We start from the raw sequence: 115,343 nt of genomic DNA, 5'->3' as shown, positions 1-115,343 counted from the left end.
TGACGCGGTAGACGCGCTCGCCGGTAACCCGAAGGACGCCGCGGCGCGGGCCAAGCTCGATGACTATATCCAGCGAGCCAGCGCCAAGCGGGACAAGCTGGAACTGAACCTGCAGCGTGCGGATTCATTGATCGCTGATCTGCGTACCAAGTAGCGCCCGGTCAGCGGGCAGGGAACACCGTGGGGAGTTGAGAGGCATGGAAATCCAGATAACCGTCATGGCCGAAAGCCATTGGCAGGATGTCTCGCGCATTTACAGACAGGGAATCGCGACCGGGTTGGCTACCTTTGAATCCCAGATCCCCACCCGGGAGTCATTCCTTGGCGGGAAAATCCCCGCACTGTCACTGGTTGCCGTGGATCTGGAGGGGCATGTGCTCGGCTGGGCTGCGGCCGCGCCGGTTTCAGCGCGCCATGCCTATCGCGGGGTCATCGAGCATTCAATCTATGTGGATCCGAACTCTGCTGGCCAGGGCATAGGGCGGGCGCTGCTGGAAGAACTCATTGGCAAGGCTGCTTCGCAGGGCTATTGGATGCTGCAATCGGCGATTATCGCGCAAAATGAGGCCAGCCGGAATCTGCACGTCAAGCTCGGGTTCAGGGAAGTGGGTTTCCGGGAACGGATAGCCCAAGTCGCGGCCGGGCCGCTGGCAGGGCAGTGGATGGATACCTGTCTCTACGAGCTGCGCCTCTGAACCTGCAAGGCAAACCTAGTTTTTGGGCAGCAATGTGGAGCCCAGTGATTCCAGTGCTCCTGGCACGACAGAAAAATATGCCCATACGCCGCGCTTTTCGCGGTGCAGGATTCCCGCATCCACCAGGATTTTCAGGTGGTGGGAGACGGTGGGCTGCTTGAGTCCCAGGGGCTCGGGCAGGTCGCAGACGCAGGTTTCAGCGTCTTGGTTCGAGGAGACGATCGAGAGGATGCGCAGGCGATTGGGGTCGCTCAAGGCCTTGAAGCGAGCGGCCAGGAGTTCGGCTTCCTCCAGCTGCAGCATGCCCTCGCCCTGCGCCGGAACGCAGCATGGCGCGTCGATGCTTTCGGCCTGCTCTGGCGGTTCGTTTAAGGTATGCGTGCTCATGTCTCGCGCTCTCTGGGGTGCTCCGTTAAGAGATTGACAAACGTCGATATATGTAATCATACTCGAGACATCGATGTTCGTCGATGTCTATCTTTGGAGTGATGAATCAGTGACAGCCGCGCCTGTGCCCGATACTGCCCCTGTAGCCCAGAAGCTGTCTTTCCTGGACCGCTATCTGGCCCTGTGGATCCTGCTGGCCATGGCCGCTGGCCTGGGCCTGGGACGGATTTTCCCGCAGCTGGGCGAGCTGCTGGACCGCTTTACCGTCGCCAGTGTTTCGGTGCCCATCGCCATTGGACTGCTGGTGATGATGTACCCCGTCTTGGCCAAGGTCCGCTACAACGAAACCGGTCGCGTGCTGGCCGACAAGAAGCTGATGATCACTTCCTTGGTGATCAACTGGATCCTGGCCCCGGCCTTCATGTTCGTGCTGGCCTGGATCTTCCTGGCAGACCTTCCCGAATACCGCACTGGGCTGATCATTGTGGGCCTGGCCCGCTGCATCGCCATGGTGTTCATCTGGAATGACCTGGCCTGCGGGGACCGCGAGGCGGCCGCCGTGCTGGTGGCCATCAACTCGGTCTTCCAAGTCATCGCCTTCGGTGCGCTGGGCTGGTTCTACCTGCAGGTCCTGCCATCCTGGCTGGGCCTGGAAACCACCAGCGCGCAATTCTCCGTCGCCGCCATTACCGCCTCGGTGCTGGTCTTCCTGGGCATCCCGCTGCTGGCCGGCTTCCTGACCCGCACCCTCGGGGAAAAGGCCAAGGGCCGGGAGTGGTATGAAGGAAAGTTCCTGCCCAAGATCGGCCCGTGGGCACTGTACGGGCTGCTGTTCACCATCGTGCTGCTCTTCGCCCTGCAGGGGGATAACATCATCTCCAAGCCGCTGGATGTGCTGCGCATGGCCATCCCGCTGCTGACCTACTTCGTCGTGGTCTTCGGCGCCGGCATGCTCATCGGCCGCGGCCTGAAGCTGGGCTACCCGCGCACCACCACGCTGGCCTTCACCGCCGCCGGCAACAACTTCGAGCTGGCCATCGCCGTGGCCATCGCAACCTTCGGCGCCACCAGCGGCCAGGCTCTGGCCGGGGTGGTGGGCCCGCTGATCGAGGTGCCGATCCTCGTGGCCCTGGTTTATGTGGCCCTGTGGTCGCGCAAATTCTTCCCGTCCTCCCCGGCCCTATCCACTTCAGCCTAAGGAACTACTCGACCATGACTGCCACGCAAAAACCTTCCGTCCTTTTCGTCTGCATCCACAACGCCGGCCGCTCGCAAATGGCCGCAGCCTACCTCTCGCACCTTTCCGAAGGGCGGATTGAGGTTCGCTCGGCGGGGTCCGCGCCAGCGGATTCGGTCAACCCTGCCGCTGTGCAGGCAATGGCCGAGGAAGGCATCGACATGTCGTCGGAGACCCCGAAGATCCTGACCACCGAAGCGGTGAAGGAATCCGACGTCGTGATCACCATGGGCTGCGGAGATACCTGCCCGATCTTCCCCGGCAAGCGCTACGAAGACTGGAAGCTGGATGACCCGGCAGGCCAGGGTGTTGACGCAGTGCGCCCGATCCGCGATGAGATCCACAACCGGATCGAAACCCTGATCTCCGAACTGCTGCCTGCCAACTAACCATCGACCTGTTGTTTCCTAGCTGAGGAGTGTTCCATGAACCCGACCTATCCTGTGATCGTCATTGGCGCCGGGCCCATTGGCCTGGCCACCGCGGCCCACCTGCGCGAACGCGGGCAGGAAGTGCTGGTTCTGGAAGCAGGAGCGCAGGCCGGCGCGGCCATGGAACAGTGGGCGCACATCAAGCTCTTCTCTCCTTGGCGTTTCAATATCGATGCCGCCGCCCAGCGCCTATTGGAATCACCCAGCGGGGACTATGCGGGGGACTGGGAAGCACCGCGGCCCACCAAGCTGCCCACCGGCGGCGAGCTGGTGCGCGAGTACCTGCAGCCCTTGGCGGCGCATCCGGAATTGGCCCCGCGCATTCGCTATGGCCACCGCGTGCTGAAGGTCAGCCGCCTGCTGGAAGACGGCCGCGGCGCCGACAAGGCACGCACCGCCGGCCGCGACGAGGCAGCGTTCCTGGTGCGCGCGGAAACCGCTGGCGGCCAGGTGGATGTGGTCGGCCGGGCCGTGGTGGATGCCAGCGGCACCTGGAACCAGCCCAGCCCAGTAGGCCGGGCCGGCATTGAAGCCATTGGCGAAGCCGAAGCCCGCGAACGCGGTTTCATCCTGGGCGGCCTGCCTGATCCGCTGGGTGCCGACGAGCCGGAATTGGCGGGCAAGTCGCTGCTGGTGCTCGGTGCCGGGCACTCAGCGGCCAACACCATCATTGCCCTGGGACGCTTGCAGAAGAAATACCCGGACACCTCCATCCTGTGGGGATTGCGCGGGGCGGCCAACCCGATACGCCTCTACGGCGGAGGCGCGGCAGATCAGCTGCCTGCACGAGGCCAGCTGGGCACCAGCCTGCGCCGCCTGGTGGAGAACGGCAACGTGCAGCTGCTGGAAAATGTGGGTGTGGCAGCAATGAAGTCCGGTGAGCAACTGGCAGCGTCCTTGGCCGATGGCCGGGAGCTGGTAGTTGACCGGATCATTGCGGCCACCGGTTTCCGCCCGGAGCTGTCAATGCTTTCGGAACTGCGCCTGGATCTGGATGAAAGCGTCGAGGCCCCGCGCCAGCTGGGTCCGTTGATCGATCCGGAATTCCATAGCTGCGGCACGGTCAGCGCCCACGGCGAGAAGCTGTTGTCCCATCCGGAGAAGAACTTCTACATTGTTGGCATGAAGAGCTATGGCCGGGCGCCTACCTTCTTGATGGCTACCGGTTATGAGCAGGTGCGTTCGATCGCCGCTGCTCTTTCCGGGGATGCCCAAGCTGCGGAGCGGGTGGAACTGGAGTTGCCGGAAACGGGCGTCTGCTCCACGGACCTGGGCGGGTCCTGCGATGCTCCGGCGCAGGAGGAAACATCATCGTGCTGCAGCGGGCCGCAGCCGGTGGCGTTCGGGCTACCGACCGGAACGCTGCACGGCAATGCGCAGCTGGTTGGCGAATTTCCGAAGTGCTAGGCATCCTGCCCCGCGATTGAAATGGATCCGCACCTAAAGCTCGGTGGTTTTCCGCGGTCCGCTGCGGGGCTTGCCTACTCGATGTGCCGGGAGTTGGATTCTGGATCCAGGTCTGCTGTGGCCGATAGTGCGCCGCTAGGCACTGGTCTGACGCTCAGAACAGAAGGAACGGACGACAACGAAGCGAGAGCTATGGCAAGGTCTCGGTCGAGAAGGCCTGCAAGTTTCAGTGATGCAGAGTAGGCATGCTCGACCGTTACTCTTGAATGCTGTCCGGGAAGCGGGAAACCCGTAATAAATGGTTCATGGTGCGCAGCCCGGTTTCTAGTGGCGTGGACCAGGGAGACTATTTCAAGGGTCCACGTTCTGGTGAAGCGACCGCCCTCAGCGGTTGCAATAGCTTTCCCGCCCGGGAATGCGAGGTGCAAAGCTGACCTCCACAACTTCTCATAGTCGCATTGGAAGCGTTGAGGTTCGCGACCTAGGTATCCGCCAGCGCTGAGCAGGTCACGCCAAAAACCAAACATCAGCCGAGAGACTAAATCGTCAAGTGTTCTCTTCCCGTGAGGCAGCTTCTTCCAGGCTAGGGCGTTGCGTGTGCGGTCATCTAGCCCAATGTCCTGGCGGTACCAGTCGGGGCCGAAAGCCAGAACGAGTTGCTTGTTGAGCGCATTTCTCAGTGCCACTTCCAGTAGGGCAACATCGGCTAGGAGGGCCGTGGACACGTCTCGGTCCCAAACATAGAGGGCTTGCGCCAGCTCCATGTCATTCATTGCAGTGGCCAAGTATGAGGCCATACGAGTAGGCGTGATAGCGGCTTGAAGAGCGTGAGTGTGAGGACGCAATGACCGCGGATCGTATCTGGCACTCACAGTGGACGTCTCCAAATCATCGGATACAATAGTTCTTGTAGTCCCCGGAACCGCCTCTCTGGCCTTGAGCCATGAAGCGACCGGGGTTATTTCTTTAAGGCTAGCTAGGGGTGTCTCGACTGTCGTTGGCGCCTCAACCGGTTGTGCAAACGGCCGAAGCGAGGGTGCAGTAACTGAAGGCAAAATCGTCTGCGGGCGGACACGCTTCTGCACTCGTAGCTTGTATGCCAGAAACGGATTGACCGGAATTTGACGATAGACGTGAACGCCTCATGCCGGACTGGAAAAGGCAGTTCACGGTTCGAGCGCTGGCCCTGTCAACGCCTACTCGGCTATCGGCTGTAGACAGCCGGTCCCAGCGCAGCCGCTTGCCCTTGGCCTCCGGGGTCGACAAGGCAGAAGCAGCCCAAGCGGCGAACGGTGCACAGGCCGAGGACACACAATTTCTTCGCTCAAAGCGCGGCGTTTAAGCTGAACCGTACGAAAAATCATTGCAACTACGCGTGCAGATTGAAATTTTCTCTAGTGAGGCACCATGGCAGGAACACAAGAACCCTCCACTACCCCAACCGGAACAACGGCGGAGCCCAAGCAGCTTCGCTCGCGCCACGTGATGATGATTACCCTCGGCGGAATCATCGGCGCAAGCTTGTTCGTCGGTTCGGGCAACGTCATCCGCTCGGTGGGGCCAGCGGCAATTATCTCCTACCTCATCGGAGGCCTGCTGGTATTCCTTGCCATGAGGATGCTCGGAGAGATGGCCGCCGCACGCCCGACGATTGGTTCCTTCATGGAATACGCCCGGGTGGGGCTGGGCAATTGGGCCGCCTACTTGGTGGGCTGGCTGTACTGGTATTTCTGGGTCGGGGTGCTCGCCTACGAAGCGGTGCTTGGCGGTGAAACCCTGAACTCGTGGTTTGCTTTCCTTCCAGCCTGGACCTGGTCGCTGGTCCTGATCCTGATTTTCATCGGGACCAACGCAATCTCGGTGCGCACCTTCGGCGAGGTCGAATTCTGGCTGGCGAGCATCAAGGTCCTGGCCATCGTGGTCTTCCTCGGCGCTGGCCTGCTCTTCGCGTTGGGCCTATGGCCTGATACCGAAATTTCGGTCAGCAACCTGTGGGATCATGGCGGGTTTGCCCCGAATGGGTTTGGGGTGGCGCTCACCGGTGTGGCACTGGTGATCTTCTCCTACTTCGGCACTGAGATCGCTGTGATGGCAGCGGCTGAGTCGGAAGATCCGGCCAAGGGAATCAAGCAGGCGACCAGCACGGTGATCTGGCGTATCCTGCTCTTCTTCGTCGGTGCCGTACTGATCATCACCATGGTGATTCCATGGGACGAGCTGCCTGAACCAGTGAACGTGGCCGCTGCCCCGTTCACCAAGGTCTTCGAGCTGCTCGGCTTGCCGGGAGCTGCGGTCATCATGCAGTTGGTCATCTTCACTGCGGTGATTTCCGTGCTCAACTCTGGTCTGTATTCCGCCTCGCGCATGTTCGCCGCGCTGGCTGATCAGGGGTTTGCCCCCAAGCTCGTGGCCCGGCGTTCCAAGAATGGCGTCCCGCTGTGGGCGCTGGTGGCTTCCACCAGCGGTGCGGTGATCGCGACCATCGTGAACTTCGCTGCCCCCGATTCTGGAGTCTTCGACTTCATCATGAACTCCGCTGGCCTGGTGGCATTGTTTGTCTACGTCTTCATTTCGTTGACGCAGATGCGCCTGCGCCAGAAGATGACGGCCGAAGAGGTTGCGGCCTTGAAGCTGAAAATGTGGCTGCACCCGTGGCTGAACATTCTGCTGTTTGCCGCCATCGCGGGCGTATTGGGAGTCATGCTCAGCTCCGAGAGCGGCCGGACCCAGGTATGGACCAGCTTGCTGGCCACCGTGGTGCTCGTCGCCTTCTGGCCGCTGGTGCGCAAGAACCTGAAGAAGCGTGGCACGCCGGAAGCTGCCACGGCGATCAACGACGGCACCGATAGCGAGCTGATCAGCGACCGCTAGGTGCAGTTCCCCGGGACGTTGTGAATACCAGGGAATGACGAAGACCTCCGGCAGGATGCGGGCTACCACACTCGCCATCGTGCACGGAGGTCTTCATGTCCCACGCCACCGAATCCCTCGACGCCAGCACCTCGCGCCCCCAGCAGTGCCCGTAGCGCTGTCGAACGGGTCCTGATCCGCTGCCGGATGCCCAAAGCGGCGCATCTGGAGCAGGCCACAGGGCTGCCGGGGCGCCGCGGCTTCACGCGGTCGATGGCCAGTCGAGGTTGGCCTATTCCGAGATCCTCAATGACAAGAAGAAGAACACCGCGGCCGGGTTCTGGGAACGAGCCAGAGGTTTCTTTGCGGCAGCGGGCATTGCCGTGACCGCGGTGACCGCCGATAACGGTGCTACACCGTGTCAAAGGCTTGCGCGCTGCGAGCCGCTTCCTGTTCCTGGAAGGCGCAGGAGAAGCGGTGCTTCCCCGCAGCCACGACTATTGGTTCCGAGCCATCGGGAAGGAAAACCTCCGCCGAGGTGGAGGGCGGAACCAGGACCTCCAATTCGAAGGCTCCCTCCTCAAGGGTCCACGACGAGGAAGCCAGGCCGTACGGGGTGTGCAACTCGGAGCGCGCCCAGGAAAGGCCGCTGGTTGGCACCGGAGCGATGCGCTGCCGGCGGTAGCCGGCAGCTTCCGGGGCCAGGCCCCCGACCCGCCGGTGCAGGAAGTCGGCCACGGCGCCGAAGGCATAGTGGTTGAAGGACGTCATGCCACCAGGGTTCAGCGACCCGTCGGGCAGCAGGGAGTTCCAGCGCTCCCAGATGGTCGTTGCCCCCATGCCCACCGCATAGAGCCATGAGGGGCACTCGGTTTGCAGCAGCAGGCGCCACATGGTGGCGGCGTTGCCGGTTTGCACCAGCGCATCGCAAATATGCGGGGTGCCCAGGAATCCGGACCCGATGTGGAAGCCGTCCTCGGCCACCTGGGCCGCGAGCAGGCTGCCGGCATGCTCCAGCTGTTCCGGGGCCAGCAGCCCGAAGCGGATCGCCAGCGCATAGGCGGTCTGCGAAGGGAAGGCGGCCCGCCCGCTCGGGGTGGCGTATTCTTCCCGGTACCGCTGCGCGCAGCGCTCGAAGAGCCCTGCATAGCGCTGCTCATCGGCGGCCCGGCCCAGAACCTGGGCGGTGTCGCGCATGATCCGCGCCGATTGGGCAAGATAGGCGGTGGCCACCGCCTGCCAGGGCAGTCGCGCCGCCCACGGCTGGTCATCCGGAGCGGCCGCATCCAGCCAGTCGCCGAAGGAGAACCCGCCGCTGGCGAAATCCAGCTGGTCTCCGGCGCGGCGCAGCATGGCCGCGACCCAGCCTTCCATCGAGTCCCATTGGCGTTCCAGGATCCCGGGGTCGGCGTAGCGCTCGTAGAGCGTCCAGGGGACAACCGTCGCCGCATCGCCCCAGCCGGCCTCGGCACCGAGCGGCGGCATGGACGGATCGACATCCACCCACGGGATGTAGACCGGGACATTGCCATCGGGGTGCTGGTCGGCGGAGAGATCCGCCAGCCATCCGGTGAGCATTCCGGAGCAGTCGTAGAGGTAGGCGGCGCTGGGAGCGAAAGCCATCAGGTCCCCGGTCCAGCCCAGCCGCTCATCGCGCTGCGGGCAATCGGTGGGGACATCGAGGAAGTTGCCGCGCATGCTCCACACGACATTCTCATGCAGTTTGCCCAGCTGCTCATCCGAGCAGCTGAAGTCCCCGGTGCGGACCATGTCGGTGTGCAGGACCACGGCCTTCAGCGCGTCGAGATCCAGCTTGCCGGGCCACCCGTCGACCTGGACATAGCGGAAGCCGTGGAAGGTGAACTCTGGTTCCCACACCATGGCCTCGCCGTTGAGGATGACCTCATCCGTGGCGCTGGCCGCGCGCAAGGGACGGACGCCCAGCTCGCCATCTTCCAGCACCTCGGCGTGGCGGAAGGTGATTGTTTGCCCGGCCGCCGCGGCCGGCAGGTTGACCCGCAGGCGGCCGACCAGGTTCTGCCCGAAGTCCACGAGGGTGGCCCCGGAGGGACTGGCCAGCTGCCCGATCGCCGGGACCAGCTGCGTTTCGCGGACCGCCGGGGCATCCGGGGCGACGAGGACAGCTGGATCAAGCTCCTGCACAGTGACCGGTGTCCAGGCGCTGTCGTCGAACCCGGGCTCGTCCCAGCCGTGCTGCAGGAGGCGGGTATCGGTGCTCTGCCCCTTGTAGATATCGGCCCGGGTGACCGGCCCGAGCATGCTGCGCCAGGTGCCGTCGGTTCCGCCCAGCGAATAGCTGCCATCGGCGTGGAGCACTTCCAGCTGCACCCAGGCCGCCGTGGTGTCCCCGTAGAGCCCGCGCAGCCCCGAGAAGCCGAGGAACCCGCGGTACCAGCCATCGGCCAGGTGCACGCCAAGGGCATTGGCCCCGGGGTGCAGGATCCCGGTGACATCCCAGGTGCGATAGCGCAGGCGCTTGGCATATGAGCTCCAGCCCGGGTTCAGCGCATCCTTGCCCACCGTGGTGCCGTTGAGGTGCAGGGTCATCACGCCGCGGGCTGTGGCGCGCAGCCGCGCGGAGAGGATCCGCCCGTGCTCTGCCACCTGCTGCGAGAGGTCGATGTCACCGCGCAGCAGCGCCGCCGGTTCTCCCTCGGATCCGGTGGGCGGAAGCTGCGGGCTGACCGCTTGGGCCGAGAACAGCGAGGTATCGAGCAGCCCGGTTTCCAGGCTGGTTGGCTCGCTCCACGGCGAGGGATCGGGGTCTTTTCCCCACACGCGAACGCGCACCGCGCGGGATGCCCGCGAGGCCAGCGTGCCGCCCGGCCAGGGGACAAGGACCTGCTGCGTGGAGATGACCTGGCCGGTTCGTTCCAGTTCTCCGGTCACCGGATTGCTGATCTCCACTTCGTAGGCCCGCTGGGACCATCCGGGGATGGCGGTGTCGGTGATCCACGAGAGCCGCGGCGCGGATTCCCCGATTCCCAGGGGTTCGCGATGGTGCTCAATGGTGACGGGGCGTACGCGGAAGGTCATGTCGTTTCCTTGGGTGATCAGGTGCGCGATGGCGCAAAAAAAGACTGGGCGCTCGGCGGACTAGAGGGGCTTGGCCAGGAAGCCGTTGATGTGCCAGCGGATGCCTTCGGCCATATCCACGTCCAGGCCTTGCAACCACAGGGTTTCGAGCCCCTCGGTCATGGCCAGGGTATTCAGGGCCGCGGCGCGCGGCTCGATGCCGGGCTTGAGCCCGTCCTCGGCCAGGACCTCGCTGAAGGCCTGGGTGACGGCCTCGATGATCCGGCCGAGGCGTTCGCGGAAGTAGTTGTGCGCCGGGTGCTCGGGGTCCACCGCCTCGGTGGAGAGGTTGCGATAGAGCTGTACCACGCCGCGCTGGCCGGCCTGGACGCGGGAAATCTCCACCAGGGCGGCCAGGAACTCCCGGCCGGTTTTCCCGCGCAGGTTCTCTTCGGCCAGGGCGTCTCGCTGCTGGAGCACCGCGGTGAGCAGGGCGAGCTTGCCTCCGGCAAAATGGTGCAGCACCCCGGTTTGGGTGATGCCCACGGCCCGGGCTATTTCGTTGACGGAGCTTGCGGCGTAGCCGTTCTTCGCGAAGATGGCGAACGCCGCCTCGAGGATCTGCTCGCGGCGTTGTGCGGTCTTGCGGTATGTGCCTCTGGTGCCTGCCATAACTGCACTGTATCAGCGATCACACGAAAACATGTAACCCTTTAAGTTTTCGTGTTACAGTGATCTGCATCACCGACCGCGCGGGATTATTCGGTGCTCTCCAGGCCATCTCCATGGCCCCTCAGGTTAAGGAAACCTCACCATGACACACCCAACCCAGCGGCAATCGGCCTCTGCTACGGCCGACGCATCTGCCCCCGACATCACCGGGAACCAGTTTCCGCCACCCGCTTCATCGCGCCGGGGATTGGTCTTTTTGCTCGTGCTCGCCATGGTGGGCGCCGGCGCCGCGCAGATGTCTGCGGCATTGCTTACGCTCACCCTGAAAGCCACGGAATTGGATGCCGCGACGGCAACGACGACCATCTCGATTTCCAGCGCGGTGGCAGGGGTCCTCACCCTGCTCGCGCTGCCACTGGTTGGTGCGCTCAGCGACCGGTCGCGTTCGCGATGGGGCCGCCGCCGGCCGTTCCTGCTGCTGGCTGCGCTCGCTTTTTCCGTTGGCGGCGTGCTGCTGGTCGCGGCTGGCACTGTTCCGCTCTTTGTCCTGGCGCACCTGGTGATCACCTTTGGATTCGTGACCGCGAACGTGAGCGTCATTGCGCTGCTGACCGACCAATTGCCTGAAGACGGCCGCGGCCCGGCCACCGCGCTGTTGAGCATGGGCACCCCGCTGGGCGCGCTGTTCGGCATGGCGGTCGCGGTGCCTTTCGGCGACAATCTGGTGCCGCTGGTGGGTATTCCCACCGCGCTGGCGGTCCTCAGCCTGCTCGCCCTGGCCCTCAAGGTGCGAGATCTGCGGCATCCCGAGCGCCGCCCGCGCAGCACCGCAGCGGCGCTGCTGGGGATTTTCTGGGTCAACCCGATCCGGCACAGCGCTTTCGCCTGGGTCTTCACCTCGCGGATGCTGGTTTTCTCCGGGGTGGCCGCGCTGAACGGCTACCAGGCCATCTACATGCTCCAGCGCCTGCACCTGGAACCGTCCTCGCTGGGAACCGCGATCCTCATGACCGTGATGCTCAACGCCGGCATCACCATGCTGGTCGCCCCGTTAATCGGCCGGATCAGCGACCGGCTGGGAGTGCGCAAGCCGTTCATCCTGGCCGCCGCAGTAATCCTGGGCCTCGGCCTGGTGCTGGCATCAACAGCATCGAACCTGCCCATGTACCTGGTGGCCTGCACCGTAGTGGGACTGGGCCAGGGCGTGTACTTCGCGGTGGAGCTGGTGCTGGCCACCCAGATCCTGCCCGACAAGACCAACCCGGCCAAGGACCTGGGGATCTTGAAGATCGCGGATAACCTTCCCGTCACCATTGTCTCGGCGCTCGCCCCGGTCCTGCTGGCCATCGGCGCTACCAGCGCGGGGCCGAACTTCTCGGCACTATTCCTTGCCGGGGCCATGGCCAGCATTATTGGAGGATTCGCGATCCTCTTTGTGCGCGGAGCCCGCTAGGTTCGGCAAGCACCCCATTTCCACCTGATCCGCCGACATTCGAAAGGCACTTTGACAATGAGCCACTATCCCGATGATTTCCTGTGGGGCGTTGCCACCGCAGGGCACCAGAACGAAGGAAACAACCAGCACAGCGACATCTGGTTCCTCGAAAACATCCAGCCCACGCTGTTCAGCGAGCCCTCGGGCCGTGCCTGCGGTGCCTATGAGCGCTACGAATCCGACCTCGACCAGGTGGCGGCCCTGGGCCTGAACGCATTCCGCTTTTCGATCGAATGGGCCCGCATCGAACCCGAGCGCGGCACCATTGTGGGCAAGGAGCTGGACCACTACGAAGCGGTGGTGGATGCGGCCCTTGAGCGCGGGCTCGCCCCGCTGGCCACCTTCAACCATTTTGCCTCGCCGCACTGGTTCTCGGCCGCCGGTTCCTGGCTGGCCAAGGACGCGGCACAGCGTTTTGCCGACCAGGTGGACCGGGTGATGCAGCGCCTCGGGGACCGGCTCACTGCGGCCGTGACCATCAATGAACCGAATCTGGAACAGCTCCTGCAAGCCGGCGGGAAGCTGCCCCCGGAAGCGGAGCAGATCAAGCGGCAGATGCTCCAAGCGGCTGCCAAAGCAGCCGGCACCGACAGCTACTTTGCCTCGAATGCCATCCCCTCGAATGTCCAGGATGACTTCCAACAGGCCTTCACGGTGGCCCACCGCATGGCCAAATCGGCCATCAAGGCGCGCCGGGCCGATGTGCCGGTGGGGATTTCCATTGCCATTGCCGATGAGCGGGCGCTGCCCGGGGGAGAATCCCGCAGGGATGCCCGGCGCGCGGCCGTCTACGACCACTGGCTTGACGTGGCACGGGAGGATGACTTCATTGGCGTGCAGAACTATGAGGCCTTCCTCCACGGGCCAGACGGCGAGGTCCAGCTAGAGGGCCAGCGCAATGGCATGGGCTCGGTGGTTGATCCAAGCTCGCTCGCCGGGGCCGTCCGCTATGCCCATGAGGTCTCTGGGGTGCCGGTGCTGGTGACCGAGCACGGAATCCAGATTGACGATGATTCTCTGCGCTCGCAGTTCATTCCGCAGGCCCTGGCTGCCTTGGAACAGCAGATAGCCGCCGGCACCCCGGTGCTTGGCTATTGCCACTGGACGCTCATGGACAACTTCGAGTGGATCTTCGGCTACCGTCCCAAGCTCGGCCTGCTGGAAGTCGACCGGAAGACCCTGGAGCGCACGCTGAAGCCCAGTGCCATGGCTTATGCCCGGGCGGTGCGCCAGGCGCAAGCGAAGATGGCGGTGACTTCCTAGGCGAGGGCGGCGGCTCGCGCCCCGGGGCCAGTGTTGGCTTCCGGGGCCGAGCGGACGCGGCCCGCTTCCTGTCCTAGGACAATCCGGAGGTGATTTCTGCGACCGACTCGGCCAGCCGATCCACCAGCAGCTGCGCCTGCTCGCGCTCGATAACCATCGGCGGGCGCATCTTGAGCACATTGTCGTCCCGGCCGATGCGGCTGATCAGCACGCCTTTGTCCTTCATGAGTTCAATGAGCTGCTTGGCGGCCACCGGATGGGGCTGGCCGGGAGCCTCGGGACGCACAATGTCGTAGCCGAAGAACAGGCCCTGGCCACGCACCGCGCCAATCAGGGGACTGCTCTTTGCGATCTCGCGCATGGCATCGGCGATAAATTCTCCCGTGGCACGCGCGTGGGTCATCAGCTGGCGCTCGCGCATCTCACCGAGCACCGCGAGCCCCGCGGCGGAGGACACCGGGCTGCCGGCGAACGTGTTGAAGTACATGTTTCGGCCACCGAACTCATCGAGCAGCGCTTCGGTGGTGATGACCGCTCCGATCGGGTGCCCATTGCCCATTGGCTTGCCGAGGGTAACGAGATCCGGCTTGATCGCATACAGCTGATGGCCCCACATGTGGTTGCCAAGCCGGCCGAACCCGGACTGCACTTCATCGGCGATGAACAGGCCCCCGGCGGCCTGCACCCGTTGTGCAAGCCCTTCGATATATCCGGGCGGTACGTTCAAGAGGCCTTCGGTGGAGAAAATGGGGTCGAGCAGGGATGCCGAGATCCCGTGCCCGGCCTCCTGCAACGAGGCGATCGCCGCGTCGACCTCGGCCAGCGCCCGGTCCCGCAGGGCCATTGCGGACTGTGCATCCATTCCGGTCGCATCCGGGATTCGCACCGCGCGCACATGGGACCCGAACTCCTCGTGGACCTCCAGTCCGGTGGTGAGTTCCGCCAGCGAGCTCGTATTCCCGTGATAACTGAAATCCGAGACGAGGATTCCCCGGTTCCCGGTGTGCTGGCGGGCTATGCGCAATGCCAGTTCGTTGGCTTCGGAGCCGCTGTTGACGAGAAAGAGCCGGTCCAATTCGCCGTTAAAAGTATCCAGCAGTGCCTCGGCGTAATCGACCACCATGTGGTTCAGATACCGGGTGTGCAGGTTGATAGTGCGCAGCTGCCGGTTCACTGCATCGGCCACTACCGGGTTGGCATGTCCGACATGCGGCACATTGTTGTACCCATCGAGGTAGGTGCGTCCCTGCGCATCGGTCAGCCACGCTCCCTCGCCGCGCACCAGCTCCAGCGGCGTGTTATAGAACAGCGGCGAGTGCGGGCCGATAGTTGCCACGCGACGGGCCATCAGGGCGGCTGTGGGTTCGGAAAGCAGGGAGTTCTGGGCGATTTCAGTCATGGCAGGTCCTTTCGGAAGGTGATGTTCAGGCAGTGATCAAACCGCGCGCCAGGGCGCCCAGGGCGTTGATCTGGTCTTCGACGCTCTCGGGGTCCGCGGCCGCGCGGCTGCCCGAAGCGCGCAGCGCGCCGGAGAGCGCCACGGTGAGTGCCTCGATGTCGATGCCGGGAATCAGCAGCCCCTCATGCAGGGCCATGACCAGGTCATCGCGGATGAAATTCTCAAAAGATCGGGAAGCGGTTCCGGTCACTCCGGCCAGCACCGGAACCAGATCCGCGCCCATGATGCCGTAGAACCGCCCCTTGGGGTCCGCGCTGGCTTCGGTCAGGGCGCGGGCCAGGGCGCGAATGCGCATTTCCAGCCCCTCGGCCTGTGCATGGAGCGCATTGCCGCGCTGGACCACCTCGTCGGCAAGCCGCAGGTAGACGGCGCGCACGATTTCATCGCGCCCCGCTGGGAAATAAGCGTAGACAGTGCCGCGAGCGACTCCGGCAAGCTTGCTGATTTCTTGCAAGGTGGTGCCTGAATAGCCGACGTCGCCGAGCAGCTGGGCCGCGACATCCAGGATGTCGTTCCGGGTGCGTACGCGGTTGCGCTCGCGCTGGCTCATGGCCGGCAATTCTTCGATCATTGTCCCGCTCCTGCTTCCTTGTCATCCCGGGGCCAGCTCTTCTGGCACCGCCCTTGGACACCAGCATAACCATAAAAAGTAAAAAATTGAACACTGTGTTCAGTTGACAAACACGATGTACAACTTTTTACTAGTGTATGACCACGGTCACAAATAAAGCCGCCAGGAAGAGAGCCGATGATTTCACCAAGCCGTGCCGAAGCCGCACTACGAAAAGTCCTGCCCCGCTACGGGATTCCAAGCACCGCGCATCTGGAACTGGTGAAGTACCGGGAGAACCACGTCTTCCGTGTTGATGCAGGCCAGGGGTCCAGCTACGCGGCCAGGCTGCATCGGCTGGGCTATCGCACCGCCGGACAGCTGTCCACCGAGGCGGCCTACCTCATGGAACTGGCAGAGCGCGGGCTGTCGGTGCCGCGCTTGATCCGCGCCCTGGATGGGCAGCTCAATTGCACCGTGGAGATCGAGGACGGGAACACCGTGGTGATCGATTTGCAGCACTGGATCCCCGAAGCCTCGCCCATGGGCGACATTTCCGAGGCGCTGGCTGGTTCCGATGCGCTGGGTGGCAAGGATTTCCAGGAGCTTGGCAAGGAATTGGCCAAACTGCATCTGGCCTCCATGGCCATCGGAATCCCGGCGGGCTTCGACCGCGGAACCTGGGACCACGAGGGCCTGGCTGGCGCTGCTCCACTGTGGGGCGATCCGGCCAAGCTGCCTTGCCTCGACGCGGAGCAGCGGGCCAAGATCGGCCGGGCCATGCTCTCGCTGCATGGCCGGCTGGGAAAGCTGAGCCGGAACGAGGCGGTTTTCGGCGTCATCCACGCGGATCTGACCCCGGAGAACGTCCTGGTCAGCGCCGCTGGCCCGGTGCTGATCGACTTTGACGACTTCGGCACCGGCTGGCATCTTTTTGATCTGGCCACGGTCCTGTTCTTCTATTCCGCACACCCCCGGCTGGCCGAATACCGCCGGGGGCTGGAAGCCGGCTACCTGGCCGAGCGCGCAGATGTGCCGGCCGGATTCTTCGATGCCTGGGACGACCTGCTGCTGGGCCGCGGGCTGACCTATCTGGGCTGGGCCGCTGAACGGCACGGAGACGAGGAAGCCGATTTCATCGAGCGCATGGTGGTTCCGGTGGTCATGGATCTCGTCGAAGCGCACCTTGCAGGCGCCACCCCGGCAGTCCTGGGAGGCGGCAAATGAGCTCGCCGGTGGCATTGATTTCCGGAGGGGGAACAGGCATCGGGCTGGCGGCAGCGCGCAGGCTGGCCCGCGACGGCTACCGCGTGGTCCTGACCGGCCGGCGGATCGACCCGCTGAACGTGGCCGCCGAGCAAATCGGAGCGGTGGCGTTGGCCGGTGACATGACCGATACCGCCAGCGTCCAGGAAGTGGTCGGTGGCACCTTGGACCGCTTCGGGCGTCTTGACGCGGTGCTCGCCAATGCCGGGGGACACGGCTTCTCCACGGTGGTCGACACCGATGACGAGTCCTGGGCCACGAGCCTGGACGCGAACCTGACCACAGCCTTCAAGCTCTGCCGGGCGGCACTGCCGGAATTGGCCCGCACCCGGGGCCGGATCGCCGTCATCTCCTCGCTGGCGGGCATCGCCGCCGGCCCTTCGGTGGCCGGCTACACCGTGGGCAAGCATGCCCTGATCGGGCTGACACGTTCCATGGCCCGCGACTACGGCAAGCATGGGGTGCGGGTGAATGCGATCTGCCCCGGGTGGGTGCGCACCGACATGGCCAACGCCGAAATGGACGAGCTCTGCGCGGCCATGGGCTTGGAAGGCCGTTCGGCAGCCTACGCCAAGGTCACCGAGCATGTGCCGCTGGGACGTCCGGCGGACCCCGAGGAGATCGCCGGCACCATCGCCTTTTTGCTCGGCCCCGATTCCAGCTACATCACCGGGGCCACCCTGGTGGCCGACGGAGGCGCCCACATGGTGGATCTGCCCACTATTTCCTTTGATGCCCTGTCCTGAATGCTGCCCTGCCTGAATTCCGACCCGACTTTCCTGGAGCACCCATGAGCGAACATATCCTCGTCTACACCAATGCCACGATCCACACCATGGACGCCAACCTCACCACCGTGGATGCCTTTGCGGTGTCCGGCGGCCGGATCGCAGCCCTTGGCGATGCCGCCCGCGACCTGCTGGCCGCCGGAGCCCAGGAGGTGGATCTGGGTGGCCGCACCGTCCTGCCCGGGCTGATCGACGCCCATATCCACCACGCGCAAGGCGGCAAGAAGGAGCTCTTCGACTTCTGCATCCCGCCCACCGCCAGCTTGGGCGGGATCCTGAGCGAGATCGCAAAAGAGGCCGCCGAATTGCCCCGGGGCGCCTGGCTCACCGGCGGTTCGGTGGGGTCCGGGCTCATCGACCAGGTGAACACCGCGCAGGCCCTTGCCCGGCTGGATGAAGCCAGCGCTGGGCATCCGGTCCTGCTCACCGATGACTCGCTGCACAACCGCTGGGCCAATTCCCTGGCACTCGAGCTGGCAGGAATCTCACGGGATACGCCGGACCCGGCTGGCGGCCAGATTTGCCGCGACGCGCAGGGCAATCGTACGGGGTGGCTGGTGGAAGCAGCGGGCATGATGGCCGAAAAGGCCAAGGAACGCCTGGATCCCTTCGAGCTGGACAAGCTCATCGAGTCCAGCGCCCGCGGCGTGGCCGAATGCAACGCCTTCGGCATCACCGGATTCCAGGATGCGGCGACATCGATGCAGATCATGCAGGCGGTCCACCGGCTCGATACGGCCGGACAGCTCAATGCCTGGGTGGTTTCCTCCACACCCGTCGAAGAGTTCATCTTCGGCTACGAGCCAGTGGGCCAACCAGTTATCGAGTCCATGCCGGATACCGCCAGCGAACACCACCGGCCCACCTATATCAAGATCTTCCTCGACGGGGTGCCGCCCACGCGCACCGCCGCCTTCCTGGACCCCTACAAGGGCACGACCGAGTCCGACCCCTGTTCTCACGGCAGGATGACCATGAGCCAGGACAAGCTGGCCGGCTGGCTGCTGCGTACCGCGCAGCTGGGGATCGGCGCGAAAATCCACTGCACCGGAGATGCTTCGGTGCGCGCGGTGCTCGACGCCGTCGCCCAGGTGCGGGCCGCCGGATTCACCGGGGTCGGATACCAGGTGGCCCATGGGCAGTTCATCCACCCCGACGACCTGCCACGCTTCGCCGAGCTGGAAGTATCGGCCGATATCTCCCCGGCCATCTGGTATCCGGGAGTCATCACCGAAACCTTCCACGAGGTCCTCGATGAGCCCCAGGCTTCCCGGGTGCAGCCCAACCGCCTGCTGCTCGAGCACGGGGCGCGCATCGCCGCCGGCAGCGACTGGCCGGTGGCGCCGAGCCCCAACCCCTGGCCGGCCATCTATGGCTTGGTTACCCGCAAGGATCCCAGCGGTTCCTTCCCCGGAGCGTTGTGGGAGGAGCAGGCGATGACTATCGCCGAGGCGCTGACCGCCTACACCCGGGCGGCCGCGGAGGCCTGTGGCCTGGCCGATGTCACCGGAAGCCTCGAAACCGGCAAGTCCGCCGACTTCACGGTGCTGCCCATCGACCCGATGGCCGTCCCGGTCCAGCAGCTCGTCGACTTGCGCCCCGAGTCCACCTACTTCGCCGGACGCCGCGTCTATGCGGCGCAAACCTCTTCAGCACGCGGCTAGCGCCGCCAGATCACAGGAGCATAGGTTCCATGTCCTCCAACACTGACACCGCAGAACGCAGGATCTACATCTATATCGCCGCCATTTCCGCCGTGCTCAACGCGGTGCTGCTGGTGGCCCCGGTGCTGGCTTCGAAGCTCAGCGCCCAGCTGGGCCTGGAACCAGCGCAGGTGGGCCTGATCGCCTCCGTGGAACTCGGCTGCTTCTCGCTGGCCACGGTGCCCGCCTTCCTCTGGTTGCGCCGGGTCAATATCCGCACGCTGACCTTTTGGTGCCTGGCCGTTGTGGCCGCCGGGAACGTGGCCTCGGCCGTGGCCGGCAGCTTCGCCATGCTCCTGGGCATTCGGGCCCTCACTTCCTTTGCCGCCGGATCGGTGATCGTGGTGATCCTGTCGCTCAGCGCCAAGGCAGCCAATCCCTCCCGGGCCTACGGGCTGTTCGTGGTCAGCCAGCTGGCCATGGGCGCGGTGATCCTGTTCCTGTTCCCGCTGATCTACGCGCAACGCCCGGTGGCCGCGGTCTACCTGACCCTGGCGGTGCTGGCCACCCTGTGCCTGGGCTGCATCGCCTGTGTGAAGGGCGATGAATTACAGGCAGCGGCCAGCGATCAGCCAGCGGCCAGGGCCCGGTTGCTGCCCTTGGGCTGCGCGCTGCTGGCGGTGCTCTGCTTTTACGTGGCCTTGGGCGGCGTATGGACCTTCACGGCGCAGATCGCGATCGGTTCGGGGATCACGCTGGATTCCGCGTCGAGCCTGATCGGCATCGCCACGATCTTCGGGGTGCTCTCCTCCTTGTCCAGCACGCTGGTGGGCGAGCACCGATTCGGCAAATACTTTGTCCTGGCCGGATTCGCAGTCATGGCGGTTTCCATCGCCTGCCTCTTCGGCACTCCGGGACTGCTGCGCTTCGTGGCCGCCGCGGTGCTCTTCAAGATCGCCTGGAGCTGGCTGCTTCCGTTCCTGCTCGCCGAGGTCTCCCGAGTGGGCGGAGCCCAAGTGATGAATGCGGCCAATCTGGTGATCGGCGGTGGCCTGGCCATCGGCCCGCTGTTGGCCGGAAGCTTGATCCAGGCCACTGGGGGCTTCGCCACCATGCTCGGCGTTGCCCTGGTGATCCTGGGTGTGGCCGTCATCAGCTCCGTGGTGGTCTTCCGCGCATCGGACGCGAGGGCAGCCGCACTGGAAGAATCCGAGTCCCGCCCGGTGGGGCCGATGGCGTCCTAAGCCACGGTCCTCGCGGCAACCTCCAGGAAGGCCGCAACCTCGGACGCGGGCTGCTCGTCGCGGGTGGCGAGCAGGACCGAGACCCGGTGCCCGGTTTCCAGCGGGACGAAACGCACCCCGGGACGGGTATACGAGGAAATGACCGAGGAGCCGGCGATGTTCAACCCGATGCCTGCCGCCACCAGTTCCATGGCCTCATCCGCCGAGTCCACCAGCGACTTGACGGAGCAGCGCAGTGGCAGCAAGGGATCTATGGTCTCGTACCAGCCGGGCCGGGGCGTTTCATCTGCCGATTCGTCAACGGCTGGGCCAATCAGCGTCTCGCCTAACAGATCCGCAATGTCCACCCGGTCCTGGCTGGCGCACCGATGCCCTTCGGGAAGGGCCACGACCAGCTCCTCGGACCACAGGAATGCGGTTTGCACTCCTGCGTACTGCGCATTGGGATCCAGATCGAAGAGCAGTGCGCAGTCCACTTGCCGGGTGCTGAGCGCGCGCAATCCTCCAGTGAAGCCGCTGGGCCGCAATCTCAAGTCCACCCGGGGCAGCTGAGCGGCGGCAGCTTGCAGGATGGCACGCAAACCCGCGCTGGAGGCCGGGGTGCCGATCTGCACCACCTGATCCTTCGGCGCCCGGGACCAGAGGGCAATGCGTTCAGCGGCATCCAGGGCCTCGCGGGCCAGCGGCACCAGTTCCTGTCCATGGCTGGTCAGCAGCACCGCCCGGGGGCTGCGTTCAAAGAGCTTGCGGTCCAGCTGGCGTTCCAACGTGGAAATCTGCCCGCTGAGCGTGGAGGGGCTCACGTGCAAGAGCTGCGCGGCACGGGCGAAATGCAGGGTATCGGCCACCGCGATGAAACAGCGCAATTGGTGCAGGGTTAGGTCCACGCTTCGACTGTAGCGCAAGTGAAGCGAGCGTTGACCTGTTGCTTCGAGATTTCCGAAGGATGATTCGGTTTTTCCTGATGGCCAGCAAACGTAGGTATCCACGAAAGTTGAATCCATGACCTCCCACTCATCGAGCTATCCGGTACGCAGCGAATTTGCGTTGGAATACGCCTGCGGCAACGGCGCCACGCAGCTGCTCGACCTGCATATTCCCTTGACCGATGCCGGTCCCGTTCCGGTGGTGGTATGGCTGCACGGGGGCGGCTGGTTTACCGGCGACCGCACCCTGGCCCCCGATCTGGCGGCTATCGCCAGCCGTACCGGCATCGCCTTCGCGTCCATTGACTACCGGCTCTCGGGCGAGGCGGCCTTCCCCGCCCAGCTCGATGATGTGATCGCTGCGATCCGCCACCTGCGCACGCAGGGTGCGCAGTGGGGGATTGATGGCCAGCGCATCGGGTTGTGGGGTGCTTCGGCCGGCGGCCATCTGGCCGCCCTGGCCTCATTGGAGGCCTCCTCGACCGCTGCCGGCGCGCCAGAAGATGCCCGGGTCAGTTGTGTGGTGGCCTGCTACCCGCCGGTTGACCTTGAGCTGATCATTGCCCAGCGGCCAGCCGGGTGGTCCTGGGACCAGACTCCTGAGGGACGGTTGCTGGCACTGGATCCCCAGACCGAAGCAGGCTCCAGGAAGGCCCGCGCCGCCAACCCGCTGAACCATGTCTCGGACCAGGCGCCACCCTTCCTTCTTTGCCACGGCACCTCCGATGCGCTGGTTCCGCCAATCCACTCGGGAATGCTTTATCAGCGCCTGAAATCCCATTCAATTCATGCGCAGCTGTATTTGCTGGAAGGCTACCGCCACGGATTCATCAACCCTCCGGGACGACTGGATGTCGAATTGGCCGCCGTCATGGACGACGGCCGGCTGGAAACCGAGGTTCGTGCCGTGGCCGAGCTCAGGGACACCAGTCATCCAGAGCCCCGGGCAACCTCGTTCGGATTCGATGCCATCGAGAATTTCCTGTCTACATACCTGGCGGCTTGCCCGCCGCATCCGTCCACTGACCAAGGAGATGTTTCACCATGACCGAGATCGACCTGGAGCGCATTCACGCGCTCGCCCCGGTGATCAATGCCCTGCCCGGCGAACCAGTGCCATATTATGTGGCTTCGGGCGAAGGCGAACGCCATGAGGTTGGCGGCCAGCTCGTGACCGTGGTTGCCCGAACCCAGGACACTGGAGGGCTCTTCGAAGCGGCCTTCATCCTGGGGCCCGCTGGCGCACAGGGTGCTGGTTCCGCGCTGGACGCCGTGCAGCGTTCCTTCTTTGTTGTTGACGGAAGCGTGCAAGCCACCATTGCCGGACGCACCCGCATCCTGGTGCAAGGAGATTCATTCCATGTGGCTCCGGGCGAAACCCTGGAGTATCGGCTGTTGAGCCACATGACGCGGATCTTCCTGTTCAGCGCACCCGGTGGCGCGCTCGCCGACCTGTTGGGTGGCGGCTCGCGCACCGAGAAGCATCTGTTCACCATGGATTCCCTCAGCGCGGCGGACCTGCAGTTCCCGCCAGGTGTGGAGGCTGCCGGCTCGCTGGAGCTGCCACAGGGCAGCGGCGGATATTTCCTCAGCGCCGGGGGTGGCGAGCATCGGGCCTGGCCCGATGCCTTGAACAGCTATCTGGCCCGGCCGTCCAACACCGGTGGACGCTACTTCGCGGTGAATACGCTGGCCGCGGTGCAGCCCTACATCATCCGCCACTTCCACCGGCTGCATACCGAAAACTTCGTTTGCCTTTCCGGACGGGTGTGGCTGTGGGTCAATGGCCAGGAAGTGCTCTTGACCGCTGGCGATTTCCTGCACGCGCCGGCCGGGACGATCCACAGTTTTGCCATCGGCGCGCACAATACCCAGATGCTCGGGCTGCTCACCGGCGGGGTGTTCGAGAAGTTCTTCGATGTAACCTCCGAGCCGACCAATGCCCCGGTGTATTCCGAAGGGCTGGTCGACCCCTCGACCGTGATCGCGGGAATCCAGGCCAACCCGGATCTGGACCTGCAGGTCGTTGGCCCGCCGCCAGAGCGCACACTCGCACCGGGGCTTTAGGCTCGCTCCTGCACGCGCAGGGTCCGCTGGTTGCATCCCGGCGGTCCTTGCGCCGTTTAGCTCAGGCCAGTGAAGCCCCTCGGGGTGTGCGCAATATGGCCTGAGCCAGCCGTTCAAGGTAGGCCCGCGACTGGCCCACCAAATCCAATGTTCCTTCTGAAAGGACAAACTGCAGCTGCAGTCCATCGCTGACCGCAATGCATTCGCGTGCGAGGGCGTGGTAATCCAGGTCCTCGCGCAGCGCACCCCTGTGGACCTCGGCCAAGAAGAATTCCGCGATTTCATTGGCGATTCGGGTGTATCTGTCTTGGAAAAGCGCGTGGGCCGGGTTGCTCGGATCAGCAGCCTCGGCGGATATCAAGACGAAGAGCTCTATCAGTCCTGGCTGCGCCGCAAAGAGTTCGCTCAGGCTCAGCAAGAGCCTCAGCGTTCGCGTCCCGTCGAGCTCTCCGGTGGCGGCTTCGGCAATGCTCTGGGAGATGTCAAAACGGCGTTCGGCAATGGCCAGCAGCAAGTGCTGCTTGGTCGGGAAATGATGGGTCAAGCCAGGCGTCGTGATGCCTACATCGCGCGCTATTTCAGCTAGTGAAGTGCGTGAATAGCCTGAAGAGCTGAACCTTTCAGACGCTGCTGCCAAAATGCGCTCACGCCGTTCAATGCCAACGGTGTAGCTGCCGCGTTTGCTTCGTGCCATGGCCCAATCTTAGCTTCCAATTTAAAAACCTTGCATATAAGGTTTTCATCTTTTACTGTTGGATTTGTCGTGGATCACACGGCGAGACAAAGGAGCACTACATGGCAAGAAGAAGCTGTCATACCCTGCGCGTGGAGCATCTCGACAGTCCTCTGATGATTGAGGCGACGCGTCCGAGGTTCTCATGGATCGTTGAGCATCCCCAGGATTCCTACCAGCTCACGGTGCGCGATGCTGCCGGAACCGTGGCGTGGGACTCGGGCGTAGTAGGCGGTGGGCAGACAACCCTGGTCGAGTACCGCGGCGAGCCGCTGGAACGCGATGCCGACTACCTTTGGACCGTTCACAGCTTCTCGGGAACAGCGGTGCACACCGCGGAATCAAGCTTCGCCACGGCCCCTGACCTTGCGGCCTGGGAAGCCGAATGGATTGAACCGGTCCAGGAATCCACTCACCATGAACAATATTCGTTCCTGGATTGGATCAAGGGAGAGACGGAGCCATTGCCGGTAGATCAGCGGCTGCGCCCGGCACAGCTGGTGCGCCAGGACCTGGAGATCCGCCCCGAGCTGGCCAGGGCCCGGCTCTATGCCACCGCTCACGGAGTGTATTCGGCCTGGCTCAACGGCCAGCGGATCTCGGACGAGGTGCTGGCACCGGGTTTTGACAGCTATCGGCATCGGCTGAGCGTGCAAGCCTATGACGTGCTGGCAATGCTGCTCCCCGGCGCGAACACCATGGGGTTCGTCCTGGCTGATGGCTGGTGGTCAGGCCGCATCGGGCTCACTGGCACGAGCGCCCAGTTCGGGGACCGGCTGGCCCTGACATGGCAGCTGCACCTGGGATTCACGGACGGAAGCACCCAGGTGATCACCTCGGATTCTTCGTCATGCAGCGCCGCCGGGCCCTGGAACTACTCCGACTTGTTCATCGGTGAACACTACGATGCGCGTCGTGCCGATGATTCCTGGCTGCTGCCGGGATTCGGGCAGCAGGGGTGGACCCCTGTCAGCTCGCTCGGGGTGGACGCCAGGACTCTGGTGCCCTTCCGCGGCGAGCCGGTGCGCAGGGTAGCCCAATTGCCGGTGGCCTCGGTGGAACACCGTGCGGACGGTGTGCTCTTGGACTTCGGACAGGTGATTGCCGGGCGGCTTCGGTTGAAACTGCGCGGCCAGCCACGTGGCCAGCACATCATTATCGAGCACACGGAAACCCTTGATGCCCGTGGCGAATGGTTCCAGAACATCGTCGGCATGAACAAGGAACAGACGGATCACTACATCTGCGCAGGCGATGCGGTGGAAGAGTGGGAACCGGAGTTCACGTTCCACGGATTCCGCTATGCCCGCTTGACTGGCCTTGACACGCTGGATCCGGAAGATGCCACGGCGGTGGTCGTCTCCAGCGACCTGGAGCAGACTGGCAGCTTCAGCAGCTCGGACGCGCGGCTGAACCGGTTGCACCAGAATGTGGTGTGGAGCCAGCGCGCCAACTTCCTGTCCATTCCCACCGACTGCCCGCAACGCGAGCGGGCCGGATGGAGCGGAGACATACAAGTGTTCGCCGAGGCGGCTGCCAACAATGCTGGCGTATGCACTTTCCTATTGCGCTGGCTGGAGAACTTGAGGTCAGACCAATTGCCGGACGGGCGGATTCCAATTTTGTCGCCTCGATCTGAGCACGACGAGCAGAGCGCGCTGGAATCCCCAGGGGTGGGAGCCATCGTGGCCGCTGCGGGCTGGAGCGATGCGGTGGCAATTCTCCCGTGGAAGCTCTACGAGCGATACGGGGATCCCCGGGTGCTGGAGGAGAACTATCCGGCGGTGTGCCGCTGGGTCGAGTACCAGGCCCTGGAGGCAGAACGCGGACTTCCATCCGCACTGGAGGACTTGCCGCTGAGCCCCAGACGACGGGCACGCCAGCGGCTGCTCTTCAATACCGGCCCGCACTTTGGCGACTGGCTGACCCCTTCGACGCTGGAAGGCGACCTGCCGTTGCACGAGGCCATGGACCGTGCCCCGAAACTGACTTCCGAGCTGGTGGCTCCGATGTTCCAGATCCACAGCTTGGATTTGGCCGCGCGGATGGCCGCAGTCCTGGGCCACCTGGCGGACGCCGCACAGTTCTCGCAGCGCGCAGCGCGGGTCCGTGCGGCATTTGCCGCCGAATACCTGGATGACGATGCTTCGCTTCCGGTGGCGCTGCAGGGAATGTATGCCTTGGCCCTGGGGCTGGAGATCCTTCCGGCAGCACAACGGCGCCGCGCCGGCGAGCATCTGGCTGCGCTCGTGCGCTCTCGTGGAGACCGGCTGGATACCGGCTTCTTGTCGACCCCGTTCCTCTTGGACGCGCTGTGGGATACCGGGCACCAGGATCTGGCGCGCACCCTGCTGTGGCAGGACAAGGCGCCTTCGTGGCTCTACGAGGTGGACCGTGGCGCCACCACCATCTGGGAAGCCTGGGATGCAGTGGACCCCGCTGGGGTGCCGCGCCAGGTTTCCATGAACCACTATGCCTTTGGCTGCGTGGATGAATGGCTGTTCCGCAAGGTCGCCGGTTTAGCGCCTTCGGCTCCTGGATGGCGGGAAATCAGCATTGACCCGGATTTCTCCTGCGGCCTGAGCCATGCCGAAGCCTCCGTCCAGACGCCCCTTGGACAGGCCGCGGTCAGCTGGACTGTGGAGCACGGGCAACTGACCGTCAACACGGTGGTGCCCTATGGGGCCGGCGCGGTCCTGAATCTTCCAGGCCAGCAGATCAGGCTCGCCCCGGGAACGAGGGTGCATCAAATGGACCTGCTCGTCACGGCTGATTAGGCCGAAATCCTTAACCCGCAATCACGTTCAAAGGAGAACATCGATGGCATCAACACTCGCAACCAATCAGGATGATCAACAAGCAGTTCGGGGAAAACCCAAGCTCGGATTCCTGATACTTCTGGTCCTCGCCGTGGCATCGGCCAACGGAGCCCAGCTTTCGAATGCCATTCTGACGCTGTCGCTGAAGTCCAGCGTCATCAGTTCGACCGCGGCTACGACGGTTCTGTCAATTGCCGTTGGCGTCGGCAGCATCGTCGCCCTGGTGGGGTATCCCTTGCTTGGACGGCTCAGCGATCGGACGCTGAGCAGGCACGGACGGCGCAAGCCCTACTTGCTTTCCGGGGCCGTGCTGTTCCTGGTTGGCGCGGCGGCCACCACCGCGGCGTCGAGTGTCGCAGCACTGGCTGCCGGCTTTTCGCTGACGACCCTTGGCGCGGTCTGCGCGCTGGTGGCCTGCACCGCACTGGTGCCTGATCAGATCTCCCCGGAATTCAGGGGTTCGGCCTCGGCGATGCTGGGGCTAGGCGCGCCACTGGGAGCCCTAGTTGGCCTCTTCCTGGCGCAACTGGTCCAGCCAAATCTGGCCGCTATGCTCTTCCTTCCAGCAGGAGTCGCAGCACTGGCTCTGCTGTTGTTGGCCTTGACGATTTCGGACCGGGCGATCTTCCGCGAGGAGAGGCCTCCGTTCTCCTTGGCCGAGTTTGCGGGAACCTTCTGGGTCAACCCATTACGCCATCAGGGCTTTGGCTGGGCTTGGATCAGCAGATTGTTGATCTTCTTCGGCGTTGCTGCGGTCAACGCCTATCAGGCGTTCTACCTGATCATGGTGCACCATATGGATCCGGCCACCGTGGGCACAGCTATCCTTGTCGCATCGCTGATCACCACACCAATCTCGATGATCTTCGCTCCGCTCTTTGGCAAGCTGTCCGATAAGACTGGGAGGCGCAAGCCGTTTGTTCTGGGTTCCGCCGTGGTATTCGCTGTCGGCCTTGGCCTCGTGGCCATGGCCACGACCTATCCGATGTTCCTCGTCGCGATTGCTGTTGTCGGCTTGGGACAGGGGGTCTACTTCGCCGTGGACTACGCCTTGATCATGGAAGTCCTGCCAGACCAGGAAAACCCGGCCAAGGACCTGGGGATCATGAACTTGGCCAACTCGCTGCCATCGTCGCTGGTTCCAGCTGTCGCTCCGATGCTCCTGATGATCGGTGCCAGCACCGCTAACCCGCAAAACTTCACGGCGCTCTTCCTGGCCGGTGCGGCCTGCGCTGTCATCGGGGCCTTGGCAATACTTCCTATCAAAGGGGTGAAATAGCCTGGTGCTTGTCGTATAAGCGGCTCCGTTCTCACGGGCTCGTGCCTGGCATGCAGGAAACGGCGTGAGCCACGGCAACGCGAATGCCCCAGCCTGGCACGACCCCGGGTTCGCCGTGCACCTTTGCCTGGCCGAAGCCATAGCCCAAGGATGGCTTCGGCCAGGATGGTCTTCCAGACCCCTGGTTTCCCGGTGATGGAAGCACGTTGCTGGCCAGCACAATCGTGGTTTGCTTTGATTCGACCTTCGCCGAGAAGGCTGCCACTTTCGGAGCGGCCTAATATCTCGCCGGGCGGTCGTGGCCATTTTGGGCATTTCCTCGGTGGTTTCCGATTTCATCGTCAAGGTACGGGTAGCACTGGACAAACAAAAACATGGCTGCCGATTTGATATGCAGGGCTCTTGCAAACGGAACATCAACTAAGTCGCGTACCCATATCGAATACCAACGGATATGTAAGGGCAAGATTATAGTTGTAAGAACGTCGACATCAGGTCACGTAGGCAACGGGTGGGTGAATTGAGCTACGACATTGCAAGGCTAGTTGATGCCGGCAAAATTGATGAAGCATTGAAGGCCGCGAATGGTTTAACTCCTGAGCGAGTTCGAACCCTCCTATTTAGCGGAGCGGGCTTCATGGAAAATTCCGGCCCCTATGGTGAGTTCCTCTCGCGCTGGTATGAATCACTCAATAGCCCGTACTTGCGTGCGGAGGCTGCTGATTGGTTCGCACAGGCATATCTCACCGAGATCGCTGACCTAAAAAATGCAGAGTTCCTTGGAGCAAAAATGGCCACCGAATCCAAAAGGGAAGTCATCAAGCATCTGGCCGATACGATCGATTCCAAGGACATCGAGGACTGGACCACTAGCCCTGAGAAGCCTATTAGCAAAGATCAGCACAACCATTGGCAAAAGATTGCCCAAAAACTCAAAGTGCTTCTAGGTCCTTAGAAGCCCGATGGTAGCGGGGATGCGCCAGCTTGCTCTCGCATCATTTTGCTGCAAGCTGTAGAGGAAGATAAATGGTCCTTCCCTTTTCAGCCTGAAATCTCGGCCTTAACCCACCTGTCTTCACCGCCAACACCAGCCAGTTTTTGAATATTGTTTTGGGTCTTCCGAGAACCGATGCCAGAAGATAAGTGGATCCGGTGCCATGACGCGCCACGCTCAAGTCAGCAACGACTGTGACGTATTTGCAGGCGGTGTGCGGATGGAACCAGTCAAGTGCAATAACGCCGAACCATTTGGAACTATCGAATCTGGTTGGATCATCTATCAGCTAATCATTGGCCATCGGCAACAAGCGACTCATTGGCGACATTCAAGAGCTTTTCCAAACCTTCGGCATCCTTGGAGACTGACAGGTGTTGGCCGGCCAATCCGGCCAGCGCCCAGAACTGCCCGACTTTACTGATTCTCTGGCGTGAAGCTACCTGAATAACAGGGAATCAGGTAGTGGTTTGGCCGTTCCAGCAGGCAAGTATCTATCTCTTCAAATCAGGAGGAAACCAGGGTGCACCGTATCATTATTTTGTCTGTTTTGAAGAGTAGTGTGGGCAAATGACTACATCAAAGATTTCCCTTGGCGCCATCAACATGACTGCTAATAATCCAAAGGCTCAAGCGGCTTTCTGGTCGGCAGTAACTGGCAGTGAAATTTCAGGTAGCGGTGAGAGCTACTACCTTGCGCCTAACGGGCCGGAAGGATTTGGCATGTTCTTCCAGAGCACTGCCGAGCCACGTCTTCAAACGCAAGATGCCCATTTGGACCTGACAGTTCCTTGGGGATCGAGGGAGCAGGAAGTTGCGCGTCTGATCAAAATGGGAGCTACGCATAAGTGGGATGTACTCGAAGAATTCGAGCACGTTCAGTGGACTACGCTTGTTGATCCAGAAGGCAACTTATTCTGCATCGCGGAACATCCGCCTGTCCACTAAGCCTTGACCTGCAGGGACGGAGAACGACAGCTAGTTCCCCATCTCGGTAGGCCTAGGCGAACCCCACACGCGGCGCAAAACATCCCACGCTTGCTGATCCATCAGCGACGTGGGGGTAACGGATAAGTGCCGGACGTTGCTTTCCTCGGCCAGCCGAAGCTCGTGCTCCAGTGCTTCGGGGCTGATGGAACCGTCGTGGTCCCAGAGTCCGATTTCGATGCCGAAGCGCGAGGGATCTTTGGCAGTGTAGAAGCTGGCTAATTGAGCTGTGTCGTAATAGCCCGTCGAGTTGATGCCTTGGAAGTTCCAGATGTTCAATCGGTCGACAATCCCCAGCAGCCGGGCGTAGTCCTGCCCGGAGTCCAGGCGCCCGCGCAAGTCCTCGTTGATGGGGGAGCGCACATCCATGGTCAGTTCCACCTCGGTGCCGGTTAATTGGCTGGCGACCTCGGCCATGATCTTTTGGACTGCATCGCTTCGCCACTCATGGAGAGCGTCCGCGCCAGCATCGGTCGTGCCATCAAATCTCCGTGGCCACGTGTTCATACCACTGAAGCTTTGGAAATCTTTCAGGTCGGCATCTCCGAATGTATAAGACGGAAACATCATCTCGGTGATATTGATGCTGTCCGGCGAATAACGCTGAACCAGCTGCGAAGTGAGCACGGCAAGGCGCTCGGTGAGCCCGCCGTTCTTCCACGAAGAGACGCTGGTCCAGTTCCTTGATATGTTTCCTTCCGCGTTGACGCCTGCAATTTCCGGGCGGTACTCAAGCTCGCGGCCTAAAAGCGTATCGATGTTCAGTGAGATCGTGCGACGCTGTCCACTCTCGCTGCAGATGAACGCATCGATGGCTTCCCGTATGTAATCGCGTCCCGTACCCGCAACCTCGCTTGACTGCATCTCTTTGTACTCTGCCCAAGGAAAACCGATCCAATCCAAGCGCCCTACAGAAATGGACACCCCAGTGGCATTGACTGAATCCAATTGCCTGGCAATATCCGGAATTCGCGTTGGGTCAGCGCTGGTGACATCCTCGAAACCGATATTCACTACGCGAGATCTGCCGGCATTGTCCACCGTGGACCTGCTTCCTTGGCTATCTGGTGCCAGCGCCGTGGCCAAGCACTGTTGTTGGGCTGCAGTCACTGGGTGGTAGATCCTGGTTCCTGCTGAAGTCCGCCCATAGGGAGGCACACAGACCAGGCTGATCAGAAGCACTGCGAGCACTGCCACGCGCCATCTGCGGCCCGAACCCCGTGCGGTGTTCATACGTCGTTGCCCAGGATGGCGCTGAATTCATGGCTGGAGACCACGCCGGTGCGATGGAGCTTGTTCCATTGCGCTGGCTGTCCGCGGATTTCAAAAACAATGGCGGCCACCATGGTCATGCCCATGGCTGTTGCGTAGAGCGGCCATAAAGGGAAGGTCCACAGATTCAAGAAATCCCGCCACGCAGTGTTCAGGACAATGCCGATGACAACAGAGATCAAGGTGATCCCCAAACCCGCCCAGCTGAGGATGGCAATAGCATTCCACAGCACTGAGGTTTGCCTATCGCTGGTGATTGACATCTGGCCGGATGGCACCAAATAGGCCAAAGCGGCCAGGACAAAGAGTTGGGCTACCGGCACAAAAACCATGGTGGCAAAATTGAAAAGCAGGAACGGGCCGAAGGGTCCTACCCGTGGATTGCCGTGGAGCCGCCAATGGATCTTGACGGACTGCAACAAGCCGCGGGCCCACCGCACGCGTTGCTTCCATAGCGCTCGCAGGGTGGAGGGGGACTCGGCCAGGACGATTGCGCGAGGTTCGAAGGCGACACGAAATCCGGCATCGTAGATCCGCCAGGTCAACTCCAGATCCTCGCCTACGGTATCCGTGCGGAAGCCACCGAGTTCACGGACCAGTTCTGCACGGAAGGCTCCGATGTTCCCGGAGACCACCGGAAGGCAATGCAGCAGGGACAGGGAGCGACGCACCATTCCGGTTCCCATGTGGGAAAGCACCGAGAGCATGCGGGTCAGCACGCGGTCCAGGTTTACTGGCCGGTCATCTCCGCACACTGCACCCACCGAGGCGTCGCGGAAGCCGGTGAGCAGCCAGGGAATGGTGACCGGTGAGAAGATGCCGTCGGCATCAACAAACACCAGCACATCCCCGGTGGCTTCTTTGATGCCACGGTTTAGTGCCGCGCCCTTGCCGGCGTTCTGCTGCCCGATGGATCGCACCATCGGGTGGGCTTGCGCCAATGCGTGCATGACCTGCGCAGTATTATCTGTGGACCCGTCGTCCACGATGATGACTTCTGCCAAATCGCCTTTGGTCCTGAGAATGGATTCAACACACGCCCGCAGCACCACGCCTTCGTTGTAGGCGGGGACGATGACCGATACTCGGTACTTCGGGGTTGTTCCGAAGTGTCGGGCGGCCCGGCGAGAACGTCCGCGGGGCCGGCGCAATTCTTGTTCCTCATGCGGGAATCCTGGAGGGAGCCTTGTGAGTTTTCCATTGCGCGTGAAGAGCAATCCGCGGCGCACTTCGAACCAGATGGCCAAGGGGATGTAGGCCAATTTGATCGTTCCAAAAATGATGATGAGGGCAATCGCAACGTTAAAGACGATGACCAGCGCTGAGCTCATGCATTGCCCACCTTGCCCGGGGCATGCAAGCTGGCGTACTGAAGCACTGAATCCACCAACTCCGGTGCAGCCGCGCTATTGGCGCCAAAGCGGGCGTTGATCTCCAGCACCACCGGCTGGCCTTCATCGGTCAGCCGGATATCCAGATCCACAGGTCCCACCAAATCGAGGCTGGCTACCGCGGCTCTCGCCACCTGGGCCACGTGGGCTGTGGTGGCGTCGAATTCGCAACGTTGTACCGATACCGCGTTGCCTATGAGGCCCTCGCGCAGTTCTGTTTTCTCCACGACAACGCACACATCAACTTTTCCGTTGTCGGGATTGCGAAACAGCATCGGAGCGAATTCGCGCCCTGGCGCGAAACGCTGGACCAGATCTGACGCCGACATCTCTTGCGAACCGTCAGTCAGCTGGGACGAAGCGAGCAGGCGCACCCCACGGCCACCGCGGGAGACCCGGGGCTTGACGATGGCGTACTGGTGGGGGAGGAACCCTGCTACCGAGGGGCGGCCATAAAGGTCGCCACGAACGAAGTCAGGCGTGGGTACATGGTCATCGTTGAGGACCAGCATCGTCAGGTACTTGTCGTCGGCGATGCGGATTGATGTTTCCGATGACAGAAGAATCGTAGCCCCAGTTGATTCCAGCAGTTCGCGATTCTGATCCATTGCCAGGATGGGCAGTTCTTCGCTGACGGTGGGAATGACCAGCGCGACGTCCTGTTGTTTGATGATCTGTCGAAGAGCGGGAACGTAGCTTGCATCGCGCGCCGCGGGCACCTGCAGGAAGAGGCCAAGATGCTCGTCCGGCACAGGGGTCATATCCACCCCGATGACTTGGTGGCCACGCTCATGAAGCTGGCGTGCCAAGCTGCTGCCAGCGGGTCCACCGACACCGGTAATAAGAATGATCATTAAAAGTCTCCTACCGTCTTTGAAACCAGGCGCATGACTTCAAAGCCTTCGGCGCTTTTCTGCTTGACCTGGCTTCCTCGGAAGTTGGCGATGGCTTTGGTTCGAGTGCCAGTCATATAGGGCTTGGTGCGTTGATCCGAGTGCAGCTTGATGGCCTCGACCTTTATATCGGTGTATTTCTCCACATCAACAAAGAATTTTGGCGAGAAGTCGTGACCTACCGAAGGGCTCTCGAAGCAGAGGATAGAGGGCAGCTTTCGCCCTGCGCGCATCACCGCACGGTGCACAGCCTCATGGTCTTGGTGGATATCGGTGGCGGAGTGCGTGAGGACAACATCAGGCTCGAATAGCGTGATTTCCTGTTCGATGGCGGCCACCATGTCGTTGGAGCTTTCCGAAAGGCGGGTGTCGCAGAAGTCCTGGACTGAGTGGGACTGCGCGCCGAGGTAAGCCGCTCCGCGCTGGGCTTCGCGAATGCGTCGTGGCGCATTGCCGCCATTTTCTCCTTGGGACATCACCATGATGCGCACCTCGTGCCCCGAATCAACGAGTTTGGCGATGGTTGCGCCGCAGGCCAATTCAACATCGTCGGGGTGGGCGCCAACGGCGAGGAATCGCTTCGGGCGTTCCTTGCGCTGCGGACGCCGCTGCAAGAAGATGCTCACCATCGAAAACATGAACAGCCAGATGGCGGTGATGATGGCAAAGCCCGCCCAGAGTTCTGCGCTATCAGGTGTTGAAAGGTAGCCGATGACCGAAAGGAGTAGCACAAGATTTCCTGCCACCCAGATGCACAAGATGAGTCGGTGGTTTGCAAAATCACGTGCTAGCCAACGCCTGCCCCAACGGCTTAGAGCTGTTGAGATACCCGTAATTGAAACGAGTAGTGCGAAGACACTGATGGTCATTTGCATATTTCTCTCCTTGAGGGACTTTCGAATGCGAATCCGCCAACGAAGGAGCGATAAATCTTGGGCAGGACGCGGCGCGCACTGTAAGAGGGGCCTACGTGGCATTGGAACCGCCCCCGCGTTCCAATGCCACTTCGACACCCCAGATTTATCCGTTCTCTGCGAGTGATGGATATATCTTGTAGACGGAACAGGGCGCAAATCGTGACGCGGAGGTCTGGAGAATTATTTTTGCGTAGGGTGAAGGAAAATACTGACTTCTGTAAATCATCAGATGAAATCGTGAATTTTGGTGCGTGAATGAGTTTTGATGAGGACCGGGGCTCATCTTCAAGATGTCGCTGGAGTTGCATTGAGCACGCTTTTCTCCGGTTGAAGGCAATATTTCTAGCCGACTGGAGACCGGTTTTGCAATGGCCTGCGGAGAAGCGGATGGAGATTTCCATCGCAGTCTGAGCTATGGGCGTGATTCCCTGCGATCATGGCAATAACGGTGATCCGGGCTCAGGGAAGTTTAGAAAAAGAATTACAAAGTTTTTTCAAAAACCGCGTCACGATCATCAATTCTTGCGATCTAAAAATATGTACGCGCGTGGCTACTCGATGCACAACACACGAGAACGGTACAGAAAATGCGCAGCCAAGTAGCCACTGATGTGGTGCGGACGAATATTCAAGGGAGATGAAATGCGAGCGGGAAATAACGAGGTGCGACTTCGTGATGATGTTTGCGTGGAATCGCCCTTTCTAGTTCAGACACACGATGGAAGAATGTGGGAGGCACGCAGTAATGCAGTCAAGGGTGGGACCTTGGCCGCGAAAGTTCTGCGGGCCGCAAATTTGGGGAATGCTGCAGGTTGCCAAGAACGTGATGGCCAGCTGAAGGCCTTAGACGTTTTGGGGGCGTTATGACAATTGATTCGGGAGAGATCTTCGCTGAACTCAGTGATGCGAGCTTGATCCGAGGGATCCGCGGAGGGGACCGGGAATCCCAAGCGCATCTATATCGACGCCATAAGCAGGTTGCCTTGGCTGTCGCCTATCGTCATACCGATACTCCGTCTGAGGCTGAAGATATCGTTTCAGAAGCATTCTTGAAGGTTTTCCAAGCCATTGAACGAGGCTTGGGGCCGCAGGAATTCTTCCGAGCCTATTTGCTGACTGTCGTATCGCGCTGTGCTTTTGCCAGGAACAAGGCAGCGTCGCAGCAGATCGTTGTTGACGATCACCAAGAGTTCCATATGGGGGATGCATTCGCTGACGACGTCATGGATCGGGCCGAGACATCTTTTATCGTCGATGCCTTTCAGTCCTTGCCCGAACGCTGGAGGATGGTGCTCTGGCACGTCGAGGTTGAGGGGCTCGCACCTCGCGAAATCGCTCCGATCCTGGGGATTACACCGAATGCGGTATCGGCTCTGGCTATTCGTGCGCGTGAAGGACTGCGCCAGGCGTACCTCTCGGCGCATATGAAGGCCCAGTCCGGACTTTCGGAACAGTGCGCCGAAGCGCGAAAGCACCTGCCTGCGATGGTCCGTGGCACCCTCAAGAGCAAAGACGAAAAGGCAGTCAAGCAGCACCTGAAGACTTGTGATGAGTGCGCCGCAGTATTCGCGGAACTCACCGAAGTAGGCTCTAGCCTGCGTGCCTTCATCGTGCCGCTGCTGGTTGGCGGCACCACGGCGCTGGGCGTACCAGCGGCCGGCGGAATCGCGGGTGCCCAGGGTGTTGCATCGACGGTATCGGCAAGTGCCGGGGCCACCGCTGGTGCTGTTGGTATCGGGACGACTGGTGGCGTGGTGCTGGTGTCTTCGGTGGGCGTCGGATTATTGACGATGACCGCATTCGCAGCTGCAGGGGGTTTTCTGCCCGATGCGACCACGGGTGCTGATCCGAAATCGGCCCCGCCGGCGAGCTCCAAGGAATACAATCCCGCTCCGGCCCCTGAAGTCGTTGCGCCCGAGAGCACTGAATCGGGCCAAAGACCCGGGCGTTCGGCATGGGTTCAGCCTGCGCCGACGCTCGATGCTGAACCGTCTGAATATCTTGCCCGGACACCTGGTTTTGTTGCTCCAATGAAGCAGCAGGAGACGGGGCCATCGCAGCAGAGCGCCCGCGCGGAAGCGCCACCAGTTATACCGTCACCGAGTGCGCCATCTGCGGCGCCTACTGCCGAAGCTGCAGCCCCGCTGGAGAGTTCTGATCCGGAACCGGAGCCAAGCATTGAGGCAATGCCTCAGGCATCGGAGACGCCAACCGCTGAAACTTCAACTGCGCCTGTTCCGGAAGAATCGTCGCATCCTGCAACCGCCGAAGCGACGGCTGGGCCGAGCGCCGAACCGAGCGTGACGCCGACGCCTGAACCTTCCGTGGAGCCAGCACCGGAGCCGAGTCCAGAGGCGAGCGAGACTCCAACCGTGGAACCGACTCCGGAAGCATCTGTGACTCCGACGGCCGAGCCATCCGTGGCTCCGACGGCCGAGCCATCCGTGGCTCCGACGGCCGAGCCCACGGAATCACCGAGCATTGAATCGCAAGAGCAGTTCGAAGTCGCGATGCACACCGACCATCATCCGCACTTCCCGACGTACACCTTTGATATCACGCCACCAGAAGGCGTAGCGCGGTACACCGTCAATGTTGAAATGAAAAAGTTAGCTTTTGACATGGTGGAAGTATCAGGGCATTGCCATTGGCACCTGCTGGGAATCCATACCCTGAAAATTTCTTGTACCGGCCCTGCTGAGCTGTCGGTGACCACCTTGCAAACGAACAAGGAACGCACGATCAGCTTTGACTTCCCGGATAGCCCGCAGTCGAGCACGGCGTTCCGGATGAGCTAACCCCAAGAAGGCCTTGGAATTCCAGCCGCACCACAGGATCCGGCGGCGTTTGCCATTCGCGCACCGGTCTCCAGCTCCTCCCGTGCAGGTGCGTGCAGCGCGAGCAGGCCAGGAAACATCCATGCGTGCAGAGCCTGCTCCGTGCAAGCCGCGAACTTCAGCTGTTGCTGTGTAGCGCGCCGCCAGCGGGAGTAGCAGAAGCATCCGGCGTTGCATCCGCAGATGCTGGTGCGGTTCCAGCGCCGGGCAGGCCAGAATTTTTCGAAGGGCGCCGCGAGGGGCTCATCCCCGCAACGGCCACGGCGCAGACCGAAGTCAGCACCAGCGAGAGCGCTGGGGCGAAGACCGTCCACGGGGCGCGCTCGACGTAGCCGATGCCCTCGGCCAGCAGCAATCCCCATTCCGGAGTGGGCGGCTGGGCGCCCAGGCCCAGGAAGCCCAACGCCGCCAGGGCCAGGGCAACTCCGGGAAGGCGCAGCATGCCATGGCGCAGCAAGGGCGGGACGATTGCCGGCAACAGGTGCTTCACGAAGATTTCCCCGCGGCGAACTCCGGACAGCGGCAGCCAGCGGATATGCGGCATGGCCCGTGCTTCTTCGAGCAATGATGCCGCATGGGCGGACAACGGGGGCCAGGTCACCCACAGCACTGCCACCCCGGCGCCGATCACCGAGGGACCCAGCAGCGCGGCAATCACGACGCCGGCCAGGATTGGCGGGGTGGCATTGGCAATGGCCGAGGGCCCGCGGGAGATCTCGCCCAGCCCGGCCAGCAGCAGGCCGATGGCCACGGCGCAGAGCACGATCAGCACTGCCGGGGCGACCGTGCCCAAGGTTCCATGGGCCACCCGGCCCAGCAGATCCCGGCCGCTGGCATCCGCGCCGAAGGGAAGGGACCAGCTCGGCGCGGCCAGCCGCTGGTGGCTGATCGCGTAGGGATCGCGGGGCAAGCCGAAGGCCATGATGGCCAGCAACCCGGTGCAGGTGATCCCCGCAGTCCAGCGCAGCAAGGAGGATTTGCCGCGGAATTCCGGCGGGACGGACAAGGCCCCGGCAGGCAGTGGACCCCCGCGCAGCCAGCGCCGGGCGGCGGTGGCCAGCAATCCGATGAGCACTGCGGTTCCGGCCATCAGCAGCAGGCCTGCCTGCAGCGCCGGGATATCTTGCGCATTGGCCGAGCCGAGCAGGAAGCGTCCCAGACCGGGGATGGCGAAAACCTGTTCCACGGCGACCGCCCCGCCCAGCAGCCCGATGAACACCAGGCCGAACTGGTCGATGATGGCAGCGCCTGCGCGGCGCAGCACCCCGGCCAGCAGCACGGGTCCCGAGGCGCCGGCCATCCGCCAGATCATCACCCATGGCTCGCCGGCCACCGAGGCAATGGCATCGGCCAGCAGCCGGCCCAGCAGCCCGCCGGCCGGAATGCCCAGGGCCAGTGCCGGCAATACCGCGGTATCCAGCCCGGTCCAGCCATAGGGCGGCAGCCAGTCGAGCTTCACCGCGACCAGCACCAGCAGGATGCTGGCCAGCAGGAATTCCGGCAGGGCAGTCAGGGCGACGCCCAGCGGCCCGGACCCGGTCTGCGGCCTGTCGCGCAGCACCCGCAGCATCGCCGGGGCGATCAGGCAGAGCGCGACCAGCAGGGCGGCCGCGCTGGCAAAGGCCGTGAGCGTGGCCGAAACGGACAGGGCCTGCCAGGCCCCGGGGCCGATCGGTGCTCCGCTGACCCAGGATGAACCCAGATCCCCGCGCAGCACCCCGGCCCACCACTGCAGGCTGGAGTGCACAGGCCCTTGGCCCAGTCCAAGCTGTTCGCGGATGGCAGCCAGCGCCTGCGGCGTGGGCTCCAGCTCCGCATAGCGGGCCCGCAGCACCGCGGCGGCCGGATCGGTGCGCGAAAGCCAGGGCAGGGCGCCGGCGAGCAGGAGCAGCACCAGGGCACTGAGCAGATAGGAGGCGGCGGAAACCAGCGAGGTTTTCTGCCTGTAGAAGCGGAGGAATTTCATGCGGTGCTTCTTCGCCCTACTTGGTGTCCAGCTGCGTCTGCGTGGTGACCAGGGACCGTTCGCGAGGATCCCGGGCAGCACCGGATACGGCGGCATTTTCGCCCTGGATCACCCGCTCATGCAGCAGCGGGATGGCCGCGTCGGTACCCAGGATCCTTGCTTCGGCCAGCATGATGGCACGCTGGCGGCCGGTGCCCGCGTCGGTTTCCGAAGCGCTGGCGATGCCTTCTTCGACCTGGGTGTCGCACAGCTGGGAGATGGCGAAGCCGCCTTCACAGGTGAAGTCCGAGGCGAAATAGGCCACCGGGTCACCGGAGTCCAGAACCGTGGCGCGGGAGAGGATGAAGGCGTCGAAAGCGCCGTCCAGGGCATCGGCCTCGATGTACTGGTATTCGCGCACATCCTGCTGCACCTCGAAACCTGCCGCTTCGAGCTGCTGCTCGAGGATCACGGCCACTTCGGGAAGTTCCGCGCGGTCGGTGAAGGTGCCCAGCGAGATCTTGACATCCTTGACCTTGGCCGGCTGCGCGCGGTGGGCCAGCAGTTCCTGGTACTCGGCATCGTCGCGGTACTCGGCGGCATAGGGCAGGGCTGGGCCGAGCAGGCCCTCGGCAAGGTCGGCGCGGTCCTCGTAGACGGATTCGATAATGGCTGCGCGGTCGATGGCTTCGCGGGCCGCGGCGCGTACCGCTGGATCGGCGAAGGGCCCCTTCTTGGTGTTCAGGTACAGCGTATTGGTGCGCGGCATCGGGACTTCGGTGAGCAGTTCCTGGTCCACAGTGGAGGCCTGGCCAGCCGGAATGGCCTCGACGATGTCGGCCTCGCCGGTGCGCAGGGCCGCGGTGCGGGCCGTGCCGTCCGGAACGAATTTCACGTCGATGCCCGCGGCGGACGCCGGCTCGCCCCAGTAGCCATCGAAGCGATCCAGGGTTGCCCCGGAGATGCCGTCCACTGCGGTGATCTTGAACGGCCCGGTTCCGGTGTTCACCGGGTTGACCCCGTGATCGGTGTAGGCGGAAGGATCAAAGATGGCCAGCTGCGGGCTGGAAAGGCGCTGGGGCAGCAGCGGGTCGGGATCAGCGGTGGTGATCCGCAGGGTCTGGCCATCGACCGCATCGACGTTCAAAGCGGTCCCGTTCAGGATGCGCGGCACGGGGGTGGAATCAATGGCCGCCTGCAGCGAGTTGGCGGCCGCCGCGGCTGTCAGGGGTTCGCCGTTGTGGAAGCTGACGCCCTTGCGGATGGTGATCTCCCAGGCCGTATCGCTGGTGCGCTGCCAGGCGGTGGCCAGCCCGGGGGTGGCGTCGCCGGATTCGTTGAGGGTTACCAGGGTTTCGGCGGTGGACCAGCGTGAAAGCTTGAATGCGTCATCGCTCAGGGGATCCAGGCCCGAGCGGGGCGGCTGCATGTGGGCCACTGAAATGCGCCCGGTGCTGCCTGCTGGATCGGCGGAGGCGGAGAAGCAGCCGGTCAGCGCCAAGGTGGCAGCGAGCGGGAGCAGGGGCAGGGGCAGGGAGGTGCTGCGGCGTCGAGTCATGAAAGTGTGTTCCTTGCGAGTGGGTCGGTGATGGTCGCGGATCAGCGCGGCGCGCTGATGCGCAGATGGCGCGAACAGCGGGCTGCCAGTTGCAGGTCGTGGGTGACCAGCAGCAACGCGATTCCGGTGTCCTTGGCGGTCGTGAACAAATGCTCTGCCACTTCGCCGGCGGTGGCGGGGTCCAAGGCGCTGGTGGGTTCATCGGCGACCAGCAGTGCCGGGTCGACGACCAGCGCGCGGGCCAAAGCCGCCCGCTGTGCCTGGCCGCCGGAGAGCTCGCGCGGCCGCCGATCCAGCAGGGCGGGGTCGAATCGGGCCACGTGGGCGGCCCGCTCGATCTGCTCTTCTGCTGCCAGGTGCGGTGCCAGGCGGGAGAGTGCCAGATGCAGCGACCTGCGGATGGAATACCGTGGCACGAAGGCCGCCGCGGCATCCTGCGGGACGCCTTGGACCAGGTGCCGGCGCCGTGCCGAGAGATTCCTGCCGGGCAATGACCACGGTGTGCCGAGCAGGTTCACCTGACCCGTGGACGGGTCGCCCAGTCCCAGGATGATGTCGGCCAGCGTGGATTTTCCGGCACCGGAAGCGCCGGTAATGGCCAGCGATTCGCCGGCTTCCACGGCCAGGCAGACCGGGGCCAGGATCTGCCGGGCATTGCGGCCGGTGCCTCGGCTCGCCGATACCCCGGATGCCTCGAGTACCGGGTGGCTCATGCCGGGACCGCCTGCCGTGCAGGCGCCAGCTCTTCGCGCAGCTTCCCGGAATCCAGCCGGATGCGCCGCGTGGCCAGGGCCTCGGCGACCTCAGGATCATGGGTGACCACGACCATGGCCTGCTCTGCGGAAACCACCTTGTCCAGCAGGCCGAGGATCTTGTCGCGCGATGCCTGGTCCAGGGCGCTGGTGGGTTCATCGGCCAGGATCAGCGGGGCTGAGCTCAGTGCCGCCAGCGCCACCGCGGCACGCTGTGCCTGGCCGCCGGAGAGCTCTGCCGGGCGGCGCTGCAGCAACTGCGGATCATCCAGTCCCACCGAGGCCAAGGTGTCTGCAACTGCCTGGGCGCTGCGGCCGCTGGCCTTGCGCAGCTGGCGGCCCAGCGGCATCAGCGGATGCAAAGCATCTTGGCCTCGCTGCGGAATGTAGCCGATGCGCTCGCAGCCGATGGTGCGCGTCCCGGAATGCTCCAGCTGCGCGGCCCAGCGGCCGGTGATCATCGAGAGCAGGAGCGACTTGCCGCTGCCCGAGGGCCCGGTGACCACCAGGCGCTCGCGGGAGCAAATGCGCAGCTCGGGGATTTCAAGGAGCAGCTGTGAAGAACCGCGGACGCACAGCGAGCTGTTCTCAAGGCTGAGCAGTTCTGTGGCGCGGCTGATGCCTGCCTGATTCCCCATGCTAATCATAATGAGAATGATTATCACTTAAATGAAACGACCAAGGCAAATTGCGCAGGGGAACGGGGGAGGAGGCTTCTCGCGACGAGAGGTGAACATCTGCAGGCGCATCGGCTTCCAGGTGACATCAGACGGGAGTCCATGCATCTGGAGATCTCTTGTACCGGATTGCCCGCAGTCGAGCACGGCGTTCCGGATGGGCTAATTAAACCTCAACGCAGTGCCAGGATCATGATGATTCTGGCACTGCGTTGAGGCGCGGCAGCAAAGGCGCGGGCGACCTACTTAAGCGGTTCCAGCGGCACTTCAACGAGGGGGACGCCCGGATCTTGGCGTCGTCCGCCACGCTGGGCTCCTGCGCCCGCTGCAATGACGATAATGATGCCCGCGAACTGGAACCAGGTTGGAGTCTGGGACAAGATCAGCAGGCCAATGAGAATGCCAAAGGCCGGCTCAATGGAGAGCAACGTGCCAAAGGCGGTGTGATTCATCCGCTTGAGCGCCAGCATTTCCAGGCCGAAGGCGATGACCGGGGTGATCAGGGCAATGCCTGCCGCAGCCAAAAGCGTCCACCAGGCAAAATCGTGGCTGATCACCTGTGGCAAGCCAACGGGCAGTGTCGCGATGGCAGCCACCGGGATGGTCAGCGACAAGCCGCTGATTCCCGAGAAGCGGTCGCCAACGTGCTGGGTCAGGATGTTGTACAACCCCCAGCAGGTTCCAGCGCCGAGTGCGAAGAGCACACCTGCCGCGTCGATTTGCCCGTGCCACGGTTCCGTCAGCAGCACAACGCCCAGGACGGCCAACGCTGGCCAGAGCAGCGCTTTCCGGTTTTTGCTCATGATCCCGGCCACGGTGAGCGGGCCGAGGAACTCGATGGATACCGCGGTGCCCAATGGAATGCGGGCAACCGCTTCCAGGAACAATGCGGTCATATAGCCGGTGACAACGCCCAACGCGATCAGCGCCGGAATGTCCTGCTTGCGGATGGAGCGGAAATTGGGGCGCGCGATGACCCAGAGAAAGGCTGCTCCGAAGCACATGCGCAGCCAAGCGGTGCCACCGGCACCGACCTGTTCAATGACAAAAACGGACGTGGCGTTGGACAGCTGGACCGCCAGCATGGCGGTAATGGCCAGGGTCCACGGCGGCAGGCCGTTGAACGTGGAACGGGAGATCACTGGGCACCTGCGATTCGCTGTGAAACTTGAACTGCGGCACCCAAGGACTGCATGGCTTGGCCCAGGGCCTCGCCGGCAGCTTCCAGCTGCGTGTCGGACATGGGGGCCAGGGCGTCCAGGATGAAGAAAGCGGTAGTGGTGTTCTCGGACAGGGCGGCGCGCCGTCCTTGCCGCCAGTTCCAGCGGCGGCACGTCACCCCGGTGCCATCCCGCCAGATCACTTCGCCCGCATCCGGATTCTCGATCATTGGCTCGCCGGCGGCAACGGTATCAAAGGCTTCATCGCCGGATGCGCGCGTGAGCCGGGCCGGACCGTCATATAGATCGAAGTCTTCGCCGCCAATCGGGATCTGGTGCACCACGGAAATGGCGTTATAGATGTCGGTCAAGGCATTGACACGCGGCAGGCCTGACGACGCGCGGCGGGTGAGCGCTTCGAGGCTGTTGCGGGTGCGCTGGGGTTTTGCCCCGAAGCCGCGGTAGGCCTCGCGCCAGGCACCGATCTGCGGCAGGTGATCCACGGGGGTGCTGGCGAGCAGCGCGGCCGCATGCGCCTCGGCCTGCCCGATCAGCTCATCGGCAATCCGCGCATCGGCCTGCGGGTTAATGCCCTCAACCACCAGCAGCAAGGCGCGGTAGTCCGGACGCAGCTCCAGGACCGCTGGGTCGATTGAGCAACCGTAGAGGAATTCGGTGGGGGTCAGGTTATTTGGCATTGGTGCTCTCCGGCTTATGGGTGTGGCCAACGCCTGGTTCGTAGACGCACAGGCTGAAGGTGGCGGCGGTTTTGCGTAAATTAGCGTAGGCGTGCGGTGCATCTCCGTCGAAGGAGATGGCATCTCCGGCTTTCAGCTCATGGATTTCGCCATCAACCTCGATGGTGATTGAGCCCTTGAGCAGATGAAGCAGCTCCCGGGTCCCTGAGGAGTGGGGTTCGCTCTCGAGCCGTTCGCCGGGCGCCAGGGTCCAGTCCCACAGTTCAACCACGTCCGGTGCGTCGGTGCCAGCCACCAGCACGCCGCGTCCTCCGTTCTCACCGGTCCACAATGCGGCTCCTTCGCCAGCACGGGTGATCTTGGAGCGCGCGGCTTCCGGCGGTTCCACCAGGGCGGGCAGGCCGAGGCCCAGTGCATCTGAAAGCTTCAGCAGGATGCTGACGCTGGGGTTGGCGGTGCCCTGCTCAACGTTGATGAGCATGCGCCGGCTGACGCCTGCCAGCTCGGCAAGCTGATCCAGTGTCCAGTCGTGGTTCTTGCGTTCGCTTTTTACCCGGTCCCCGATGGTCCGGGCGAGCCGCTCAGCACTTGTATCCATGAGTGCATCATACTGCACTAAGAGTGCATTGTCGATTGATGCGGTTGGGCCTGGTCAGGGCTTGGGCGACGCGCTCACCGGTGTTGCCGTGAAGGCTGCTGGTCGCAGGGGTCCCCTGGGGTGCACGGCTGCCTCAGGGAGAGCCGCATTCGTATCGAGCGCGGTGTTCGCCTTGTGCCCCGGGCGATAGGGGGCTAGGTGTCGCGGAACAGCTGCGCCATGCCCTCCGGGCATTGTGCGCAGGCAATTGAATTCTGCCCATGCCGCATCAGCAAGCCCCGATGCGGTGTTGCCTTCATGGGCTCGTCGCCGTCGGGTGCCACGGCAACGCAGAGTGCCGCGATCACCCTGCTTCTTCTGGTCGCAGCTGCGCCAATTTCATTGACCGGCAACAAAAGATCACCTAGAGTAAACAAAATATGCATATAGGTAATCCATGTCACGCCTTTATGCCCGCTTCCGCAGTGTCCATCTTGGGACCTCAGCCTTGGGAGAATCGTTGAGCACAGTTGCACCGACCGAAAAAGACGTCCTGGACGCCGCTGCCAGAATCGTGGAAGCTTTCGCCGCGACCAGCACGCAAGAGTATTTCTCGCTCTTCGCCCCGGACGCATCATTCATATTCCATCCCGAAGCCGCCCGGCTGGATGACCGGGCCAGCTATGAAGTGCTATGGAACGGCTGGCTAGCCGAGGGGTGGAGGGTCACCAGCTGCCGTTCCTCCGATCAGCTGGTCCACGTTTTTCCTGGCGGGGCTGTGTTCAGCCACACCGTATCTACCGCTATCCAAACCGGAAACGAACCCGAAAACATCTCCACGGATTCGTACGTGGAACGTGAAACCATTGTTTTCCGCCAGGAGCCGGACGGTTCGCTGATAGCCATCCATGAACATCTCTCCACGGTTCCAGACGAAGCATCCATCGAGGCAAATGGCGGAAACGCATGAATCTCTATCGCAAATTCGAGCAGAAGCTCGAAGCCGGGGCGGAAAACTCCGGCCCTATCCGCGGACAGCTGGGGACCGGACGCATCGGAATGATCTGGCTTGCAGCCAACCTTGTGGTGACGACACTGCTGACCGGAACGTTCTTCGTGCCGGGCCTGGATTTCAGTCTTGCGCTGATCATGATCGTGGCCGGAACCCTTGTCGGCGCCATTATCCTGGTGCTCGTGGGAAATATCGGAACCCGCACCGGCCTTCCGACCATGGCCATCACGCGCGGGGCGTTCGGCACCCGGGGCAGCCTCCTGCCGGTGGCGGCGAACGTCATCGTGCTGATGGGCTGGAGCTGGGTGCAGGCCATGCTGGCCGGAGTGACCGTCAACTACATTGTTGCCTCGGCCACCGGATTCAACCACCCGGTGCTGTTCTCGGTGATCTGCCAGATTTTTGTCGTGACCCTGGCCCTGTTCGGGCATGAGGGAATTTCACGAGTCGAGCCGTGGCTGGCCGTGCTGATTCTGGCGATCATGGGATATGTCTTTGCCGTAGCCTTCGGAAAATTCGAACCCGCGCAGTTCGCGGCAATTCCCGTCGATCATTCTCTTGGCTACACGCCCTTCATCGTCCTGGACATCGTAATTGCCACCGCCGTTTCCTGGACGGTGCTCTCCGCGGATATCAACCGCATGGCCCGCAGCTCGCGCTCGGGCATCGTCGGCTCGGGAATCGGATACTTGCTCTCCACCGTCTTGGCGATGATTCTTGGCGCCACCGCTCTTGGCTATGTCATTCTCTCCGGCGGCGAGGCCACTGCGTTCGACCCGACGATTCTGGTTGCTGCCTTTGGCGCACCGCTGGCCATCGCCATCTTCCTTTCGGTCATGGCTACCAATACGATGGCCGTCTACGGAATGATCACCTCGGTGGTCAACTCCCGTCCCGAACGCAAGCTGCCCTTCCTGGCCACCGCGTTGGCAGTTGGCTCAGTCTCCATCCTCGGAGCCACCTGGCTGGCACTGCTGGATCAATTCACCGACTTCCTGACCCTCATCGGTGCCTTCTTCGTTCCAGTCTTCGCCATCATGATTGTCGACTACTACTTCTTGAAGCGCGGCAGCTACACCCGTGACATCCTGCGCCATACGGGCGGAGCCTACTGGTACCGCAATGGAGTGAACTGGATTGCCGTGGCAGTGTGGGTGGCCGGCGCAGTGGTCGCCTACCTGCTGACCTACATTTTCCCGAGTCCCATCGGTGCGACGCTTCCGTGCTTCTTCGCCAGCTTCCTGCTCTATCTCGGGCTGTCCTGGAACCAGCGCAGCCGCAAGGACATCGTGGCCCATGAACACCTGGTTCGCGAGGCTTCCCAGCAGGCTGGCTGACCGGGTTCCGGACAAGTGGCGTGAGGATTACCTGAGAATTCTTCAACCCGATAGCCAGTAAATCATTTCTGCACATAGACTTGCGAAAAACGGGACGAGTCAAGCTCAAAGCCTCTGATACTCAAGTAACCGTCGACAGTGTTCTCCGTCGTAGGAATGTGAGTTGTGACTATGCAAGCTACCGGTGCCCTAACGCCTTTCAATTCACCAATGGTGAAGCTAGAGCGCCTCTTCGAATCAAGCGGTGTCGAATTATTCGCCAAGCTGGATTCACTGCAGCTATCGGGCAGTACCAAGGAGCGCACCGCCGAATCCCTGATTACAGCCTTCCTGGAATCAGGAGAACTGGAACCCGGTGGAATGGTGGTGGAATCCACCTCGGGCAACCTGGGCATTTCCCTCGCCCGGCAATGCGTGGTGCGGGATATCAGATTCGTGGCTGTCGTGGATGAAAACGCCAACAAGTCCGCGCTTCAGATCATGCGCGCCTACGGTGCCACGGTGGATCTTGTCAGGGATCCGCCTGATGGCAACAGGCTGGCAGCCCGCCGGCAGCGCGTGGCCCAGCTGCTGAACGAGAACCCCGGCGCGGTGACCACCAACCAGTATGGATCGCTGCGCAATCCCGAAGCCCACTACTCCTCGACCATGCCTGAAATCATGGAAGCGGCGGGCGGGGAGCTGGACATGCTGTTCGTTGCCACCAGCACCACCGGAACGATCCTTGGATGCCAGAAGTACGTCCGGGAACATGATCTGGCCACAAAACTGGTGGCAGTGGACGCAGCGGGTTCGGTGCTCTTTGGTGGCGAAGCAGCCGAGCGGCGCCTGCCCGGGCTGGGCGCAGGCATCATTCCCGAGCTGTCCTTGCAGGTGCAACCCGATCAGGTATTGCGCATCCCTGAAATCGAAATGGTGCGTGGCTGCCGGCGGCTGGCCCGGCACGAAGGCATCTTGGCCGGCGCATCCACCGGGGCCATCGTCGCTGCCCTGGGACAGGTGCTGCCCGACTTGCCTCGGGGTTCGCGCGTGGCTTTTCTGGTGCACGACTCAGGCGTGCCGTACCTGCACACCGTCTACAACGATCAATGGGTTGAAGAGAACCTTGGCGAGGTGCTCGAGCCAGCGGACTTTCATGAGCTAGAGGATGATGCCGCACGATGACCCGCATAGCAATGATTGGCGGTGGGCCAAAATGCCTGTTCGCACTGCTGGAGCTCAACGATTCGCTGGCTGCTGGCGCCGCGCACCTGTTGCACGTGGACGTCTATGACCCGTACCCGCCAGGAGCGGGACGGGTATGGAATACCGTGCAGCCCAGGGAACTGAGGCTGAACGTGAACTCGCGCATCATCGACGCCTCCTGGAGCCTCTGCGCGCAAACGTTCAACCAGTTCCGGGACCGGCAGCCAGCCGGCGCGATCCACGACTCCTTTCCGCCAAGGGCGCTTGTCGGGGAATACCTGCGCGAACAATTCGAGCTGCTGGCGCACCGCGGGTCGCTGCCCGTCCGGCACTTGGCGCTAGCGGTGGAAAAGCTGGAACGCCAAGGGAATCAATGGCTCGTGGAGACGGGCTCTGGCAGCTTGCTCTACGACGAGGTGGTCATCGCCACCGGCCACGGACTCGCGGGCGGCAAGCACAGCCACACGGCTCTTGCGCCCATCGCGGCCGCCAGCCTGAGCGTTGAGCAATCCCAGGATGCGCTTTGCAGCGTGCCCGCCGGGAGCAGTGTTTGGATCCGCGGCGCGGCATTGACCGCCTACGACGTGGTCCTGGCATTAACCGAGGGACGCGGCGGGCATTGGAAACCTGCTGAAGGCGGCCCGGGCGGCACGTTGGAATACGTGCCCAGCGGACGCGAGCCACAAGCGATCACCATGGCCTCGCGCCATCGCATCCCGATGACACCCAAGCCGGCAAGCATTCCGCCAGAGACCCAAGGCATCCTCGATGCCTGCAAGGCACAGCTGCGCCGGTGGGGGAGCCTCGGCCCAAAGGAGACCGGGCAGATGTGGCGCATCCTGCTGGACTGCGCCATTCAGGTTGCCGCGCTGAATTCGGTTCCTGCGAGCGAAGAATCCCTGAGGCAGACACTGGAAACCGGGCAGTCCGCCCAGTTCTCCACGCAGGCCAGTCCCTTCGAACAAGTGGGATACAGCCTTCTTGCGCACCAAGGGCTGAAGCCCCAAACCCAGGAATGGGTGTGGGCAGCAGTCTGGTCCGGGGTGTACCCGGAACTAATCGCCGCACTGTCCCGGTTTCACTGGACCGGGCCGGAGCGCAAGGAATTCAACGCTGCCGCCGCAAACCTCGAGCGCATGGCCTTCGGCCCGCCAATTCCCACAGCCCAGAAGCTGATGGCCCTCCATAATGCGGGGATGCTGCGGCATGAACCAGCCAGCCCGGGGCCACCAGAAGGCGCGGTGAAGATTGACGCGGTGACTTCACCGGCCGGGGTGCTCACCGCGCCCTTCCCTGAAGGAGAACCCGCCAGCGGGCTTATCCAGGGATTGCTCGCCGACGGCGAGATCAAGATCAGGACCGGCGAGCGCGGCCTGCTCACGGACATCGACGGAACCTGCATTAATGCCGAAGGGTTGCGCAACGAATCCCTGGCCGCGCTGGGACGCCCCACCGAAGACCCCACCCTGGGCCACGACACCTTGAACCGGGGATTGCACCCGGAATACCAGCGCTGGTCCCAGCGCATCCTTGCACAACTGAACGCCCCCAGCCAGAAAGCAGCCTATTGATGCCCCCGCTGATGCACGGAACCTTGCCCTTGACCGCCCGCTTGGAACCATGGATGGAAAACCTGGTTCAGGACCCCGAGCTGTGCAAGGAATTGCTCGGCCAGTACGGGTCTCCGTTGAACGTCCACGACTACTCGTCCATGTCCCGGAACATCACCGAGCTGCGGGATGCGGCATCGGGGCACGGCATTGACTTCCAGGTCTATTTGGCGCGCAAGGCCAACAAGACCCTGGGAGCGATCGACAAGGCCGTGGCCGAAGGATGCGGCGTGGATGTGGCCAGCTTCCACGAGCTGGATCAATGCCTGCAGCGCGGGGTCAGCCCGGAATCGCTGATTGTTACCGCCGCGGTGAAATCCAGGGCGCTGCTAAAGCTGGCGGCAGATAACAACGTTGTGCTGAGCCTGGACAACACCGATGAAGCAGCGGACCTGTTGGAACTGGCCAAGAGCGGCGGGGCTCCCGTGCCAGTTGCCTTGCGCCTGGCCTCAAGCAGCCCGGAGATTCCGCCCACCAGATTTGGGCTGGACGCGCAGCAATGGCTGGACTTCTTTGCCCAGTTGGACAGCCACGAAACGATCAGCATTGTCGGCGTGCACTTCCATCTCAATGGCTATAGCGGCGGGCAGCGGGCACTGGTGCTGCAAGAGTCCATGGAATTTGCCGATGCCCTGGGGCAGCTCGGGCACACGGTGGAATTCGTGGACATGGGCGGCGGCATTCCGATGTCCTATCTTGATGATTCAACGCAGTGGACCGGATTCTGGGAGGCGCTCGCCGACCTGCCCGATGGCGATGAATCCTTGACCTGGAAATCCGACCGGCTGGGCGCCACCGGGCCGCAGCCCAGCAACGCCCTGTACCCCTATCACCAGCAGCTGATTCGCGGGCCCTGGCTGGATCAGATCCTCGCGGCCCGCAACCCTGACGGGTCCCGGAGCGTAGCCCAGATGCTCACTGAGCGGGGGATTCAATTGCGCTGCGAACCGGGCCGTTCGCTGCTTGATGGCTGCGGGCTGACCCTGTCCGAGGTCGCGTTCACCAAGCAGCGCAGCGATGGGGCCAACCTGGTGGGATTGCACATGAACCGCACCCAATGCCGTTCCACTTCTGCGGACTTCCTGGTTGACCCGCTCCTCGTCAGGGCCTCGGGACGGCACGCACCAGAGCGCTCGCCGTACAGCGGGTTCCTCGTCGGTGCGTACTGCATTGAAGAAGAACTGATCCTGCGCCGCCGCTTTGAGTTCCCGCACGGCGTCTCCAAGGGGGATATCATCGCTTTTCCCAATACCGGGGGATACCTGATGCACATTATCGAGAGCGCATCGCATCAATTGCCGTTGGCCAAGAACGTGATCCTGGAAGGTCGGCACGCGGTCCTCGATGACATCGACCAGGCCGGTGCTGGCATAGGCTAGCGGGCACCGGCTTGGCCGGATGGATCAGCGCCCCAGCTGAAACCTACCCCACATGGACCCATGGGCGGCGCTGCAGGTTCGGCTCCGCCTCGCGCAGCACTTCCCGCGTCAGCGGGGCGATCTCGCCCTGCCCGAGGAAGATGAACTTCGCCAGGTTCAACAGCGGATTGCCCTCGGTCCAGCGGAAGTAGATGTGCGGCATGGCCTCGTATTGATCCCGGATGGCCATGGCGATGGCCGCGATGGACGTGGATACCGAAGGGGCGGTGGCTTCAAGGATCCACTGGCCGTGGCGGGTGATGCCGCGCACCTCGATATCCTGTGCGAAGTCCGAATAGTCGCTGACCTTGATTTCCAGGAAGACCACCGGGGCGCGCTGCGGGATGTGGCTGGCCAGGATCGCATGCTGGTGCTTGTGCAGGTAGCGCCGCTTGGAGATCTTGACCGGTTCGTGGGCAATGAGCCGGAGCAGTCCTGCGCTGCTGGCCTTGTGGATGATATCCACGGCGGCGGCATCAAACATCACCGAGGTGGCGCGCAGCTCGGTGGAGCGCCGGAACCTGGACAGCAGCGAGACCAGGAGCACGGCCGCGATGAAAAGGGCCGCGATTTTCAGGCCGTCCGGGCGCTCGACGCAGTTGGCGATGGTTGTGTAGACGAAGATCAGGCTGGCGGCCCCGAAGAGCATCGCCTTGCGCTGTTCGCCTTTGCGCTTGGCTGAGATGGTGACCGCTATGGCCGCCGAGCACATCAGCACCAGCACGCCGGTGGCGTACGCCGCGCCCTGGGCATCGACGCTGGCCTTGAAATGGATGGTGATGCCCAAGGCAACGAGGATGACTACCAGGACCAGCGGGCGCACGGCACTGGCCCATGCCGGCGCCATGCCGAAGCGCGGCAGGTAGCGGGGAATGAGGTTCAGCATTCCGGCGAGGGCTGAGGCGCCGGCGAACCAGAGGATCAGGATCGTTGCCACGTCGTAGACGGTGCCAAAGGCATCACCCATCAAATGATGCGCCAGCCACGAGAGCGCGCGGCCATTGGCCTGGCCTCCGGGCTGGAATTCCTGGGCCGGGATCAGGATGGTGGTGACGATGGAGGAGAGGACCAAATAGCCGCTCATGATCAGCGCCGCGGTGGTCAGCAGCTTCTTGGTGCCCTTGATGCGTCCTGCAGGATTCTGCTCGGTGTCGCCGGGCGCCTTGGAGATCTGCGGCATGACGGCCACCCCGGTTTCAAAACCGGAAAGGCCCAGCGCCAATTTGGGGAAGACGATCAGGCAGACCAGCAGCATCATGATCGGATCCCCGTGTGCGGTGAAGAGCGAATCAAGCCAGTTGGAGATCGTGACCGGCTGGCCGATGATGTGGGCGGCCGAAACGATGATGATCACCAGGTTCAGCGCCAGGAACGAGAATACGAGGGTCACGGCGATCCAGATGACCTCGGTGAAGCCGCGCAGGAACAGGGCGCCGAGCAGGATCAGCAGCACCAGGGTGATGGGAACTTCCTTGCCGCTGAACCATTCGGGGGTGAACGGGTTTTCAATCAGGTGCGCCGAGGCATCCGCGGCCGACAAGGTCGCGGTGATCATGAAGTCGGTCGCCGCGAAGCCCAGCAGCACCAGGACAAATACCTTGCCCTTCCAGTGCGGCATGAGCCGTTCCAGCATGGCGATGGAGCCTTGGCCATGAGGGGATTCCTGGGCCACCCGGCGGTAGACCGGCAGGGCAGCGAACAGCGTGACGGCCACAAGGATCAGGGTGGCAAAGGGTGCGAGCGCTCCGGCCGCGAGCGCGGCAATGGCCGGCTGGTAGCCGAGCGTGGAGAAGTAGTCCAGGCCCGAGAGGCACATGACCTGCCACCATTTGGCGCCATGCTTGTGCTCGCTGTTCGGGTCTTCCTGGCCGACGGAACTGTCCGTCAGCCAGCGGCGCAACCGAGAGGGAACCGTGGCTTTTGGCCCTGGGGTCGACCCTTGGGATGAGGCAATCGTTGTGTTCACGAAGATGTACAGTACGCCCAAAGACAAGGGTTGGCACCATCTTTAATGGGAATTCTTTCCGGGCGACCCAGGCCAGTGCATTAGATGGTTCATTTCGAAGCGGGCGGCCTGTTCGCGGCAACTCGGGCATCGATGCGATATCACCCTAAAGGGATTGATTCTTGGTTCGCTAACCTATTTTGACCTGAATTTATAAAGTCAATACGCGCGATTGATTCTCGATAATCAAGACCAGCCGGCGGTCGATATCGCGGTCTCGTGGCGCCGCAGGCTCCAGGCGGCCGCGGATGTGTTTTTGGACACGAGTGGCGTGTCGAAGCTGGTTCCAGAATTGGCGCATTAAGGCGGCATTAAGCAGGATCCGAGGGGCATTAAGAAGGCATTAAGAAACCGTTGCCTGGCGGGAGCGCCGACCTGCCGAATCGGGGTCACCAGGAAGCCTGCGAGCAATGTGGGCCGCAACGAATAATGCCCCGCCGGAAGGCGGGGCATTAAGCGGTGATGGAAGGCTGGCGGCTACTTGACGAGGTTCTCGCGCAAGTCCTTGAGGATTTCCATGGCGCCGATCGGGCCCAGGCCCATGAACCAGACATCGTCATCCACGCGGATGGCGTGCCCCTGCTTCACGGCGTCGAGCTTGTCCCAGAGCGGGCCATCGATGGCCGCCTGCTCGCCGGTGGCCTTCGGATCGCCATAGGACGAGTAGAAGATCCAGTCGGCGTCGGCCTCGGTGAGATTCTCAGCGGAGATCTCGGCCTTGAGGTCCTCGATGTCCTGGTTGGCCGGGCGCTTGAGCCCGACATCCTTCATGATCACGCCGATCAGCGACTTGTTCGCGTACAGGCGGACCCACTTGGCCGAGAAGCGAAGCAGGGAGATCTCGGGGTCGCCCTCGATGTCCTTGCCCAGGGCTTCTGCCGCATCCTGGTACTTGTTCAGCAGGTCGACAGCGGCCTCGCGCTTGCCCAGGGCGGCGCCGACAAGCAGGGTGTTTTCCTTCCAGGGGAAGCCCGGGCGCACCGAGAACACTGTTGGCGCGATTTGGGCCAGCTTGTCGTAGGTCTTGTCAGCGCGCAGTTGCGAGCCGAGGATCAGGTCCGGCTTCAATGCCGCAATGGCCTCTAGGTTCAGCTCGTTGATGGTGCCGACGTTCTTGATGCCTTCGGCCTTGTCCCCCAGGTAGGCGGGAACGGCATCGGCGCTGTCGCTGGAGACCATGCCCACCGGCTTGATCCCAAGGGCCAGCACCTGGTCCAGTTCGCCGGAGTCGAGGACCACCACGCGCTGCGGCTGGCTCTCGATGGTGGTGGTGCCCCGGGCGTGGGTGACGGTGCGCGGGAAGACGCCGTCCTTGTCCTGGTCGGCTCCGAATTTTGCGGTTTCTTCATCGGCGGTGGCGAAGCGCTGGCCGCCAATGGCCACGTCCTTGTTGCCGGCCTCCGAATCCGCAGTGGAGGAAGCACCGCAGCCAGCGGTGACGGCAATCATGAGCGTCACGGTGGCACCGACGACGGCCTTACGCAAGGCTAAGCGAGTGTTCAAGAAATTCACATGAACAATTTACCTTATTCAAATAAGGGTTGCCAAAGGTTATAACGTGCAATTACGTCCACGGTAAAGTGTCTTTGGAAGAATCCAAGAGCAAGGGAATGCCAGCGAGCCGCGTGAATACCAGCGAAATAACAGACAGGCCCCAACGGGCCGGATCGGCCGGGGCCCATATTGCCCGCCTGGCATTCTTTGCCGCGCTCCTGGCGGGCCTTGCCGTGCTCTCCCTGGCCATCGGGTCCCGGCAGATGAGCGTCCATTCGATTATGCTGGCGCTCTGGGACCCGCAGGAATCAATCGAGAAGGCCCTGGTGCTCGAATCAAGGCTGCCACGCGCCCTGCTGGCCATCCTCGCCGGCGCGGCCCTGGGAATCGCCGGCCTGCTCTCGCAGTCGATGACCCGCAACCCGCTGGCCGAACCCGGGATCCTCGGCGTGAACGCCGGCGCCTCGCTGGCCATCGTCATTGCCGTCGGATTCCTCGGAATCCAGGAGTACAACCACTACATCTTCTTCGCCTTTGCCGGCGCCCTGCTGACCGCGGCCCTGGTGTACCTGATCGGCCGGCCCCAGCGCGGTGCCATGGATCCCTCCCGGCTGGTGCTCTCCGGGGTGGCCATGGGAGCGATCTTCTCCGGGCTGGGCACCGCGCTGTCGCTGGTCCGCCCCGAAGCCTTCGACCAGCTGCGCGCCTGGACCGTGGGCGACCTGCAGGGCCGCAACAGCGGCATCGTCGTGCCGCTGCTGGTATGCACCGTCATCGGCATCCTGATCGCAGCCAGCAGCGCCCGCTCGCTGGATGCGCTGGCCCTGGGCGAAGACAGCGCCCGGGGGCTGGGCATCGACATCAGGCGCACCCGGGTGCTGGTCCTGGTCGCCATCACCCTGCTGGCCGCCGCCGCGACCTCCGCGGTGGGCGCCATCGGCTTCCTCGGCCTCATGGCCCCGCATGCCGCGCGCCGGGTGGCCGGAGCGAGCACCGGATGGATCATGGCCTACACTGCGCTGATTGCCCCTTCGATCCTGCTGCTGGCCGATGTGCTGGGGCGCGTTCTGCTGCCCAGCGAGCTGCCGGCCGGCGTGGTCTGCGCCGCCATCGGCGCGCCGCTGCTGGTGGCCATCGCCCGCGGCCGGAAGCCGGTGGCCCTGTGAGCGCCGTCGAAACCGCCAAGCCGCGCCGGCAGCGCCGCAAGCTGCGTGCCCGCGGCCTGGCCGTGCTGGTGGCCCTGGCCTGCGCGGTGATCACCGTCCTTGCCATCTCGGGCGGCGAATACGACATCTCCCCCTGGCGCGTGGTGCAGATCCTCTTCGGAGGCGGAGAAGGACTGGAGTCCACGATTGTCTGGGACTGGCGCATGCCCCGCGCCCTGGCCGCGCTGCTCTTCGGCGCGGCACTGGCCCTCTCCGGCCTGGTGTTCCAGTCGCTGACCCGCAACCCGCTGGGCTCCCCGGACATCATCGGCTTGTCCACCGGCGCCTACAGCGGCGCGCTGATCGCCATCACGATCTTCGGCGGCGGCTTCGCGGCCACCACGGCCGGCGCGCTGGCCGGAGGGCTGCTGACCGCGCTGATCGTCTACCTGCTGGCGTGGCGCAATGGCACCCACGGCTTCCGCCTGATCCTCGTGGGCATCGGCATTTCCTCCGTGCTGGCCTCATTCAACCAGTACATGGTGCTGCGCGCGGACCTGGATACCGCGATGAGCGCCGCCGTCTGGGGCGCCGGCACGCTCAACGGCGTGTCCTGGAGCGGGGTCCTGCCGGTGGGAGCGGTGGTCCTGGTGATCGCCGCGATGCTGCTGTACTGCGCCCGCCCGCTGCAGCTGCTGCAGATGGGCGATGACCTGGCGGCGTCGCTGGGGCTGAATACCGAACGGGCCAAGCTGCTGCTGATAGTGCTGGCCGTGGCGCTGACCTCGGCGGTCACCGCCTTGATCGGCCCGGTGGCCTTTGTCGCGCTGGTCTCCCCGCAGCTGGCCCGCCGGATCCTGGGCAGCAGCGGCATGAACCTGGTGCCCACGGCCCTGTTCGGCGCCTTCCTGCTCTCCTTCGGCGACCTGCTGGCCCAGCGGCTGTTCGCGCCGGTCCAGCTGCCGGTGGGCGTGGTCACCGTGTGCCTGGGCGGCATCTACCTCATCTACCTGCTGAACCGGGGAACCCGCAAGGCCGGCGCCTAGCAGCGCCAGCGCCAGCAGCCGTCGTGTCAAAGCGCCATCAAGTTTTGCCCACGCGGCATTAACGCGGCATTAAGCGTGGGGCCCCTCGGGGCGCCGGGGGCGTGCAATGGATAGTGCAGGGGCACGCGAAGCTCCTGCCCCAGACATTCCGCGTCGCGTGAAGGTGGCCAGCCTCGTGTCCTTGAATCTGTCGCGTTCCCCGCGCACCGGCCAGCAGCTGAAGGTGCTGGCTGGCCGCGCCCAGAAAACCCTGGTGAATAATCCGGTCCGCCTGGTGCCCCTGGGATTCCTGGCCGCCATCGCGCTGGGAACCCTGTTGCTGATGCTGCCGGTATCGCGGGTGCAGGACGGGGACGGCGGATTCATGCCGGCGGTATTCACCGCGGTCTCAGCTGTCTGCGTCACCGGGCTGGTCACCGTGGACACGCCCAACTACTGGACCCCGGTAGGCCAGGGAATCATCCTGCTGCTGATCCAGGTGGGCGGTTTCGGCATCATGACCCTCAGCTCGCTGCTGGCCCTGCTGGTGCGCAAGCACCTGGGATTGCGCACCCAGCTGATCGCCGCATCCGAAACCCAGGCAATGAACCTGGGAGACGTGCGCCGGGTGCTGGTCTTTGTCGCCAAGACCACCTTTGCCGTCGAATCGGTGGTGGCGATCGCGCTGTCCGCCAGGTTCTGGGTGATCAATCCGCACGATCCCCTGGCAGCGATCTGGGGCGGGATCTTCCACTCGATTTCCGCCTTCAACAATGCGGGCTTTGCGCTCTACAGCGACAGCCTGATCAGCCACGCCAGCGATCCATGGATCATGGTTCCGCTGTGCCTTGCCGTGGTGCTGGGCGGATTGGGTTTCCCGGTGATCCACGAGCTGCTGCGCCGCAATGGAACGAAGAAGCGCTGGTCGGTGCACACCCTGCTGACCGTGTGGGGCACCGTGGGATTGCTGGCAGCCGGCGCGCTGCTGCTGGGAATGTTCGAATTCAACCGCTCCGAGACCCTCGGCAGCCTCTCGCCATCAGGCAAGGTATTGGGGGTGCTCGGGCTAAGCGTCTTTCCGCGTACCGCGGGGTTCAACAATATCGACTACGGCCAGGCCTCGCCCGAAACCCTGCTGGTGACCGAAGTGCTGATGTTCATCGGCGGCGGCAGCGCGGGCACCGCCGGCGGCATCAAGATCAGCACCTTCCTGGTGCTCGCCTTCGCGGTATGGAGCGAGGCGCGCGGCCACGACCAGATCACCGTGTGGCGCCGGGCCATCGGCTCGGCGATCCAGCGGCAGGCGCTGTCCGTGGCGCTGCTGGGGCTGGGCGCAGTGGTGGCCGGCACGCTGGCGCTGCTGGTGCTCACCGATCACTCGACGGAAGAGGTCCTGTTCGAATCCGTCTCGGCCTTCGCAACGGTCGGGGTGAGCATGGGCATCACCGCGGATCTGCCGACCGCGGCCCAGTGGGTGATCATCAGCCTCATGTTCATCGGCCGTGTCGGGATCGTCTCGGCCGCCGCGGCGCTGGCCCTGCGCGGCCGGCGGCTGCTGTTCAAGCTGCCCGAAGAGCAGCCAGTCATTGGCTGACCGCCCGGATCCGATACGATCGCTGAGTAGCAGATGAGGTGCCGAAAGCTAAGGAGCAGCATGGAACTGCCGACAACGCCGCAGCCAGCCAGGCCGCTGGTGATCGTGGCGCTCTCCGGGGGATCCGGGTCCGAGCTGCTGCTGCGCCGAGCCTGCGATCAGGCGGCGCGGATGCCCGGGGCCGAGGTGCTGGCCGTGCACGTCCCGCAGCGTGGCGTCGCGGCCGATCCCCGGCAGCCGGACGGCGAACTGGACCGGCTTCGCGCCCTGGCCGAAGAGGCAGGAGCTTCCTGGCATATGGTGCTCGGCCAGGACATCGCCGAGGCGCTGCTCGGATTCGCCAGGAGCACCCAGGCCACGCACCTGGTGCTCGGCGGGCCCAGGGCCGGTGCCGGAGCGCAGTCTTCCGGCGAGGGCCTGGCCTTCAAGCTGCTGCGGCAGGCCAATGGGGCCAGCGATCCTGTCATCCTGCTGATTGCGCGCCCGGAAAAGCCGGGCACCGGGGAAGAGCCTGGTGTCCGCGCCCGCCAGTCGCTGGGCGCAGGCCGCCGGCTGGCTGGCTGGATCCTGGCTGCCGCCGGGCCACCCCTGCTGGCCGCGGGCTTCCTGCTCAGCGGCAGCGAGGGAGAACTGCTGACCCTGAACTTCCTGTGCCAGCTGACCCTGGTGGTGTTCGTGGCGCTGCTGGGCGGCTGGTGGCCCGCGGTCACCGCCACCCTGCTGGGCACCGCGATCCTGAACTGGTATTTCACTCCGCCCACCGGGCAATGGCATATCCACGAGCCGTTCAACGTGGTGGCCCTGGGGCTGTTCCTGCTGGTCGCTGCCGGGGTGGCGCGGGTGGTGGATATCGAGGCGAGGCGCACCGCCGAGGCGCGCCGGGCCAGGCACCAGGCCGACATGCTCTTCGAGCTCTCCGGCGGGGTGATCCGCGAGGGCCTGAGCGTCACGGCCCTGCTCGAATGGCTGCGCCGCTCCTATTCGCTGCGCGGGGTCGCCCTGGCCCGCCGCGGCGAGGACGGGTCCAAGGCCCCGCGCACCGTGGCCACGGCCGGAGCCGCGCCCGCCGAGGCCGGCGCCAGCGACTACACCGTGTCCGTGGATGCCGAGCATGTGCTGCTCATCGACGGGATTCCGCTGGAAGCATCGGACCAGGGGGTCTTCGAGGCCTTTGCCGGGCGCATTGCCGCGGTGCTGCAGCATCGGCAGCTCGCCGAGGTGCGCCTGCAATCGCGGGAGCTGGCCGCCGGAAATGCAATGCGCACCGCCCTGCTGGCCGCGGTCTCCCATGATTTGCGCACCCCGCTGTCGGGGATCAAGGCCTCGGCCTCGAGCCTGCGCATGCAGGATGTGGTGCTCAGCGAAGAAGACATCGCGGATTTGCTGGCCACCATCGAGGAATCGGCGGACCAGCTCAGCGAGCGGATCGAGGACCTGCTGAGCATGAGCCGGATCCAGGCCGGGGAACTGGTGGTGCATCGCAGCCCCATCCAGGTCGAGGACCTGGCCGCCTCCGCGGTGCGGGACCTGGCCGCGCAGATCCGCCCCGGCCACTTGCAGGTGCAGATACCGCCGGGCTGCCCCAAGGTCAGCGGCGACTACGGGCTGGCGGTCCGTGTTCTGGCCAATCTGCTGGAGAACGCCCTGCGCTACGGCGGGGAGCACCCCTTGCAGCTGCGCGCGGTGCCGACGCCAACGGAGGTCCAGATCCAGGTGGTCGACCACGGACAAGGGGTCCCGCAAGAGCAGCGCGAGCAGATCTTCCGGCCCTTCCAGCGCCAGGGGGACCGGGATAACGCCACCGGGCTGGGACTGGGCCTTGCCGTGGCCCGGGGCCTGGCCGAGGGCATGGAAGGACAGGTCCATGCCGAGCACACCCCTGGAGGTGGGGCCACGATGGTCTTCACCCTGCCGATATCAGAGGAAAGAACATGAGCGCCACCGTACTGATCGTGGAAGATGACCCGCAGATCGCCCGCGCCCTGCTGGTCAATCTCAAGGCACGGGGCTACCGGGCGCTGCACGCGGCGACCGGGCTGCAATGCCTGCAGCTGGCCGCCGATGCGCATCCGGATGTGATCCTGCTGGATTTGGGCTTGCCGGATCTTGACGGCTCAGAGGTCATCGACGGGATCCGCGGCTGGTCGAGCGTGCCGATTATCGTCGTCTCGGCCCGGCACGAATCGCATAGCAAGGTTGATGCCCTGGACCGCGGCGCCGATGATTTTGTCACCAAGCCCTTTGCCATGGACGAGTTGCTGGCGCGCTTGCGCGCCGCGTTGCGCCGTGCGCTTCCAGACCCGGGGCAGGCGGTGGTGGAAACCTCGGATGGGCGGCTGCGCATTGACCTGTCCAGCCATTCGGCTACCGTCCACGGCGAAGCGGTGCGGCTGACCCGCCTGGAATGGCGGGTGCTGGAGGTGCTGGCCAGCAACCCGCACCGGCTGATCGGGCGCAGCGAGCTGCTGACCACGGTCTGGGGGCCGGAGTACGGCGAGGAAGCGAATTACCTGCGGGTCTACATGTCGCAGCTGCGCACCAAGCTGGAACCCGAGCCTTCGAATCCGCGCTATTTCCTGACCGAATTGGGAATGGGGTACCGCTTCACCCCGTGAGCGGGCAGAATAGCGGCCGAGGAGAGCAATGTTGCGTCGTGGCAAGACAAGCCGGGGTGGACTATTGCCTATCGCATGGGCTTGATCAGTGCAGTAGGCATCCTGAATGCAATTTCGGCCGATAAAGCCCCGAACCCCGGCGCTCTCCAACTCGTCCTCTGAGGCCAGCCGGCGGATCGCGCCTGACATGTTCGCCAGCCTGGACAGCGCATGGATTATTCGGGGCTCGACCTTGGTGCTAGTCACCTGGCCATAGCTAGGTTCATGGAGCAATAGGCGAATATTCCGGTGTAGCCGGCGTCCGGATGAAGGTCGATCTGCCGGTGATTCGAGATGGAAGCCATCGCAAACCTGGCAGTGTGAGTCCTGGAGGCGCTTGTCCAATTGGCGCAACTCCCTAATCGCACAACAGCCGGACTTTGCTGTGCAGAGTCCGGCTGTTGAAGATAATGAATCAAATCCTAGTGGTCGTTCGCTTCCTTGCTGTTCACCGCTACGGATGCGCGTTCTGAACGGTGTCCAGTTTCAGGGAGGGTGAAGTAAACGCCGAGGCAGATGGCTACGACAACGATCATGTAGACCGCCACGAGCATTGGATGTCCAGCGCTCACGAATGCTGTGGCAATAAGTGGTGCAGTTCCACCAAAAATCGCTATGACGATCTGGTGCGCGAAGCCAATGCCTGAGACCCGGACCGATGCTGGGAACAGCTCTGCCTGGATGGTCGGATAGATTGCCTGCCAGATTCCGAGCACGACCCAGCCGGAGGCCGAGACAAGCACGTAGACCCAGAAACCCGGTTTTTCCAGAAGAAGCATCATTGGGTAGAACAGCACGATCATCCCGCTCGCTCCAATGATCGGGAAGATCTTCTGGCGTCCAATTCGGTCGGACAAGTATCCGCAGAATGGGACGATGATGACCAACAAGGCTAGTCCGATGACGCTACCGGCCAGGGTTTCAGAAAGGTTGCGACCACTGGTGAGATTCGCGAAAGTTGGCAGGAACGTAGCCCACGTGTAGTAGGCAACTGCCGGTGCCGACAGCGCAGCGGTTTGGATGAGCGCCTTAGGGTGGTTGCGCAAAAGGTCTTTCAGCTTGCCAGTTGTGGAATCCGCGGAGTCATTCTTATTGGCCTCGAACTCGGGAGTCTCGTCCGATTTGGCACGAAGCACCAGGCCGATCACGCCGAAGACCCCACCAATGATGAAGGGAATTCTCCATCCGTAGGCTGCCAGGTCCTCCGGCGTGAACGCTGCCGTTACCGCGGCTGCAGCGCCGGTGGCGCAGAGGGTAGCGAAGCCGCTGGCTGCGTTGGTGAATGAGCCGAAGAGGGCACGCCGGTTTGCAGGGGCATGTTCAACCATGAAAGCGATGGCGCTTTGCATTTCGGTGCCTGAAGAAATTCCCTGCATGATTCTAGCGATCACGAACAATATCGGTGCCAAGTATCCAATGGAGTCAAAGGAAGGCGTCAGGCCAATGATGAGCGCGCCCAAGGCCATCCCGGAAATGGCTATGGTCAAAATCCGGCGCCGCCCGTACCTGTCGGCAAATGGTGAAATGATGATGCCGCTGAGTGGGCGAACCACGAAGCCAAGCGAGTAGGTCAAGAGTGCAGACATAAGCGAGGCGAAGGCTGATTCGCTAGGGAAAATCTGACCGGAGAATATGGCGGCTAGCAGGCCGTAGATGTACCAGTCGTACCACTCGACGAAGTGCCCTACAGTTCCGGCGAGAAGATTCGCGGAACGCGGTTTCGGTGCTGGAGCACTATCGTCGAGGGCCGGGAGGCCTTGAGCAGAGGGGCGTGAGGTCGTCATTGAACTCTCCTGTTATAGGAATTGGAGAAAGGCGCAGGAATTTTAGGCGCGCGGAAGGGAGGGCTAAGCCCAAGCGGGTTGTTGTCCAAAGAGGGGATGGAAAGTGGGGGAAGAATGAATTTGATCGCTAGGCGTTAAGTGCCGAGGCTTCAATCCATTGACTATGGCTGCTGTTAAACAGTCATGCAGAGAGTACTTCGTTTGTCGAGAGATAAGCATAAGAGGGCCAGCTTGCAGCTATCTCGTTTGCCGCTTCGAGCAGCGCGGGAGCCAACTCGTCCATGCGTGTACGGGTCATCCGGATCGAAGGACCAGCGATACTGAGCGTTCCCGTGGCCTCCTCGTCAGTGCCCGCACCGAAAACTGGTGCAGCCACGGCGTTGATGCCGGGGTCCATTTCCTCAAAGGTCATGGCGTATCCTCTTTCCTGAACCTCTTGAAGCTCGTCGAAGATGTCAGCGACATCGGTAACGGTTCGTTCGGTCTGGGGGACTAGCCCGTGTTCTTGAAGTATCCGGTTGATACGTTCCTTGTTGAGTGAAGCTAGCCAAGCTTTGCCTGAGGCAGTTGCGTACGGTATCGCTTCTTGACCCATGACAGGATCAATACGAAGTGAGGAGTTGGACCCCTGGGCCTTAGCGATCCATTGCAGGGAACCTGACGATGAAACCGCGAGACGCACCAATTCTTCTGACTCTGCGGCCAGTTGATCCAAGGTGCGTTGGGCCCATGTTCCTACGCCAGACGAAGATAATTGGCGAAGCCCTAGGGCACCGAGGCGATGGGTGGCGACGTAGGAGGACGTTCTGGAATCTTGCGCAACGTACCCTGCGTTAACCAATGCGCCGAGTAGCCGATGAGCAATGGCCTTATTGATGCCAAGGCCATCCGCCACTTGGGTGACTCTCAGCCCTTCGGGCTCAGGAGCAAGCATTTCAAGTACCTTGATGGCATTTGAGACATCGTCCAGTAAAGCCATGTTTGCTCTCCTCACCTTCGGGGTTTGTAACAGCGTTACTTGGTAACGCTGTTACAAAGATGCCATGGCCCTCTAGCTGTGTCAAGGGTCACCGCCGAACCTAGCGCTATACGTCGATCTGAAGCGTTGGATGATCATCATTGATGATGGCGGTGACCTGCTCGAACGTGCCCTCATTGTCATTGAGGACGCGATCGTGGCGTCCGCACTGCCAAGCGCAGGACAAAGTGCCAAAACGGTTCCAGTACTCTTCCCAATTTGCCAATTTTTTCCGGTCACGGTCGTAGCCGCGTTGAATCAGGCGCGATTTCACGACGTGCGGGGAAGCTCGAACTTGGATGACTCGAATAGTGGCCTCCGGCCAGTTCGCCTGGAGAATGGACTTCTCGAGGTATTCAGGGTCTGGCAGATACGCGACGAACGGGGCGTCGAGGACAACGCTGTTCCCTAAATCCAGATTTGTCGCGGCAACGGCGAAGAGTGCTTGGTACTCCAAAGGCATGACCGATTCGACGTAGGTCGCGTTGGACTCGCGGTCGTCCGGGTCATGCCCTAATGCAGTGAGCGCGAATTCAACGAGGGGCGAAGCTATGGCGTCTTTATCGAGATATGCGGCCCCGGTGATGGAGCTGATGTGCCTGGCCACTGTCGATTTGCCCGACCCGGCGCCACCGATTACGACATAGGCTGTGGGCAGGGCTGGATTCCTGCCGCTCATGACCGGGCGCGGGATATCGCGTTGACGAAGTCAGCTGCCGCGGCAGTCACCTTGGACATGTCTCCGTCGGGACGGCCGGCCTTGGTGATAGCGCTTCCGACGCCGACCGCAGTAACCCCTGCCGCGAACCAGTCTCCTACATTTTCGGTGGTGACACCGCCGGCGGGTACGAGGGGAATGTGTGCCAGTGGCGCCAATACGGACTTGGCGTACGGAATCCCTCCCGCTTCGGTCGGGAAGAGCTTGACCATATCCGCTCCGGCTTCCGCCGTGTCTTGTATTTCGGTCGGAGTGTAGGCTCCGCTGATCGTGGCGACCTGGTATCGGTTGGCAACCCGAATCATCTCTGGATTGAGGTTCGGGCTGACGAGGAATTGGGCTCCTGCCTGGATGCTCGCCCAAGCTGCGTAGCCGTCAAGGACGGTGCCGGCACCGAAGACGACGTCGTGGGATTCAAATCGTTTGGTGAGTCGTTCGATGACTGAAAGTGCACCTGGAATCGACAAGGTGATCTCCAGCGCCCGGATGCCTCCTTCGACCGCTGCGCAGGCAACATCGAAGGCTTCCTCGGCGGTATCCAGGCGAACGATGAGGACGTTGCCGGAGTCGCGAATGGTGTCAAGGGTGTCTAGTTTTTGGAACATGAGACAAGAAAGTACACCATTTTCAAACCCATAGCGAGCCCCTATTGACGGAGCGTTGACATGTGCGGCGAGCTCGTGTCATGATTTCTGCAATCGATCTCTGCAATCGATCTCAGAAATTCAGACAAGGAAGTCGTATTCGTGCCAAGTCCATCCAGTCCCCGTCAGTTGAACGTGGCCTCAGAAGGCCCCGTAACAATTCCGGAAAGGCGCCGTGCGGTAGTCTTGGGTGCTTCGCACTGGCATGTCCCGCTCTATCGTGAAGCGATGCTTGAGCGGCACCAGGTTGTTGCCGTTCAGGATTCCGACCCAGATGCTGTGGCCGACGCTTCGTCATGGGGAGTCCCCATTACCGCCAGCGTGGAAGCAGCGCTGTCGGCCGATCGGATCGATCTTGCCTACGTATTCAGCCCGCACCACGAGATGGCGGCGGTATGCATGGAACTGATCAAGCGCGGTGTTCCATTCGTCGTGGAGAAACCTGCCGGTCTTAATCTTGGCGAACTTGAAGCCATATCTATTGCCGCGCAACGGGCGGGCATCGCCGCTACGGTGCCGTTGGTTCAACGTAATGCACCCATTGACAATTGGCTGCAACAAGTTGGCGAGATCAGCTATGAGCGATTTTCATTCATTGCAGGACCATCAAGCCGCTATCTGCATAATGGAAGCCCTTGGATGCTTGACCCCGCAAAGGCTGGAGGCGGTTGCCTGGTCAACCTCGGGCCCCACTTTGTGGATCTCGCGCTCCAGCACCTTGGCCACGACGTCAGTTCAATCCAAAAGCGATCAAGCGATTTGCACGGTGAACGAGTAGAGGACCATGCGACCGTCGTGCTCAGTTCATCAACTGGCCGTGAAGCCATCATCGAAGTTGGCTACGCCTACCCGTCTTCGCCACTCAAGAGATATTGCAGTTTCACCGCGGCAGGCGCAAATGGCTTTGCGTCGATCGACACCGACGGAAGCGCGCGATTCACTGATCAACAGGGCAGGACGCATGAAGAAAACATTGACGTTGATAGTGATCCCCTATATGCAGATTTTGTGAAGCTGGTCGATGAGACTGCCGCCTCGGGATTCGAGGGGCTGCCGACACTGGAAGATCTCGTTAAGGCCATGCGCATTATTTGGAACGACCAGCGGGAGGACGCGATTTAGCATGGGTGAAATCAACATTGATGATGTTGCCGAAGCCGCTGGAGTCCACCGTTCAACGGTGTCCCGCGCATTTTCGAAGCCGGAAGCCGTGCGCAAGCAGACGCGCGAGCATGTCCTGCGCGTCGCCGCGGAGCTTGGCTATTCGGTAAGCCCTGTGGCCCAGGCGCTGCGGCGACGCTCCAGCACGTTAGTCCCGCTGATCGTGCCAGACATTACCAACCCATTCTTCGCTGAGCTCGCCAGGACCACGGCGGCGGCAGCTGTGGAACGCGGATACCAGATGGCTCTATGCATCACTGGAGACGATAGCGACTTAACCGCTGGATACCTCACAGCCATGCACGCCATGTACTCGCCATTTGGCATTGTTGCTCCCTCCGCACGTGTTGACCTTGAAACATTGAAGGTCCATGCATTCCGGGACCGCGTTGTTGTCATTGACCGTGTTGAAGGTGATCCCACTATTCCCACCGTCACGGTTGATAATCGGGTGGGCGTGCAGCTGGCCTTTGACCATCTGCTGGAACTCGGACACCAGTCAATTGCCTACGCCCCCGGAATTATTGGCACGTACACTGCGCAGGATCGGCGCGAGGCCTACGACAACATTGCCACCGAGCACGGACTACGCCCGATAGTTCTTGAAGCGGATCCGAACCTAGAACTCGGTCCGGGGATCGTTCAGCAATGGATGAACGAGCCCAAGCGTCCCACCGCAATCATCGCGTCGAATGATGCCATCGCCTTCGCACTGATCTCCGAGCTTGGTTCGCTCGGAGTTTCCGTCCCGGGTGATGTTTCCGTGGTTGGCTTCGACGGGCTGGCGCTGGGTGCCCAGTTCAACCCCCGACTGACGAGCGTGCGGCAACCCATCGACGAAATGGGGCGCCTGGCCATCGAGCTCGGCGCTGGCCTGCTCTCCGGCGGGCAGGTGGAGCATCTCGTGCTGGAACCTACGCTGATCATCCGCGCCTCAACCACAGGAGTGAACCGATGAACCCGACACCAGATAGCCCACGCGTTCCGGGCCTGCGCTGGGTCGACCACGTGGCCTTCACTGTCCCCGATATCGAGGCCGCGACGGCCTTCTTCACCGATGTATTGGGAGCTGAGGAGCTCTACCAATCTACGCGTGGACCTGACAAGGAATTCATGCCGCTTCACTTCGGTGTTCCGGATGATGCCCGATTGGAGCTGCGGATGCTCCGGATGCCGCCAAACCTGAACGTCGAATTGTTCCAGTGGTGGAGCAAGGACCGCTCCGCAATTTTCCCCAGGGCCAGCGATGCAGGTGGCCACCACCTCTGCTTTGTCGTCGATGACGTCGACGACGTAGTAACAGCAATTAACCGTCACCCCAGCATTGAAATCCTGGGACACCGCAAGGAAGTTGCCGGAGACAGCCCAAGTGTTGCCGGCAACCGCTGGGTGTACGCGCGCACCGACTGGGGACTGATCCTGGAATTTGTTGATCGATCGCGCGTCGAATCCCCACCCCGCCTCGTCGGACCCGGCGACTGGCATACCCAATCTACTTCGGAGGCAACCGCATGAAAATCGCTGGCCATACCCTCGGCACCCCCAATCACTCCGTCCCAGAGGCCCTGCGCCTTTTTGCCAGAGCCGGTCTTGACGCAGCAGAAGTGATCTATCAGGACGACTACATCAGCGGCCTAGGCATCCGCGATAGCGCAGCGGCCGTAGAAGCCGCTCGAGTCGCTGATGGTGAGGGCATCCCTATTATCGGGTTAACTCCCTACACGACGGCTATTAATGCGACCGACGAGTTGGCGCGCCAACAGGCAGTTGATGAACTGAAATCCGCGATCGACACTGCCCACATCGTTGGCGCCGACCGTATCCGGGTCTACGCTGGCGCATGGCAGCCCGGACAGGCAGGTCACGCTGAGCACTGGTCGCAATTGGTGCGTTCACTCCAAGAACTGGCTGTGCCTGCAGCGCAGGCAGGCGTGGTCCTGTGCGCAGAAAACCATTTTGGCACCATGACCCAAAGCGCACGCGACACCGCAGCCCTGATCCGCGAAGTCGATTCACCAGCAGTGCGCGCGCTGTATGACCAAGCAAATCTCACCTTTGCGCACGACGAGTCCATCGAAGAAGCATTCAAAATACAAAGCGACCTCATCGGCCACGTGCATGTCAAGGACCTCGTCTTCGTGGACCCGTCTGCACCATTCGTTGCATCGGAGACAGCACGAGTGCATGCCGAGGAACGGGCGGTGCGCTCGCGGGTAGTAGGGGACGGGACCGTGGATTGGCCGTTGATCCTTCGCCACTTGAGCGAGATTGGCTATGACGACGTGCTTTCCCTTGAGTATGAGTACCGGTGGCACCCCCAGGATCTTGACGAACCAGAAGTCGGATTCCGCCGCGGTGCCCAGCACCTTCGGAAGCTGATCGCCCAGCAAGAGGCCGTCGCTTCAGGTTCCACGACGGGAGTTCGCTCATGAGCGCCTTGCGTGTAGGAGTTGTCGGGGCCGGACACATCGCCTCTATTGCCCAGCTTCCCACTCTTGTTCAGCGCAGCGACGTTGAACTCGCTGCTCTGGTCTCCCGCCGAGAGGACCCGAGCGAATTGCAACGGCGATGGGGCTTCAAAAGCGTGTATCGCAGTGTCCGAGAGATGCTTGCCGGGGAAGATCTGGATGCGGTGTTCGTGTTGACTCCTCGATCCGAACATGTCGCTGCCGTTGAAGCGGCGCTGGAAGCAGGAGTCGATGTCTTCTGCGAGAAGCCCCTTGCAACCTCGACCGACGACGCGGTGCGCTTGGCACAGAAAGCTGAAACGCTCGGACGCGTCCTGATGGTTGGGCTGAACAGGCGATTTGCTCCGGTCTACGTCGCGGCACGTGAAGCTTTCGGGGAATCCGGTGCGACGTTCTGTGTCGCGCAGAAGAACAGAGCTGGCTCTGAATACAGGGCTACGTTTGAAAACGCCATCCACATGGTGGACCTGCTGCGCTGGTTCTGCGGTGGCGAGGTAGTAGATGTATCGGCTACTGCAGCTGGCACGGACGAGTGGGAAGAAGACGGAACTGCCGCGCTCATCCGTTTCTCCACGGGGAATACAGGAATTCTGATGGCCTCGCGAACCGCGGGTGCCTGGTCGGAGAAGCTTGATGCGCATGGCCAAATGCGTTCGGCTGAAGTCATCGCGCCAGATTCGGTGACGTTGGTAGACGGCGGAGTCCGGACTGTCCGAACCATGAGTCCAGAAGCTTTTGGGTGGGCGACCGCCACCGATACCTTCGGCTTCTCTGCGGCGGTACACCACTTCCTGGACCGTGTTCAAGACCGAGGAGAACCGCTGACTTCAGGATGGGAGGCTGCAAAAACCCAGCAGCTTCTTGACCGGATCCTCGAAGCGGCCGGCCTTCCCACCGAAGAACAGCCCGGGCGTACTTGGGCAAGCCAAGCAAAGAAGTAACCCAGCGGTCAGCGAAAGGAACACGACATGAATAAGCAGGTTGTCCTGGTAACAGGTTCCAGCGGGGGCATTGGCGCCGCCGTTGTCGAATCGCTGCTCGAACGCGGAGACATTGTAGTCGGCGCGGACCGCCAGCCCCGTGAAAATCAGCAACTCGACTCTTTCTACGAGCTCGATATCACCGATGAAGAACAAACCAAACAGGTGATCAGCAGCCTCGTGGAGCACTACGGCAGGCTGGACGCGCTGGTGCACACCGCCGGCGTTCTTGGCGATGTGGCAGACCCACTGACCACGACCACGGAAGAATTCGAACGGGTCATGAGGATCAATACGACCGGATCCTTCACCATTACTCGAGAGGTCGCGAACGTCATGCGAGCCGCGGGGACCAAAGGCACGATTCTCCTCTTCTCGTCGGTGGCGGCGAAGGAAGCCCGTGTCGACTATCTGCCCTACAACGCAAGCAAGATTGCAGTTCTGCACATCATGTGGTCCATGGCTAAAATACTCGGTCCCCACGGCATCTCGGTGAACGCGGTAACCCCGGGCCCAGTCAACACACCACTATGGGCGCAGCTCGCGGACCAGTCAGGTGCTGCTCAGGCAGCTCGCGATGCGAGAGCAGCACAATTGCCTATGCAGAGATTCGCGGAACCAAATGAAGTTGCCAACGCGGTCACGTTCCTCACGGCAAGTGAAAACAGATACCTCACCGGGATTTCCCTTGATGTTGCCGGCGGAGCGCACCTTGGAATGGGTACTTAAAGTGCCTATTCCGGTATTTCACCCGGCAAGCGTGTCTTTTTTGAGCAAGCCGAATTGCTTTTGCACGAGCTGAATCAAATATGGTTCTTAGCCCGAAAAGTCTTGAGATTCTCGAAATTCTCGGAAGTCGGAGTATTGCTCGCCGCCAAACCGAGATAGCCTGTCGAACGTACTCGGCCGAAGGGAAACTGCCATCAGTGACTTGGCCTTTATCGCTGATGTAGGACGACTCATCGAAGGCCGGGAAGTTCAAAGCCGGCGGGGAAGAATCGAGTCTTCAACAATAGGCACATCGCCGCCCACACCAGCTACTGCAAGCTGGTGTGGGCGGCGATGGTCTTGTCCTGAGGTCCGGATGATACCTAGTGCTGGTTGCCGTTGTTGAAGTGGTAGCCGCCCTTGCCCTGGTTGGCTTGGCCGTGGGCGCCTGGCCCCTGGGCGTTGGTGCCCGGTTCAACGTGGTTGGTCTTGGTGTGGATGATGTCGTAGTAGACGCTGGTGTCTGCCGCGTCAGGGAACACGCGATAGGTGAAAACGTTCTTGTTCAGCTCGATGATCGGCACGACGCGCTGGAACAGCACGTCGCCTGAGTCATTCTTGGCGTTGATCCAGCGCTCGGTGCCTTCGGCGTTCACGGTCCAGTCGCCCTTGAGCTTCGGGCTGTCATCCAGGTTGTACATGGTGTAGGTTCCATCGGCCTTGAAGTAGGCCCAGCCAACAAAATTGGAGACTGCAGGGTTATCCAATGCGACCCGGCGGCCGTCCTGGTCAACAGCACCAGTGGTTTTCCACGGGGTGGATGCCAACGTCTGCGAAGGAGTCAGGTTCTGGCAAGCGGAGGCACTGGCAGAAACCGAGCCGTTCTGTGCTGGTGCCGCGTTGGCTGGGGCCACGGAGAATACTGCGCCGGCAGCAAATGCTACGGCAACGGTGGACAGGGTCATGCGGCGGGAAACTGGGGAAATGTTCATGGCTTCAACACTACGGATGGCCAAAACTGAGCACATCAGCCATCTGGCTGCGTTCCTTGGCCTGATGGATTACCGCAAAATCCCTGCCACAGGATCAAGGGATGGACTTGTCGCAGGACTTCTTGCCATTTATTGCAGGCTATTCAGGGTTGTGTCCAGCGCTGTAATTGCCATCGGCTGACTGCCCCTGGCAACTAGGGTTTCCGAAAAGACAATCCTTGTTCCGCTAGCGCAGAACGCAAGATCCTGATTGCCGTGGGGCCAACTCCGTGAATTGAGAGCAGCTCCTTCTCCGTGCAGCCGCTAATCTTCACGAGGCTGTCGATACCAGCCTGCTTGAGCGCTCGCGGAGCTGTCTTCCCCAACTCATTGGGCAAGTCGCCGACAGGGCGCACGTCAGGCGTTGCCATGCGTACTCGCGCTGATCATAAGTACTGTGAACATGGCATCAGAATACAGGGCCGGGTACACCAGTACAGGGGACTGCTCAGGCCTGCCACCCGCTATCTACCGCATTCCTTCCCGGCGAATTGCGGTAGTGATCGCTTCGACCCGAGTCTCGACTCCCAGCTTGGCGTAGATATGGGCCAAGTGGGTCTTGACCGTCGCCTCCGAGATGAACAGGCGCTGGCTGAGCTCCTTGTTGCCCAGTCCCTCGACCAGCAGGCTGAGCAGTTCCGCCTCGCGGGGAGTCAATGCCTCATCGGGATTGCGCAGCCGGCGGAACAGCTTGGACGCCACCGGAGCGCTCATGACGCTCTTTCCACGGGCAGCGCCGCGCACCGCAGTGAAAATCTCCTCCGGCGCCGCATCCTTGAGCAGGTAGCCCATGGCCCCGGCATCCACCGCGCGGACGATATCCGCATCCGAGTCATAGGTGGTGAAGACCAGCACGGCCTGCTCTGAGTTGCGCCGGTGGATTTCCTTGATTGCGTCGATGCCGTCCATGCCTGCGCCCATGGCCAGATCCATGACAATAACCTTTGGGGTGAGCTGTTCCAGGGTTCGCAGTGCGGCCTCGCCGGAATCTGCCTCGGCAATGACCTCGATGTCCTCTTGGGTGTCCAGCAACGCCTTGAGTCCGCTGCGGACCACTAAATGGTCATCGACCAGGAGTACCGAAATTGTTGTCATGAGATGTTCTCCTCGCTGGGGATTTGCGCGGCCACAATGGTGCCGGCACCAGGGGTGCTCTCTACCGAGAATTCGCCACCTAATTGTTCCACGCGTTGTTTCATGGCTCGTAAGCCGTATCCTCCCGACTCAGAAGGTGCACTGGTCTGTTCAGGGTTGAAGCCCCGGCCGTTGTCGTGGATGTCCAGCGTGACAGTGTCCTGGAGGAAACCGATGGTGACGGTGGCCTGCTCTGCCATGGCATGCAGCTTTACGTTGGCCGCGGCGCTTTGCACCACGCGCAGCAGGGCATGGCGAACCTCGGGCGGCACCTCGCGCGCGGTGCCCACCACATGCAGCTGGACGTGGGGGACATAGGCGGCTGCGGCGTCGCGGAGCACTTCGGGCAGCGGACCAGTGTCCACGGCGGGAGAAGCCAGATCATGGACCAACCGCCGCGTCTCCGAGAGATTGTTCCTGATCAAGTCGCCGGCTTGCCGGACCTCGTCCTGTGCGGATTCAGCGGGCCACTTCCGGTGGGCCGCTTCCAGGAGCAGAATGCTGCTGGCCAGGGATTGGGTGACGGTGTCGTGGATTTCCCGGGCCACGCGTTCACGCTCGGCGATAATTCCGGAGCGGCGCTCGCTGGCCGCGAGCTTCAGCTGCGCGCTGGAAATCTCCTCGTTCAGCCTGCGCTGCTCGGTCGCGTCCTGTTCCATCTGGGCGAAGACCACGGTGAGCATCGCGCCAATGGCCAGCGGCCCGAGCAGCATCACGATGTCGGTGCCGCCGCTGAAGATGAACCAGCTCAATGCCGACGCCAGGATGGTCAGCCCGCCGGCCAGGTATCCGGCGATCCCCTGCAGCGACTTGCGGCAGAGGAAGAACAGCCCGAAGGAGCACCAGGCAAAGCTGGGTGCGAGCAGCACCAGGACCGAGGACGTTGCCACCAGCACGATCACCCATGGGCTGCGGGTGTGCTCGCGGTTGGCCAAGAGCGCAGTGACCAGATAGAGGGCGCAAACCACTCCGGCGAGCACCATGATCCATAGGTTCTCGGCCGGGTCGTGCCGCAGGACGTAGCGGATCAGCGCGGTGACCATGAGCACGGCAAAGCCGAGATGCACTACGGCATCAATGCCGCGGCGGGATGCCAGCAGGGACTTCGGGGAAGCGGTAGCTGTAGTGATGGCGGGAGCCTTCGTCGAAGTGATGATGCCTTCCCATGGTAGAACTTGCCAGGGGATTCGGGCTCCGCCTTCCGGATGGTTTTCCTTGCTTATCGGCCGATGCACGCAACAGAGGCTGTGCTGGATGATGGGAAGATGCCAATCTCCGGAGTGCCGGTGATCCCCAGCGAGGAGTGCTCATGAACAAGAACCAGGGCCAGCCAACTGCCACGCAGATCAAGGCTCCGGGTCTGGTCAGACGGGCTGTGGCCATGGGAGCGCTGATGCTTTCGGGCATGGCTGTTCTGGCCGGATGCTCCATGGCAGTCCCCGAAGTGCAACCCACGGCTACGCTGGCCCCGGAATCAGGTCTTGGCGCTGGAGAACAGGAAGAACTGGATCAGCGGCTGATCAGCGCAGCCAAGGACAACGACGTGGAACTGGTGCGGGAACTGATTGCCGCCGGTGGCAACGTCAATGCCAAGGACTCCCTGGAGGATTCGGCCTTCCTCTATGCCGGTGCGGAGGGATTCAACGAGATCCTGGAGCTCACCCTGGAGAACGGCGCGGACGTGAAGAACCTGAACCGCTATGGCGGGACGGCGCTGATCCCGGCCAGCGAGCACGGCCATATTCAGACCGTGAAGATCCTCATCGATGCCGGAGTCCCTTTGGACCACGTTAATGATCCAGGCTGGACCGCCCTGCAGGAAGCGGTCCTGCTCAATGACGGAGGTCCGAACCAGCAAGAAGTCGCCAGGCTGCTGCTGGAGGCCGGGGCGGATCCGCAGATCACCGACCCGCAGGGGCGCACCGCGCTGGAGAATGCGCGGCGCCTCGGCTTCGAAGAGCTTGCAGAGGTAATTGAATCCCACGGATAGTCCCGTCAGGCGGGTGCGTTACCAACCATTCATTCCGCGTTTTCTAACGAGTACGGCAGTCTCGTAATTCCATGTCACTTTCTGGTGTTTGAGTAATGGTGTTCTCGAAATCGAGGGCACTCGCAACGCTATGAAAGGTTCGCCCCATGCGTCCCCCTGCACTCCTCACCCTGAGCCTGCTCGGCCTCGCAGGCCTGGCCATCACCGGTTGCCAAGCTTCTGCTACTGCGGCCGATGCCCCGATCAAGATCGCGACGCTTCCCGTATCGGACGACCCAACGGCGGTCAATCCCAACGAAGCCCTGGTAGAACTCCTTGAAGCCGAGACTGGACGCGAAGTCGAGGTCACCGACGTCCCGGACTATCTGAGTGTCGTTGAAGCCATTCGAGCAGACCACGTAGACATGGGAATCATGAGCGGCTTCCCTTCTGCCCTGGCCGTGAACACCGGTGAAGTCGATGCGCTCCTGGCATGGAAAGGCAGCGATGAGCCAGTCTCCACCTGCGTCGTGCTCGAGGACTCTCCAGTGCAGAAGCTGGAAGACTTCCGCGGCAAGACCATTGCCTTCGCGGACCAAGCCTCCAGCTCCGGCTACTTCATGCCGGTGTACATGCTGCACCAGGCAGGGCTGGAACAGGGGAAAGATTATGAGGCTATTTTCGCCGGTGGCCATGAAGGCAGCTTTGCCGCCTTGGAGCAAGGACAGGTTGATGCGGCTTGCACCGCTAACGTCCTGACAGAAATGGGCAAGCCGATGTTCCCCTTTGCCGAGGGAGAGTGGCGCGGCATCGGTCAGAGCCCGTCCATGCCAATCATGGGTAGTGTGCTGACCCGCCAGTCATTGGATGAGCCAACTCGTACTGCACTGCAGGAAGCCATCCCGAAGGTCTTCTCTGAGGCCAACAAGGAAAAGCTCGCAGGCTATTCATCCTTCATCGGCCTGGAGATCGAAAATTCCCCAGAACCAAGCGGCTACGCCGGATTTGCCGAGATCGCCGATGTCGCCGGGGTTGAACTCAAGGACCTGAAATGAGACCCAACGCTACAACGGTTCCCAGCAGTGAGCCGGGGCTGCTTTTGAATACTGCACAACTGCGCAGCGCGTTGCCCTTGGTGAGCGTGCGCGGACTGCAAGTTAGCTACGACCCGAAGAAACCGGTCAAGGTTTTGGACGGAGTTGATTTGGACCTGTTTCGTGGCGAGGTGGTTTCCCTGCTTGGCGCATCCGGGTCAGGAAAATCAACGCTCATGAAAAGCCTGACAGGATTCGCTCCGGTCAGTGCCGGAACGGTGCGGGTGGCCGGACATGATGTGCTAAATCTTCGCCGAGGCGAGTTGCGCCAGTTGCGATCCGAGGTCGGCCAGGTCTTCCAGCAGTTCAACCTGATCCCGCGGTTGAGCGTGCTGTCCAATGTTCTGACTGGAGCCCTGCATGAGGCGGGAGCGATCAATCTGGTGGGCGGTTTCTCCAGCGCCCATCGCAGATACGCCATGGAATTGCTGGATCGTGTAGGCATTGCCCATAAAGCCAGGGACCAGGCACGTTCCTTGAGCGGTGGCCAGCAGCAACGCGTTGCCATCGCCAGGGCACTAATGCAGCGACCACGCCTGATCCTGGCCGATGAACCGGTCGCCTCGCTGGATCCGAAGCTGGCAGATTCCGTATTGCAATTGCTGCGCGACATCGCCGTGCAAGATGGCATCCCCGTGCTGGTCAGCTTGCACGTTGTCCCGATGGCGCTGGCTCACAGCGATCGCATTGTCGGTTTGCGCCAGGGCAAGATGCTGGTCTCCGGAGCCAGCAACCAACTGACCGCCGAGTCCTTGTCGGGGATCTATGAACAAGGTGATCACGATGGGAACTGAAACTGAATCCCGTTCCGTGGCTGGCTCGGAGCTTTCGGCCAACGACAGAATACGGTTGGAACGAGCGTTCTCCATCCCTCGCGGCAGGTTCCTGCTGGGCATCCCGGTGGCACTTCTGATCCTGTTGTGGTCTGCCGGAGGCGTCGGATTTGATTTCCTGAAGCTTGGCCAAGGTTCGTTGAACTTGGTTGACTTCCTGGGCCGATTGATACCACCTGATTTTTCAAAAATCTCAACGATCTTGGAATTGTTGCTGGAAACCCTGCAGATGGCCATCGTCGGTACCGTGCTGGGCGTCGTTTTCTCGTTGCTGATGGCCTTCTGCTCGGCTTCCAATATCGCGCCATCGTGGTTGTACTACCCGTCGCGCTGGGTCATGAATGTGATCCGTGCGGTCCCTGACTTGGTCTTCGCCCTGATGTTCGTCTCGGCCGTGGGACTAGGACCGTTTGCCGGCATCCTGGCCATGACCCTGGGCTCGGTGGGATCCATCGGAAAGATCTTCGCCGAGGCAATGGAGGCCGTGGACAAAGGGCCAGTGGTTGCCATGCAAGCCGTCGACGCGTCCAAACGGCAAGTGGTCCAGTATGGCATCTTGCCTCAAGCAGCCGCACCTCTGGTGTCCTACACGCTGCTGCTTTTCGAGGGCAACGTCCGTGGTGCAACCATCCTTGGACTGGTCGGCGCCGGTGGCATTGGCCTGGAGCTGACCACCGCCATGCGCATGTACGACTACGGCCACCTGTCCGCCATCATCATCTGCATCATCGTGCTAGTCACGATCATCGACCAGGGCAGCGCCCTGATACGAAGGAGAATCACATGAGCACCCCAATCCTTGATCTTGAACTGAGCGCGCCAGTCAATCTTAGAGACCTCGGCGGCATCAAGATTGCAGGCGGAACGCTTCGCAAGAATCTGGTGATTCGCACCGATGACATCGCTTATGCGACACAGGAGATCGCCGACAACTTGGTTGAGGGGGGATTGTCTGCCGTAATTGACCTGCGCTCGCCGGCCGAAGTGGCCCTGACCGGGCGTGGACCGCTGGCCCAGTTCCCGGTGGCCTACCATAATCTTCCCCTGATCAATGATGTTTCGCGCTCAAACCCGCAGGAAGGCGAGGGGTTCACGCACGCTGGCATGGGGCAGATGTATCTGGACATCGTTGAAAACTCAGCGGCCCATCTCGTCACCGCATTGAATATCATCGCGTACTCGCCGGGAGCCACGGCCTTCCACTGCGCCGCCGGGCGAGACAGGACCGGCGTTGTCGCCGCAATGCTCCTCTTGGCACTGGGGGCCTGCGATGAAGACATCGTAGCGGACTACGCGCTGACCGGAGCGAATATGGATGCGATCATGGAGCGCAACCGTCCCATCATGGGGGCCATGTGGAAAGCCCTGGGAGTGGAGGTGCCGCAACCCGATACCTCGGCTCTGCTGAGGGGCGGCATGGAAGAATCCATGGAGATGCTGCTCGGGGAGCTGCGCGAACGCCATGGTGATCCATTGCTTCCCCTGCGCAAGGCAGGACTCAGCGAGGCCACTGTGCAACGACTGCACCAACGCGCTGTGGAGGCCTGAGGCTCATGGCCGCAGTGCAGACGGAGGCCCGGCGGCGCCCAGGACGCCCACGCGATGAAGAGCTGGAGCAGCTGGTCCTTGACGCGGCGCTGGATCTGATTGATTCGGAACAGGAAATCACGGTGTCCAAGCTCGTGGAGCTCAGCGGTGTGAGCCGTGCGGCCATCTATCGGCGATGGCCTTCAATGACCCTGTTGATCGCTTCGGCACTGAATATCGGCCGCGTAGTTCAGCCGGCTATTAACGTTGACGGTGACCTGCGGCAAAACATCTTCGATTCCTTGTATGGCCGCAGTCTGGAGCAGGCCGCCCAGATGTATTCGGAATCCCGCTTCAGGCATCGCATCCGCCTGGTGATGGCGGACCGGGAACTGCAGCGCACGTACTGGGAGTCCCACGTGAAGCGGCGCAGGATTCCAGTGGAAGATGCCCTGCGCGAGGCCGTGTCCCGGGGCATGCTGCGCAGAGACCTTGACGTGGAGGCATGCTTCGATACCTTGGCGGGAGTCGCCTATTATCAGCTGGTGGTTCGCGGCGAGGCGATCCGGCTGCCGGAAACCCGTGCAAGGCTTGAAGCTGCCTTCGAAACCGTATGGCGGGGGATGATCCTTGCGTCGTAGCGACGGTTGTCTCACCGGGTGCTGTTGATGGGTGCCTTCTGCCAGATATCGAGAAAGGCACTCTTCTGAATCCATACGGAAGATTCAGAAGAGTGCCTTGACTCCTATTCGGGCTTACAGGGGAGTGACGTAAGCGCCCGCGATGCCGCCATCGACCAGGAACTGGCTGGCGGTAATGAAGGACGAGTCATCTGACGCCAGGAAGGCAACAGCCGCGGCCAGTTCATCCGGTTCAGCAAAACGCCCCAGCGGAACATGCACCAATCGGCGTGCCGCACGCTCAGGGTCCTTGGCGAAAAGCTCCTTGAGCAGCGGGGTATTGACCGGGCCGGGGCACAACGCGTTGACCCTGATCCCTTGGCGGGCAAATTCCACGCCGAGTTCGCGGCTCATCGACAGGACCCCGCCCTTGGAAGCCGAGTAGCTGATTTGGCTCGTGGCGGCACCCATCACGGCAACGAATGATGCCGTATTGATGATTGAGCCCTTTCCTTGTTCCTGCATGTAGGGCAGTACATGCTTGCAGCAGTAATAGACGCTGGTCAGGTTGACTTCCTGGACTTTACGCCAGGCATCGATTCCGGTTTCAAGAATTGATGCGTCATCGGCCGGCGATATGCCGGCGTTGTTGAAGGCGATGTCCACGGAACCGTAGGTGGACTTGGCAGCAGCGAACAGGTTCTTGACATCCTCTTCATTGGTGACGTCGGTCCGGACAAACAGCCCGCCGACTTCTTCTGCGGCTTTCTGTCCGATTTCGTCCGCGCAAATATCTCCGATGACTACCTTGGCTCCTTCGTGGGACAGCCGCTTGGCCGTGGCCAGGCCGATGCCGGAGGCTCCACCGGTGATGGTTGCTACCCGGCCTGCCAGCCGGTTGGTGACGAGGCCGTTGTAGGGGGCGTTTTCAGTCATTTCAGTTCTCCTTGACAGAATTTTGATGTTTTGAGGTTGTTGAGATGAGGTCTTATTTTTCGGTGTCGATGAAGACGTTCTTGACTTCGCTGAAGGCTTCCAGCGCATCGGGCCCCAGCTCTCGTCCAATGCCGGATTTCTTGAAACCGCCGAAGGGCGTGGAGTACCGGACAGAGGAATGGGAATTCACCGAGAGGTTCCCCGCCTCGACTCCGCGGGCTACGCGCAGGGCCCGGCCGATATCCCTGGTCCAGATGGATCCGGACAGGCCGTATTCCGAGTCGTTGGCGATCTCGATGGCTTCCTCCTCAGTGTCGAAGGGAACCACTGCAACAATGGGGCCGAAGATTTCTTCCTTTAGGATCCGGTCATCCCGATCGGACGGGACAACCACTGTCGGAGGGAACCAGAAACCGCCACCCGAGGGAGCTTCTCCCTGGAACGCAATGTCGTTGCGGCGGTTGCCGTGTTCATCTTCGAGGAATGAAGAAACGGTCTCCAGCTGCTTGGCTGAGACCAGCGGTCCCATCACCGTGCTTTCATCGAGGGGATCTCCAACGGAAACCGAGGCAACAGCCTTGGTGAAATGATCCATGAACTCATCAAGCACGCTGCGCTGCACCAGGATGCGTGATCGAGCGCAGCAATCCTGTCCGGAATTATCGAAGACTCCACCCGGGGCCCGGGAAGCGGCCTGCTTGATATCTGCATCAGCGAAGACGATATTGGCACTCTTGCCGCCTAGTTCCAGGGTGACCCTCTTGAGCTGGTCAGCGCACCCCCGCATGATTCCCTGGCCCACTTGGGTAGAGCCGGTGAACACGACCTTTTTGATTTCCGGATGGGTGACAAAGCGATCGCCGACTACCGATCCCTTTCCGGGAAGGACAGTGAAGACGCCCTCGGGGATGCCGGCTTCGAGTGCGAGCTCGCCAAGGCGGATGGCGGTGAGCGGAGTGAGCTCGGCCGGCTTGAGCACCACGGTGTTTCCAGCGGCCAAAGCCGGGGCGAACCCCCACCCTGCAATGGGCATGGGGAAGTTCCACGGAACGATGACACCCACGACGCCCAGTGGTTCATGGAAGGTAACGTTGATGCCGCCGGCCACCGGAATTTGCCGCCCGAAGTTCCGCTCAGGTGCTGCTGAATAGTAGTTCAATACGTCGCGCACATTCCCGGCTTCCCAGCGGGCATTGCCAATGGTGTGCCCGGAGTTCAGTACTTCCAGCTGGGCAAGATTTTCGATGTCGTTGTCTACAGCTTGGGCGAACTTCCTGAGCAGGGAGGCACGTTCAGCGGGAGCTACTTTTTTCCATGCAGGGAACGCGGCCGCTGCCTTGGCAATGGCGGCATCGGTCTGGTTGATATCAGCCAGTGGCACGTCTTGCACTGCTTCGCCGGTGGCAGGATTGATGATCGTGTAAACAGCGGGAGATGCCATAGTGGTTTTCATAGTGCTTCCTGAGGGGTCGTGGATTCCTGCGTGAGTGCGTATTCCTGCGCTGCCTGGATGAAGGCCCGCATCAGGCGGATGTCTTCCAGATTTTCTTCCGGGTGGAACTGCGTGCCCAGTACCCAGCCTTTGGCCTGCGGCATTTCAACAATTTCAACCGTCCCATCGGCCGCTCGCGCGGTGACCTCCAGGCCCTCCGCTACCCGCTGCAGGGCTTGGTGGTGGTAGCACGGCGCGCTAGCGGCTTCGCCGAGAATCTTCTGGGCCAAGGAACCGCGTTCCACGGTGAAGTCCACCTTGCCGAAGACTCCGGGGGCTGGCTGGTACTGCGCAGCCGCTTCTGGAACCGCATCAGGCAGATGCTGGTTCAAGGTTCCGCCTTGCTGGACGTTGAGCACTTGCGCTCCACGGCAAATGGCAAACAGCGGGAGCCCTAGTTCAATGGCCGCTGCCGTGAGCGCGATGTCATGCTCGTCGCGTTCTGGCTGCGAGGCCGTGAGCCGGTGCGGATCCTGGCCGTAGTTGGACGGGTCAACGTCCACCCCGCCGATGACAATCAACCCATCGAGGAGCTCCAGCACCGAGGTATCGGTAGCCACCGGCGGCAGCAACAGGGGTGTTCCCCCTGCCGCGGTGACGGATTTAATGTAGTTCCCCGGAACCAATGCGGCGACGTTGTCCCATACTCCCCACTGTGCTTGCTGCCAGTAGGTGGTCAGGCCGATGCGCGGCCGCCGCAAGGCTGGTTGGCGAAGCGGATTGTTCACTGAATATGTTCCTTTGCTTTAGTGCCGCTCGAAACCGCGGGCAATTTCCCAGTCAGTCACCGCTGAATTGAACTGGTCGATTTCCACATCCGCATAGTGCGTGTAGTGGTCGACAATCTCCTGGCCGAAGATTTCCTTCGCAATCGCGGAGTTGGCAAAGAGCTCCCGTGCTTCGGCCATGGTGTGCGGCACGTGCTCTGCATTGGAGTCGTAGGCGTTTCCGGCGACCATCTCGGGCAATTCAAGTTTCTTCTCGATGCCGTACAAGCCGGCGGCGAGCATCGCGGCCATGGCCAGGTATGGATTTGCATCGGCGCCTGGAAGCCTGTTCTCCATGCGGGCTCCGAAGCCCTTGCCCACCAAGCGCACTGCACAGGTGCGATTATCCAGTCCCCAGGCAACGGCGGTTGGCGCGAAAGAACCCTTGGCGAAGCGCTTGTAGGAATTGATGTTCGGCGCGTAGAAAAGGGTGAATTCCCGCAAGGTGGCCAGCACGCCCGCGATGAAGTGGTTGTACATATCGGTGCGCTCGCCGGTGGCCTCGTCCCAGAAAGCCAACGAGCCATCCAGCTTCCGCAGGGACATGTGGATGTGGCAGCTCGAGCCTTCGCGCTTGTTGGGCTTTGCCATGAAGGTGATGGACTGGCCGCGCTGCGATGCCATGTGCTTTGCCGAGAGCTTGTAGAAGGTGTGGTTATCACCCGTTGTCACGACATCGTCGTACTTGAAGGCAATCTCATGCTGTCCGAAGTTGCACTCGCCCTTGGCTGATTCAACAATCATGCCGGACTGGTACATGGCATTGCGGATGTCGCGCAGCAGTGGTTCCACGCGCATGGATCCGAGGATGGAGTAGTCGACGTTGTACTGGTTGGCGGGGGTGAGGTTTTGGTAGGCCTGTTGCTGGGCTTGCTCATAGGAGTCGTTGAAGATCAAGAATTCCAGCTCGGTGCCGGCCAAAGCCTTCAAGCCGAGGGCCGCAGCTTTTTCCTGCTGGGCTTTGAGCAGGGAACGGGGTGCCACGGGAACCGGGCGTCCGTCGGTGGTGGCCAGATCAGTCTGAATCAGTGCAGTCTTTTCAAGATACGGAACTGGCCGGATGGTGTCATAGTCCAAGACGAATTCCATATCGCCGTATCCGGTTTCCCAGCTTGTCAGGGAGTAGCCGTCGACGGTGTTCATGTCTGTGTCCACTGCCAGCAGGTAGTTGCAGGCTTCGGTGCCGTGATTCAGAACAGAGTCGAGGAAAAACTGGGCGTGGACGATTTTTCCCTGGAGGCGTCCCTGCATGTCGGTGAATGCCAGGATGACCGAATCGTAGTCGCCTTGTCGAATGCCTTCGGTGAGCTGGTCTACGCTGAGCATTCGTTCATTTTTCGCTGTTTTGATGATGTCTTGGATGTCCTGCATGGAAATGTCCTTTGGGTGGTGTTGTCGTGTCTGTGGATTGGGCAGCGGAGCTATTTGAGGCCGGATTCTTCGGATTCCAACATGGCGAATTCTTCTTCTGGGGCGCTGGCCACCAGGCGGTGGCGGCTGTAGAACCAGAAGTAGGCCAGGGCCAGGACGAATACGCCGGCGGTGATTCCCGCCGCCAGAACGTCCACCACGAAGGTCGCGATGAGTGCCACGATCGCCAAAACAAGGGCAATTGACGTGGTGAAGACTCCGCCGGGGGTGCGGTAGCCACGTGGCAGATCAGGTTCCTTGATTCGCAAGACGATGTGGCTCAGGTTCAGCAGAACGTAGGAGACGGCTGCGCCGAATACGGCGATGTTGATGAGCCGGTCGCCGTCCTGGATGATTGCCGCCAGGAAGAATCCGATGGTCCCTGGGACGAGAAGCGCAACCCAGGGGGTGCGTCGCGAACCGGTGAGTGAAAGGAACCGCGGCAGATAGCCAGCACGGGATAGGGCGAAGAGCTGGCGGGAGTACGCGTAGACAATCGAGAAGAAACTGGCAACCAATCCGGCGAGGCCGGCGTAGTTGACGAAGTTCGCCAGAGCGGAATCCTGTCCATAGGCGACGCGGAGGGCTTCTGGCAGTGGGGATCCGGAGGTGCTCATCGCTTCCGCTCCGGCAACACCTGGAACCAGGATCAGCATCGCGGCACCGGAGAAGACCAGGATAATCACTGCCGTGATGATGCCCTTGGGCATATCCCGTTTTGGATCCTGGGTTTCTTCAGCGGCAAGCGGCACGCCTTCTACTGCCAGGAAGAACCAGATGCCGAAGACCAAGGCTGCCAGGGTTCCGGAAACTCCGAATGGCATGAAGATGGAGGAGCCTGCAGTTCCATCGGGCACAATGTCGAAGAGGTTGCTGGCGTCAAAGTGGGGGACCAAGCCTATAACCGTGGCGATCAGCGCAACGATGGCGATTGCGGTAATTCCGAACATCAGCTTGAGTGCTTCGCCGACGCCCCAAAGGTGGATGCCGATGAAGACGATGTAGGTCACCAGATACACCGGCCAAGAGTTGGTCATTCCAAAGAGGCCTAGTGCTTCAATGTAGCCGCCGATAAACGTTGCGATGGCAGCTGGTGCGACAGCGTATTCGATGAGAACTGCCATGCCCGTGGCGAAACCTCCGAGTGGGCCCATCGCCCGGCGGGCAAAGCCGTAGCCGGCACCAGCCGTAGGCAGGGTGGACGACATCTCGGCTAGCCCGAAGACCATGCAGGTGTACATGATCCCCATCAGTACAAAGGCGATTAGCAGGCCGCCCCATCCGCCGGAGGCAAGTCCCAGGTTCCAGCCGGAGAAGTCTCCCGAAATAACATAGGCGACGCCCAATCCAGCAAGCAGGACCCACCCTGCTGCGCCCTTCTTGAGTTGTCTATTGTTCAGATAATCCTTGTCGACTGCCGCATAGTCGATGTGCGATTTCTTGGCCATTTACGCATCCTCGTTGAGAGTAATGAACCCAATGGACTGAAAACAGTCCTTTACTAGAGCCCAACTGTGGCAGGGGTCACTGTTCAAAGTCAATAGAAAACTAAAAAATCAGATATAGGTTCGGCGAAGAATGGTGTTTTCTCAGGCCAAATACTGTGCCATTCTTGGATCATGTCGGAAAACAAGTCAGTGGAATCGCGCGATGAGTTGCGGTTCTTGGGGCAGGTGCGCAGGGGCAACGTCTTCGAGGAGACGCTAGGCCAGCTTTTGCGCGGAATGCGGCTGGGGGTGTTCCCGCCTGGCTCGAAATTGCCAGCCGAGCGGGAATTGGCCGAGGCGCTAGGAGTATCCCGGGCCACTCTGCGGGATTCGCTGGCCGAGCTTCAGAGTGCCGGGTATCTAGAAGTTCAGCGCGGGCGCTACGGCGGAACGATTGTGGCTGGCTTCCCGCGCACCAACGAGAATCCGCTCGATGGCTCAGACCGGTCCAAAATCGAAGATGTGCTCCTTTTCAGATCGGTAGTGGAGCCGGCCGCGGCAGAGCTAGCGGCCAAAGCAGTGCTGACTTCAGAACAGCGCGTTAGCCTCATGGAGGCCCATCACGCTGTCGACACCGCTGATGTGAACATATACCGTCCGCTCGATGCCCGACTGCATGTCATGATTGCCGATTTGTCGGGCTCGGGAATGCTGGCAAAAGCGGTGGCCGAAGCGCGCAACGCAACGAGCGAGCTGCTGGACAGGATTCCCTTTTTGCATCCGAACATCAAGCACTCAAGCCAGCAGCATGAGGCAATCATCCATGCGATTCTCCGCGGCGACGCTGCATCGGCGAAGCAGCTGATGGAGGAGCATCTGGAAGGTACGGCCACACTGCTGCGGGGTTTCTTGGACTAGCGCCAAAGGCTGGCTCCGGAAGGCAATCTGCGATTGTCTGCTCGATGTTCTTGCTAGGGTCCTTCCACCCTGTGGGCAGGCCCAGGCCTAGAAGGTCTTGCCCGAGTAGCCGAGCTTGCGCGAAATCTGCGCCGCCGTGGAACCCATCACGGATTTGAGCGCTTTCATGCGCTCGTCGGGCATGTATGGGTTGGTGGCGGACATGCTGATTGCGGCGATGATCTTCCCGCTGCCGTCGCGGATGGGCGCGGCGACACAGCGGATGCCCGGTTCATTGTCTTCTAGATCCAGGGCGATGCCTTCGCGCGCGTAGGTCTTCATCCGGGCCAGGAAGGCTTCCTTGGGTTGGTCTGTGGCCTGTTCCACCGGGGACTCCGCATCAAAGGTGGATTCCCAGCGCCCGGCGTCATCGAGCAGCAGCGCCTTGCCGATGCCGGTGCGGCTCAGCGGCATGCGCTGTCCCACTCGCGAGCGCATCTGTGCGCCGCGTGTTCCGGGAACCTTGTCCACGTACAGCACCTGGGCTTCGTCCTCCACCGCGAGGTGGACCGTGTCCTGGTATTTGCGGGCGAGCTCCTCGAGGATGGGCTTGGCGATCACCGGAACCGGACTCTGGTACAGGGCGTGGAATCCCAGCTCGATTAGCGCCGGGCCCAAGCTGAAGTCCGTGCCGTGGGTGCTGCGCAGGAATCCGCGCTGCACCAGGAGCTTCACCATGCGCTGCGCCGCGCTCTTGCCGATATCGGCCGCCGCTGCGACTTCATTCAAGTTGGTGGCCCCGCGGCCGACGGCGCGCAGAATGTCCAGACCACGTGCCAGGGTGAGCGTCCCGGGCGGGGGAGCATCTGCTATTTCACCTGCATTTATTTCAGATTCATTGGCCATGATGTGCCCCTTTGGCAAAATTGATGACTTCTCTGTATCCCACTATATACAACGCCTTTTGAACTATTGGGATAGCTCCGTCACTATTCACATGTGAAGGGGAGCACATCGATGAGTCGATGTGCGGACCGCCAAACGGAAACAGGAGTTATGAAAAACATCGCCGAAGCCCAGTTGATTGCCTTGGACTGGGGAACCACATCCGCGCGTGCCTATCTCATGGGGCGCGACGGAAACACCGTGGCGGAACGCAACTCCTCGCTGGGAATCATGGACGTGGCAGCAAAGGCCAAAGCGGAGTCGTTGCCGTTGGCCCTGGCCTTCGAAAAGGCGCTGGCAGAATTATGCGGCGACTGGCTGGAGCGCTTTGAATCCATCCCGGTCATCGCCTGCGGCATGGTGGGCAGCCAGCAGGGCTGGGCGGAAGCCGAGTACCGGCCAGTGCCAGCAAACCTAGCCGACCCGGACTACGCAATGGCAACTGTCCAGATTGCACCAAACCGACTCATGCACATCATCCCCGGCGTCCTGGACCGCAAAGAACTTCCCGATGTCATGAGGGGAGAAGAAACCCAGATACTGGGAGCGGTGGAACTTGGCGGCAACGCGCTGCAGGAAGCGGAAGAGCAATTGTTTTTGCTTCCCGGCACCCATTCCAAGTGGGTCAAGGTCAGCGGGCGGACGATTACCGGGTTCTCCACATCCATGACGGGGGAGACCTACGCATTGCTTAGTTCCCAGTCCATCCTGTCCAAGCTCATTGAGCCCACGGATGCGGTGGATTGGAATGCCTTTGAACGCGGAGTGCGGATAGCCCAGTCGCCGGCCGGCTCAGCGGATCTGATGCTGACGGCTTTCTCCGCCCGGACCTTGGTCTTGACTGGCAGCTTGGAAAAAACCGAGGTCAGCGACTATCTCTCGGGGCTCATGATTGGCGCCGAGATCCGTTCGGTCCTTGGCATGGCGCGGGGCACCGCGTTCCCGGGCGTGACCATCTGCGGCAACAAGGAACTCAGCGCCAGATACGCCGCAGCACTCAAGATTTTTGGAATTGATCAAGTACGCGAGTTCCAGGGAACCGCCCCGCGAGGCATGTGGGCAGTTGCTTGCTCGCAGGGATTAGTGCAGACCACCTCTGTCTAGGCCCAGCCCAATGAACGATGTAAAACAAGGAAAGGTTTTGCCGTGAATGAACCTGCGACAGCTTTGAAGACTGCGGGACTAGTTGCCATATTGCGAGGTCTTCAGCCAGCAGAAGCCCAAGCGGTGGGAGAAGCGCTCTATGCCAGTGGCTTCCGCTCGCTGGAAGTGCCGCTGAATTCCCCACAGCCGCTAAAGAGCATCGAAATTCTGCGCAGCGTGCTGCCCGAGGATGCGGTAGTCGGCGCTGGCACTGTGTTGACCGTGGAACAAGTCCGCTCATGCCATGGGGCTGGTTCCCAGATCATCGTGTCACCGAACACCAACGTGAATGTCATCCAGGAAACGGTGGCCCTGGGCATGGACTCCTTCCCGGGAGCCGCCACACCGAGCAACGCCTTCGACGCCATCGAAGCCGGAGCGCAAAACGTCAAGATCTTCCCTGCCGAACAAGTGGGGCTCGCAGGATTCAAAGCCTGGACCGCTGTGCTTCCCGCCGATATCGGCTTGATCCCCGTCGGGGGAATCAATGAGGAGAACATGGCGCAGTGGGTAGACGCCGGAGCCACCGGTTTCGGTATTGGCTCGTCCCTCTACAAGTCCGGACGAAGCCTTCAAGAACTGAGCACAAGGGCAGACAAGCTTGTCCATGCCTACCAAATGATCCATGAGATGAGGAAGTCTGCATGAAAATCACAAAACTGACCACGTACATGGTGCCACCTCGCTGGCTGTTTCTGAAGATCGAGACCGACGAGGGAGTCACCGGCTGGGGCGAGCCAGTGCTCGAAGGCCGCGCCTCCACGGTGGCCGCAGCCGTTGAAGAGCTCTCGGATTACCTCATCGGCCAGGACCCGCGGAACATCGAAGACCTGTGGACCGTCATGTACCGCGGCGGCTTCTACCGCGGTGGCGGCATCATGATGAGCGCGCTGGCCGGCATCGACCAGGCCCTCTGGGACATCAAGGGCAAGGCCCTGGGAGTTCCGGCCTATGAGCTGCTCGGCGGCAAGGTCCGCGACAAGATCCGCGTGTATTCCTGGATTGGCGGAGACCGTCCCTCGGATACCGCGGCCGCCGCAAAGGACGCCGTTGATCGCGGCTTCACCGCGGTGAAGATGAACGGCACCGAAGAACTCCAGTACATCGACACCTGGGACAAGGTGCAGGGTTGCTTGGAGAATGTTCAGGCGGTCCGGGACGCAGTAGGCGACAACGTGGGAATCGGCGTCGACTTCCACGGCCGCGTCCACAAGCCAATGGCCAAGGTCCTGCTCAAGGAGCTGGAACCCTTCAAGCTGATGTTCATTGAGGAACCGGTGCTCAGCGAGAACGTGAACTCGATGCTGGAGCCATTGCGCAATTCCAGCACGCCCATCGCCTTGGGAGAGCGCCTGTTCTCGCGCTGGGACTTCAAGGATGTCCTGGCCAGCGGAGCGGTGGACATCATCCAGCCGGATCCTTCGCACTGTGGCGGCATCACCGAGGCACGCAAGATCGCGGCCATGGCTGAAGCCTACGACGTGGCGGTTGCCTTGCACTGCCCTTTGGGCCCCATCGCCCTGGCAGCGAACCTGCAAATCGATGCCGGTGCCTACAACGCCTTCATCCAGGAACAATCCCTGGGAATTCATTACAACAAATCCAACGATCTCCTTGACTACGTCAATGATCCGTCGGTCTTCGCCTATGAGGATGGCATGGTCGCCATCCCCGAGGGACCGGGCCTGGGCATTGACGTGAATGAAGAGTACGTCATTGAACGCGCAGCTGAAGGTCATCGCTGGCGCAACCCTATTTGGCGTCACAAGGACGGATCCTTCGCAGAATGGTAAATCGCATGTCTCAGTCGACAGTGTCGTCTACTGCCACACACAAGGGCTCTGGCAAAGCCACAAAGATGCGCTACGCCGTAGCCTTCATGTTGTTCCTTACCGTAGTCATCAACTACATGGATCGTTCAAACCTTTCGGTCGCAGCACCATTGATTTCCGAGGAATTCGGACTCGATACTGCACAGCAGGGTTTGCTGCTCTCTGCTTTTGGCTGGACCTACGCTGCCATGCAGCTTCCCGGCGGATGGCTGGTAGACCGAGTACAGCCCAGGCTTTTGTACCCCATTTGCCTGGTGCTCTGGTCTGTCGCGACCATCTTCATGGGCATGGCCGGAAGCTTCGTAGCCCTGATTGTCCTGCGCTTGGCAGTGGGCGGTTTTGAAGCCCCTGCGTACCCCATCAACAACAAGGTGGTCACCGCGTGGTTCCCCGAGCGTGAACGCGCCACCGCCATTGGCTTCTACACCTCGGGCCAGTTCATTGGCCTCGCGCTTCTGACTCCAGTTCTTCTGTGGTTGCAGCATGCATTGACCTGGCATTGGGTATTTGTAGTCACCGGCGCCGTGGGTGTCGTCTGGGGCCTGATCTGGTTTGTTCTCTACCGCAACCCGGTGGATTCCAAAAAAGCGAATGCCGCCGAAGTCCAGTACATCCGCGAGGGCGGTGGATTGGTCGACCTGGGCAGCGCCAAGGCCAAATCGGCAGCACCCAAGCTCAACAAGGCTGACTTCGCGTTGGTTCTGGGACGGCGAAAGCTGTGGGGCATCTACATCGGCCAGTTCTGCCTGACATCCACGTTGTGGTTCTTCCTGACTTGGTTCCCAACCTATTTGGTGACCTACCGCCACATGGACTACATCAAGACCGGATTCTTGACGTCGCTGCCATTCATCGCGGCCTTGGCCGGTGTGCTGATCAGCGGAGTGCTCTCTGATCTCATGCTGAAGCGCGGAGCCAGCCTTGGCACCTCGCGCAAGTTGCCCATCATCACCGGGCTCTTGCTTTCCATGAGCATGATTGGCGCAATCTTCACGGACAGCACCGCGCTGGTGATCACTTTCATGTCCATTGCCTTCTTCGGCAATGGCCTGGCCTCGATTACCTGGTCCCTGGTGTCCGCGCTAGCGCCATCTCACTTGATTGGCCTAACAGGGGGCATGTTCAACTTCATTGGCAACCTCTCCTCGATTGCGACGCCAATCGTGATTGGACTGCTGGTCTCGGCAACCGACTTCGGCCCTGCCTTCATCTACATGACGGTCATTGCCGCGGTCGGAATCCTTTCCTACGTATTCCTGGTCGGCAAGGTGCAGCGCGTCGAAGGGTAAGACGTACGATCAACCTGTAGAGTCCACGCTTCGTTTTCAACTAGGACGAAGCGTGGACTTTTCCGTTTATCCGTGCCAATTGGCTATGGCATTCGTATAACCTTCCGCTCTACTGCGCTGTATTATCCGTCAGCCTGCAAAGTGTCCATGTTGGCAGATAAGATCACTGGTAACGGTAGTAGTCGATTAATGTAGACGTCAGTGGGGAATTAGGTTGAAGAAGCAGATCAACGTTGTCGGGGCCGTAATCGTTCGAAACGATGAGATTCTTTGCGCGCAGCGCGGTTTTGGCGGCAGCCTCGGTGGCATGTGGGAGTTCCCAGGCGGCAAAATCGAACCCGGAGAAAGTCCTCGCCAGGCACTCGAACGTGAAATCCAAGAAGAGCTACTCTGCACCGTGACGGTAACCGACGAAGTTACAAGCACGACTTATGAATATGATTTCGGGATCGTGACGCTGACGACCTTCTATTGCGAATTAGTTGAAGGGGAGCCGCAGCTGACGGAGCATGAAGCTACAAAGTGGCTGAAGCGCAGCGAGCTGGACGCATTGGAATGGGCTCCTGCCGATATCCCCGCTGTCGAACTCATCAAGGCGGCATGATGTCGTCCAGCACGGATATTTCATTCACTGGTGGACTTTCCGGTGATGTCACCTATGGTTTTTTAGATGGCAAGAAACAGTCTCGTCGCCACCATCATCCACGTGTAGTCCTCAACGCGGACGGTAATACGGTTCTGCGTATACTGCGCGAAGAGTTAGCACGATGCGATGAATTCATTTTCTCGGTTGCCTTCGTGACACCAAATGCAATCGCAATGCTCAAGCAAGAGCTCGTTGAGTTTTCTGGCCGCGGCACAATCGTGACCTCGGACTACCTGGGGTTCAATTCGCCGTCTGCCTTCAGCGAGTTGCTGAACCTGACAAACCTTGGCATTGACGTCCGAATTCATAGCGCTGATGCGTTCCACCCCAAGGGCTACATTTTTAAGTCGGCTGACGTGGTCACAGCGATGATCGGTAGTTCAAACCTTACCGGCAACGCCATCGTCAAAAACCATGAGTGGAATCTAAAGGTGACTGCGGCGAACGACAGCGACTTGGCTGGGCAGCTCGCTGACCTCGCTGGTAGCCAGCTCACTGAGTCTCAATCGCTGAGCCAGGAATGGATCGATCTTTATGCAGCGCAGTACACGCCGCCTCCACCGCGCAAGAAGATCGAAATTGCCAAAAAACTCGAGCAAGCGGACGAACAGCTTATCGATGAAGTTGCTGCAAGGCTTTCCGAATCCAGCGGCTTTGGCGGTGACATCAACTGGGCAGATCAGCTCATGCCGATTCTGCCCAACAAGATGCAGTATGAAGCGCTCAAGGCATTGGAGAAGGTGCGCCTCAGCGGCGAATCGAAGGCCATTATCATTTCGGCTACAGGTACAGGCAAGACAATACTGTCGGCGCTTGAGGTACGAGCTGCCCACCCAGAACGATTCTTGTTTGTTGTTCACCGCGAACAGATCTTAGACAAGACGATCAAAGAATACCGACGAGTCATCGGTGGGGATGCAGACCAGTTTGGCAAGCTGGCTGGTATCTCGAAGCAGAGCGATCGAAAGTATGTGTTCGCGACAGTTCAAACCCTGTCTCAAGATGCAGTGCTGCAGTCGATTGAGTCAGACACCTTTGACTATGTGATTGTCGACGAGGCCCACCGGGTCGGCTCGCCGACGTATAAGAAGGTCTTGGCCTATCTGCAACCGAAGTTCTTGCTCGGGCTGACAGCGACTCCAGAACGTAGCGACGGGTTCAACGTATTTGAGTTCTTCGATTACAACGTTCCGTACGAGATTCGGCTGAACCATGCATTAGAAGAGAACATGCTCAGTCCATTCCACTATTACGGAATCGCGGACGTGACCCTTGATGATGAATCGGTCCGCGATAGTTCCGAAGATCTATCGCACCTCGTGACCGCGGATCGTGTGCATCATGTGGTCGATGCATTAACAAAGTATGGACAGGCCGGTGCGGCGCCTAAAGGGTTGATTTTCTGCTCCAGGAAAGACGAAGCTAATGCCTTGTCTGCCGCCCTGAATCAGCAGAAACTTCGCGGAAAAACGCTCCGAACTCTAAGCCTCAGTGGTGATGACTCGATTGAGCGGCGCGAGCAAGTTGTTTCCCAGCTTGAAGCGGGCGATCTCGATTACATCCTCACGGTGGATATCTTCAACGAAGGTGTCGACATCCCAACCGTGAATCAAGTCGTGATGTTGAGGCAAACGCAATCAGCGATTGTCTTTGTCCAGCAGCTTGGGCGTGGACTTCGCAAGGCGCCAATGAAGGATTACCTGGTTGTTATTGACTTCATTGGCAACTATGCGAATAACTACATGATTCCAATTGCTTTGTTCGGTGATGAATCATTGAATAAGGAGTCCTTGAAGGAAAAGCTGATCGCAACCGAACAAGCAGGTGTGATGGCTGGCCTATCGAGTATTCGATTCGACAAGATTGCCCAGCAGCGCGTTCTTGATTCGATCAGGACAACGGCACTAGACAGCATTCAAAAGCTGCGAGGATCGATGCAAGCCATGCAGAACCGTGTTGGGCAAGCTCCGCGGCTTTTCGACTTCTATCGCTTCGAATCAGTCGACCCAGTTCTGCTTGCAACGAAGAAGGAGAATTACCCGACGCTCGTGAAAAATCTGCTGAGGATCGATCACGATCTCAACGGTGATGAACTACGGGCATTGTCGCTGCTTTCACATGAAGTCCTAACCTCGAAACGAGTACATGAATTCGTTCTGGTCCGCGAATTGCTGTCTAATGAATCAATTACGTTCGATCAATTCGCTGCGGCGCTTCGAGAGCATGGGGTGGAACCCACTAAACGTGAATTGCTCAGCGCAGTCGAGACCCTAAGTCTCGCTAACCACGCCCAAGTGGATCAAACGCGTTATGGCATTCGACTAGCATCAATCGAGAATGGCAGCATTAAACTGCATGCTGGGTTCAGTCACTCCTACCGGACGCACGGGTCCTTTACTGAGGAAGTTGATGATCTGCTCCAAACTGGAATGGCGCTGGTCAACGATCGGTACATTGGAGGACATCCGTTCATCGTTGGCGGACAGTACTCTCGCAAAGAAGTCACGAGACTGCTCGGAGTACCGAGAAAGTGGACTTCAACTCTTTATGGCTACAAAGTCGACATGGAATCCAAAACCTGTCCAATTTTCGTGACGCTCCATAAAGCCGATGACGTTTCCGCAAGTACTGCCTACCAGGATGAGCTAGTGGATCCTTCGCATTTGCGATGGTTCACGAGGTCACGGCGTACGTTGACAAGCGATGAAGTCCGTCGCATCGTCAACAATGAAGTGGACCTTCACGTCTTCGTAAAGAAAGACGATGCCGAAGGGACCGAGTTCTTCTATCTGGGTAAAGCTGACTCTCGAAATGCACAACAGGCCGAGATGCCGGGCAAAGACAACGAACCTCTCGATGTTGTAACGATGGATTTGCACTTCGAAGAGTCTATCGACAGAGCGTTGTACGACTATCTGAGCCCGAATAGCGACCTGACGTAGTGACTGACGCAAGCAACGAGACAGACATCGGTCGGGATCAGCGTCAAAAATGAGGGAGAACAATGACTCAGACTAGCCATGATGGATCGCAGTTTAAGAACGATTTCTTGAACCGTTTACTCATCGACTGCGATACTGGCATCGATGATGCCTTGGCCTTGGCGTATCTCTGCACCCTCGATCACGTGCAGATCGAAGCAGTCACCAGCACTCCCGGCAACGTTGACGTTGAGCAAGTCGCCGCAAACAATCGTGCCCTTCTTAAACTTTGCGGTAGGTCTGATGTTCCGGTGCTCATCGGTGCCCGCGAACCGTTAGAAATTCCTTTGGTAACGACCCCGGAAACTCATGGTCCTCAAGGTGTTGGTTATGCGACGTTGCCTGACCCTAGGCCCAGTTCCAGTGATGACATTGACGCTGTCGATTATTGGATCGAAGCGGCCCGCGCCAACCCCGGTGAGCTTACTGTTCTTTTGACCGCGCCACTGACCAACTTCGCGCTGGCGCTGCGCCGCGAACCAAAGCTACCCTGGCTGCTGCGCAAAGTAGTCATCATGGGCGGTGCCTTCTACCACCAAGGCAACACCACCCCAACGGCAGAGTGGAATACCCATGTAGACCCGCACGCGGCCAAGGAAGTATTTGCTGCCTATACCGCTGCGGCTGAACAAGGCCTTGAATCCGAGAAGCTTCCCATTGTTTGTTCGCTGGACACCACTGAACGCTTCGAAATGCAGCCGGAGTTCCTGACGAAACTTTCTGAAGAAGCAGGATGCGAAGAACCAGAACTGGTTCAAGCCAGCGACGCCGAAGGCACGCTCAGCAAAGCGACCAACCCGCTGGTGCGCTATCTTTCTGATGCCTTGCGGTTCTACTTTGAATTCCACCGGCACTACGACCAGGGCTACATCGCGCATGTCCACGACTATTTCGCAGCGGGCGTTGCAGCGGGAACCCTGGAATATGAAACACGTCCCGCCACCCTCGATGTCGAGACAGAATCACAATTACTGTTTGGAACTACCGTGGCGGATTTCAGGGGGCTCTGGGGCAAACCAGCAAATGCCCATGTGGTCTCCCGAAACGATCCACAAGCAGGCTTTGAAGAACTGGTTAAACGCCTCGGTGCATTGGCCAGGAAGGTAACTACCGACTCTTAGGCGTTCAGCTTGGTGAGCTAGAATAGTCTACCGGGTCGAGGTGACATAGACCCGCAACTCGCGCGCGCCAGCCAGCTCCTTGGCGCGCAGTCATTCTCGTACCCCAGGACTGATTCATCATGTCATCAAATCTTCTTTTGCCCGACGAATCTTCGTCGCAAACTCTGCGCCGCCGGCTCTTGGCCATCGCAGGAACCGTAATCCTCGTGGCAACGTACCTGACCTTGATCATCACCCAGCCTATGGGAATCGTCGAGGGACTGGGACAGGGCGTTGCCCTCGGCACCTTCGCCGCCTACCTTGCCGCCGCCGTTCTCCTGTTGCTGGCTGTATTGCCTGATCTTCCTGTCTCCACCTTGACCTTGATTCCAGTAGCACTGGCGTTGAACATCATCCTTGGACAGTTTGTCGGCTCGGTAATGATCCCTCTCTACATCGACTCCATCGGTACGGTCATTGTCGGCTTCCTAGCAGGACGCCGTGCCGGTGCTGCCACCGGTGTACTGAGCACCTTGATTTGGTCGCTGTTCGCACCCACCGTTCTGCCTTTCGCGGCCGGCGCCGCACTTGTCGGTTTCCTTGCGGGAACCGCTGCGCGTTTCGGTGCACTGCGTCGCATCTACCTGGCGCCGGTTTCTGGTCTTGTTGCCGGTGTTCTCGTTGGCGTGGTTTCCTCGCCGGTAGCAACCTTCGTCTACGGTGGCACCTCGGGCGTGGGCACCGGCGCACTGGTTGCCGCCTTTAGCTCCATGGGCGACTCGTTGCTCTCTGCTGTCACCAAGCAGGCATTGATTTCGGATCCAGGGGATAAGGCAGTGGTCTTCCTGGTCGCAGCCCTTCTGGTGTACGCGTTGCCGAAGCGCTTGAGCGGCAGCTTCGCCTTTGTCCGTCGCTACAACGTCTTGGGAAAGCGCGTCAGCAAGTAAGCGACAACCCATGCCCCGCACCATCAAACTTCACCCATTCACCATTCTGGCTATTGCGGCAGCAGTTATCACCATGACAACTGCTGCCAGCCTATGGTGGTTGAGCTGCGCTGTCATGGCACTGTGCCTGCTCATCGCAGGATGGGCGGGGCACCTGAAAAAGTTGGCAGTTCTCAGTGGTGCCATGTTGCTGCCAACATTCCTTTCTTTATTGTTGATTCATGGATTGATCTCCCGGGATCAGTCTCCTGCCATTGCGCAATGGGGTCCGCTGCGCGTGACCAGCCATGGTCTGGAAGTAGCAATGTCGCTGGGCCTGCGGACGGCAGTTCTTGTCGTGGTTGGCCTGCTCTGCGGATTGCTCATCGACAAGCACCAGCTGGTGGCTGCCATTGATCTCTCGCCGGTTCCGCCGCAGCTGGGATATTTGTTGGCGGCGACATTGTTCTTGCTGCCGCAGATGGCCGAGAAGCAACGCCAGATTGGCGAAGCGCAAACCCTGCGCCATATGGGCACCGGAACCGGGCTGACAGGGTGGTTCCAGCGCATGCGCCTGCGCGCGGTACCGCTGGTTCTTGCGTCTATGCAGGATGCTCAAGACCGTGCCGTTCACCTTTCGGCGCGAGGTTTCCCCGCCACGGGATCGAGAACTCGTTTGCGAACGGTTCCGGATTCTTCGGTACAGCGCGGCATCCGATGGGCTGCCTTGGTCTGCGCAGTGTTTGGACCGGTGCTTATCCTTGCGCTAGCAGGATTTGGGAGCAGGTAGTCATGCGTCGAAAACTCACTCACCAATCAACTGCAGTACTTGGATTAAAGCTTCTCAGCTTCGCCTACCTTGATGCGCCGGAGGCAACTCTGCGGGACATGCAGCTGGATGCGCGTCCAGGTTCCCTCACCATTATTTCGGGGCACTCGGGCTCCGGCAAATCAACGCTGGGCGCAATACTTGCTGGCTTGCTGCCACGCCACGGCATGGACCAACTTGTCGGAACCGTCAAGGTGGACGGGACCGAGATTGAATTTTCTCCTTCATCGGCTCCACGCGTAGATGTCGCTCAGTGGGCCAAACATGTAGGCCTATTGCCTCAAGATGCAGGACATTACCTATCCGGCATTCGAGGCACGGTCGCAGAGGAGCTGGCGTTTTCGCTGGAAAACGCAGGCGTTCCGAGAGAACAGATGTATCGACAAGTCACCCAGCTTGCCCGGAGGCTCCGGATGGAGCACTTGCTGGAGCGAAATCCGCAGCAATTATCCGGCGGGCAAGAGCGGCTGGTCGCTTTGGCTGCGCTGGCTATTAGCGAGCCTGAAGTCCTTGTCCTGGACGAGCCATTGGCCGGGCTGGACCGGCAGGCCACTGAGCTTGTTTCAGAGATGATCAACATGCTTCGCGCGAATGGAACGGCTCTCGTGGTGCTGGCTGACTCGATGCAACTCTGGGCCCATGAGGCAGATGAGCTCTGGGAGTTAGACCGAGGGACTCTGCAACGGATTTCATCCGAGAAGCAACAGCGCCAGCCTGAAAGCGAAGCGACGCACCGCCAGCCATTACCTGCAGACTCACCGGTATTGCTGAATATTGACTCTGTGCGATTGGCCTATCCCGGATCCACCGAACCCGTAGTTCAAGATCTTCATCTTCAAGTCCGGTCTGGAGAATGTCTTGGCCTGGCGGGCGCCAACGGTTCAGGGAAAACGACCCTGCTCAAAGCCATAGCTGGATTGCTGGAGCCCTCGGCAGGAACGCTGGGGACCATCGGACAGACGGGGATGCTGCTTCAAAATTCTTCTGATCAGCTTTTTGAACGCACGGTTTTTCGAGAAGTGTCGTTTGGAATTCCAAAGAAAAGCGCAACGCGAAAACGCGTCACCGAGGTGCTCGCGCAACTAGGACTTGAATTCTTTACGCAAACCCATCCCTATGAATTGCCCGCCTCCGCGCGCAGACTCGTGGCCTTGGCAACCGTGATGATCCACGAGCCGCAGATCCTGTTGCTGGACGAGCCTACTGAAGCCCTGGATGAAGCCGGAGAATCCAAGCTCCGAGAAACCATCGCAGCGGTCTTGGATCGCGGGGGAGCGGTTATTCTCTCTACCCATGATGAGCGATTCATGCAAAGTGTTGCCCACCGGGTGCACCTGATGAAGTAATGGTGACGAAGCAGACAGGGGTTTGATTGACACGTCATCGACTTTTGGGATGGATCGGAGTAGCGTCCAAGGTATGAGGCCAACGGAAATCCCGTGACCATCTCGAAACAGAAAGTGAGTGCATCATGGCTCAGTATGATGTGGCAGATCGTTCGGCAGTAGTTACCGGCGCCGGATCAGGTATCGGGCGAGCAATTGCAATTCTCCTGGCCGCCAATGGAGCCAAAGTCGTCGTCCAGGACCTGAACGCCGAAGCCGCGCAGGGCACCGTGGACAGCATCAAGGCCGCCGGCGGAGAAGCCGTGGCTGTCGCTGGAGACGCAAGCTCCTCCGAGGTCATTGACGAAACCATCAAGGCAGCCAACGCCATGGCCCCACTGAAGATCGGCGTCAACAACGCAGGCATCGGCGGACGCGCTGCCAAGGTCGGCGAGCTCACCGATGAGGACTGGGACAAGGTCATTTCCGTGAACCTGAATGCCGTCTTCCGCGGAACCCGTGCCCAGGCCAACGCCATGAGCCAGAACGGCGGCGGTTCCATCGTGAACATGGCCTCCATCCTCGGCTCCGTGGGCTTCGCCGGCAGCTCTGCCTACGTGTCCACCAAGCACGCCGTGGTGGGCCTGAGCAAGACCGCCGCCGTCGAATACGCCACCGACGGGGTGCGCGTGAACAGCGTGGCTCCCGGATTCATCGAGACCCCGCTGCTGAAGCAGATGCCCAAAGACGCCTATGACGCCCTGGTTTCCAAGCACCCCATTGCCCGCTTGGGCCAGCCAGAGGAAGTCGCTGCGCTCGTAGCCTTCCTGGCCAGCGACGCCGCATCCTTCGTCACCGGCAGCTACCACCTGGTTGACGGCGGATACACCGCAATCTAGCGCAACCGCCTGTCGTGGATGCGGGGCACGCTAGCTCCGCATTCACGGATTCAGGCGCTGAGTGCCGTTAGCCAGCTCATATTCTCCGCTGTAGTGGAATAAGTTGTTTGCGACGGTAGTCACGCAATGCAACTACAATTTCCACTTCAGGAGTCCAACCCCATGGATCTTTTTTCCCCAGTAGCCCTCGGCGACCTCAAACTCTCCAACCGCGTGGTCATGGCGCCATTGACCCGTTCACGCTCAGGCAAGGACGGCGTTCCCAATGCTGACGTCGTCGAATACTACCGCCAGCGTGCTTCCCTCGGCCTGATTGTCAGCGAAGGAACCTACCCGAGCTTTGCCGGCCAGGGCTTCGTCCGCCAGCCAGGCCTGGTCACTGAGGAACAGGTTGCCGGGTGGAAGAAGGTCACCGACGCAGTGCACGCCGAAGGCGGACTCATCGTCGCCCAGGTCATGCACGCAGGACGCGTCACCCACCCGGACACCACCGGAGCTGAGTTTGTGGAGGCGCCAAGCGCCATCGCCGTTGAGGGCGAGTCCCGCACCTATACCGGCAAGCATGCTTACCCGGTTCCTCACGCGCTGGGCACCGAAGAACTTCCAAGAATCATCGAAGAGTTCGTGGCTGCTTCGCGCAACGCTATTGCCGCAGGCTTTGACGGCGTAGAACTGCACGGCGCCAACGGCTACCTGCTGCATGAATTCTTGGCACCATCGGCCAACACCCGCACCGACAATTACGGTGGTTCCCCTGAAAACCGCGCACGCTTTGTCATCGAGGTAGCTACCGCGGTGGCCCACGCCATTGGCGCTGGCAAGACCGCACTGCGCATTTCGCCGGAGCACAATGTCCAGGGCGCCGTGGAAAACGATCGCGCGGATGTATTGGCTACCTACACCGCGCTGCTGGAAGGCATCGCCCCACTGGGTCTGGCCAATTTGAGCATCCTGCACCATGAACCATCCGGTGAGCTGGTTCAGTCGCTGCGCAAGACCTTCGGCGGACCGGTGCTGCTCAACACTGGCTTCGCAGAAATCACCACTTATGAAGAAGCCGCGCGCGTTGCCGCCGAAGGCTGGGGCGACGCCGTAGTTGTTGGCCGCCCCGCGATCGCCAACCCGGACCTGGTGCGCCGATGGAAGGAAGAGCTGCCGCTGAATGAACCAGACTTCGCCACCTTCTATACCGAAGGCCCAAAGGGCTACATCGACTACCCATTCTGGGAGAACTAATCGCTGCCCCGGCTGGAATCAGCTAGATCAGGCCGCCGCTTTCAGCTCAGTTCATGGGCAGATGGCGGCGGCTTTTGAGTTCTGGCCAAGTGAGATACTCGCTAGGCTCGGCGGGCAATTTACAAGCTGTCCTCATCTCCCCGAATGGAGAGTCTGAGGACTGTCGTCAACCGTTCCTATATTTATTCTGGAAAGGGGCCTTCGGTTCTGCTCTACCTATCACCTTGTGCTCTACTACATCTGCCAAGCGCACCTGACGGCGAGTAGTTGAATTTCAAAGGGGAACTTTTGCCTCATTGAGGATCTTGACCAGTGTCGGCCGAGCAACTCCGAGAACTCCAGCGGCTTGCTGAGTGGTCGGCCTGGGCAAATTACGGTGGTCGGTTGCGGAAGCGCTGTTGGGCATGAAGTTTACGCTTTGACGAGGACCACTTATATCTGATGCGGGATTTCGACGTGGTCTACCGCCTGTGCTCCGGATAGGAAGAACTAAGGCTCCGCCGGACGACTTAGCTTTTCAGCGTAGTCCTCGATGAATCTGAGGACCGATCCAATCTAAAACGGCTCTGGTGCGAAGAAGATTTTCTTCGTGTTGCACTTGCAAGCTGTTGCTGGGCGACTGATTCGTCGCCTGTTGAATTGATGACCGATCAGGTCACGCCAAATAAGAATAGAGAGCACCGAACGCTGTCGGAACATACATCGATACCCAGCGATTAAAGGTAGCGGCGCAATAGATCAGTTGTCTGTTGCTGTCGAATGCGACGCGGTCAGGAGTGTAAATGGGTGGCGCCTGAGGCGCGGTCGGGACTTGGATAAACCCAAAACTGGCGATGCTGGCGTGTATGGAATGGCAGATTCTGGACGTGACACCACAGACATATAGAACCCAGTTTGTTATTGGTCGTCAACTTTGGTGACTACAAACGGAATTGACGGCGTCTAGAGAGGTTCTTGGTATGTCAGACGGGGAAAGTCATTCACGGATAACTGTTTGAGAAATCGACTAGGGGTCCCTCCATTGAAGTTGACTTAAAATTTTATGCCAGACACGATGTCGCCAAGGAACGCCCGCGACCAAACAATACGGCTCACTGTGTGCAGTTCACGGAACACTCCATGACAAATCTCGGATGGCGGTTTTCCTGTTCATCAAAAGGGCAGTGTCTTATCCCCGGCGATATGCGACGTTCAGAAAACTTGGTAGGGCTACTAGTCATGTTCGATGGACTCCACGGCTACCGATCGATATCCCTAAACTGTCGGAGCCGAATTTCCATGACTCCACCCGTCGCACGATGAATGACGCTAAATATAATTAGAGAATAAATTTGGATTAAAAATTTCGATAGCCCTAAGATCGAACTCTAGATATTCTTCGTGACTATGCAAGCGGATGAATATTTACATTTGTGACAATCGATCAACTTTGGAATCTACGAGTAATGAAGTCCCGGATCTTATTCTGTCGCAAGCATGACATAGTGTAGTTCGTGCATTCTAGTGCGATGTTTGGGGAGTTGATATGAGTCAAAACAAAGTGCAGTCGATCGTTGACATGATTGCCTTGGTGTGTTCAAATATTGCACCGATGGGACTGGCTTTTGCTCTTCGAACTTTCGGTATCGATTGGTTATGGTTTACTGTCTCGATCAGCACGTTCATTCTAGGCGGAATGTCGACAGTGTATTTCTTTATGCGAGTTTTCATTAAGAGTGATACTTCTCGTCCAATTATTTCAAAGGTAGAGTCACTCGGTGGAGAGGTGAGTGGGTACCTCGCTTCCTTTATGCTCCCCATAGCTCTATTGCAACAGCCCAGTGCCCAAGAGCTGCTCGTGGCAGGATTTTGTCTGGCGGTATACATCGTTATATTGGTCCGAACAAACATGATTCTAATTAATCCTCTTATGTACCTTGCCGGATACAAGCTCTGGAAGGTGTATTCGGATAATATTCCAGGTGGTAGTGGTATTCTAATCGGAAGGAACGAACCAATCGAGGGTGTTGAATTTGTAGTATGTGGGCAGAATCGAGTGCTGCTGGAAATGCGAGGGTAAGATGATCGACATTACTTTGGAGAATAATAAAGTCGAATTCGCGCTCGACCATGCTGAGTTATTTTCGAAAATTAATATTACTTCTGCGGAGGTGAAACTTCTGATCGGTAGGCGCAACAGAGGGAAAAGCGTCGAAGTTGATCAAGTGAAAGTTTCAACGGATGTCAAGGAAGAAGTTTTGGCGTTGGCGAACGTGGCTATTAATAGGTTGAGCGCAAGTGAATTTCCATCGTTCAGCGAGACTCGATTGCTCGAAGAAGAAGAATGTTTCGTAAAAATTATTGCTTCCGGCAATCCAGGTGATTCGCAAGAGAATTTACAAGTTCAAGATGAGAATTTTCAGGAAGCGCAAACGATGGCAAGTCTCCTTGCCGCTACAAAGCAAGCTGTCAGGTCAACTGGTCGAATTGCCCTAGAAGACATCAAGAGTAAGCAATTTACTTTCTATGTTGTTGCAGCGAGAACGGAAAACAATAAAGACGTTTACTTTGTAAAGAGGCAGCGTGGATTCAAAGTTGCTGCCAAAGGAAAAATTTTTACTCGGTACGCAGATGGGCTTGAAAAGATTGAAGAACCTATCTTCGGCCTGGCGTACGACTTTGATTTTGTAATATTTGATAATTTTATTTATATTTGGAATCTGGACAGTTTTTATTCCTTGTTCATGGACGTGGAAGAGCTTCAAAAGTCAGTACCCGCATTCGTTGAATCTATTACAACTGGTCTAGGAGTGAAGGTCGCCCCTTCGGCGTTGATCCATATTGCAGAATCTGCACAAGGAAGCGTAAGGAGGGCTCAGCAAATTCGAAGGTTAGCTGGGTCAGATTGGCTGAATTCCGTGACTGCAGAGAATTTAGGTGAAGCGCTTATTGACCTAGATGAAGGAACTCATGGTATCGATATTAGTGGTCTGGAGGTAGCTTTTGAATCGGATGATGTTGAGTTGTTTTTGAATATTGTCGAACAACGTATATTCCGGGGAAAGTTTGATGGCAAGACTCGTCAATCTCAAGCTTCAAAGACACTGTGAATCAGAATGCGTGTTGAATCAATTCGATAATTATTCCCTGTCGTGAACCTGTACTCCTTCCGATGGGGCTATTTATGCGCCTGCGGCCAAGCGCTAGAGTTTCAATTGTTCACCTACTTGCAGTAAATGTCTGAATATCGAGAATGAACCCGCGCTGTTGTTGAGGGTCATGCCATAAGTCAAGCAGGTCTTGTCGCTAGGAATTGATATCGAAGCATCTGTTGCTACCCGCCTTATGTTGTGTCAAATGACCATGCAATTAATACGAAGACTGGAAATCACCTCCTCCAGCCCTCTAAGTACCTATGTATCAAATGTCGTCACATGCTCATTGACTAGTGCTGGCTCTGTCCGGGGTGCTTTCAAATGATTCACCAACCACTTCAACAGATTCCTTGTCAGTTTTTACAGATAGCGACCTTTGACCAAGACAGCAAATACCAACGGCAGCTGAGCATCAATGGAATCTGTTTCCCGACGCAAGACCCGTCTCGCTAGCAGGTTTGATTTTGTCACCCCGAACGAAGTTTTTAACCTGCCATGAGTCGTAGTATTCGCTGATCGACTAGGGTGCCCAACACGGCATCGATGGCAAGTTCGTCATGTACCACTGGGCACGTTCAGCATCGTCAAACGTTCGGGTACTTTCTTCATTATGCGTCTGGGATGAAGTGTTGAATAGGCCTCAGCGCAGTAATGAGCATTGTCTTAGTATCGTTTTCAGAGAAAGTGGTAGTAAGAGATATTGTTGCTATCATTTTCTGGCCCCACCGAAGGGCAGGTTATGTTTCAGTTGGCAAGTTAATTTGATAGATGCGTGGGCTTTTCCTGGTAGTAGTACGTAAAGCCTCCGTTTCCGCCCATCCGCAGGGTGAAAACGGCGGCTTCCTTTGGTTTCGAACCTATCCAAACCAGGGTTTCTCAGCAGCGTCCAACGTCCCGTCGTGCTTTGCCATGTTCAGCCACTGGTCGACATACTCCTGGAACTCGTCATCACCCAGAGGCAGCAGGTAGGCCTTCTGCGAGAAGTTGAAAGGCTTGTCCGGGTGAACCGCGCAGAGCTCTGGATGCTCATGGGCAACCCAACGGGTTTCCGAGGCATCAGTGGTCATGACATCTGCGCGTCCAGCGATGATCTCGTCAAAGATCTTGTTGTTGTCTTCAAAACGGATGATCTCGCCCTTGGGGTAGTTGGCGTCAGCGAACTTCTCGTTGGTTCCGCCGATCGGCGTAATGGATCGGACCCCCGGCTGGTTGATTTCCTTGATGGTGTCGTACTTGTCCACGTTTTCACACAGGGTGATCGGCGTCTTGCCCTCATCCAAGGTCGCTTCGCTGTAATAGGCCTGCTGGGAGCGCTCAAGGGAAATCGACACCCCGCCCACCGCGATGTCGCACTTGGACGTGAAGTCCGGCATCAGGTCTTTCCACGTGGTCTGAATGAACTCGGGTTCCACCTCAAGTGACTTCGCCAGATTCTTGGCCATGTCGATATCAATGCCGGACCATTCGCCTGATTCTGGATCAAGGTAGGTGAAGGGACGGTAATCACCGGTGGTGCAGACCTTGAGCTTGCCGGACTCGCTGACGCTGGCCAGGCGCGAGCCGGTGTTCTGGGCGGTTTGGCCGCCATTGTCTTCTTCTTGGGCGGGCGCGGAACACCCCGAGACGAATAGGACCGCACCCAGGGAAAGCAGGGATGCGGAGCGGATGAAGGACGAGATCTTCTTTGAACGGTCGGTCATAGCCAACAAACCTATAAGCACCCTCGCCAGAGGCACAAGAACTTGGGCGTATCTTACGCGCAGGCCAGCTAGCCAGCTGCAGTGGCCGCAGCAGTGATATCCAGTGCAGCGACGAGGTCCTTGCTGTGCTGGTGCTCCGCGTAAGTCAAGAAATCGTTGAGCGGACGATGCTCAACGAGCTCGCCCTCATAGAACACCGCCACATCATCACTGGCATAGCGGATCACGTCCATGTCATGGGAGATGACCACAAGACTCAGCCCCATCTTGTCCCGCAGCTCCAGCAGCAGATCCAGAATGTGGCGTTGGGCTACCGAGTCCAAGGCGGAGGTTGATTCATCACAGATCAACACCTGGGGATTCGTGAGCAATGCGCGGGCGATAGCCAGGCGCTGCAGCTGTCCACCCGAGCACTGGCCCGGCCGGCGCTCCAGCAATCCTTCGGGCAATCCCACTTGGGACATGGCCTGAGTCATGCGCTCCCTGGCCTGCTCGACGGGTAGCCGGTGCACCGCTGCGCTCATGCTGGTGCGGATGGCTAGCTTGGGGTCAAAGGACGAATAGGGTTCCTGGGCAATCACCTGAACGCGTGTGGCAGCGTCACCGTTGTGCTCGGTGATGATGCGCCCGGTGGTTGGCTGTTCCAACCCGGCCAGCAGTCGGGCAAAGGTGCTCTTGCCAGAACCAGAACGGCCCACAACACCTAGCACCTGGCCACCGTGCAGGCACAAGCTGGTTGGCTTCAGTGCGGCTTGTCCCTTGGCCCGGCGAGTGTAGTTCTTGCTCGCCTCCACCGCTTCCAAGAGGCAGCCGGAAGTTTCGGTGCGTGGTTCTCGCGGTGCCGGAAGCGCCGCTTCAACCAGCTCGCGGGTTTTGGCATGGCGGTCCTTGGAGAAAATCTGCGCCGTGGGGCACTGGTCCACGATCTGCCCATCACTGACCACCACCACGCGATCGGCAATGTGCTGGATGCTGGCGATGTCATGGGTAATGAACAAGACGCCAACCCCGCGTTCTTGCTGCTTGCGACGCAAGAGCTGCAAGACCTCGGCCTTGAGAATCGAGTCCAGCGAGGAAGTTGGTTCATCGGCCAGGATGAATTCGGGGTCAGCGGCCAATGCGATAGCCAGCATGGCCCGCTGCGCCATGCCGCCGGACAGCTGATCCGGACGCTTGCCGGCAACCTGGGCGGCCGGGAAGAGGCCCACTTCTTCGAGCAATGCGAGTACCCGCGGTTCATGCTGCCGTGCCTTGCCCCAGCCGTGGGCGCCCATGGCTTCGAGCAGGTGGGCGCGAATGGTCATGCGGGGGTTCATGACCCGTTTGGGCTGCTGGAAGAGCATGCTGATGCGCCGGCCGCGGACCTGGTCCATGGCCTTGTCGCCGAGCTGGTCCAGGCGCTGGCCATCGAGCAAGACCTGCCCCTCGGCTTGCAGCTGTTCCGGCAACAGGCCCATGATCGCTTTGGTCAGCAGTGTCTTGCCTGAGCCGGAACGGCCAACTACCGCCACCAATTCGCCAGAACGCAGTGCGCCACGCGCCTTGGAGAGCAAAAGCTTCTGCCCGGAACTGACCGACAGGTCAATGAATTCAAGTTCTTTAGCCATGGATTTCCGCCTTGGGCTCGCTATCCAGAACGTCGTCTCCACCCAATACATGGGTAATGCGGTTCCCCAAAAGTGTCACGCAGAAGCTGACCAGGAAGATGGCGGCTCCCGGAGCGATCAGGCCCCACGGGGAACGGATGGCATGGGGCTGGGCCTCGGCCAGCATGGATCCCCAGTCGGACTGCGGCGGCTGGACGCCGATGCCGAGGTAGGACAGCGAGCCGAGCAAGACCAGCAGCAATCCAAAACGCAGGGCAGCCTGGGCCAGCACCGGACCGGCCACAAAGGGCAGGACGTGGTGGCGCAAGATGAACCAGCGCGAAGCCCCGACGTGCTTGGATGCTTCCACGTGGTGGGTGGAGAGAACCTGGGCCGCCATGGACCGCACCAAGCGTGCGGTGGGGGTCCATGCGACCACGCCCACCGAGAGCACCATGGTGAAGAAGCCGGGACCCGTGACCGCGATGATCAGCAGGGCAATGACAATTTCGGGCAAGGCCAACAGCAAGTCGTTGACGCGCAAGAAAATCTCGTCTAGCCATCCGCCACGCAACGCACTGAGCAAGCCCAAGATGGTGCCAACCAGCAGCGAGAACAGCGTGGTGATCAAAGCGACGGACAGCGAGAACTGTCCGCCGTGCAGTACGCGGCTCAAGGTGTCGCGGCCCAGGGCGTCGGTGCCCAGCAGGTGAACCATGTTGGGTCCTTGCAAACGGTCTGCAAGGGACTGCGCGTCAGGATCATAGGGAGAGATCAAGGGGGCTGCAATGGTCACGATGACCACCGCCAGCAAGATGAACGCAGGAGCGGAGAGAAGAATCCTTGAAGCGGATCTCTTAGCCATGTCGAACTCCGATTCTCACGTTGGGGTCGCTGAGCTTGTGGATCAGGTCAATGATTCCGGTGACCAGCACCGCGCAGGTCACCACAACCACCACGCCACCTTGGGCTACAGGGATATCCGCGTCGGTAATGGCATCAAAAATCAGCCGGCCCATGCCAGGAATGGCAAAGATGACCTCGACAATGACTGAGCCGCCCAGCAACCCGGCAAACCACACACCCACCATGGTCCACAGCGGCAGCAAGCCATGGGGAACGACGTGGCGAGCCAATGCCTGGGTGCGGCTCAAGCCGCGGGCGCGCGCTGCGAGCACGTGTTCGGAGTCCAAGGCCTGGCGCACTCCGGAGCGCACCGCAACGGTGAAGAAGCTGATGGGGCGCAAGGCCAAGATGAAGACCGGGAGCACCAGGGAAGCGGGGGAGACATAGCCGGCCGAAGGCAGCAAGGCCCAGCGAACGGCAAAGAGCAGGACCAGCAACGGGGCCAACGCATATTCGGGAATGGCGATGAGCGCATGGGTGATCGAGGTGATCAGCTTGTCGGGCCATAGTCCGGCTCGGGTGGCTGAAATGACGCCCAAAAGAATCGATACAAGGATGGCTGCCAGCAAGGCGCTGCCCGCCAGCGACAGGGTGACGCCGATGGCCGGCAATACCTGGTCTGCTACCGGGGTGCCGCTGATATGGGACAGGCCCATGTCGCCAGTGAAGAATCGTCCCAGCCACCGCCCGAACTGCACCAGCATCGGGTCGTGCAGGCCAAATTGCTCAGCGTAGGCCTGGACCGTCGCCTCATCAGCTTCGCCAAAATCCATTCTTGCGCGCAGCAAGGACCGCACGGGGTCCCCGGGAGAGACGAAGGGGACAAGGAAGACCGCGAAGGAGGAAAGCAGAACTGCTGCGCCGAGTCCAACGACCCGGCGCAGCACGGTGGCTAGTGGTGACACGCTATTTGGTTTTCGCCAGGTCCTTGGTCATCACATAACGGGTCAGCGGGTCCTGGACATAGCCCTGGACCTTGGAGCCCACGCCGTCGATGGCCTGCTCATTGACCAGCCAAACATTCACGGCATCCTTGGCAAGGATGTCTCCGGCCTGGCGGTAGAGATCATTGCGCTTGTCCTGGTCCTTCTCAACCTGCGCCTGGCCCACCAGCTTGTCGTAGTCCTTGTTGCAGTAGTGGCTCAGATTGTATCCGCCCTCGCAGGTGTAGTCGGCCTGCAGGAAGCCGATGGGATCAGCGATGTCGATCATCCGGTTGCGCTGGCTGAGGATCATGTCGTACTTGCCGGCCAGCACATCTGGCTCCACCGCGCCGTAGGACTTGGTGACGACGTTGGCCTTCAAGCCGATCTGCTTGAATTGCTCCTGGATGATGGCACCCACGCCAGCGAATTCGGCGCGCTCGGTGATCGCGATGATGTCCAGCGGCTTGTCCTGCTTGTAGCCGGAGGCTTCTACCAGCTTCTTGGCTTCCTCGATATTCACCTGGGGCACGGCCAGATCCGGGTTGGCCCACGGCTCGCTTGGCGCAAAGGGACCGGTGGCAGGCTGGGCGGCGCCTTCATAGATGCTGGCGGCCATGGCTGGCAGATCCAAGGCCATGGTGGCTGCCTTGCGCAGGTCCGCGTTGTCGAAAGGAGCGCGCGAGTTGTTCAGGTACAGGGTCGAGGTGCGAGGCGAGTCGGCCTTGAGCACGCTGACCTTGTTGTCGGCTTCCAGTGTGGCCAGGCTGGTGGCCGGGATGGACATGGAAATGTCCGCCTCGCCGGTCTGCACCTGGGTGGCGCGGGTGGCGCCCTCGGTGATGTAGCGGATTTCGCCGCCGGCCAGCTTCACCTCTCCATCCCAGTAATTCTCATTGCGGTCCAAGGTCAGGGACTGCCCGGCCTTTTCCGAGACCGGGGCAAAGGGCCCGGTGCAGTGGTTCATCGGGTCGATGCCCTGATCGGTGTACGCGGCAGGGGAGAGCACGCCAGCGTTCACGCTCGCCATCCGGTATGGGAGCAGCGGATCCGCGGCCGGGGTGGTGACGCGCACGGTGTCGGCATCAACGGCCTCGACCTTCTTGATGGTCTTGGGGTTCACTGCACGTGCCGGCGCAGTGGCTTCAAGGACGTGATTCAGCGACGCGGCTACAGCTTTGGCATCAAATGCGGTGCCATCCTGGAACTTCACGTTCTTGCGCAGCTCGAAGTCCCACACGGTATCCGAGGTCTGCTTCCAAGAAGTGGCGAGCATCGGCTCGACCTTCTTCTCGGTTTGGTCATACTTTGTCAGGGTTTCCAGGCAACCGGCGATAGAGAGCACATAGGCATCATCGCTTTCCAGGGCCCAGTTGGACACCGGGGCGCGGAAGTTTGCTACGACTACCCGGGCCTCCGAGTCTGCTGCTGCGTCCGGGGCGGGGGTAGCGGTGGAGCTGCAAGATGTCAGTACGAGGGCAAGGGCCGCAAATCCTGCGGCTGCGCTCAGTCGTCCAAGGTTCATGGAAATCCTTCGGCAATACGTGATGAATTGGCATCTAATGTATTAGGGCCTTGGTAAGCGTATCCTAATTTGAGTCATTTCCCGGAGGCCATGAACCAGGCGAGATGGGATGGAGCGCCAAGGGAAATTTCGTTTTTTCACTTACGCATGCTGAGTAGTGGAAAGTTGATGTCAATTGTGGAAGTTCTGAAGGCACTTTGCGTTTTGTGTCGCACTTCATGCGATATGGGTGCGCAACAAGCGGTCGCGGACCACTCGGGAACCAATCCATGAGGCCAACAGCAATGGAATGACCAGGACCAGCCACGGCACGAAGGCCGGTACCGATGAATCCTGGGATTGGGACAGCAACCAGCCGAACAGCAGATTCCCCAGGAGCACGGCCAGGCCGCCGCAACTGGAGAGCAAGCCGAAATAGGAGCCGGTGGCATTGCCGGCGGCGAATTTTGGGACAAGTCCGAGCGCCGTGGGGTGCACGCTCAGATGGCCCAGAGTCATCAACGTGACGGCGCAGAGAATCCGCAGAGGGGACGCATCGCCACCGAATGCCGATGGGGGAATGAAAGCGAGCACAAAGAATCCTGAGGCGCTGAGGAGATAGCCCGCACGCAGTGTCGAGGCTGCGCCGATTCGCCCGGCAAGCCAGGAAACGGGCAGCTGCAGGCCCAGCGTCAGGATGGAGATCCAGGCGAAAATGAGCCCCAGCCATTGGGTCGGCATATCGTGGCGCTGCAACTCCAGGGGGATGGCCAGATACAGCTGGTTATAGGCCAGCAGGTCCGAGGCATGCAGTGCGCAGAATGCCACGAACCCTCGGTCCTTCAGGCACCGGCGCAGGCCGCCGCGCGGCTTGGTGTGCTGTGCGCGGGAGCTGGCCGCTGTTGGCGTGGCGCTCGCCGGCACGGGCTGGCGCAAGGTGATGGCCAAGAAGATCCCGATCGCCACAAAGAAGACGGCGCCGAACCCTGCCACGGTGGAAAAACCCCAGTTCCACAGGGCCGAACCCACCAACGGCCCGGTGACGGCGCCGATTTCTCCGGTGATGCTCAGCCAGGCAAACAAGGTGGCCCGGCGAACCTGCTGGTGCTGTTCTTGTTCCCGTGCGGTTTGCGCGGCGGCCACCAGGATGTTCAGCCCCGGGGAGAACAATGCCCCGCCGAATCCGGTAAGCAAGGTACCGAGGATGAACATCCACAGCACCGGGGCATCGCCCCACAAGGAGGCGGCCAGGGTGAGGAAACCGGCTGCGCGCACGGCACAGCCAATGAGGATCATGGTGCGGGCGCCATAGCGGTCGGCCAGGGTGCCGCCAGCCAGGAACAGGCCCTGCTGGGCAAAGGTCCGGATGCCCAGAATCAGTCCGACGGCCGAGGACGCCAGCAGGAAGTCATCGGAGAGGACTACCGCGAGGAAGGGCACCACGGCGTAGAACCCGATATTGAATAGCGTTTGGGTTCCCAGCAAAACCGGGATTCTGGAACGTGGTGGCGCCATGGGCGCGGACTGCGGAGAACTCATGAACTATGGCGAGCGATCTGTCGACGGGAAAACCCCGGGGTGGCACCTGCCCAGGCAGGAGGAGGCAAGACTGCAATTTTATCCAATGCAGGGGCCGTTTCCCCGATGGCGTGGCTATTGTTGCTGGCCCGTGCCGGTCCCGTCGGTGCCGCTGGCTGGTCCGAGGAATCGGGTGACCGTGTGCAGAACCCGCTCGGCCGAGTCCAGCTCGCATTCCCAGACTGTCATGGATTCCCAGCCCAGTGCGAGCAAATCGCGGCGATTGCGCTGGTCCCTGGCCTGGTTCCCGTCCAGCTTTGGATTCCAATACCCGGTGTTGGACGAGGGCCGCCGGCGGCCCACGGGGCAATCATGCCCGTGCCAGAAGCAGCCATCCACGAAAACAGCCTTGCGCTTGGCAGTGAAAACCAGATCTGGGGATCCCGGCAGCCTGCCTCCGCGAAGCCGGATCTCCGGATGGTCCTTGCGCATGGACTCCAGCAGGCCATCGGGCAGCGCGCCATGGAGCCGATACCGGTATCCAGAGGCATGCAGTAAACGGCGCAGGACTAGTTCCGGCCCGGTATTCTTGCTCCGGATCCGCGACATGAGCTGCGAACGCTGCTGCGCCGACATGATGTCCATGCTCCATGGTGCGCCCGTGGTTGAACCGGATTCAAGCCGCCTCGGCAGCCTTGGCCGGCATCTGCCAGCTAGGCGATGGCCTCCGGTGCCTTAGCCGGGACCTTGCTCCTTGGCTCCTCCACTGCGAAGACGCAAACGATCATTCCTGCCGCTGCGGCTGCCACAGGCAGCACCGATGGGAGGAAGAGGCCAGCCGCAATGAGGGCCACCCCGAGAAGGAAGACGGAATTCCGGGCAGCCGAGAGCTGCCGGCGCAGAACCAGCAGCCAGACGCCTGCGGCAAAGAGCGCCACTGGAACATTCAAAGTGGCCGCCGCCGCGATGCCTGAAATTTCAGATTCCCCTGCCGCCAGGTCGATGGCCACTTCAACACCTGCGGAGAAGGCGCCAGCCGCCGCGAAGATGAAGTAGTGGGAGTACCCGTACGTCAACGAGGAACGCAGCGAGTGGATCAGATGATGGTGGCTTCGCGCGAAATAGATCCACCACATGCCCGCGGCGATGACCAGCCCGCAGGCGGCGATGATCATCAGCAGGCTCAGGTGCTCAATGGAGTGGAGGCTTTCAACCACGGCATTGGCCGAGGCCAGGATCGATTCACCGAGCAGGATGAGCGTGAACAGGCCGTAGCGCTCGGTGATGTGATGCGGATGCCACGGGGTGTGCTGATGGGACTCTGCCCATGCCGGCACCGAGATTTCTGCGAGCATCAGCACGAAGAAGCCAATGAATCCCGCCGTTTCGGGCAGCAGGATCCTGAGCAGCCAGGCGACCTGCACCAGCGTGATGCCCACCGCGTAGCGGATCGCTGTGGTGCGCAGTTCGGTAGCGCTCTTGGCCACCCGTATCCACTGGGCAACCAGTGCCAGGCGCATGATCGCGTAGCCGAAGGTGATGACCGTGAAATCGTGGTCTTCCATCGCCTGGGCCGCCCCGGAGGCAAGCACCAGGACCCCGGCCATCTGGACGAAGGTGAGCACGCGGTAGAGCCAGTCATCGGTATCGAAGGATGTGGCAAGCCAGCTGAAATTCATCCATGACCACCAGATGGCAAAGAAGACCATGAGGTAGCCGATGACCCCGGCTCCCAGGTGGTCTTCTGCTGCCATGTGGTGCAACTGCACCGAAGCGAATGACACAGCGACTACGAAGACCAGATCGAAGAAGAGTTCCAGCGGGCTGGCCGCGCGATGGGGTTCTTTTGGATTGCGGGGCAGCATGGGCTGCAAGAACCGCGGGGATGGTGAATTCACGATGTCGACTTTCCGATTTGGGCAGCGCTTGAGCGACCGTCGGCGTGGCTTGGTTTCTCTTTGATTCTAGTGATCCTCCGCGGGGTTGACGGGAATCTGGTTTCTCGGGCGTTCGTGGCTTCCGGCGGGAAGTCGCTAGCCAAACTGTCGGTGTGCCAATCTAGGCTGGGGGCAGGTTCAAGAGTTGCGGCGCTAAGTACCTGGCTGGCCGCACGGCAACCCTGTTTCAGCGAGCGGGGTGCCCCAGGGGAAGAACCGTTCCGAGGCAACTGTCATCGGTTCAGTTAGCGGCGCGGCCCGTCCAGTAATCGGCACGGGCTCGGCCGCTCTCACGCTAGGCGTATCCTCCGCGGCTCATCAGCCATTTATCGGCAAGCATGTGAGCGACTTCCAAAGGTGGAAGAAAGTACTAAGCGGCGAAGGCGCCAGCGATAGCAAACCCACGCTTGCGACCGCCAGATTTGAGCACACTGGCGACGGACGGGCTCTAGTGTCCAATACCGCTGGTGAAGGCCAAGGGGCGGACCTGGTGGTCCGCCCCTTGATTTTGAAATCGAAACTAGTGGTCCCTAGTTAGCACCTTCCAGTTCTTCCAAAGCCATCTGCGATGGCTGGTGCTTGAATCCCTTGGTGGTGAGTGCCAGAATAATCGCTCCGATCACCAGCCAGATGGATCCGATGACCACGGCGTGCACATCAAGCTGGGTGAGCAGGAACCCGATGACCAGGACGCCAATGGCGGGGCACAGGAGGTAGAGCAGCGTGTTGAGCTTGTTGCCGGCACGGCGCTGCCGATCCCAGTAAACGATGACCGAAACGTTGACCATGATGAAGGCGATAAAGGCACCGAAGTTGATGAATGAGGTCGAGGTGGCCACATCCATGAACATCGCAATCAGGCCAACCACGGCGATGGCCAGGATGGAAAAGACCGGGGTGCTGAACCGTTCGTTGAGCTTGCCAAAGATCTTCCGTGGAAGAACTCCGTCGCGACCCATCGCGTAGAGCAGCCGGCTGCCGG

Annotated in this window: 99 protein-coding genes, 1 pseudogene and 1 riboswitch (2 of these 101 cut by a window edge); of the genes and pseudogenes, 57 read left to right on the top strand and 43 right to left on the bottom strand. The window is 60.9% G+C overall.

Annotated elements, in window-relative coordinates:
- A protein-coding gene (locus AOZ07_RS16340) for a helix-turn-helix domain-containing protein (RefSeq protein WP_060702953.1) crosses the window boundary here: on the top strand, nucleotides 1-154 show its final stretch. The gene continues 236 nt to the left of window position 1, outside the view; 154 of the gene's 390 nt are visible here — the last part of the coding sequence; its start codon lies beyond the left edge, outside the window; its stop codon occupies nucleotides 152-154.
- 43 nt (nucleotides 155-197) lie between these two features.
- The gene (locus AOZ07_RS16335; RefSeq protein ID WP_060702952.1) at nucleotides 198-695 is read left to right on the top strand and encodes a GNAT family N-acetyltransferase; all 498 of its coding nucleotides are present in this window, start codon (nucleotides 198-200) and stop codon (nucleotides 693-695) included.
- Nucleotides 696-710: 15 nt separating this feature from the next.
- Here AOZ07_RS16335 and AOZ07_RS16330 read toward each other — a convergent pair whose 3' ends face one another.
- Nucleotides 711-1,082, bottom strand: coding sequence for an ArsR/SmtB family transcription factor (locus AOZ07_RS16330; protein ID WP_060702951.1), 372 nt, complete (start codon nucleotides 1,080-1,082; stop codon nucleotides 711-713).
- Between the two features lie 73 nt (nucleotides 1,083-1,155).
- Here AOZ07_RS16330 and arsB point away from each other — a divergent pair, with 73 nt between their 5' ends.
- The 5 genes and pseudogenes from arsB to AOZ07_RS18555 form a co-directional block, all read left to right on the top strand.
- Nucleotides 1,156-2,280, top strand: coding sequence for an ACR3 family arsenite efflux transporter (arsB, locus tag AOZ07_RS16325; RefSeq protein ID WP_060702950.1), 1,125 nt, complete (start codon nucleotides 1,156-1,158; stop codon nucleotides 2,278-2,280).
- A 14-nt stretch (nucleotides 2,281-2,294) separates the two neighbouring features.
- Nucleotides 2,295-2,708 carry an arsenate reductase ArsC gene (locus AOZ07_RS16320; protein WP_060702949.1) on the top strand — a complete coding sequence of 138 codons (414 nt, stop codon included), beginning with the start codon at nucleotides 2,295-2,297 and terminating at the stop codon, nucleotides 2,706-2,708.
- Between the two features lie 36 nt (nucleotides 2,709-2,744).
- The gene (locus AOZ07_RS16315) at nucleotides 2,745-4,157 is read left to right on the top strand and encodes an FAD-dependent oxidoreductase (protein ID WP_060702948.1); all 1,413 of its coding nucleotides are present in this window, start codon (nucleotides 2,745-2,747) and stop codon (nucleotides 4,155-4,157) included.
- A gap of 1,407 nt (nucleotides 4,158-5,564) precedes the next feature.
- Complete coding sequence (locus tag AOZ07_RS16305; protein ID WP_060702946.1) at nucleotides 5,565-7,028, top strand: amino acid permease; 1,464 nt, start codon at nucleotides 5,565-5,567, stop codon at nucleotides 7,026-7,028.
- Nucleotides 7,029-7,234: 206 nt separating this feature from the next.
- Nucleotides 7,235-7,420, top strand: a pseudogene (locus tag AOZ07_RS18555) (IS481 family transposase); the annotation flags it as partial.
- Here AOZ07_RS18555 and AOZ07_RS16300 read toward each other — a convergent pair.
- Nucleotides 7,419-10,064: a family 78 glycoside hydrolase catalytic domain gene (locus tag AOZ07_RS16300; RefSeq protein ID WP_060702945.1), complete on the bottom strand. Its 2,646-nt coding sequence runs from the start codon at nucleotides 10,062-10,064 to the stop codon at nucleotides 7,419-7,421. The pseudogene AOZ07_RS18555 and the gene AOZ07_RS16300 overlap by 2 nt on opposite strands.
- Nucleotides 10,065-10,124: 60 nt before the next feature.
- Nucleotides 10,125-10,715, bottom strand: a complete 591-nt coding sequence (locus tag AOZ07_RS16295) for a TetR/AcrR family transcriptional regulator (protein WP_060702944.1) — start codon at nucleotides 10,713-10,715, stop codon at nucleotides 10,125-10,127.
- Nucleotides 10,716-10,857: 142 nt separating this feature from the next.
- On the opposite strand from AOZ07_RS16295, the gene AOZ07_RS16290 reads away from it, so the two are divergent.
- Nucleotides 10,858-12,168, top strand: a complete 1,311-nt coding sequence (locus AOZ07_RS16290; protein ID WP_060702943.1) for an MFS transporter — start codon at nucleotides 10,858-10,860, stop codon at nucleotides 12,166-12,168.
- Between the two features lie 57 nt (nucleotides 12,169-12,225).
- Nucleotides 12,226-13,473, top strand: a complete 1,248-nt coding sequence (locus AOZ07_RS16285) for a family 1 glycosylhydrolase (protein ID WP_075972525.1) — start codon at nucleotides 12,226-12,228, stop codon at nucleotides 13,471-13,473.
- A 73-nt stretch (nucleotides 13,474-13,546) separates the two neighbouring features.
- Here AOZ07_RS16285 and AOZ07_RS16280 read toward each other — a convergent pair whose 3' ends face one another.
- Together AOZ07_RS16280 and AOZ07_RS16275 are read right to left on the bottom strand one after the other, a co-directional pair.
- A complete protein-coding gene (locus tag AOZ07_RS16280) occupies nucleotides 13,547-14,872 on the bottom strand; it encodes an aspartate aminotransferase family protein (RefSeq protein ID WP_060702941.1) in 1,326 nt (441 codons plus the stop codon).
- Between the two features lie 25 nt (nucleotides 14,873-14,897).
- A complete protein-coding gene (locus tag AOZ07_RS16275) occupies nucleotides 14,898-15,503 on the bottom strand; it encodes a TetR/AcrR family transcriptional regulator (protein ID WP_060702940.1) in 606 nt (201 codons plus the stop codon).
- A 177-nt stretch (nucleotides 15,504-15,680) separates the two neighbouring features.
- On the opposite strand from AOZ07_RS16275, the gene AOZ07_RS16270 reads away from it, so the two are divergent.
- Genes AOZ07_RS16270 through AOZ07_RS16255 form a run of 4 tightly spaced genes read left to right on the top strand, consistent with a single transcriptional unit; the run spans nucleotide 15,681 to nucleotide 20,423 of the window.
- Nucleotides 15,681-16,709: a phosphotransferase enzyme family protein gene (locus tag AOZ07_RS16270; protein ID WP_060702939.1), complete on the top strand. Its 1,029-nt coding sequence runs from the start codon at nucleotides 15,681-15,683 to the stop codon at nucleotides 16,707-16,709.
- Nucleotides 16,706-17,494, top strand: a complete 789-nt coding sequence (locus AOZ07_RS16265; RefSeq protein WP_060702938.1) for an SDR family NAD(P)-dependent oxidoreductase — start codon at nucleotides 16,706-16,708, stop codon at nucleotides 17,492-17,494. The genes AOZ07_RS16270 and AOZ07_RS16265 overlap by 4 nt, the downstream gene beginning before the upstream one ends.
- 44 nt (nucleotides 17,495-17,538) lie before the next feature.
- Nucleotides 17,539-19,200, top strand: coding sequence for an amidohydrolase (locus AOZ07_RS16260; protein WP_060702937.1), 1,662 nt, complete (start codon nucleotides 17,539-17,541; stop codon nucleotides 19,198-19,200).
- 29 nt (nucleotides 19,201-19,229) lie between these two features.
- On the top strand, nucleotides 19,230-20,423 hold the full coding sequence (locus AOZ07_RS16255) for an MFS transporter (RefSeq protein WP_060702936.1): 1,194 nt from the start codon (nucleotides 19,230-19,232) through the stop codon (nucleotides 20,421-20,423).
- On the opposite strand, the gene AOZ07_RS16250 is transcribed toward AOZ07_RS16255, so the two are convergent.
- A complete protein-coding gene (locus AOZ07_RS16250) occupies nucleotides 20,420-21,310 on the bottom strand; it encodes a LysR family transcriptional regulator (RefSeq protein ID WP_186467975.1) in 891 nt (296 codons plus the stop codon). The two genes, AOZ07_RS16255 and AOZ07_RS16250, sit on opposite strands and share 4 nt — an antisense overlap.
- 115 nt (nucleotides 21,311-21,425) lie before the next feature.
- Here AOZ07_RS16250 and AOZ07_RS16245 point away from each other — a divergent pair, with 115 nt between their 5' ends.
- Nucleotides 21,426-22,397 (top strand): alpha/beta hydrolase, encoded by a 972-nt coding sequence (locus AOZ07_RS16245; protein WP_060702934.1) that lies wholly within the window; start codon nucleotides 21,426-21,428, stop codon nucleotides 22,395-22,397.
- The gene (locus tag AOZ07_RS16240; protein ID WP_060702933.1) at nucleotides 22,394-23,416 is read left to right on the top strand and encodes a cupin domain-containing protein; all 1,023 of its coding nucleotides are present in this window, start codon (nucleotides 22,394-22,396) and stop codon (nucleotides 23,414-23,416) included. Before AOZ07_RS16245 ends, AOZ07_RS16240 begins: the two co-directional genes overlap by 4 nt.
- A gap of 61 nt (nucleotides 23,417-23,477) precedes the next feature.
- On the opposite strand, the gene AOZ07_RS16235 is transcribed toward AOZ07_RS16240, so the two are convergent.
- On the bottom strand, nucleotides 23,478-24,110 hold the full coding sequence (locus AOZ07_RS16235; RefSeq protein ID WP_060702932.1) for a TetR/AcrR family transcriptional regulator: 633 nt from the start codon (nucleotides 24,108-24,110) through the stop codon (nucleotides 23,478-23,480).
- Between the two features lie 101 nt (nucleotides 24,111-24,211).
- Between AOZ07_RS16235 and AOZ07_RS16230 the strand changes: the two genes are divergently transcribed.
- The 4 genes from AOZ07_RS16230 to AOZ07_RS16210 all read left to right on the top strand — a co-directional run bounded on the left by AOZ07_RS16230 (nucleotide 24,212) and on the right by AOZ07_RS16210 (nucleotide 30,189).
- The gene (locus AOZ07_RS16230; protein ID WP_084793317.1) at nucleotides 24,212-26,926 is read left to right on the top strand and encodes an alpha-L-rhamnosidase; all 2,715 of its coding nucleotides are present in this window, start codon (nucleotides 24,212-24,214) and stop codon (nucleotides 26,924-26,926) included.
- Nucleotides 26,927-26,969: 43 nt separating this feature from the next.
- The gene (locus tag AOZ07_RS16225) at nucleotides 26,970-28,247 is read left to right on the top strand and encodes an MFS transporter (RefSeq protein ID WP_060702930.1); all 1,278 of its coding nucleotides are present in this window, start codon (nucleotides 26,970-26,972) and stop codon (nucleotides 28,245-28,247) included.
- 520 nt (nucleotides 28,248-28,767) lie between these two features.
- Entirely contained in the window at nucleotides 28,768-29,202 is a 435-nt protein-coding gene (locus tag AOZ07_RS16215) for a hypothetical protein (protein ID WP_194943706.1), read from the top strand.
- A gap of 609 nt (nucleotides 29,203-29,811) precedes the next feature.
- Nucleotides 29,812-30,189: a VOC family protein gene (locus AOZ07_RS16210; protein WP_060702927.1), complete on the top strand. Its 378-nt coding sequence runs from the start codon at nucleotides 29,812-29,814 to the stop codon at nucleotides 30,187-30,189.
- A 30-nt stretch (nucleotides 30,190-30,219) separates the two neighbouring features.
- Here AOZ07_RS16210 and AOZ07_RS16205 read toward each other — a convergent pair whose 3' ends face one another.
- From AOZ07_RS16205 to AOZ07_RS16190, 4 genes are all read right to left on the bottom strand, one after another.
- Nucleotides 30,220-31,338, bottom strand: a complete 1,119-nt coding sequence (locus AOZ07_RS16205; protein ID WP_194943705.1) for a hypothetical protein — start codon at nucleotides 31,336-31,338, stop codon at nucleotides 30,220-30,222.
- Between the two features lie 119 nt (nucleotides 31,339-31,457).
- On the bottom strand, nucleotides 31,458-32,831 hold the full coding sequence (locus AOZ07_RS16200; RefSeq protein WP_060702925.1) for a glycosyltransferase family 2 protein: 1,374 nt from the start codon (nucleotides 32,829-32,831) through the stop codon (nucleotides 31,458-31,460).
- On the bottom strand, nucleotides 32,828-33,745 hold the full coding sequence (locus AOZ07_RS16195; protein ID WP_060702924.1) for an ATP-grasp domain-containing protein: 918 nt from the start codon (nucleotides 33,743-33,745) through the stop codon (nucleotides 32,828-32,830). The genes AOZ07_RS16200 and AOZ07_RS16195 overlap by 4 nt, the downstream gene beginning before the upstream one ends.
- Nucleotides 33,745-34,515 (bottom strand): PIG-L deacetylase family protein, encoded by a 771-nt coding sequence (locus AOZ07_RS16190; RefSeq protein ID WP_060702923.1) that lies wholly within the window; start codon nucleotides 34,513-34,515, stop codon nucleotides 33,745-33,747. Before AOZ07_RS16190 ends, AOZ07_RS16195 begins: the two co-directional genes overlap by 1 nt.
- 1,049 nt (nucleotides 34,516-35,564) lie before the next feature.
- Between AOZ07_RS16190 and AOZ07_RS16185 the strand changes: the two genes are divergently transcribed.
- Nucleotides 35,565-37,499 carry a sigma-70 family RNA polymerase sigma factor gene (locus AOZ07_RS16185; RefSeq protein WP_060702922.1) on the top strand — a complete coding sequence of 645 codons (1,935 nt, stop codon included), beginning with the start codon at nucleotides 35,565-35,567 and terminating at the stop codon, nucleotides 37,497-37,499.
- A 157-nt stretch (nucleotides 37,500-37,656) separates the two neighbouring features.
- Here AOZ07_RS16185 and AOZ07_RS16180 read toward each other — a convergent pair whose 3' ends face one another.
- The 8 genes from AOZ07_RS16180 to AOZ07_RS16145 all read right to left on the bottom strand — a co-directional run bounded on the left by AOZ07_RS16180 (nucleotide 37,657) and on the right by AOZ07_RS16145 (nucleotide 45,369).
- On the bottom strand, nucleotides 37,657-39,504 hold the full coding sequence (locus tag AOZ07_RS16180; RefSeq protein ID WP_060702921.1) for an ABC transporter permease subunit: 1,848 nt from the start codon (nucleotides 39,502-39,504) through the stop codon (nucleotides 37,657-37,659).
- Between the two features lie 16 nt (nucleotides 39,505-39,520).
- Nucleotides 39,521-41,041 carry an ABC transporter substrate-binding protein gene (locus AOZ07_RS16175; RefSeq protein WP_060702920.1) on the bottom strand — a complete coding sequence of 507 codons (1,521 nt, stop codon included), beginning with the start codon at nucleotides 41,039-41,041 and terminating at the stop codon, nucleotides 39,521-39,523.
- Between the two features lie 41 nt (nucleotides 41,042-41,082).
- Nucleotides 41,083-41,754, bottom strand: a complete 672-nt coding sequence (locus tag AOZ07_RS16170) for an ATP-binding cassette domain-containing protein (RefSeq protein ID WP_060702919.1) — start codon at nucleotides 41,752-41,754, stop codon at nucleotides 41,083-41,085.
- A complete protein-coding gene (locus tag AOZ07_RS16165; protein WP_060702918.1) occupies nucleotides 41,751-42,431 on the bottom strand; it encodes an ATP-binding cassette domain-containing protein in 681 nt (226 codons plus the stop codon). The genes AOZ07_RS16170 and AOZ07_RS16165 overlap by 4 nt, the downstream gene beginning before the upstream one ends.
- Nucleotides 42,432-42,712: 281 nt before the next feature.
- Nucleotides 42,713-43,612, bottom strand: a complete 900-nt coding sequence (locus AOZ07_RS16160) for an EamA family transporter (RefSeq protein ID WP_335334225.1) — start codon at nucleotides 43,610-43,612, stop codon at nucleotides 42,713-42,715.
- Complete coding sequence (locus AOZ07_RS16155) at nucleotides 43,609-44,328, bottom strand: B3/B4 domain-containing protein (RefSeq protein WP_060702917.1); 720 nt, start codon at nucleotides 44,326-44,328, stop codon at nucleotides 43,609-43,611. The genes AOZ07_RS16160 and AOZ07_RS16155 overlap by 4 nt, the downstream gene beginning before the upstream one ends.
- Nucleotides 44,318-44,926, bottom strand: coding sequence for a helix-turn-helix domain-containing protein (locus AOZ07_RS16150; RefSeq protein WP_060702916.1), 609 nt, complete (start codon nucleotides 44,924-44,926; stop codon nucleotides 44,318-44,320). The genes AOZ07_RS16155 and AOZ07_RS16150 overlap by 11 nt, the downstream gene beginning before the upstream one ends.
- A gap of 194 nt (nucleotides 44,927-45,120) precedes the next feature.
- Nucleotides 45,121-45,369: a hypothetical protein gene (locus tag AOZ07_RS16145; RefSeq protein ID WP_186467972.1), complete on the bottom strand. Its 249-nt coding sequence runs from the start codon at nucleotides 45,367-45,369 to the stop codon at nucleotides 45,121-45,123.
- Nucleotides 45,370-45,425: 56 nt separating this feature from the next.
- Here AOZ07_RS16145 and AOZ07_RS16140 point away from each other — a divergent pair, with 56 nt between their 5' ends.
- The 5 genes from AOZ07_RS16140 (at nucleotide 45,426) to AOZ07_RS16120 (ending at nucleotide 51,428) form a co-directional block, all read left to right on the top strand.
- Nucleotides 45,426-45,875, top strand: coding sequence for a YybH family protein (locus AOZ07_RS16140; protein ID WP_060703525.1), 450 nt, complete (start codon nucleotides 45,426-45,428; stop codon nucleotides 45,873-45,875).
- Nucleotides 45,872-47,254, top strand: a complete 1,383-nt coding sequence (locus AOZ07_RS16135) for a purine-cytosine permease family protein (protein ID WP_060702914.1) — start codon at nucleotides 45,872-45,874, stop codon at nucleotides 47,252-47,254. The genes AOZ07_RS16140 and AOZ07_RS16135 overlap by 4 nt, the downstream gene beginning before the upstream one ends.
- 210 nt (nucleotides 47,255-47,464) lie before the next feature.
- Complete coding sequence (locus AOZ07_RS16130) at nucleotides 47,465-48,418, top strand: pyridoxal-phosphate dependent enzyme (RefSeq protein ID WP_060702913.1); 954 nt, start codon at nucleotides 47,465-47,467, stop codon at nucleotides 48,416-48,418.
- Entirely contained in the window at nucleotides 48,415-50,010 is a 1,596-nt protein-coding gene (locus AOZ07_RS16125) for an FAD/NAD(P)-binding protein (RefSeq protein ID WP_060702912.1), read from the top strand. The genes AOZ07_RS16130 and AOZ07_RS16125 overlap by 4 nt, the downstream gene beginning before the upstream one ends.
- Nucleotides 50,010-51,428 (top strand): alanine racemase, encoded by a 1,419-nt coding sequence (locus AOZ07_RS16120; protein ID WP_060702911.1) that lies wholly within the window; start codon nucleotides 50,010-50,012, stop codon nucleotides 51,426-51,428. The genes AOZ07_RS16125 and AOZ07_RS16120 overlap by 1 nt, the downstream gene beginning before the upstream one ends.
- Nucleotides 51,429-51,471: 43 nt before the next feature.
- Here AOZ07_RS16120 and AOZ07_RS16115 read toward each other — a convergent pair whose 3' ends face one another.
- Both AOZ07_RS16115 and AOZ07_RS16110 read right to left on the bottom strand, forming a co-directional pair.
- A complete protein-coding gene (locus AOZ07_RS16115; protein ID WP_060703524.1) occupies nucleotides 51,472-53,283 on the bottom strand; it encodes an amino acid permease in 1,812 nt (603 codons plus the stop codon).
- A gap of 666 nt (nucleotides 53,284-53,949) precedes the next feature.
- Nucleotides 53,950-54,975, bottom strand: coding sequence for an ABC transporter substrate-binding protein (locus AOZ07_RS16110; protein WP_335334224.1), 1,026 nt, complete (start codon nucleotides 54,973-54,975; stop codon nucleotides 53,950-53,952).
- 122 nt (nucleotides 54,976-55,097) lie between these two features.
- On the opposite strand from AOZ07_RS16110, the gene AOZ07_RS18975 reads away from it, so the two are divergent.
- The 5 genes from AOZ07_RS18975 to AOZ07_RS16085 all read left to right on the top strand — a co-directional run bounded on the left by AOZ07_RS18975 (nucleotide 55,098) and on the right by AOZ07_RS16085 (nucleotide 61,345).
- On the top strand, nucleotides 55,098-56,132 hold the full coding sequence (locus AOZ07_RS18975; RefSeq protein WP_236995215.1) for a FecCD family ABC transporter permease: 1,035 nt from the start codon (nucleotides 55,098-55,100) through the stop codon (nucleotides 56,130-56,132).
- Nucleotides 56,129-57,157, top strand: coding sequence for a FecCD family ABC transporter permease (locus tag AOZ07_RS16100; protein WP_060702909.1), 1,029 nt, complete (start codon nucleotides 56,129-56,131; stop codon nucleotides 57,155-57,157). Before AOZ07_RS18975 ends, AOZ07_RS16100 begins: the two co-directional genes overlap by 4 nt.
- A 106-nt stretch (nucleotides 57,158-57,263) precedes the next feature.
- Nucleotides 57,264-58,730 (top strand): TrkH family potassium uptake protein, encoded by a 1,467-nt coding sequence (locus AOZ07_RS16095; RefSeq protein ID WP_084793311.1) that lies wholly within the window; start codon nucleotides 57,264-57,266, stop codon nucleotides 58,728-58,730.
- Nucleotides 58,731-58,790: 60 nt separating this feature from the next.
- Nucleotides 58,791-60,665: an ATP-binding protein gene (locus tag AOZ07_RS16090; protein WP_060702908.1), complete on the top strand. Its 1,875-nt coding sequence runs from the start codon at nucleotides 58,791-58,793 to the stop codon at nucleotides 60,663-60,665.
- Nucleotides 60,662-61,345, top strand: coding sequence for a response regulator (locus AOZ07_RS16085; RefSeq protein ID WP_060702907.1), 684 nt, complete (start codon nucleotides 60,662-60,664; stop codon nucleotides 61,343-61,345). The genes AOZ07_RS16090 and AOZ07_RS16085 overlap by 4 nt, the downstream gene beginning before the upstream one ends.
- A gap of 461 nt (nucleotides 61,346-61,806) precedes the next feature.
- Here the strand turns inward: AOZ07_RS16085 and AOZ07_RS16080 are convergent, their stop codons facing one another.
- From AOZ07_RS16080 to AOZ07_RS16065, 4 genes are all read right to left on the bottom strand, one after another.
- Complete coding sequence (locus AOZ07_RS16080; RefSeq protein WP_060702906.1) at nucleotides 61,807-63,168, bottom strand: MFS transporter; 1,362 nt, start codon at nucleotides 63,166-63,168, stop codon at nucleotides 61,807-61,809.
- A gap of 181 nt (nucleotides 63,169-63,349) precedes the next feature.
- Nucleotides 63,350-64,147, bottom strand: a complete 798-nt coding sequence (locus AOZ07_RS16075; protein ID WP_060702905.1) for an IclR family transcriptional regulator — start codon at nucleotides 64,145-64,147, stop codon at nucleotides 63,350-63,352.
- A 106-nt stretch (nucleotides 64,148-64,253) separates the two neighbouring features.
- Entirely contained in the window at nucleotides 64,254-64,865 is a 612-nt protein-coding gene (locus AOZ07_RS16070; protein ID WP_075972523.1) for a P-loop nucleotide/nucleoside kinase family protein, read from the bottom strand.
- On the bottom strand, nucleotides 64,862-65,509 hold the full coding sequence (locus AOZ07_RS16065) for a bifunctional 4-hydroxy-2-oxoglutarate aldolase/2-dehydro-3-deoxy-phosphogluconate aldolase (RefSeq protein ID WP_060702904.1): 648 nt from the start codon (nucleotides 65,507-65,509) through the stop codon (nucleotides 64,862-64,864). Before AOZ07_RS16065 ends, AOZ07_RS16070 begins: the two co-directional genes overlap by 4 nt.
- A gap of 267 nt (nucleotides 65,510-65,776) precedes the next feature.
- Here AOZ07_RS16065 and AOZ07_RS16060 point away from each other — a divergent pair, with 267 nt between their 5' ends.
- From AOZ07_RS16060 to AOZ07_RS16035, 6 genes are read left to right on the top strand one after another with little or no spacing between them, the layout of a single operon-like run.
- Nucleotides 65,777-66,670: a Gfo/Idh/MocA family protein gene (locus tag AOZ07_RS16060; RefSeq protein ID WP_236995214.1), complete on the top strand. Its 894-nt coding sequence runs from the start codon at nucleotides 65,777-65,779 to the stop codon at nucleotides 66,668-66,670.
- A gap of 1 nt (nucleotide 66,671) precedes the next feature.
- Complete coding sequence (locus AOZ07_RS16055; protein ID WP_060702903.1) at nucleotides 66,672-67,667, top strand: LacI family DNA-binding transcriptional regulator; 996 nt, start codon at nucleotides 66,672-66,674, stop codon at nucleotides 67,665-67,667.
- Nucleotides 67,664-68,224: a VOC family protein gene (locus AOZ07_RS16050; RefSeq protein ID WP_060702902.1), complete on the top strand. Its 561-nt coding sequence runs from the start codon at nucleotides 67,664-67,666 to the stop codon at nucleotides 68,222-68,224. The genes AOZ07_RS16055 and AOZ07_RS16050 overlap by 4 nt, the downstream gene beginning before the upstream one ends.
- Entirely contained in the window at nucleotides 68,221-69,141 is a 921-nt protein-coding gene (locus AOZ07_RS16045; RefSeq protein ID WP_060702901.1) for a sugar phosphate isomerase/epimerase family protein, read from the top strand. Before AOZ07_RS16050 ends, AOZ07_RS16045 begins: the two co-directional genes overlap by 4 nt.
- Nucleotides 69,138-70,118 (top strand): Gfo/Idh/MocA family protein, encoded by a 981-nt coding sequence (locus tag AOZ07_RS16040; protein ID WP_060702900.1) that lies wholly within the window; start codon nucleotides 69,138-69,140, stop codon nucleotides 70,116-70,118. Before AOZ07_RS16045 ends, AOZ07_RS16040 begins: the two co-directional genes overlap by 4 nt.
- A 27-nt stretch (nucleotides 70,119-70,145) precedes the next feature.
- A complete protein-coding gene (locus tag AOZ07_RS16035; protein ID WP_060702899.1) occupies nucleotides 70,146-70,886 on the top strand; it encodes an SDR family NAD(P)-dependent oxidoreductase in 741 nt (246 codons plus the stop codon).
- 362 nt (nucleotides 70,887-71,248) lie between these two features.
- On the opposite strand, the gene AOZ07_RS16030 is transcribed toward AOZ07_RS16035, so the two are convergent.
- From AOZ07_RS16030 to AOZ07_RS16015, 3 genes are all read right to left on the bottom strand, one after another.
- Nucleotides 71,249-71,857 (bottom strand): DUF4822 domain-containing protein, encoded by a 609-nt coding sequence (locus AOZ07_RS16030; RefSeq protein WP_207758459.1) that lies wholly within the window; start codon nucleotides 71,855-71,857, stop codon nucleotides 71,249-71,251.
- 507 nt (nucleotides 71,858-72,364) lie between these two features.
- Nucleotides 72,365-72,991 carry a response regulator gene (locus AOZ07_RS16020; RefSeq protein WP_060702896.1) on the bottom strand — a complete coding sequence of 209 codons (627 nt, stop codon included), beginning with the start codon at nucleotides 72,989-72,991 and terminating at the stop codon, nucleotides 72,365-72,367.
- Complete coding sequence (locus AOZ07_RS16015; protein ID WP_060703520.1) at nucleotides 72,988-74,160, bottom strand: sensor histidine kinase; 1,173 nt, start codon at nucleotides 74,158-74,160, stop codon at nucleotides 72,988-72,990. The genes AOZ07_RS16020 and AOZ07_RS16015 overlap by 4 nt, the downstream gene beginning before the upstream one ends.
- 179 nt (nucleotides 74,161-74,339) lie before the next feature.
- Here AOZ07_RS16015 and AOZ07_RS16010 point away from each other — a divergent pair, with 179 nt between their 5' ends.
- The 6 genes from AOZ07_RS16010 to AOZ07_RS15985 all read left to right on the top strand — a co-directional run bounded on the left by AOZ07_RS16010 (nucleotide 74,340) and on the right by AOZ07_RS15985 (nucleotide 79,094).
- Nucleotides 74,340-75,020: an ankyrin repeat domain-containing protein gene (locus AOZ07_RS16010; protein ID WP_060702895.1), complete on the top strand. Its 681-nt coding sequence runs from the start codon at nucleotides 74,340-74,342 to the stop codon at nucleotides 75,018-75,020.
- 146 nt (nucleotides 75,021-75,166) lie between these two features.
- Nucleotides 75,167-76,054, top strand: a complete 888-nt coding sequence (gene phnD, locus AOZ07_RS16005) for a phosphate/phosphite/phosphonate ABC transporter substrate-binding protein (protein WP_060702894.1) — start codon at nucleotides 75,167-75,169, stop codon at nucleotides 76,052-76,054.
- The gene (locus tag AOZ07_RS16000; RefSeq protein WP_084793309.1) at nucleotides 76,051-76,887 is read left to right on the top strand and encodes a phosphonate ABC transporter ATP-binding protein; all 837 of its coding nucleotides are present in this window, start codon (nucleotides 76,051-76,053) and stop codon (nucleotides 76,885-76,887) included. The genes phnD and AOZ07_RS16000 overlap by 4 nt, the downstream gene beginning before the upstream one ends.
- A complete protein-coding gene (phnE, locus tag AOZ07_RS15995; protein WP_060702893.1) occupies nucleotides 76,877-77,713 on the top strand; it encodes a phosphonate ABC transporter, permease protein PhnE in 837 nt (278 codons plus the stop codon). The genes AOZ07_RS16000 and phnE overlap by 11 nt, the downstream gene beginning before the upstream one ends.
- Nucleotides 77,710-78,474, top strand: a complete 765-nt coding sequence (locus AOZ07_RS15990) for a tyrosine-protein phosphatase (RefSeq protein WP_060702892.1) — start codon at nucleotides 77,710-77,712, stop codon at nucleotides 78,472-78,474. Before phnE ends, AOZ07_RS15990 begins: the two co-directional genes overlap by 4 nt.
- A 5-nt stretch (nucleotides 78,475-78,479) precedes the next feature.
- Nucleotides 78,480-79,094 (top strand): TetR/AcrR family transcriptional regulator, encoded by a 615-nt coding sequence (locus AOZ07_RS15985; protein ID WP_060702891.1) that lies wholly within the window; start codon nucleotides 78,480-78,482, stop codon nucleotides 79,092-79,094.
- A 114-nt stretch (nucleotides 79,095-79,208) separates the two neighbouring features.
- Here the strand turns inward: AOZ07_RS15985 and AOZ07_RS15980 are convergent, their stop codons facing one another.
- Genes AOZ07_RS15980 through eat form a run of 5 tightly spaced genes read right to left on the bottom strand, consistent with a single transcriptional unit; the run spans nucleotide 79,209 to nucleotide 85,126 of the window.
- A complete protein-coding gene (locus tag AOZ07_RS15980; protein WP_060702890.1) occupies nucleotides 79,209-80,009 on the bottom strand; it encodes a 3-oxoacyl-ACP reductase in 801 nt (266 codons plus the stop codon).
- Nucleotides 80,010-80,061: 52 nt separating this feature from the next.
- The gene (locus tag AOZ07_RS15975) at nucleotides 80,062-81,462 is read right to left on the bottom strand and encodes an aldehyde dehydrogenase family protein (RefSeq protein ID WP_060702889.1); all 1,401 of its coding nucleotides are present in this window, start codon (nucleotides 81,460-81,462) and stop codon (nucleotides 80,062-80,064) included.
- Nucleotides 81,459-82,229 carry a gamma-glutamyl-gamma-aminobutyrate hydrolase family protein gene (locus AOZ07_RS15970; protein WP_236995213.1) on the bottom strand — a complete coding sequence of 257 codons (771 nt, stop codon included), beginning with the start codon at nucleotides 82,227-82,229 and terminating at the stop codon, nucleotides 81,459-81,461. The genes AOZ07_RS15975 and AOZ07_RS15970 overlap by 4 nt, the downstream gene beginning before the upstream one ends.
- 18 nt (nucleotides 82,230-82,247) lie before the next feature.
- Complete coding sequence (locus tag AOZ07_RS15965; RefSeq protein WP_060702888.1) at nucleotides 82,248-83,639, bottom strand: glutamine synthetase family protein; 1,392 nt, start codon at nucleotides 83,637-83,639, stop codon at nucleotides 82,248-82,250.
- A gap of 50 nt (nucleotides 83,640-83,689) precedes the next feature.
- On the bottom strand, nucleotides 83,690-85,126 hold the full coding sequence (gene eat, locus AOZ07_RS15960) for an ethanolamine permease (protein ID WP_060702887.1): 1,437 nt from the start codon (nucleotides 85,124-85,126) through the stop codon (nucleotides 83,690-83,692).
- A gap of 171 nt (nucleotides 85,127-85,297) precedes the next feature.
- Here eat and AOZ07_RS15955 point away from each other — a divergent pair, with 171 nt between their 5' ends.
- Nucleotides 85,298-86,023, top strand: coding sequence for a FadR/GntR family transcriptional regulator (locus tag AOZ07_RS15955; protein WP_060702886.1), 726 nt, complete (start codon nucleotides 85,298-85,300; stop codon nucleotides 86,021-86,023).
- Nucleotides 86,024-86,110: 87 nt separating this feature from the next.
- On the opposite strand, the gene AOZ07_RS15950 is transcribed toward AOZ07_RS15955, so the two are convergent.
- Complete coding sequence (locus tag AOZ07_RS15950; protein ID WP_060702885.1) at nucleotides 86,111-86,908, bottom strand: IclR family transcriptional regulator; 798 nt, start codon at nucleotides 86,906-86,908, stop codon at nucleotides 86,111-86,113.
- Between the two features lie 150 nt (nucleotides 86,909-87,058).
- Between AOZ07_RS15950 and AOZ07_RS15945 the strand changes: the two genes are divergently transcribed.
- From AOZ07_RS15945 to AOZ07_RS15880, 14 genes are all read left to right on the top strand, one after another.
- Nucleotides 87,059-88,051 (top strand): 2-dehydro-3-deoxygalactonokinase, encoded by a 993-nt coding sequence (locus AOZ07_RS15945; protein WP_060702884.1) that lies wholly within the window; start codon nucleotides 87,059-87,061, stop codon nucleotides 88,049-88,051.
- 42 nt (nucleotides 88,052-88,093) lie between these two features.
- Nucleotides 88,094-88,738, top strand: coding sequence for a 2-dehydro-3-deoxy-6-phosphogalactonate aldolase (locus AOZ07_RS15940; RefSeq protein WP_060702883.1), 645 nt, complete (start codon nucleotides 88,094-88,096; stop codon nucleotides 88,736-88,738).
- Complete coding sequence (dgoD, locus tag AOZ07_RS15935) at nucleotides 88,735-89,883, top strand: galactonate dehydratase (protein ID WP_060702882.1); 1,149 nt, start codon at nucleotides 88,735-88,737, stop codon at nucleotides 89,881-89,883. Before AOZ07_RS15940 ends, dgoD begins: the two co-directional genes overlap by 4 nt.
- Nucleotides 89,884-89,948: 65 nt before the next feature.
- Complete coding sequence (locus AOZ07_RS15930; protein WP_236995212.1) at nucleotides 89,949-91,211, top strand: MFS transporter; 1,263 nt, start codon at nucleotides 89,949-89,951, stop codon at nucleotides 91,209-91,211.
- Between the two features lie 214 nt (nucleotides 91,212-91,425).
- Entirely contained in the window at nucleotides 91,426-91,815 is a 390-nt protein-coding gene (locus AOZ07_RS15925; RefSeq protein WP_060702880.1) for a (deoxy)nucleoside triphosphate pyrophosphohydrolase, read from the top strand.
- Nucleotides 91,812-94,799 (top strand): DUF3427 domain-containing protein, encoded by a 2,988-nt coding sequence (locus tag AOZ07_RS15920; protein WP_060702879.1) that lies wholly within the window; start codon nucleotides 91,812-91,814, stop codon nucleotides 94,797-94,799. Before AOZ07_RS15925 ends, AOZ07_RS15920 begins: the two co-directional genes overlap by 4 nt.
- Nucleotides 94,800-94,861: 62 nt before the next feature.
- On the top strand, nucleotides 94,862-95,959 hold the full coding sequence (locus AOZ07_RS15915) for a nucleoside hydrolase (protein ID WP_060702878.1): 1,098 nt from the start codon (nucleotides 94,862-94,864) through the stop codon (nucleotides 95,957-95,959).
- Between the two features lie 119 nt (nucleotides 95,960-96,078).
- Nucleotides 96,079-96,885 (top strand): hypothetical protein, encoded by an 807-nt coding sequence (locus AOZ07_RS15910; RefSeq protein WP_060702877.1) that lies wholly within the window; start codon nucleotides 96,079-96,081, stop codon nucleotides 96,883-96,885.
- Nucleotides 96,886-96,895: 10 nt separating this feature from the next.
- Nucleotides 96,896-97,654, top strand: coding sequence for an energy-coupling factor transporter transmembrane component T family protein (locus tag AOZ07_RS15905; RefSeq protein ID WP_060702876.1), 759 nt, complete (start codon nucleotides 96,896-96,898; stop codon nucleotides 97,652-97,654).
- Between the two features lie 2 nt (nucleotides 97,655-97,656).
- Nucleotides 97,657-99,039: an ABC transporter ATP-binding protein gene (locus AOZ07_RS15900; protein ID WP_194943704.1), complete on the top strand. Its 1,383-nt coding sequence runs from the start codon at nucleotides 97,657-97,659 to the stop codon at nucleotides 99,037-99,039.
- Between the two features lie 125 nt (nucleotides 99,040-99,164).
- Nucleotides 99,165-99,917, top strand: a complete 753-nt coding sequence (locus tag AOZ07_RS15895) for an SDR family NAD(P)-dependent oxidoreductase (RefSeq protein WP_060702874.1) — start codon at nucleotides 99,165-99,167, stop codon at nucleotides 99,915-99,917.
- Between the two features lie 162 nt (nucleotides 99,918-100,079).
- A complete protein-coding gene (locus AOZ07_RS15890) occupies nucleotides 100,080-101,153 on the top strand; it encodes an alkene reductase (protein WP_060702873.1) in 1,074 nt (357 codons plus the stop codon).
- A 1,525-nt stretch (nucleotides 101,154-102,678) separates the two neighbouring features.
- A complete protein-coding gene (locus AOZ07_RS15885) occupies nucleotides 102,679-103,212 on the top strand; it encodes a hypothetical protein (RefSeq protein ID WP_060702872.1) in 534 nt (177 codons plus the stop codon).
- 1 nt (nucleotide 103,213) lies between these two features.
- On the top strand, nucleotides 103,214-104,242 hold the full coding sequence (locus tag AOZ07_RS15880; RefSeq protein WP_060702871.1) for a Kiwa anti-phage protein KwaB-like domain-containing protein: 1,029 nt from the start codon (nucleotides 103,214-103,216) through the stop codon (nucleotides 104,240-104,242).
- Between the two features lie 902 nt (nucleotides 104,243-105,144).
- Here AOZ07_RS15880 and AOZ07_RS15875 read toward each other — a convergent pair.
- From AOZ07_RS15875 to AOZ07_RS15835, 9 genes are all read right to left on the bottom strand, one after another.
- The gene (locus AOZ07_RS15875) at nucleotides 105,145-105,987 is read right to left on the bottom strand and encodes a transporter substrate-binding domain-containing protein (RefSeq protein WP_194943703.1); all 843 of its coding nucleotides are present in this window, start codon (nucleotides 105,985-105,987) and stop codon (nucleotides 105,145-105,147) included.
- 68 nt (nucleotides 105,988-106,055) lie between these two features.
- Nucleotides 106,056-107,594, bottom strand: coding sequence for an ABC transporter ATP-binding protein (locus tag AOZ07_RS15870; protein WP_060702870.1), 1,539 nt, complete (start codon nucleotides 107,592-107,594; stop codon nucleotides 106,056-106,058).
- Nucleotides 107,587-108,438: an ABC transporter permease gene (locus AOZ07_RS15865; protein ID WP_060702869.1), complete on the bottom strand. Its 852-nt coding sequence runs from the start codon at nucleotides 108,436-108,438 to the stop codon at nucleotides 107,587-107,589. The genes AOZ07_RS15870 and AOZ07_RS15865 overlap by 8 nt, the downstream gene beginning before the upstream one ends.
- On the bottom strand, nucleotides 108,431-109,384 hold the full coding sequence (locus AOZ07_RS15860; RefSeq protein ID WP_060702868.1) for an ABC transporter permease: 954 nt from the start codon (nucleotides 109,382-109,384) through the stop codon (nucleotides 108,431-108,433). The genes AOZ07_RS15865 and AOZ07_RS15860 overlap by 8 nt, the downstream gene beginning before the upstream one ends.
- A gap of 1 nt (nucleotide 109,385) precedes the next feature.
- Entirely contained in the window at nucleotides 109,386-110,927 is a 1,542-nt protein-coding gene (locus tag AOZ07_RS15855) for an ABC transporter substrate-binding protein (protein ID WP_060702867.1), read from the bottom strand.
- A gap of 216 nt (nucleotides 110,928-111,143) precedes the next feature.
- On the bottom strand, nucleotides 111,144-112,391 hold the full coding sequence (locus tag AOZ07_RS15850; protein WP_194943702.1) for an MFS transporter: 1,248 nt from the start codon (nucleotides 112,389-112,391) through the stop codon (nucleotides 111,144-111,146).
- Nucleotides 112,392-112,559: 168 nt separating this feature from the next.
- A complete protein-coding gene (locus AOZ07_RS15845; protein WP_075972521.1) occupies nucleotides 112,560-113,069 on the bottom strand; it encodes a very short patch repair endonuclease in 510 nt (169 codons plus the stop codon).
- Between the two features lie 68 nt (nucleotides 113,070-113,137).
- On the bottom strand, nucleotides 113,138-114,322 hold the full coding sequence (locus AOZ07_RS15840; RefSeq protein WP_236995211.1) for a low temperature requirement protein A: 1,185 nt from the start codon (nucleotides 114,320-114,322) through the stop codon (nucleotides 113,138-113,140).
- A 175-nt stretch (nucleotides 114,323-114,497) separates the two neighbouring features.
- Nucleotides 114,498-114,614, top strand: a riboswitch (SAM riboswitch).
- A 277-nt stretch (nucleotides 114,615-114,891) separates the two neighbouring features.
- Nucleotides 114,892-115,343, bottom strand: partial view of an APC family permease gene (locus tag AOZ07_RS15835; RefSeq protein WP_060702864.1) — the 3' end only. 895 nt of this gene lie beyond the right edge of the window; the window shows 452 of its 1,347 coding nt (coding positions 896-1,347); the start codon falls outside the window, past its right edge — the gene reads right to left on this strand; its stop codon occupies nucleotides 114,892-114,894.

The organism is Glutamicibacter halophytocola (genome assembly GCF_001302565.1).
Classification (GTDB): domain Bacteria; phylum Actinomycetota; class Actinomycetes; order Actinomycetales; family Micrococcaceae; genus Glutamicibacter; species Glutamicibacter halophytocola.
This window is presented reverse-complemented; position numbering and strand designations above follow the sequence as displayed.

Coding starts and splice junctions, on each gene's coding strand:
- AOZ07_RS16295 (WP_060702944.1), bottom strand. CDS start 10,715: ATGGCAGGCACCAGAGGCACATACCGCAAGACCGCACAACGCCGCGAG.
- AOZ07_RS15915 (WP_060702878.1), top strand. CDS start 94,862: ATGACTCAGACTAGCCATGATGGATCGCAGTTTAAGAACGATTTCTTG.
- AOZ07_RS16285 (WP_075972525.1), top strand. CDS start 12,226: ATGAGCCACTATCCCGATGATTTCCTGTGGGGCGTTGCCACCGCAGGG.
- AOZ07_RS15865 (WP_060702869.1), bottom strand. CDS start 108,438: ATGGCTAAGAGATCCGCTTCAAGGATTCTTCTCTCCGCTCCTGCGTTC.
- phnE (WP_060702893.1), top strand. CDS start 76,877: ATGGGAACTGAAACTGAATCCCGTTCCGTGGCTGGCTCGGAGCTTTCG.
- AOZ07_RS16170 (WP_060702919.1), bottom strand. CDS start 41,754: ATGAGCCACCCGGTACTCGAGGCATCCGGGGTATCGGCGAGCCGAGGC.
- AOZ07_RS15890 (WP_060702873.1), top strand. CDS start 100,080: ATGGATCTTTTTTCCCCAGTAGCCCTCGGCGACCTCAAACTCTCCAAC.
- phnD (WP_060702894.1), top strand. CDS start 75,167: ATGCGTCCCCCTGCACTCCTCACCCTGAGCCTGCTCGGCCTCGCAGGC.
- AOZ07_RS16185 (WP_060702922.1), top strand. CDS start 35,565: ATGACAATTGATTCGGGAGAGATCTTCGCTGAACTCAGTGATGCGAGC.
- AOZ07_RS16060 (WP_236995214.1), top strand. CDS start 65,777: ATGCTTGAGCGGCACCAGGTTGTTGCCGTTCAGGATTCCGACCCAGAT.
- AOZ07_RS16150 (WP_060702916.1), bottom strand. CDS start 44,926: ATGGATACAAGTGCTGAGCGGCTCGCCCGGACCATCGGGGACCGGGTA.
- AOZ07_RS15930 (WP_236995212.1), top strand. CDS start 89,949: ATGCGCTACGCCGTAGCCTTCATGTTGTTCCTTACCGTAGTCATCAAC.
- AOZ07_RS16165 (WP_060702918.1), bottom strand. CDS start 42,431: ATGGGGAATCAGGCAGGCATCAGCCGCGCCACAGAACTGCTCAGCCTT.
- AOZ07_RS15870 (WP_060702870.1), bottom strand. CDS start 107,594: ATGGCTAAAGAACTTGAATTCATTGACCTGTCGGTCAGTTCCGGGCAG.
- AOZ07_RS16095 (WP_084793311.1), top strand. CDS start 57,264: ATGGATAGTGCAGGGGCACGCGAAGCTCCTGCCCCAGACATTCCGCGT.
- AOZ07_RS15895 (WP_060702874.1), top strand. CDS start 99,165: ATGGCTCAGTATGATGTGGCAGATCGTTCGGCAGTAGTTACCGGCGCC.
- AOZ07_RS16010 (WP_060702895.1), top strand. CDS start 74,340: ATGAACAAGAACCAGGGCCAGCCAACTGCCACGCAGATCAAGGCTCCG.
- AOZ07_RS15900 (WP_194943704.1), top strand. CDS start 97,657: ATGCGTCGAAAACTCACTCACCAATCAACTGCAGTACTTGGATTAAAG.
- AOZ07_RS16305 (WP_060702946.1), top strand. CDS start 5,565: ATGGCAGGAACACAAGAACCCTCCACTACCCCAACCGGAACAACGGCG.
- AOZ07_RS16125 (WP_060702912.1), top strand. CDS start 48,415: ATGACCCGCATAGCAATGATTGGCGGTGGGCCAAAATGCCTGTTCGCA.
- AOZ07_RS16335 (WP_060702952.1), top strand. CDS start 198: ATGGAAATCCAGATAACCGTCATGGCCGAAAGCCATTGGCAGGATGTC.
- AOZ07_RS15990 (WP_060702892.1), top strand. CDS start 77,710: ATGAGCACCCCAATCCTTGATCTTGAACTGAGCGCGCCAGTCAATCTT.
- AOZ07_RS16225 (WP_060702930.1), top strand. CDS start 26,970: ATGGCATCAACACTCGCAACCAATCAGGATGATCAACAAGCAGTTCGG.
- AOZ07_RS16240 (WP_060702933.1), top strand. CDS start 22,394: ATGACCGAGATCGACCTGGAGCGCATTCACGCGCTCGCCCCGGTGATC.
- AOZ07_RS16280 (WP_060702941.1), bottom strand. CDS start 14,872: ATGACTGAAATCGCCCAGAACTCCCTGCTTTCCGAACCCACAGCCGCC.
- AOZ07_RS16045 (WP_060702901.1), top strand. CDS start 68,221: ATGAAAATCGCTGGCCATACCCTCGGCACCCCCAATCACTCCGTCCCA.
- AOZ07_RS16065 (WP_060702904.1), bottom strand. CDS start 65,509: ATGTTCCAAAAACTAGACACCCTTGACACCATTCGCGACTCCGGCAAC.
- AOZ07_RS16130 (WP_060702913.1), top strand. CDS start 47,465: ATGGTGAAGCTAGAGCGCCTCTTCGAATCAAGCGGTGTCGAATTATTC.
- AOZ07_RS15920 (WP_060702879.1), top strand. CDS start 91,812: ATGATGTCGTCCAGCACGGATATTTCATTCACTGGTGGACTTTCCGGT.
- AOZ07_RS16255 (WP_060702936.1), top strand. CDS start 19,230: ATGTCCTCCAACACTGACACCGCAGAACGCAGGATCTACATCTATATC.
- AOZ07_RS16200 (WP_060702925.1), bottom strand. CDS start 32,831: ATGAGCTCAGCGCTGGTCATCGTCTTTAACGTTGCGATTGCCCTCATC.
- AOZ07_RS16235 (WP_060702932.1), bottom strand. CDS start 24,110: ATGGCACGAAGCAAACGCGGCAGCTACACCGTTGGCATTGAACGGCGT.
- AOZ07_RS16330 (WP_060702951.1), bottom strand. CDS start 1,082: ATGAGCACGCATACCTTAAACGAACCGCCAGAGCAGGCCGAAAGCATC.
- AOZ07_RS16120 (WP_060702911.1), top strand. CDS start 50,010: ATGCCCCCGCTGATGCACGGAACCTTGCCCTTGACCGCCCGCTTGGAA.
- AOZ07_RS16040 (WP_060702900.1), top strand. CDS start 69,138: ATGAGCGCCTTGCGTGTAGGAGTTGTCGGGGCCGGACACATCGCCTCT.
- AOZ07_RS16090 (WP_060702908.1), top strand. CDS start 58,791: ATGGAACTGCCGACAACGCCGCAGCCAGCCAGGCCGCTGGTGATCGTG.
- AOZ07_RS16315 (WP_060702948.1), top strand. CDS start 2,745: ATGAACCCGACCTATCCTGTGATCGTCATTGGCGCCGGGCCCATTGGC.
- AOZ07_RS15855 (WP_060702867.1), bottom strand. CDS start 110,927: ATGAACCTTGGACGACTGAGCGCAGCCGCAGGATTTGCGGCCCTTGCC.
- arsB (WP_060702950.1), top strand. CDS start 1,156: ATGTTCGTCGATGTCTATCTTTGGAGTGATGAATCAGTGACAGCCGCG.
- AOZ07_RS16265 (WP_060702938.1), top strand. CDS start 16,706: ATGAGCTCGCCGGTGGCATTGATTTCCGGAGGGGGAACAGGCATCGGG.
- AOZ07_RS15965 (WP_060702888.1), bottom strand. CDS start 83,639: ATGCAGGACATCCAAGACATCATCAAAACAGCGAAAAATGAACGAATG.
- AOZ07_RS16155 (WP_060702917.1), bottom strand. CDS start 44,328: ATGCCAAATAACCTGACCCCCACCGAATTCCTCTACGGTTGCTCAATC.
- AOZ07_RS16075 (WP_060702905.1), bottom strand. CDS start 64,147: ATGGCTTTACTGGACGATGTCTCAAATGCCATCAAGGTACTTGAAATG.
- AOZ07_RS16030 (WP_207758459.1), bottom strand. CDS start 71,857: ATGAACATTTCCCCAGTTTCCCGCCGCATGACCCTGTCCACCGTTGCC.
- AOZ07_RS16300 (WP_060702945.1), bottom strand. CDS start 10,064: ATGACCTTCCGCGTACGCCCCGTCACCATTGAGCACCATCGCGAACCC.
- AOZ07_RS16180 (WP_060702921.1), bottom strand. CDS start 39,504: ATGAAATTCCTCCGCTTCTACAGGCAGAAAACCTCGCTGGTTTCCGCC.
- dgoD (WP_060702882.1), top strand. CDS start 88,735: ATGAAAATCACAAAACTGACCACGTACATGGTGCCACCTCGCTGGCTG.
- eat (WP_060702887.1), bottom strand. CDS start 85,126: ATGGCCAAGAAATCGCACATCGACTATGCGGCAGTCGACAAGGATTAT.
- AOZ07_RS16135 (WP_060702914.1), top strand. CDS start 45,872: ATGAATCTCTATCGCAAATTCGAGCAGAAGCTCGAAGCCGGGGCGGAA.
- AOZ07_RS16210 (WP_060702927.1), top strand. CDS start 29,812: ATGACTACATCAAAGATTTCCCTTGGCGCCATCAACATGACTGCTAAT.
- AOZ07_RS16245 (WP_060702934.1), top strand. CDS start 21,426: ATGACCTCCCACTCATCGAGCTATCCGGTACGCAGCGAATTTGCGTTG.
- AOZ07_RS15885 (WP_060702872.1), top strand. CDS start 102,679: ATGAGTCAAAACAAAGTGCAGTCGATCGTTGACATGATTGCCTTGGTG.
- AOZ07_RS16270 (WP_060702939.1), top strand. CDS start 15,681: ATGATTTCACCAAGCCGTGCCGAAGCCGCACTACGAAAAGTCCTGCCC.
- AOZ07_RS15875 (WP_194943703.1), bottom strand. CDS start 105,987: ATGACCGACCGTTCAAAGAAGATCTCGTCCTTCATCCGCTCCGCATCC.
- AOZ07_RS16230 (WP_084793317.1), top strand. CDS start 24,212: ATGGCAAGAAGAAGCTGTCATACCCTGCGCGTGGAGCATCTCGACAGT.
- AOZ07_RS16000 (WP_084793309.1), top strand. CDS start 76,051: ATGAGACCCAACGCTACAACGGTTCCCAGCAGTGAGCCGGGGCTGCTT.
- AOZ07_RS16020 (WP_060702896.1), bottom strand. CDS start 72,991: ATGACAACAATTTCGGTACTCCTGGTCGATGACCATTTAGTGGTCCGC.
- AOZ07_RS15845 (WP_075972521.1), bottom strand. CDS start 113,069: ATGGACATCATGTCGGCGCAGCAGCGTTCGCAGCTCATGTCGCGGATC.
- AOZ07_RS15910 (WP_060702877.1), top strand. CDS start 96,079: ATGTCATCAAATCTTCTTTTGCCCGACGAATCTTCGTCGCAAACTCTG.
- AOZ07_RS15880 (WP_060702871.1), top strand. CDS start 103,214: ATGATCGACATTACTTTGGAGAATAATAAAGTCGAATTCGCGCTCGAC.
- AOZ07_RS16055 (WP_060702903.1), top strand. CDS start 66,672: ATGGGTGAAATCAACATTGATGATGTTGCCGAAGCCGCTGGAGTCCAC.
- AOZ07_RS15945 (WP_060702884.1), top strand. CDS start 87,059: ATGAAAAACATCGCCGAAGCCCAGTTGATTGCCTTGGACTGGGGAACC.
- AOZ07_RS15955 (WP_060702886.1), top strand. CDS start 85,298: ATGTCGGAAAACAAGTCAGTGGAATCGCGCGATGAGTTGCGGTTCTTG.
- AOZ07_RS15980 (WP_060702890.1), bottom strand. CDS start 80,009: ATGACTGAAAACGCCCCCTACAACGGCCTCGTCACCAACCGGCTGGCA.
- AOZ07_RS16320 (WP_060702949.1), top strand. CDS start 2,295: ATGACTGCCACGCAAAAACCTTCCGTCCTTTTCGTCTGCATCCACAAC.
- AOZ07_RS16085 (WP_060702907.1), top strand. CDS start 60,662: ATGAGCGCCACCGTACTGATCGTGGAAGATGACCCGCAGATCGCCCGC.
- AOZ07_RS16275 (WP_060702940.1), bottom strand. CDS start 15,503: ATGATCGAAGAATTGCCGGCCATGAGCCAGCGCGAGCGCAACCGCGTA.
- AOZ07_RS16115 (WP_060703524.1), bottom strand. CDS start 53,283: ATGTGCCTCTCGGGCCTGGACTACTTCTCCACGCTCGGCTACCAGCCG.
- AOZ07_RS15975 (WP_060702889.1), bottom strand. CDS start 81,462: ATGAAAACCACTATGGCATCTCCCGCTGTTTACACGATCATCAATCCT.
- AOZ07_RS16260 (WP_060702937.1), top strand. CDS start 17,539: ATGAGCGAACATATCCTCGTCTACACCAATGCCACGATCCACACCATG.
- AOZ07_RS15950 (WP_060702885.1), bottom strand. CDS start 86,908: ATGGCCAATGAATCTGAAATAAATGCAGGTGAAATAGCAGATGCTCCC.
- AOZ07_RS16290 (WP_060702943.1), top strand. CDS start 10,858: ATGACACACCCAACCCAGCGGCAATCGGCCTCTGCTACGGCCGACGCA.
- AOZ07_RS16195 (WP_060702924.1), bottom strand. CDS start 33,745: ATGATCATTCTTATTACCGGTGTCGGTGGACCCGCTGGCAGCAGCTTG.
- AOZ07_RS16175 (WP_060702920.1), bottom strand. CDS start 41,041: ATGACTCGACGCCGCAGCACCTCCCTGCCCCTGCCCCTGCTCCCGCTC.
- AOZ07_RS16070 (WP_075972523.1), bottom strand. CDS start 64,865: ATGAGCGGCAGGAATCCAGCCCTGCCCACAGCCTATGTCGTAATCGGT.
- AOZ07_RS16080 (WP_060702906.1), bottom strand. CDS start 63,168: ATGACGACCTCACGCCCCTCTGCTCAAGGCCTCCCGGCCCTCGACGAT.
- AOZ07_RS16050 (WP_060702902.1), top strand. CDS start 67,664: ATGAACCCGACACCAGATAGCCCACGCGTTCCGGGCCTGCGCTGGGTC.
- AOZ07_RS15985 (WP_060702891.1), top strand. CDS start 78,480: ATGGCCGCAGTGCAGACGGAGGCCCGGCGGCGCCCAGGACGCCCACGC.
- AOZ07_RS16035 (WP_060702899.1), top strand. CDS start 70,146: ATGAATAAGCAGGTTGTCCTGGTAACAGGTTCCAGCGGGGGCATTGGC.
- AOZ07_RS15905 (WP_060702876.1), top strand. CDS start 96,896: ATGCCCCGCACCATCAAACTTCACCCATTCACCATTCTGGCTATTGCG.